Origin of the sequence: Pseudomonas lundensis (assembly GCF_002269125.1) — a bacterium.
In the GTDB taxonomy this organism is placed as follows: Bacteria; Pseudomonadota; Gammaproteobacteria; order Pseudomonadales; family Pseudomonadaceae; genus Aquipseudomonas; species Aquipseudomonas lundensis_A.
Window position 1 is genome coordinate 1 of the sequence record NZ_NQKI01000016.1, and the last position, 100,488, is coordinate 100,488.

At 56.1% G+C, this 100,488-nt stretch carries 91 protein-coding genes and 4 pseudogenes; 58 read left to right on the forward strand and 37 right to left on the reverse strand.

Annotation, left to right across the window (positions count from 1 at the left end):
- Positions 1-212 precede the first annotated feature (212 nt).
- Positions 213-347 (forward strand): annotated as a pseudogene (gene flgB, locus CJF39_RS23670) (flagellar basal body rod protein FlgB); the annotation flags it as partial.
- A 277-nt stretch (positions 348-624) separates the two neighbouring features.
- On the opposite strand, the gene CJF39_RS11730 reads toward flgB, so the two are convergent.
- From CJF39_RS11730 to CJF39_RS11740, 3 genes are all read right to left on the reverse strand, one after another.
- Complete coding sequence (locus CJF39_RS11730; protein ID WP_083334228.1) at positions 625-825, reverse strand: heavy-metal-associated domain-containing protein; 201 nt, start codon at positions 823-825, stop codon at positions 625-627.
- Between the two features lie 129 nt (positions 826-954).
- On the reverse strand, positions 955-1,548 hold the full coding sequence (locus CJF39_RS11735; RefSeq protein ID WP_212555979.1) for an MFS transporter: 594 nt from the start codon (positions 1,546-1,548) through the stop codon (positions 955-957).
- A gap of 513 nt (positions 1,549-2,061) precedes the next feature.
- Positions 2,062-3,393: a hypothetical protein gene (locus CJF39_RS11740; RefSeq protein WP_139803977.1), complete on the reverse strand. Its 1,332-nt coding sequence runs from the start codon at positions 3,391-3,393 to the stop codon at positions 2,062-2,064.
- Between the two features lie 183 nt (positions 3,394-3,576).
- On the opposite strand from CJF39_RS11740, the gene CJF39_RS11745 reads away from it, so the two are divergent.
- Positions 3,577-4,839: a type II restriction endonuclease gene (locus CJF39_RS11745; protein WP_094993583.1), complete on the forward strand. Its 1,263-nt coding sequence runs from the start codon at positions 3,577-3,579 to the stop codon at positions 4,837-4,839.
- Here CJF39_RS11745 and CJF39_RS23340 read toward each other — a convergent pair.
- The 7 genes and pseudogenes from CJF39_RS23340 to CJF39_RS11780 form a co-directional block, all read right to left on the reverse strand.
- The gene (locus CJF39_RS23340; RefSeq protein ID WP_249275355.1) at positions 4,836-5,033 is read right to left on the reverse strand and encodes an ATP-binding protein; all 198 of its coding nucleotides are present in this window, start codon (positions 5,031-5,033) and stop codon (positions 4,836-4,838) included. The two genes, CJF39_RS11745 and CJF39_RS23340, sit on opposite strands and share 4 nt — an antisense overlap.
- Before the next feature lie 46 nt (positions 5,034-5,079).
- A pseudogene (locus CJF39_RS23675) lies at positions 5,080-5,229 on the reverse strand (heavy metal sensor histidine kinase); the annotation flags it as partial.
- Positions 5,230-5,434: 205 nt separating this feature from the next.
- A complete protein-coding gene (locus CJF39_RS11760; RefSeq protein WP_016779387.1) occupies positions 5,435-6,478 on the reverse strand; it encodes a cytochrome D1 domain-containing protein in 1,044 nt (347 codons plus the stop codon).
- A gap of 153 nt (positions 6,479-6,631) precedes the next feature.
- Positions 6,632-8,968: a heavy metal translocating P-type ATPase gene (locus CJF39_RS11765; protein ID WP_050483177.1), complete on the reverse strand. Its 2,337-nt coding sequence runs from the start codon at positions 8,966-8,968 to the stop codon at positions 6,632-6,634.
- Between the two features lie 2 nt (positions 8,969-8,970).
- Positions 8,971-9,225: a DUF2933 domain-containing protein gene (locus CJF39_RS11770; protein WP_034114928.1), complete on the reverse strand. Its 255-nt coding sequence runs from the start codon at positions 9,223-9,225 to the stop codon at positions 8,971-8,973.
- Positions 9,226-9,322: 97 nt separating this feature from the next.
- On the reverse strand, positions 9,323-9,859 hold the full coding sequence (locus CJF39_RS11775; RefSeq protein WP_016779390.1) for a cupredoxin domain-containing protein: 537 nt from the start codon (positions 9,857-9,859) through the stop codon (positions 9,323-9,325).
- 169 nt (positions 9,860-10,028) lie between these two features.
- Positions 10,029-10,382, reverse strand: coding sequence for a co-regulatory protein PtrA N-terminal domain-containing protein (locus CJF39_RS11780; protein WP_029611224.1), 354 nt, complete (start codon positions 10,380-10,382; stop codon positions 10,029-10,031).
- A 208-nt stretch (positions 10,383-10,590) separates the two neighbouring features.
- Here CJF39_RS11780 and CJF39_RS11785 point away from each other — a divergent pair, with 208 nt between their 5' ends.
- The 5 genes from CJF39_RS11785 to mobI all read left to right on the forward strand — a co-directional run bounded on the left by CJF39_RS11785 (position 10,591) and on the right by mobI (position 15,227).
- Positions 10,591-11,280 (forward strand): heavy metal response regulator transcription factor, encoded by a 690-nt coding sequence (locus tag CJF39_RS11785; protein WP_048388146.1) that lies wholly within the window; start codon positions 10,591-10,593, stop codon positions 11,278-11,280.
- Positions 11,277-12,665 (forward strand): heavy metal sensor histidine kinase, encoded by a 1,389-nt coding sequence (locus CJF39_RS11790; protein ID WP_094993585.1) that lies wholly within the window; start codon positions 11,277-11,279, stop codon positions 12,663-12,665. The genes CJF39_RS11785 and CJF39_RS11790 overlap by 4 nt, the downstream gene beginning before the upstream one ends.
- 359 nt (positions 12,666-13,024) lie before the next feature.
- Positions 13,025-13,408 (forward strand): copper homeostasis periplasmic binding protein CopC, encoded by a 384-nt coding sequence (copC, locus tag CJF39_RS11800; protein ID WP_016779394.1) that lies wholly within the window; start codon positions 13,025-13,027, stop codon positions 13,406-13,408.
- A 3-nt stretch (positions 13,409-13,411) separates the two neighbouring features.
- A complete protein-coding gene (copD, locus tag CJF39_RS11805; protein WP_094993586.1) occupies positions 13,412-14,350 on the forward strand; it encodes a copper homeostasis membrane protein CopD in 939 nt (312 codons plus the stop codon).
- A gap of 424 nt (positions 14,351-14,774) precedes the next feature.
- Positions 14,775-15,227 (forward strand): conjugative transfer protein MobI(A/C), encoded by a 453-nt coding sequence (mobI, locus tag CJF39_RS11810; RefSeq protein ID WP_047280133.1) that lies wholly within the window; start codon positions 14,775-14,777, stop codon positions 15,225-15,227.
- Positions 15,228-15,620: 393 nt separating this feature from the next.
- Here the strand turns inward: mobI and CJF39_RS11815 are convergent, their stop codons facing one another.
- Positions 15,621-15,980 (reverse strand): hypothetical protein, encoded by a 360-nt coding sequence (locus tag CJF39_RS11815; protein WP_047280113.1) that lies wholly within the window; start codon positions 15,978-15,980, stop codon positions 15,621-15,623.
- A 537-nt stretch (positions 15,981-16,517) separates the two neighbouring features.
- Positions 16,518-17,282 (reverse strand): integrase, encoded by a 765-nt coding sequence (locus CJF39_RS11820; RefSeq protein WP_231740565.1) that lies wholly within the window; start codon positions 17,280-17,282, stop codon positions 16,518-16,520.
- Between the two features lie 404 nt (positions 17,283-17,686).
- Here CJF39_RS11820 and CJF39_RS11825 point away from each other — a divergent pair, with 404 nt between their 5' ends.
- Positions 17,687-18,256, forward strand: coding sequence for a recombinase family protein (locus CJF39_RS11825; RefSeq protein ID WP_047280112.1), 570 nt, complete (start codon positions 17,687-17,689; stop codon positions 18,254-18,256).
- 410 nt (positions 18,257-18,666) lie between these two features.
- On the opposite strand, the gene CJF39_RS11830 is transcribed toward CJF39_RS11825, so the two are convergent.
- Positions 18,667-20,097 (reverse strand): IS1182 family transposase, encoded by a 1,431-nt coding sequence (locus CJF39_RS11830; RefSeq protein WP_094993587.1) that lies wholly within the window; start codon positions 20,095-20,097, stop codon positions 18,667-18,669.
- 862 nt (positions 20,098-20,959) lie between these two features.
- On the opposite strand from CJF39_RS11830, the gene CJF39_RS11835 reads away from it, so the two are divergent.
- The 3 genes from CJF39_RS11835 to CJF39_RS11840 all read left to right on the forward strand — a co-directional run bounded on the left by CJF39_RS11835 (position 20,960) and on the right by CJF39_RS11840 (position 22,053).
- Entirely contained in the window at positions 20,960-21,388 is a 429-nt protein-coding gene (locus CJF39_RS11835; protein ID WP_047280110.1) for a hypothetical protein, read from the forward strand.
- A gap of 125 nt (positions 21,389-21,513) precedes the next feature.
- Positions 21,514-21,657, forward strand: a complete 144-nt coding sequence (locus CJF39_RS23045) for a hypothetical protein (RefSeq protein WP_162841633.1) — start codon at positions 21,514-21,516, stop codon at positions 21,655-21,657.
- A 51-nt stretch (positions 21,658-21,708) separates the two neighbouring features.
- On the forward strand, positions 21,709-22,053 hold the full coding sequence (locus CJF39_RS11840; protein WP_094993645.1) for a hypothetical protein: 345 nt from the start codon (positions 21,709-21,711) through the stop codon (positions 22,051-22,053).
- Positions 22,054-22,073: 20 nt separating this feature from the next.
- On the opposite strand, the gene CJF39_RS11845 is transcribed toward CJF39_RS11840, so the two are convergent.
- Both CJF39_RS11845 and CJF39_RS11850 read right to left on the reverse strand, forming a co-directional pair.
- The gene (locus CJF39_RS11845; RefSeq protein ID WP_047280109.1) at positions 22,074-22,703 is read right to left on the reverse strand and encodes a recombinase family protein; all 630 of its coding nucleotides are present in this window, start codon (positions 22,701-22,703) and stop codon (positions 22,074-22,076) included.
- Positions 22,704-22,874: 171 nt separating this feature from the next.
- Positions 22,875-23,711, reverse strand: a complete 837-nt coding sequence (locus CJF39_RS11850; RefSeq protein ID WP_094993588.1) for a hypothetical protein — start codon at positions 23,709-23,711, stop codon at positions 22,875-22,877.
- A gap of 142 nt (positions 23,712-23,853) precedes the next feature.
- On the opposite strand from CJF39_RS11850, the gene CJF39_RS11855 reads away from it, so the two are divergent.
- The 4 genes from CJF39_RS11855 to fdxA all read left to right on the forward strand — a co-directional run bounded on the left by CJF39_RS11855 (position 23,854) and on the right by fdxA (position 28,893).
- Complete coding sequence (locus CJF39_RS11855; RefSeq protein WP_094993589.1) at positions 23,854-24,228, forward strand: hypothetical protein; 375 nt, start codon at positions 23,854-23,856, stop codon at positions 24,226-24,228.
- A gap of 339 nt (positions 24,229-24,567) precedes the next feature.
- Positions 24,568-25,839: a site-specific integrase gene (locus CJF39_RS11865; RefSeq protein WP_047280106.1), complete on the forward strand. Its 1,272-nt coding sequence runs from the start codon at positions 24,568-24,570 to the stop codon at positions 25,837-25,839.
- Between the two features lie 32 nt (positions 25,840-25,871).
- A complete protein-coding gene (mutS, locus tag CJF39_RS11870) occupies positions 25,872-28,439 on the forward strand; it encodes a DNA mismatch repair protein MutS (RefSeq protein ID WP_170942677.1) in 2,568 nt (855 codons plus the stop codon).
- A 130-nt stretch (positions 28,440-28,569) separates the two neighbouring features.
- Complete coding sequence (gene fdxA, locus CJF39_RS11875) at positions 28,570-28,893, forward strand: ferredoxin FdxA (protein ID WP_094993591.1); 324 nt, start codon at positions 28,570-28,572, stop codon at positions 28,891-28,893.
- Positions 28,894-29,049: 156 nt separating this feature from the next.
- On the opposite strand, the gene CJF39_RS11880 is transcribed toward fdxA, so the two are convergent.
- From CJF39_RS11880 to CJF39_RS11890, 3 genes are all read right to left on the reverse strand, one after another.
- Positions 29,050-29,679, reverse strand: a complete 630-nt coding sequence (locus CJF39_RS11880; protein WP_094993592.1) for a CoA transferase subunit B — start codon at positions 29,677-29,679, stop codon at positions 29,050-29,052.
- Positions 29,680-29,681: 2 nt separating this feature from the next.
- Positions 29,682-30,380 (reverse strand): CoA transferase subunit A, encoded by a 699-nt coding sequence (locus CJF39_RS11885; RefSeq protein ID WP_094993593.1) that lies wholly within the window; start codon positions 30,378-30,380, stop codon positions 29,682-29,684.
- 380 nt (positions 30,381-30,760) lie between these two features.
- A complete protein-coding gene (locus tag CJF39_RS11890) occupies positions 30,761-31,432 on the reverse strand; it encodes a TetR family transcriptional regulator (RefSeq protein WP_094993594.1) in 672 nt (223 codons plus the stop codon).
- Positions 31,433-31,699: 267 nt separating this feature from the next.
- On the opposite strand from CJF39_RS11890, the gene CJF39_RS11895 reads away from it, so the two are divergent.
- From CJF39_RS11895 to CJF39_RS11930, 8 genes are all read left to right on the forward strand, one after another.
- The gene (locus CJF39_RS11895) at positions 31,700-32,851 is read left to right on the forward strand and encodes an efflux RND transporter periplasmic adaptor subunit (protein WP_094993595.1); all 1,152 of its coding nucleotides are present in this window, start codon (positions 31,700-31,702) and stop codon (positions 32,849-32,851) included.
- A gap of 3 nt (positions 32,852-32,854) precedes the next feature.
- Positions 32,855-36,016, forward strand: a complete 3,162-nt coding sequence (locus CJF39_RS11900) for an efflux RND transporter permease subunit (protein ID WP_094993596.1) — start codon at positions 32,855-32,857, stop codon at positions 36,014-36,016.
- Positions 36,013-37,464 carry an AdeC/AdeK/OprM family multidrug efflux complex outer membrane factor gene (gene adeC, locus CJF39_RS11905; RefSeq protein WP_094993597.1) on the forward strand — a complete coding sequence of 484 codons (1,452 nt, stop codon included), beginning with the start codon at positions 36,013-36,015 and terminating at the stop codon, positions 37,462-37,464. The genes CJF39_RS11900 and adeC overlap by 4 nt, the downstream gene beginning before the upstream one ends.
- Positions 37,465-37,878: 414 nt before the next feature.
- Positions 37,879-39,069: an NAD(P)/FAD-dependent oxidoreductase gene (locus CJF39_RS11910; protein WP_094993598.1), complete on the forward strand. Its 1,191-nt coding sequence runs from the start codon at positions 37,879-37,881 to the stop codon at positions 39,067-39,069.
- A gap of 24 nt (positions 39,070-39,093) precedes the next feature.
- Positions 39,094-39,489 carry a hypothetical protein gene (locus tag CJF39_RS11915; RefSeq protein ID WP_249275356.1) on the forward strand — a complete coding sequence of 132 codons (396 nt, stop codon included), beginning with the start codon at positions 39,094-39,096 and terminating at the stop codon, positions 39,487-39,489.
- A gap of 21 nt (positions 39,490-39,510) precedes the next feature.
- Positions 39,511-40,335 carry a methyltransferase domain-containing protein gene (locus CJF39_RS11920; protein WP_094993599.1) on the forward strand — a complete coding sequence of 275 codons (825 nt, stop codon included), beginning with the start codon at positions 39,511-39,513 and terminating at the stop codon, positions 40,333-40,335.
- A 493-nt stretch (positions 40,336-40,828) separates the two neighbouring features.
- A complete protein-coding gene (locus tag CJF39_RS11925) occupies positions 40,829-41,029 on the forward strand; it encodes a hypothetical protein (protein WP_047274113.1) in 201 nt (66 codons plus the stop codon).
- Between the two features lie 423 nt (positions 41,030-41,452).
- Positions 41,453-42,925 (forward strand): inorganic phosphate transporter, encoded by a 1,473-nt coding sequence (locus tag CJF39_RS11930; RefSeq protein WP_094993600.1) that lies wholly within the window; start codon positions 41,453-41,455, stop codon positions 42,923-42,925.
- A 194-nt stretch (positions 42,926-43,119) separates the two neighbouring features.
- On the opposite strand, the gene ccoM is transcribed toward CJF39_RS11930, so the two are convergent.
- The 3 genes from ccoM to CJF39_RS11940 all read right to left on the reverse strand — a co-directional run bounded on the left by ccoM (position 43,120) and on the right by CJF39_RS11940 (position 43,948).
- A complete protein-coding gene (gene ccoM / locus CJF39_RS23490; protein WP_019411060.1) occupies positions 43,120-43,233 on the reverse strand; it encodes a cytochrome c oxidase subunit CcoM in 114 nt (37 codons plus the stop codon).
- Between the two features lie 142 nt (positions 43,234-43,375).
- The gene (locus tag CJF39_RS23050; protein ID WP_094993601.1) at positions 43,376-43,537 is read right to left on the reverse strand and encodes a hypothetical protein; all 162 of its coding nucleotides are present in this window, start codon (positions 43,535-43,537) and stop codon (positions 43,376-43,378) included.
- A 75-nt stretch (positions 43,538-43,612) separates the two neighbouring features.
- A complete protein-coding gene (locus tag CJF39_RS11940) occupies positions 43,613-43,948 on the reverse strand; it encodes an aspartate-semialdehyde dehydrogenase (protein ID WP_094993602.1) in 336 nt (111 codons plus the stop codon).
- Between the two features lie 172 nt (positions 43,949-44,120).
- On the opposite strand from CJF39_RS11940, the gene rapA reads away from it, so the two are divergent.
- From rapA to CJF39_RS11955, 3 genes are all read left to right on the forward strand, one after another.
- Positions 44,121-46,967, forward strand: coding sequence for an RNA polymerase-associated protein RapA (gene rapA / locus CJF39_RS11945; protein WP_094993603.1), 2,847 nt, complete (start codon positions 44,121-44,123; stop codon positions 46,965-46,967).
- Positions 46,968-47,252: 285 nt separating this feature from the next.
- The gene (locus CJF39_RS11950; protein WP_094993604.1) at positions 47,253-49,457 is read left to right on the forward strand and encodes a putative bifunctional diguanylate cyclase/phosphodiesterase; all 2,205 of its coding nucleotides are present in this window, start codon (positions 47,253-47,255) and stop codon (positions 49,455-49,457) included.
- A 213-nt stretch (positions 49,458-49,670) separates the two neighbouring features.
- Positions 49,671-51,854, forward strand: coding sequence for a hypothetical protein (locus CJF39_RS11955; protein ID WP_094993605.1), 2,184 nt, complete (start codon positions 49,671-49,673; stop codon positions 51,852-51,854).
- Positions 51,855-51,999: 145 nt separating this feature from the next.
- On the opposite strand, the gene CJF39_RS11960 is transcribed toward CJF39_RS11955, so the two are convergent.
- Complete coding sequence (locus tag CJF39_RS11960; RefSeq protein WP_094993606.1) at positions 52,000-52,305, reverse strand: DUF2288 domain-containing protein; 306 nt, start codon at positions 52,303-52,305, stop codon at positions 52,000-52,002.
- A 363-nt stretch (positions 52,306-52,668) separates the two neighbouring features.
- Here CJF39_RS11960 and CJF39_RS11965 point away from each other — a divergent pair, with 363 nt between their 5' ends.
- The 9 genes and pseudogenes from CJF39_RS11965 (at position 52,669) to CJF39_RS12005 (ending at position 60,283) form a co-directional block, all read left to right on the forward strand.
- Positions 52,669-53,790: a branched-chain amino acid ABC transporter substrate-binding protein gene (locus tag CJF39_RS11965; protein ID WP_094993607.1), complete on the forward strand. Its 1,122-nt coding sequence runs from the start codon at positions 52,669-52,671 to the stop codon at positions 53,788-53,790.
- Positions 53,791-54,038: 248 nt separating this feature from the next.
- Positions 54,039-54,962 (forward strand): high-affinity branched-chain amino acid ABC transporter permease LivH, encoded by a 924-nt coding sequence (gene livH, locus CJF39_RS11970; protein ID WP_047274097.1) that lies wholly within the window; start codon positions 54,039-54,041, stop codon positions 54,960-54,962.
- The gene (locus tag CJF39_RS11975; protein ID WP_094993608.1) at positions 54,959-56,215 is read left to right on the forward strand and encodes a high-affinity branched-chain amino acid ABC transporter permease LivM; all 1,257 of its coding nucleotides are present in this window, start codon (positions 54,959-54,961) and stop codon (positions 56,213-56,215) included. The genes livH and CJF39_RS11975 overlap by 4 nt, the downstream gene beginning before the upstream one ends.
- Positions 56,212-56,979: a high-affinity branched-chain amino acid ABC transporter ATP-binding protein LivG gene (gene livG / locus CJF39_RS11980; RefSeq protein ID WP_047274093.1), complete on the forward strand. Its 768-nt coding sequence runs from the start codon at positions 56,212-56,214 to the stop codon at positions 56,977-56,979. The genes CJF39_RS11975 and livG overlap by 4 nt, the downstream gene beginning before the upstream one ends.
- The gene (locus CJF39_RS11985) at positions 56,980-57,681 is read left to right on the forward strand and encodes an ABC transporter ATP-binding protein (RefSeq protein WP_094993609.1); all 702 of its coding nucleotides are present in this window, start codon (positions 56,980-56,982) and stop codon (positions 57,679-57,681) included.
- A 266-nt stretch (positions 57,682-57,947) separates the two neighbouring features.
- Positions 57,948-58,103, forward strand: a pseudogene (gene bufA1 / locus CJF39_RS23680) (BufA1 family periplasmic bufferin-type metallophore); the annotation flags it as partial.
- Between the two features lie 19 nt (positions 58,104-58,122).
- On the forward strand, positions 58,123-59,004 hold the full coding sequence (bufB, locus tag CJF39_RS11995) for an MNIO family bufferin maturase (RefSeq protein ID WP_432760240.1): 882 nt from the start codon (positions 58,123-58,125) through the stop codon (positions 59,002-59,004).
- Positions 59,001-59,777 carry an HvfC/BufC N-terminal domain-containing protein gene (locus tag CJF39_RS12000; RefSeq protein ID WP_094993611.1) on the forward strand — a complete coding sequence of 259 codons (777 nt, stop codon included), beginning with the start codon at positions 59,001-59,003 and terminating at the stop codon, positions 59,775-59,777. The genes bufB and CJF39_RS12000 overlap by 4 nt, the downstream gene beginning before the upstream one ends.
- Positions 59,774-60,283, forward strand: coding sequence for a DoxX family protein (locus tag CJF39_RS12005; protein ID WP_094993612.1), 510 nt, complete (start codon positions 59,774-59,776; stop codon positions 60,281-60,283). Before CJF39_RS12000 ends, CJF39_RS12005 begins: the two co-directional genes overlap by 4 nt.
- A 574-nt stretch (positions 60,284-60,857) precedes the next feature.
- Here the strand turns inward: CJF39_RS12005 and CJF39_RS12010 are convergent.
- Together CJF39_RS12010 and CJF39_RS12015 are read right to left on the reverse strand one after the other, a co-directional pair.
- Positions 60,858-61,580 carry a DUF4225 domain-containing protein gene (locus tag CJF39_RS12010; RefSeq protein ID WP_094993613.1) on the reverse strand — a complete coding sequence of 241 codons (723 nt, stop codon included), beginning with the start codon at positions 61,578-61,580 and terminating at the stop codon, positions 60,858-60,860.
- Positions 61,581-62,063 carry an Hcp family type VI secretion system effector gene (locus CJF39_RS12015; protein WP_094993614.1) on the reverse strand — a complete coding sequence of 161 codons (483 nt, stop codon included), beginning with the start codon at positions 62,061-62,063 and terminating at the stop codon, positions 61,581-61,583.
- Positions 62,064-62,255: 192 nt separating this feature from the next.
- On the opposite strand from CJF39_RS12015, the pseudogene CJF39_RS12020 reads away from it, so the two are divergent.
- From CJF39_RS12020 to nhaA, 4 genes and pseudogenes are all read left to right on the forward strand, one after another.
- Positions 62,256-62,414: pseudogene (locus tag CJF39_RS12020) on the forward strand (short chain dehydrogenase); the annotation flags it as partial.
- Between the two features lie 59 nt (positions 62,415-62,473).
- Positions 62,474-63,145, forward strand: coding sequence for a COG3650 family protein (locus CJF39_RS12025; protein ID WP_094993615.1), 672 nt, complete (start codon positions 62,474-62,476; stop codon positions 63,143-63,145).
- Positions 63,146-63,261: 116 nt separating this feature from the next.
- Positions 63,262-64,872, forward strand: a complete 1,611-nt coding sequence (locus tag CJF39_RS12030) for an NAD(P)/FAD-dependent oxidoreductase (RefSeq protein WP_094993616.1) — start codon at positions 63,262-63,264, stop codon at positions 64,870-64,872.
- Positions 64,873-65,175: 303 nt separating this feature from the next.
- Positions 65,176-66,357, forward strand: a complete 1,182-nt coding sequence (gene nhaA, locus CJF39_RS12035; RefSeq protein ID WP_094993617.1) for a Na+/H+ antiporter NhaA — start codon at positions 65,176-65,178, stop codon at positions 66,355-66,357.
- Between the two features lie 112 nt (positions 66,358-66,469).
- Here the strand turns inward: nhaA and CJF39_RS12040 are convergent, their stop codons facing one another.
- Positions 66,470-66,934 carry a glycine zipper 2TM domain-containing protein gene (locus CJF39_RS12040; RefSeq protein WP_094993618.1) on the reverse strand — a complete coding sequence of 155 codons (465 nt, stop codon included), beginning with the start codon at positions 66,932-66,934 and terminating at the stop codon, positions 66,470-66,472.
- Between the two features lie 186 nt (positions 66,935-67,120).
- Here CJF39_RS12040 and CJF39_RS12045 point away from each other — a divergent pair, with 186 nt between their 5' ends.
- The gene (locus CJF39_RS12045) at positions 67,121-67,402 is read left to right on the forward strand and encodes a hypothetical protein (RefSeq protein WP_094993619.1); all 282 of its coding nucleotides are present in this window, start codon (positions 67,121-67,123) and stop codon (positions 67,400-67,402) included.
- Here CJF39_RS12045 and pdxH read toward each other — a convergent pair.
- From pdxH to dinG, 6 genes are all read right to left on the reverse strand, one after another.
- Positions 67,350-67,997: a pyridoxamine 5'-phosphate oxidase gene (gene pdxH / locus CJF39_RS12050; protein ID WP_094993620.1), complete on the reverse strand. Its 648-nt coding sequence runs from the start codon at positions 67,995-67,997 to the stop codon at positions 67,350-67,352. The genes CJF39_RS12045 and pdxH overlap by 53 nt on opposite strands.
- Before the next feature lie 25 nt (positions 67,998-68,022).
- Entirely contained in the window at positions 68,023-69,138 is a 1,116-nt protein-coding gene (locus CJF39_RS12055; RefSeq protein ID WP_094993621.1) for an OmpA family protein, read from the reverse strand.
- A 109-nt stretch (positions 69,139-69,247) separates the two neighbouring features.
- Positions 69,248-70,393, reverse strand: coding sequence for a serine hydrolase domain-containing protein (locus CJF39_RS12060; RefSeq protein WP_094993622.1), 1,146 nt, complete (start codon positions 70,391-70,393; stop codon positions 69,248-69,250).
- Positions 70,394-70,615: 222 nt separating this feature from the next.
- A complete protein-coding gene (locus tag CJF39_RS12065) occupies positions 70,616-71,761 on the reverse strand; it encodes a serine hydrolase domain-containing protein (RefSeq protein WP_094993623.1) in 1,146 nt (381 codons plus the stop codon).
- 119 nt (positions 71,762-71,880) lie between these two features.
- Positions 71,881-74,232, reverse strand: coding sequence for a beta-galactosidase (locus CJF39_RS12070; protein WP_094993624.1), 2,352 nt, complete (start codon positions 74,230-74,232; stop codon positions 71,881-71,883).
- Between the two features lie 94 nt (positions 74,233-74,326).
- Entirely contained in the window at positions 74,327-76,471 is a 2,145-nt protein-coding gene (gene dinG, locus CJF39_RS12075) for an ATP-dependent DNA helicase DinG (RefSeq protein ID WP_047278693.1), read from the reverse strand.
- 97 nt (positions 76,472-76,568) lie between these two features.
- On the opposite strand from dinG, the gene CJF39_RS12080 reads away from it, so the two are divergent.
- Complete coding sequence (locus CJF39_RS12080) at positions 76,569-77,033, forward strand: CopD family protein (protein WP_094993625.1); 465 nt, start codon at positions 76,569-76,571, stop codon at positions 77,031-77,033.
- A gap of 92 nt (positions 77,034-77,125) precedes the next feature.
- On the opposite strand, the gene CJF39_RS12085 is transcribed toward CJF39_RS12080, so the two are convergent.
- A complete protein-coding gene (locus tag CJF39_RS12085; RefSeq protein WP_094993626.1) occupies positions 77,126-77,884 on the reverse strand; it encodes a hypothetical protein in 759 nt (252 codons plus the stop codon).
- Positions 77,877-78,155 carry a DUF1145 domain-containing protein gene (locus CJF39_RS12090; RefSeq protein WP_094993627.1) on the reverse strand — a complete coding sequence of 93 codons (279 nt, stop codon included), beginning with the start codon at positions 78,153-78,155 and terminating at the stop codon, positions 77,877-77,879. The genes CJF39_RS12085 and CJF39_RS12090 overlap by 8 nt, the downstream gene beginning before the upstream one ends.
- Positions 78,156-78,360: 205 nt before the next feature.
- Here CJF39_RS12090 and CJF39_RS12095 point away from each other — a divergent pair, with 205 nt between their 5' ends.
- The 11 genes from CJF39_RS12095 (at position 78,361) to pdeM (ending at position 90,874) form a co-directional block, all read left to right on the forward strand.
- Positions 78,361-78,858 (forward strand): DUF6231 family protein, encoded by a 498-nt coding sequence (locus CJF39_RS12095; RefSeq protein ID WP_094993628.1) that lies wholly within the window; start codon positions 78,361-78,363, stop codon positions 78,856-78,858.
- Positions 78,859-78,862: 4 nt separating this feature from the next.
- Positions 78,863-79,339, forward strand: coding sequence for a YchJ family protein (locus tag CJF39_RS12100; protein ID WP_094993629.1), 477 nt, complete (start codon positions 78,863-78,865; stop codon positions 79,337-79,339).
- Positions 79,340-79,371: 32 nt separating this feature from the next.
- The gene (locus CJF39_RS12105; protein ID WP_169963231.1) at positions 79,372-79,857 is read left to right on the forward strand and encodes an LEA type 2 family protein; all 486 of its coding nucleotides are present in this window, start codon (positions 79,372-79,374) and stop codon (positions 79,855-79,857) included.
- Between the two features lie 7 nt (positions 79,858-79,864).
- Positions 79,865-80,077, forward strand: coding sequence for an SEC-C metal-binding domain-containing protein (locus tag CJF39_RS12110; protein WP_094993630.1), 213 nt, complete (start codon positions 79,865-79,867; stop codon positions 80,075-80,077).
- Positions 80,078-80,281: 204 nt separating this feature from the next.
- Entirely contained in the window at positions 80,282-80,923 is a 642-nt protein-coding gene (locus CJF39_RS12115; RefSeq protein ID WP_094993631.1) for a glutathione binding-like protein, read from the forward strand.
- A 204-nt stretch (positions 80,924-81,127) separates the two neighbouring features.
- Positions 81,128-83,572 (forward strand): penicillin acylase family protein, encoded by a 2,445-nt coding sequence (locus tag CJF39_RS12120; protein WP_094993632.1) that lies wholly within the window; start codon positions 81,128-81,130, stop codon positions 83,570-83,572.
- A 133-nt stretch (positions 83,573-83,705) separates the two neighbouring features.
- Positions 83,706-84,725, forward strand: a complete 1,020-nt coding sequence (locus CJF39_RS12125; protein ID WP_094993633.1) for a ligase-associated DNA damage response exonuclease — start codon at positions 83,706-83,708, stop codon at positions 84,723-84,725.
- Positions 84,722-86,377: an ATP-dependent DNA ligase gene (locus tag CJF39_RS12130; RefSeq protein ID WP_094993634.1), complete on the forward strand. Its 1,656-nt coding sequence runs from the start codon at positions 84,722-84,724 to the stop codon at positions 86,375-86,377. Before CJF39_RS12125 ends, CJF39_RS12130 begins: the two co-directional genes overlap by 4 nt.
- 139 nt (positions 86,378-86,516) lie before the next feature.
- A complete protein-coding gene (locus CJF39_RS12135) occupies positions 86,517-87,644 on the forward strand; it encodes a succinylglutamate desuccinylase/aspartoacylase family protein (protein WP_094993635.1) in 1,128 nt (375 codons plus the stop codon).
- Between the two features lie 79 nt (positions 87,645-87,723).
- Positions 87,724-90,216: a ligase-associated DNA damage response DEXH box helicase gene (locus CJF39_RS12140; protein WP_094993636.1), complete on the forward strand. Its 2,493-nt coding sequence runs from the start codon at positions 87,724-87,726 to the stop codon at positions 90,214-90,216.
- A gap of 1 nt (position 90,217) precedes the next feature.
- Entirely contained in the window at positions 90,218-90,874 is a 657-nt protein-coding gene (gene pdeM, locus CJF39_RS12145; RefSeq protein ID WP_094993637.1) for a ligase-associated DNA damage response endonuclease PdeM, read from the forward strand.
- An 8-nt stretch (positions 90,875-90,882) separates the two neighbouring features.
- Here pdeM and CJF39_RS12150 read toward each other — a convergent pair whose 3' ends face one another.
- Together CJF39_RS12150 and dcd are read right to left on the reverse strand one after the other, a co-directional pair.
- The gene (locus CJF39_RS12150) at positions 90,883-91,083 is read right to left on the reverse strand and encodes a hypothetical protein (RefSeq protein WP_094993638.1); all 201 of its coding nucleotides are present in this window, start codon (positions 91,081-91,083) and stop codon (positions 90,883-90,885) included.
- A gap of 94 nt (positions 91,084-91,177) precedes the next feature.
- Positions 91,178-91,744 (reverse strand): dCTP deaminase, encoded by a 567-nt coding sequence (dcd, locus tag CJF39_RS12155; RefSeq protein WP_019411020.1) that lies wholly within the window; start codon positions 91,742-91,744, stop codon positions 91,178-91,180.
- Positions 91,745-92,096: 352 nt separating this feature from the next.
- Between dcd and CJF39_RS12160 the strand changes: the two genes are divergently transcribed.
- The gene (locus CJF39_RS12160; RefSeq protein ID WP_002554837.1) at positions 92,097-92,306 is read left to right on the forward strand and encodes a cold-shock protein; all 210 of its coding nucleotides are present in this window, start codon (positions 92,097-92,099) and stop codon (positions 92,304-92,306) included.
- Positions 92,307-92,426: 120 nt separating this feature from the next.
- Here CJF39_RS12160 and apbC read toward each other — a convergent pair whose 3' ends face one another.
- Entirely contained in the window at positions 92,427-93,521 is a 1,095-nt protein-coding gene (apbC, locus tag CJF39_RS12165; RefSeq protein ID WP_094993639.1) for an iron-sulfur cluster carrier protein ApbC, read from the reverse strand.
- A 180-nt stretch (positions 93,522-93,701) separates the two neighbouring features.
- Here apbC and metG point away from each other — a divergent pair, with 180 nt between their 5' ends.
- From metG to CJF39_RS12185, 4 genes are all read left to right on the forward strand, one after another.
- The gene (metG, locus tag CJF39_RS12170; protein ID WP_094993640.1) at positions 93,702-95,753 is read left to right on the forward strand and encodes a methionine--tRNA ligase; all 2,052 of its coding nucleotides are present in this window, start codon (positions 93,702-93,704) and stop codon (positions 95,751-95,753) included.
- Between the two features lie 211 nt (positions 95,754-95,964).
- Positions 95,965-96,957, forward strand: a complete 993-nt coding sequence (gene rsxB / locus CJF39_RS12175; protein WP_249275357.1) for an electron transport complex subunit RsxB — start codon at positions 95,965-95,967, stop codon at positions 96,955-96,957.
- 72 nt (positions 96,958-97,029) lie between these two features.
- Positions 97,030-97,668 carry an endonuclease III gene (gene nth / locus CJF39_RS12180; RefSeq protein WP_094993642.1) on the forward strand — a complete coding sequence of 213 codons (639 nt, stop codon included), beginning with the start codon at positions 97,030-97,032 and terminating at the stop codon, positions 97,666-97,668.
- 106 nt (positions 97,669-97,774) lie between these two features.
- Positions 97,775-97,954, forward strand: coding sequence for a PA3496 family putative envelope integrity protein (locus tag CJF39_RS12185; RefSeq protein WP_094993643.1), 180 nt, complete (start codon positions 97,775-97,777; stop codon positions 97,952-97,954).
- Between the two features lie 120 nt (positions 97,955-98,074).
- On the opposite strand, the gene CJF39_RS12190 is transcribed toward CJF39_RS12185, so the two are convergent.
- Positions 98,075-98,701: a response regulator transcription factor gene (locus tag CJF39_RS12190; RefSeq protein WP_047274014.1), complete on the reverse strand. Its 627-nt coding sequence runs from the start codon at positions 98,699-98,701 to the stop codon at positions 98,075-98,077.
- A gap of 986 nt (positions 98,702-99,687) precedes the next feature.
- Between CJF39_RS12190 and CJF39_RS12195 the strand changes: the two genes are divergently transcribed.
- A complete protein-coding gene (locus CJF39_RS12195) occupies positions 99,688-100,446 on the forward strand; it encodes a hypothetical protein (RefSeq protein ID WP_094993644.1) in 759 nt (252 codons plus the stop codon).
- Positions 100,447-100,488: the final 42 nt, after the last annotated feature.

The following is a 100,488-nucleotide window of genomic DNA, read 5'->3' on the forward strand; positions in this document are numbered from 1 at the left end:
TCTTCACGCAAAATTTCCTTAATCCGGTCAGGAGAAAATTCTACTTCTGATGCGTACTTTTTTCAGGGGGGATTACCCTTGCAGACCAGTCAAAGCGAGTGACGGCTACTCAGTTTTCTTTACAAACAACAAACCTAAAACACATTGCTGGGAACGGATCAGCAGCCGAAATTGATGGGAGTGCTTTACTTTACAGAACTCCAAATCAACCGTCCCTTGACCAAAATACCGTGGATCAGCAAGTCGAGCTTGCGAAGTATACGGAAAATGAAATTCATTTCGAGGCAGCGTTCACCCGACTCAATGGTGCATTTAAAGGGCTGATTAAGGTTCTTCGTGGGGAGTAATTTCCAAAAAATCAATAACCGCATTATAGAACAGTCCGGTTATCTCAGCCCTGGTTGCCCTAAACGTAATCTCAGTGTCAGCCGACGTCGTCCCATTGTCCCTACAACATTGTGCTCATTGAACCATCGAGGCTGGCTGGATAGGTGCTGAAGCTATTACTCCAGGAAAGCGCCAAGAAGACGTGGATCAGCTCATCTCGGCCCTGCGCTCATATCTGAAATGAGACCAGGGAGAGCCCGTGTATGGGAGCGTTAACGCTGGAGCGGATCAGCACCTTCAGGCGCTGATTTTGGAAGGAAAACCCAACGTTGCCACAGCTGCGCGGACTCGCTCAGGGTTTTCGCTACTTTCAACGTTGACCTTGCCGGCAGCACGATCCACCAAAACCTTTACCTCATTATCCAACGCCTGAATAGCTTTGGTGATTTTGCTAATGCAGCTGCCGCAACCAATGCCGGACACATCTAAGACGAACATAGTTATTCCTCTCGTATTCGAACATCCGAATCCCGACGTCTTAGGTATTCCACTGGGGATCAGTTCGTAAGTGGGGTCAGCGCGGATTTTTTCTGCGCCGAGAAGCCAGGCTCCATTCTTTTCTCATTTTCACTTTTGCTTGCTCGATCGCACGGATATCAGGTGAGGGCATGAATGGGGAAGCATCAGTAAACGCGGCAACCTGAGGCTTAACAGGAAACCTAGTACTGTGAGGCTCGCGCTCAAGACGAAAGAGGCACTAGGCAGAAAGACAGTGCTGTAGAGGATTCCACCCGCAGCCGATCCTAAGGTTGTCCCAAGACTGGAGGCTGCCGTTTGCTTGCCGAGTTCCCAGCCCTGTGCGCTTCCAGCCTTGGCCGAGATCCAGTAGGTAAGGATCGGCGACAGGATGCCGGCGCTGGCAGCGACCGCACCGATCACGACCAGCATCAACATAATATCAGATGCCCAAGGTACGAGGAGCAATCCAACTGCCAGCACGGAGAGTGCGGGTGCGATGAGCCAGCGGGTCGTGTCCGGCTTGAACCAGGGCGAGAATGCAATTGCCTGCATCACAAACATGACCAAGCTGCACTCGGTGAACATCAGTGCAATCTGATATGGACTCAAACCGAGTTCCTGTTTACCACGCAGTGCGAGCCCGACCTCGAAGACCCCGACCCCAACCGAAACGATGAAAGTGAGGATGAGGAGTTTTGGCACGAGCCATGTTTTTTTGATCGGCCGAGGCCTTCGATATCTTCTTTGACCGACCAAGGACTTCGATACTTGGCAGAGCAAACGCAACTCCACTGGTCACAAGAATGGCAAGCAACGCTGTCGCTGCGAGCGGAATCGCGACTGATCCGACCGGCTTCAAGCCTTTTGTGACACGGGCTATGTCCGGTTGGAGTACACCTCAATCAGGCGTCAGGACGATTACTCGCCCCCGTCAGAGTAGGGTCTATTCCTGCATTTTCTGACGCTATGGCGTCCACCTCTACGACCTCAACCTGACAGACAGAGCGCTTAGCGTACGAAATTTCCATTTTCTCTATTCGCCCCATAAAGCACCTCGCTTGTCGTGTTCGGGTTGAGTATAGGGTGTAGCCCAAAGCATCATTGCGGCTCAGAAAAAGGAAAGCGCGCAATTTGACCAGTTTTTGGCAAAGCACGGACATCCCGCAGACAAGATGAGAAAGTAACCGGTTGCTCTACCTCGACCGCCACCAATCGCTACAACGCTGACTTGGTCGACCCGGACGTTTCGGGGGTTGTGTAGACGGGCGCAAAGCCACCGCCGGAGGTGCGAAAGTTGGTGGTTTGGCCCTGATACATGCGGGCGCTCACCCATTGCACCTTGGCGTCATAAGCGTACACGCGGAGGTCGAACTTCATGGGTATGGGCAAGTTGACCTCCCCGGTTGATCTATCGCTTGGTTTGACAATCGCCTGCGCCACATAGTCGCCCGCCAGGATATCCTGCCAGACTCCTCGGGTGAGCTTGTCGCCCCGGTAAGCAGCTCGGCTGCCAAATCCTGCAACTGGTTTGAAGAAAAGACTGCGGCGCGCCGTCCATAGACGCTGCTGATCGCTGGCCCTAACCACTTCTGTGTGGGGAACGTGCTCCAACAACACTTCTTGGATGGCTTGTGGCACACCGAGAGACTCTAACTGCGCCGCGTCGCTGAAGAGGGCTAGCCGGCGTTTGTCGGCATAAAGGGCATGGGATTGAGGATGCGGCGTCAACACAACGCCTTGATGGAGATATGCCTCGCGCAAAGCCGCACTGGTGGGTTGCTCCAGGTAGAAGTCTGTCAGCCGGTTGTACACCAGATCAATGACCAGATCGTCGTGCCATAAGGCGCTTTCACGCCAGTCCAGAGTGGCCGGATCGGCAATGACTGCACGTATGCCGTGTCGTTCGAATAATTGTTGGAAGAGCAAAAACTCAGGGTACAAATATTGATCCTGAGGTGATGAGTCGACGATGGCAATGGTTTTTAGCGGCCCACTACGTCCGGCAAGCAGCCACTCGTGACGGAACATCTCCACCATGGATTTTTCGAAGAATTCAATCTGGGCCAGCGTGGGTGCCATCGCCCCCAATTCAGCACAGCAAGCCCGGTGTGCCCGGGCCATCACGGCATTGAGCATCGCGCCACCGGCGTTGGTGTTGATCTCGATGAGTCCGAGGGGGCCGTCGTTGAGGTGGAAGTCATAGCCAAAGAAAACGCCAAGCGGACCCGTCGAGGTCAGCTGCGCGACGGTTGGCGCCCCCGCCAGGACAAGCTCGCGGTATGCGGGCATGGCCACCACAGACTCAACAGCCCTTACGACTTCCGCCATGCGCTGTATCTGCTGCGCCGCCACGAATACAGGCTGGGAGGCAAACAGGTAGGGGCAGCGCTGTCGAACCATCGTCGACAGCGCTGCCGTACCCAGCTCCGAGTCCAGCGCATGAGCCAATGCATTCTGGTCAAGGCTGAGACAGAAGCACTCCTGGTTCAATAACTCAACAGCGCCGCTTGATGCGCAAAGGTCTTGTGGCGGCAAGCTGGTATTCATAACCATGTACCGACCCAGGTAAGGCTGCGTTGAACGTGAAAATTCGGTCCCGTGCGTTGATACATACCATAGTAATCGCGCAGCCCGAAAAATGAAAATCCCCGGTGCGGCCCGCTGGTGGCCTTGTCGCTGAATACGACAAAGTTCGATACAGTCAAGCGAACTGAAACGGACGGAAATCCAATGCATAACACCGTTGCCCTACTGATTGACTACTGGAAGGCAGATCCCCACGGCACGTACAACACCTGGTTTCTCTGGGAGGAACGCCTGAAGAACTTTCGCTCGATCCGGCGGGGTATTGGCCAGGTGGTACGCGATATCGATGCGGGAACTTTCGGAAATGCTTATCGAAGCTCGTCCTTGCAGACGGTCGTGGGGTCGGTTGCTGAGCAACGGCAAATATTCAAAGGCGCTGACCATGCTTTCTTGTGGAAACCCAAACTGCGCATCCCGGATATTTATGAGCATGAGATCAATCAACGCGCTTTTGCGAGGCTGCTGAATGCCTGCGACTGCTGCGACACTGCGGAGGCCGTGATTGAAGCGATCCAAAAGATCGATGCGCTCAAGATCAAGGGCCTGGGACCAGCCGTCGCCAATCTGCTCTATTTTATTCATCCGACTCTGGTTTGTCCCTTCAATACGGCTATCGTCAACGGTTTCAATGCTGTCACGGGAAGCAACGTGAAGTTGGGCCGATGGGACCATTACCTCTCCATGCGCGAGGGACTGATTCGCCTGAACGAACAACACCGCCACAAGCTGTCCAATGATTTGGGTGCTATCGCCGGCTTGATGTTTGATGTCGGCAGCGGCCGCTACGCTGCGCCCCCGCGTCTGGAGGACCCTGGCGTGATTGCCCTGTGGGAGCGCGATCTGCAACGCGTCCGTGAAGAGTCGGCCGCCGCGCAAAAGCAGTGGCTGCTGGCTCGGGAGAGTGATGCCACCCATACCCAGATCCAAGGCTGGTTGCGAGACATGGGCATGTCGCTGGGCTTCGATGTCTGGATTGCATCGAATGATCGCGGACGCGAACACGCAGACGGTTTTCTGGGGGACGGCTGCCTGCAGCAATGGCCGGGTGGCAATGGGCAAGGTCTGGATTCGGTTCGACTGATTGACGTCGTCTGGCTCGAGCGGGGCAGCGCACAGGTTGCAGCGGCGTTTGAAGTCGAGCACTCCACATCCATTTACTCGGGGATCGTACGCATGCTAGACCTTGCCCTGGGTACGCAGGTAGGCGCCGCCAGCACCTTGTTTCTGGTCGCCCCCGACAATCGCCGCGATGAGGTTGCGCGGCAACTCAAGAGACCCGCTTTCTCGCGGGTATCCGAGCTGGGCATCCGGTATCTTCCCTACAGCCAACTTAAAGAGCATAGGGAAACGATTGGGCGATTCGGCTCCAGTATCAAACCGTTGATGGAGATTTCCCAACTGCTCTAACTTTTCCTGGCCGAGGCTTGGCGGACTGCTTCATAAGCCGGAAATACCAATGTGAAAGGCGTTTCGCCATCCTTTTGGCTGCGCACCCAGACTTGTCCGCCATGGGACAACATGATGGAACGCACAATGGCCAGGCCGAGCCCGGTACCGCCACCGGAGCGCGCACGGCCGGAAAACGCAGTAAAAGCGATCAAAGACCCGCTCCAGATGGGCTGGGGCGATTCCCTCACCCACGTTGGTCACCGCCAAGGTAACGCTTGGGCCTTCTGCAGCGATGGCTAAGGTGACCTTTGAATTGGAAGCGGCATGACGGACAGCGTTAGACACCAGATTGGTGATTGCACGCTGCACCAGCAAACGGTCTCCCAAGATTTTTGCATCTCCGGTCACTTCCAAAACGATGCCCTTGTCTTCAGCGATCAGAGACAAATAGTCAGTTACCCGATTCGCTTCGTGAGTGATCGCTATGTGTCGAACATGACGGGTTTCTGAAACAGCAGGCTAAACGCCTGCTCGCAGGCGGCGTTGCGGGCTTCGCGGATTTTTTCCAGGGCTTGGGTCACGCTCCCTGCGGCTGCACGCGACGGTCAAACCGTCAAGGCGTCACGCTGATGCCGTTGGGGCCCTTGCCTACAGGAACGGTCTTCGTGACCTTGCGGTCCTTCACGTCGAGCACTGAGACCGAGTTGGCGTAGGTGTTGGTAACGTATGCGTACCGTCCGTCACGGTCGACGACCACGCCATGAGCACCGGCGCCAGTCACGACTGTCTTTACGACCTTGAAGCTCTCAAGATCGATCAGGCTGACGGTGCGGCCAGGCTTCTTGCTCGTACCCTGGTTGGCCACCAGCAGCATGCGCGAATTGGGCGTGGCGTACAGCTGGATAGGCACCGTTCCGACGGCGACCTTGCGAATCACCTGGCGCGTGGCCGGGTCTATCACGGCGACTGCGTTTTCCTCCGACAGCGACACCAAGACAAGACGACCGTCCGGCGTGAAGCCGACTTGAGCCGGACCCTTGCCTACCTGCACCTGCGCGATCTCCTTCTGGCTGACGGTATCAATGACCGACACCGTGCCGCCCTTGAGGTTGGCGACGTAGGCCTGCTTGCCGTCCGGACTGATGCGAAGACCGTGGGGAAACTTACCGACCGGAATTGTGGCGACAACACTCTGCGCCGATGTGTCAATCACACTCACCGTGTCGTCGCCGCCGTTGGTGACGTAGGCAAAGCGGCCATCTGGCGACACCACCACATGGGCCGGGTGCGTGCCGACCGGCACCTTGGCGATTACCGCGTCACTACTGGTATCAATGGCCCAAACGGCTCCTACCGTCGCCATCGCGCTGTGTTCACCTTTGACCATTTCCTTATGCACAGAGCCAGCCGCCTGATCAGGCTCGCCGTTATTGGTCACCCATACGACCTTTCCGTCGGGCGATACCTGCACGTTGTGCGGTGTCTTGCCGACGCGCACGCTTGCCAGTGTCTTGAACGTCGCGGCATCGAGCACGCTGACCGTGTCAGCGCCCTCATTGGCCACATACACCTTGTCAGCGGCCCATGTAGCGCCGGACCAGGCCAGCAGCCCGATCTGTATTGCCGTTAAAAACCACTTACCTTTACTTGTCAGCATGATTAATCCTTATTGAGAAAATAAAACTTCTATCGTCAGGCCTCAGCCTGCGGCGGCCCGTCTTGGATGCCATTACCGGCCACGCCGCCTCTAATCTTGTGATTCACCTCCTTGACCGTGACAGCCGCCGTTGATACCACCAAAACAGCGGAGTCATACGCGTCTGTTTCGCAGCCGCAAAGCGTTGCCGATCACCGACACCGAACTCAAGCTCATGGCCAGCGCGGCAATCAGCGGCGACAGCAGCCAGCCGGTCAGCGGATACAGCACGCCGGCCGCAATCGGGATGCCCAGCGCGTTGTACAAAAAGGCAAACATCAGGTTTTGCTTCATGTTGCCCACCGTGGCTTCCGACAATGCGCGCGCAATCGCAATCCCGCGCAGATCGCCCTTGACCAGCGTGATCTGGGCGCTGTTCATCGCCACGTCGGTCCCGGTGCCCATGGCCACGCCGACATCGGCCTTGGCCAGCGCCGGCGCGTCGTTGATGCCGTCGCCCGCCATGGCCACCACGCGGCCTTCCTTTTGCAACCTTTCCACCAGCAGCAGCTTGTCGGCCGGCTTGACCTCGCCATGCACCTCGTCGATGCCCAGGCGGGCTGCAACAGCCTTGGCCGTGGTCAGGCCGTCGCCGGTCGCCATCACGATGCGCAGCCCCGAAGCCTTGAGCGTCGCCAAGGCTTCCGGCGTGCTGGCTTTGATCGGGTCGGACACGGCCAGCAGGCCCATCAGCTGGCCATCGACTGCCAGGTGCATCACGCTGGCGCCTTCTGCGCGCAAGGCCTCGGCCTGCGGCACCAGGGCAGCGACCGAGACGCCGATCTGCTCCATCAGCGTGGTGTTGCCCAGCGCCAGTTGACGCCCTGCCACCTGCCCACGCACGCCGATGCCCGAGCCGGACTCGAAATTCTCGGGCTTGTCGAGCAGCATGCCGCGCTCGCGGGCGGCGCGCACGATGGTTTCGGCCAGCGGGTGCTCGCTGCCCTGGTCCAGGCTGGCGGCCAGGCGCAGCACCTCGTCGGCATCAAAGCCGGGCGCAGGCACGGCGCGCTCGAACGTCGGACGGCCCTCGGTCAGGGTGCCGGTCTTGTCGATGATGAGGGTGTCGATTTTTCGCATGTTTTCGATCGCTGCAGCATCGCGGAACAGCACGCCGTGCGTTGCGCCGCGACCGGTGGCGACCATGATGGACATCGGCGTGGCCAGGCCCAGCGCGCAGGGGCAGGCAATGATCAGCACCGACACCGCGTTGATCAGGCCGAACACCCAGCGCGGCTCGGGACCGAACAGGCCCCAGCCGAGGAAGGCCAGCAGGGCGATCCCCATAACGGTGACGACAAAGTAGCCCGCCACGACGTCGGCCATGCGCTGCATCGGCGCCCGGGAACGCTGGGCCTGCGCCACCATCTGCACGATCTGGGCCAGCATTGTGGTCGCGCCTACATGTTCAGAGCGCATCACCAGTGCGCCGCTGGTGTTGAGCGTGGCGCCGATCACCTTGTCGCCCACGCGCTTGGTGACCGGTATCGGCTCGCCCGTGAGCATGGATTCATCGACCGAGCTGCCGCCTTCAGTTACCACGCCGTCCACTGGCACCTTCTCGCCAGGGCGAACGCGCAGCAAGTCGTCCACATGTACATGGTTCAGCGGGATATCCTCTTCGGTGCCGTCCTCCCGGATGCGGCGGGCGGTCTTGGGCGCCAGGCCCAGCAGCGACTTGATGGCCGCCGAGGTCTGCGACCGGGCCTTGAGTTCGAGCACCTGGCCCAGCAGCGTGAGCGAGATGATCACGGCGGCCGCTTCAAAGTACACGGCGACGCGGCCCATGGAGATGAACGAGGCCGGGAACACCTGCGGCGTGACCGTCGCGACCACGCTATAGACGAAAGCCGCACCGGTGCCCAGACCAATCAAGGTCCACATGTTCGGACTGAGGTTCACCACGGACTGCCACCCGCGCGTAAAGAACGGCCATCCGGCCCACAGGACGATGGGGATCGACAGCACCAGTTCGACCCAGCTCTGCACGGTCATGTCCATCCACTGGAAACGGTGGCCGAACATGGCGAGAACAAAGACCATGCCTGTCAGCGGCAAGGTCCACCAGAAGCGGCGCTGAAAATCGCGCAATTCGGGGTTCTCATCGTCGTCGAGTTCCGGCAGCAAGGGCTCCAGCGACATGCCGCATTTGGGGCAGTTGCCCGGATGGTCCTGACGTATCTCGGGGTGCATCGGGCAGGTGTAGATGGTGCCGGCGGCCGCTGGCGCTGTCTCCGCCGGTGGTGCCAGCGTGAGGTATTGCAGCGGATTCGCCGCAAACTTGCCCTGACACTTGGTGCTGCAGAAGTAATAAGGCCGGCCCTCGTGCGTTAACTTGTGAACAGACTGCTCCGTGACGGTCATGCCGCACACCGGATCACGTAGACCTTCACCTTGGGGGTTTAATGGATGGGAGTGACTATGGTCGTGGTGGCTCGTGTTGGTGGCCATGATTATTTTCCGTCCTCATCCTTGTTGGCTTCTGCCTGATCACCATCTCGACCATGCCCTCCATGGCCATGTCCAAAAAAATGCATCAAAGGACAAATCAACAGGATCAGATAGGGTAAATAAGGCGAAACATGGCTGAAATGTTCCCTGACCACGTAGAAAGCGCTGATCGCAACCAGCATGATCAGTAAGACACCCGTTTTGCTCCTCCAGAAAGACGAAGGAGCGTTTTCAACCGAATGCTGATGGTTAGTCATGATGTAGTCCCCACTGTCCTCGCAAAAGTTGCGGTGACGTCTGCGACTGAGAGTAGTCAACGCTCGCTTTGAGGCGGTGATATCGATCAAGCCACGTTTACTTCACTTCAAACTGACCAACCATTCCTGATTGGTAATGACCTGGTACGTTGCAGGCGAACTCCAGCCCAGCGCTCTTGGTGAACGTCCAAATGAGCTCTTTGGTTGCGCCAGGTTCGATCAAAACACTGTTGGGATCGTTGTGCTCCATCCCGACCATCTTCATTCCTCCCATGCTGTGTCCCATATCGTTCATGCTTTGCCCGGACCCAATAGGCGTGAGCGTGCCGTTCTGGAACATGGCTGCCATCTCTTTTTGGTGAGCAGCATGTGCAGCTGCGTTACCAATATTGAATTCATGCAGCAGCGAACCTTCGTTGCGCAGGACGAATCGAACCGTCTCTCCGGGTTTGACATTGATGTTTTTGGACGCGAAGAAAATGTCGCCCATTTTCACCTCAACGGTGCGGGTAACCTCGGCAGCGGTTCCAGGTTGACCAATGTCATCTTTGCCATGCCCCACACTAGCCATGGCTGTAGCACCGAAAAATAGAGCCATTGTCGCGATAACAGGGGTACAAAATTTAGCGTTCATAGTGACCTCAAGGATGAGCGAGAAAAACACTCGTTATGTTAAAGCGACTGAGCTGCCAGTTAACTGACCTGAGCACTACATTTCTGTCAGTTTTTAAAATAAACAACGGCGTCTAAGCGACGTCGTTTGTAATCGCAATTAATTGCGAAAAGCCTTGAAAACAGGATATTTACTGATGGTTTTCTGAAAGCATTAGTTTGTGTTCGCGTTGCATTTGGTTCAAAACGTCATCGACGATTTTGTCGTGCTTCTCCATCCAGGCGAGATGCTGTTGGGGCGACATTGATGCATCGGGATGGTCTTGATGGAGTTGGCTCATGATCTCGCCAAGCATTTTCATGTGGTCTGCCATGTGCACATGGCGTTGGCCCGCTGGGGCTTTTTCGGCTTGAATCAGAACGGTTTCCGCTTTATTACGCATGTTTTCCATGCGTTCCATCACTCGATCTCCGCCGCCCTCAGCCCAAGCCGAGGCCGAGAGCAGGATCGAGCCAACCAGAAACACGGTTTTGAGATAGCTCATGGGAAGCTCCTTGATAGGGATGGTGTCCGACTCCTGAGGATTTTTCTCTCTGGAGAGTCGGATGAGCACTTGACGGTGTTCATGGGCAAACTCTAGACAACGCTTGCTGACATCAACCTGAAGCCAGAATTACATTTCTGTCAGTTTCTGGTTGGCTGGGCTAATTCGTTGCAAACTCAGCCCCATCATCACTTCGAGAGCCACTCCTATGAGACTGCTGGTTGCGGAAGACGAACCGAAAATAGGTATCTACTTGCAACAGGGCCTTACTGAGGCTGGGTTCAACGTTGATCGTTTCACCAATGGTACTGAGGCCCTGCAACACGCCTTGAGCGAAGCGTATGACCTGCTGATTCTGGACGTTATGATGCCCGGTCTGGATGGGTGGGAAGTGCTTCAGAAGGTGCGTTTGGCAGGGAAAGATGTACCGGTGTTATTTCTGACTGCGCGAGACCGTGTTGAAGATCGCGTTAAGGGGCTTGAGCTCGGAGCGGATGATTACCTGATCAAGCCCTTCGCATTTTCTGAATTGCTGGCCCGCGTCAGAACACTGCTGCGTCGCGGTAATGGCGCACCTTCGCCAACCAATTTGAAACTGGCCGACCTTGAGGTTGACCTGCTCAAACGCAGGGCCATTCGGGGGGGGAAACGCATAGACCTGACGGCCAAAGAGTTTGCGCTGCTGGAGTTGCTGCTCCGTCGCCGGGGCGAAGTGCTGCCGAAGTCGCTCATCGCCTCGCAAGTTTGGGACATGAATTTCGACAGCGATACCAACGTAATCGAAGTTGCGGTGCGCAGGCTCAGGGCGAAGATTGATGACAGCTTTGAGGTCAAGCTGATCCACACCGCACGTGGTATGGGCTACATGCTTGATGCTCCGGATTCGGAGTCAAAATGAACCGTCTGTCCCTGACTACACGCATGAGTCTAATGTTCATGCTTGCGGTAACAGCTGTGCTCACGGTCGCCGGAGTCAGCTTTAACCACCTCAGCCAGCATCACTTCAAAATGTTGGATCAAGAGGCTCTAAACGAAAAACTCCACTCAACCCAGAGAATCCTGGGGGAGCTGAAGAGTACCGATCAATTCGGCGAGTTAAAGCCCGAGTTACAGGCTCTGCTCGGGGCTCACCGTAATTTGACAGCCGTCATCCTAGACGATGACGGGAGGCTACTTTTCGCTGACCCAGGGCCAGTCAATGTTCCGGAGGAGTTCCTCACGACCACCAACAATAATTTTTGGGAATGGCAGAACCAAGAGCAGATGTTCCGGGGCTTGACTGCTCAAGCGATGGTGACCGGTCGGGACAAGCCGCTGACCGTGATCTTGGTTTTTGATGTTACTGAGCACATGTTTTTCTTCGAGACGCTCCAGCGATGGTTCTGGATAGGGCTGGTGATCAGCGCGCTCGTCAGTGTGGGGCTGGGCTGGTTGGTTGCCCGCAGTGGCATGCGTCCTATTCGTCAGGTGACCATGGTCGCTGCGTCGATGTCGGCCAAATCACTTAAAGAGCGCATTCCATTAGCGTCTGTTCCAAAAGAGCTTCAACAGATGGTGTCGTCGTTCAACGCGATGTTGTCACGTCTGGATGATGCTTTTGTCCGGTTATCAAATTTCTCTGCCGACATTGCTCACGAACTGCGCACACCGGTCAGTAATCTGATGACCCATACCGAAGTGGTGCTCTCTAGAAAAAGGGATATTGAGGACTACGAAGACAATCTGTATTCGAATCTGGATGACTTGAAGCGTATGTCTCGGATGATCGACGACATGCTCTTTCTGGCTAAATCTGACAACGGCCTAATCCCCCATGAGAACAAACCGATAGACCTATTGGAGGTCGTGGAGAAGCTGCTTGAATACTACCGCCTGCTGGCAGATGAGCGCGGCATCAACCTGACGGTTTCAGGTGGAGGGAGTGTTCGGGGCGACGTACTAATGCTGCACAGAGCTATCTCGAATCTGCTTTCTAATGCGCTGCGGTACACCCCGGAGGGGAGGACCATCAATGTCGATATCCGACAGAGAAGTACCTCGACATTTGTGGTCGTGGAAAACCCAGGAGAAACCATTGCACCCGAACACCTTGAAAAGCTCTTCGATCGATTTTATCGCGCGGATCCGGCACGCCGTGAAGGGAGCCCCAGCAACGCTGGACTGGGGCTCTCAATTACGCGGTCGATCGTAGAAGCCCATGAAGGCAAGATCTGGTGCACCTCATCCAATCGAAAAACAGCCTTCCATATGGAATTTCCTAATGCCGGATCGAAATGTGCCTAGCCTCGCTCAGGCGCTGTCTTGGAGCAAAGGTCGCGGCCTTTGCTCCAAGACGGATTGACCGAAAGGCTTCAGAGAGAAAGCCAAGGTAACGCACATCGGGAAAATAAAAAGCCACGATGACAACCCTCAATTCTGGACCAGAGGGCACGCGCAAAGCTTACTGAAATGTAATCGAATGGTCGGCAGTCATGTGGCATCGTGTCCTAGCTCTATAACGCGGTCATCCTGATCCACTACCTGGGTTCAGTACGCGGCATACGCTTGGTATTCGCTTGTGGTTTTAACCGGAATTGAGAAGTAAAACCAGATCTCCCCCCACCCAACCTCGAACCAACAGCTTATGCTGTGAGGAGTCTTGCATGTCATTCTTTAAAACTACTACCGTAGTTGCTGCACTTACCGCCGGTTTGCTCGTGAGCGCTATCGCTCAGGCGCATCCAAAGCTGATGTCTTCGACCCCTGCGGACGGCTCGACGTCTGCGGCACCTTCCAAGATCGAGCTGCACTTCTCGGAGAACCTCACGACTCAGTTCTCGGGAGCGAAACTGATCATGACTGACATGCCGGGTATGCCGAATTCACCTATGGGCGTTAAGGCTGGTGTCGCAGGCGGCGACGATCCGAAAATGATGGTTATCACGCCCGCCGCTCCGCTAACCACTGGTACTTATAAGGTCGAGTGGCGTGCGGTCTCTTCCGACACTCATCCCGTCACTGGCAACTTCTCTTTTAAAGTGAAATGATCCATGAGCGACTCAATCAACATCGCCGTTCGTTTTGCTCTTTATATGGACCTCATGCTGCTGTTTGGATTGGCCATTTTTGGTTTGTACAGCCTTAGGGGAAAAGAGCGAGTGTCCGGCGCCGTCTTGAACTTTGAGTCGCTCATTTTCGGCACAGCAGTTATTGGTGTGCTTCTGTCTCTTATCTCTATGCTTTTACTTGCTAAAGCAATGAGCGGTGTTTCAGAGTTTAGTGAGCTTCATCGTCACATTTTTGAGATGGTCATCACGGGGACCGACGTCGGGCTCATGTGGATGGTCCGAATAGCTGCCCTGGTTCTAGCGGGTATCGGCTTGACGCTAAACAAACGCTTTCCGACCCTCAGCTTGTGGGTGGTTACCTTGTGCGGTGCGATCGCGCTAGCCACCCTCGCCTGGACTGGGCATGGCGCTATGGATGAAGGCGACCGGCGTTACATACATTTCGCCAGCGACATCTTCCACCTGTTCGCAGCAGGAGGCTGGCTGGGCGCTCTGGCGGCATTCGCTTTATTGCTACGTACGAAGGTACTCAATGGCGAACAAGAGGTGCGAATTCTCTCTCGAGTGCTTACTGGGTTTGAATCAACCGGTGCATTGATTGTAGTGAGCCTAGGCATTACCGGCATAGTAAATTATCTATTCATTGTAGGCCCAACACTAAATGGTGTCGTGTTTAGCACTTATGGTGCACTGCTTTGTTTGAAAATTTTACTATTTGCAGCAATGCTTGTATTAGCCACGATGAACCGGCTCCACTTGAGTCCACTTTTAGAACGATCGATCAAAAGCGGAGAATACACTGTCGCCGTTAATTCTTTGCGACGCAGCATGGCCATAGAGTTCTCAGTAGCGATAATAATAGTGTGCCTGGTCGCCTGGCTAGGAACCTTGAGCCCAGAGATGGATATGGGCACCGTATAGAGGGCGGCCCAAATGCATTCCTACGGCGAACGACCGTAAAGGGTCGAAAGCGGTCACTCGCCAACGTCCGCTTTTGGCCGATTGCTGCCCGTTACGAAGGGCTGCAACCGACCCGTAGCTGCCCCTTGTGGTATGCAACTAACGACCAGAAGCAGCCTAGCAGGCAGACACGCGATCATCTGCTTCTAATACGCTGGTCTTGATCTACTCAGGATCAAGTCTGCCGTCGTGATCTATTATGCATTCTTTGTGTTTCATGTTTTTCTGCGTCTGACAGGTCGTCATCTCATGCTGAACAGGGTCACAGTGTGGGCCAGCCCCCTACGTTCAATAAATTTCCGGCGATAAAACCGTCTGAAATCGAATTCCGAGTGCTCAGAGATCGGCCACCATTGTTGCTCTTACAGCGAAGAGAACCATGATTATGAGCACAGATGCACAAACTATAGTCACCTTGTTGGATCAACAGTACGAACAGTTGCTTGTGGACGCGAGATGTCTGGCCGCAAGCTATGTGGATGCGTCCATAAAGAAATATAAAAAGACCGGAGTTAAGTCTGTCGTGGCTGCCGTGTCAATCAAGCAAACGAGCCCTAATGCGTACTCGATTTACTGGTGCAAATTGGTACCGCTGCAAGGACAAAAAAACAAATTCGCGCCGCTGACTATTGCCAAGGGGAATGGAAAACATAAATACCCGGCTTCCTCGTTCGAGTTTGTTGAATACACATACCGTCGCCTCGTTCTACAAGTTGAGAGTCGGCTTGCAGAGATTCGCCGAATTGCGAGCGAGAATCGTCAGCTACGTCGGACGTTGGTCGCTTATGAGAAGAAGCTGTCTAGGTACCAAGCGCTTAATCATGACCCCCTCTATTAGGGAGGTAAGCGGCTGAGCAGCTATAAGCAGTGCCGAACAGATCTGGCCCGCTTGTAAATCCCGAAAGCCCCGAGCAGCTTGGTCTGGCGGGGCGTTATCTAATCAGCAGTGAACTCCGGCGAGACATGTTGCTGCGCTTGGTCGGGACAGGCATCGGGGGCGAGCTATAAGCAGTGTAGGGCGCTAAATCTACTTGCTGTCAGCTAGCATGCCCGTGCAGACAGGGGCGAAGGCCATATTTGCTATTAGTAGTGACGCTTACGACCGAGTCAGCCGGCCAGCTGTGATCTGTATTAGCAGTGAAAGGCTTCACTTTCATAAAATAAACATTGGTAGGTGTCGTTCTAGCTGTTACTTGTGTCGCGCAGCGTATGGCAAAGGTGATGCGCTACCCTAACTGCCTCCCTGCTGTTCGAATGCAATGCGGTTCATTACGCACATGGGGATAGGATATCCCTGAATGTGTGTCGTGAGGGCCTCGTTGCCTGCGATCACCATGATGCAGGAGAGACCTCTGCGGAAGCGCATTCCTCGTCCTGAGTAGTTGCGCGGGATGATCTCCCAGGATTCGTCGTCGTAGTAACAACCAACGATTTCTGACCAGTGCAATTGGATGCCCGCGCCCATTATGCCTACTGGGGTCAGGCAGAAAATTTCTATTTGAGTTTCCTGCTCAAGAGGTACAGCGTAAACCCGACCGTTTGGTGCGATAGGTGGAAAATATTGCCCGTTACTGAGGTGACGAAATTCCATGCTTGTGCTCCGGATAGATGAGTTCGCTAGACACTCTTTGGTAGCTTTCGGAAAACCCAAGATGAGATGTTGCCTGCGAGTCGGCGCACGAGTTTTAGCGTACTGGACAAGATAGCTCGCCACATGGGGGGCATGTCGCTGATCTAAACCCTTTGGCGCTCCGGTTACTTTCGCTATGGTACGGAAATTGATAGCCCTCCCCGAACTTATCCTCGACCTCATAGGCTTGGGAAAATACTTCATGTCGCAGCGTTAGAGTGCCTTGCCGATGGATTGGGTAAGCGCCCGCTGCCAAGTGGCAGCGGGCGGTTTATTGCAGGTATCTGGTTGTTCTACTGAAGGTTCAATCGTCGCTGTGCCTCTTGTCCAGGTACGTTGCGACTATATATCCAATTACAGCGGCGATAGTCAGCGCACTGATGACGGCAATCACGGCATATGCAAGCAACTCAAAACGATCCATCCCCTCACCCCTTTTATTCGATATAAGCCGAGTTTAAGGGCGTCTGATCTAATCCCAAATCTGCAGAGTGATGGCTAGCGGCTGGGACCGGCGGCCTCCGTCAGTGGGGTGGTTCGTGCACCGACGTATGCATCAGTTTCCCAAATACGCAGATATCCGAGCTCATAAGCGAGCTGATTCCGCGCCTCTATATCCTCACCGTGGGGAGCGTTCCCCCCAAGAATCGGAGCTTTATGACCCGACATTTGCCAGTAAAACTCGCAGGCATATGCTGCTCGGCAATCATCAATACTTAGCCCATGAGCAAGTAAAAGTTCCTTCGCAGCAGGAAGGTTCTTTTGTTTCCATTTACGCCATGCCTCTAGCGTTGCTGGGTGGCCACGCCGTGGATTTTCAATTGCGGAGGCCTTCTCCAAGATAGTCATTTGCTCAGGGCTTGAGATATTAATAATCCGGTTGTCATATGGATCTTCACTGCTAATGACATAAAAAATTTTTTCTGCTACGGCGTCCTTCTGCGCACTTTTTGCATCGAAGAAGAAAGCCTCTCGTAGCGAAACGCCCAAGTATCGAACTAGCCTGATTAACATTACTAGGTGTTCTGAGAGGTGAACTTGAATGTCTTCCATTGCGGCCTCGAACACCACTTGATCAAGGCTGCGCGGGACTGTAATCCGTGCATGGCTTGGAAAGCTAATATCAGGACTCACAACTTTCCAATCACCATTAGTTGCAAGGTCCATCACCGAGCTGACTGTCTCAAGAAGGCTCACCGCGCATTGCTGCGACAGATTGCCGTTGTACGCCTGAGTGCAGAGTTCTTCGTCGTATTGCCGCACCAGTTTTTTTTGACGTGCTCTAGGATATCCACCTCATGAGATTCCTTTGCGTAAATACTGAACTGGGTCCACTGCTGGTCGTGGATTGTGGCCTCGTGCTGACTGAGGCGGCCCCACCGGACTGCCTCTTTGAGGATCTCCGAGCCAGCTTTGCTCAAGTCCCGGTCAAAATGTTTCATGGTCATTCCTCCAATCAGCTCAGGTATTGAGCTCTGGTGGATAGGATGAGCAATAAAAGATTGTCTGAGGCTCGGTTTCAGTCGCTTTCAGCGTCTGAAATTAACGAGCGCATCCATCCCGTAAACGGTCGTTTTGGGAACATCGCTCCTGACCATCATTTCCGACTTGGGATTCCCCGATTCCGTGTCACTTTTCCAGTACAGCAATCAGTGTGAGGAAAACACATGGGAAAAAGGATTGGGTACGCCCGCGTTTCGACCGACGACCAGAATCTGGATCTGCAGCGCGATGTGCTCACCCTGGCTGGGTGCAGCGTGATCTATGAAGAGACCATGAGCGGCAAGTCTGCGAATCGGCCAGAGCTGGTGCATTGCCTGAAAGCACTTCGCACTGGCGACACCTTGATCGTCTGGCGGCTCGATAGGCTTGGACGATCTTTACCTGACCTCGTTGGGATCGTAGGTCAGCTGGAGCGGGAAGCGGTGGGATTCGAGTCGATCAATGAGCACATCGAGACCACCAGCGCGGCAGGAAAATTAATCTTCCATGTGTTTGCCGCCCTGGCCGAGTTCGAGCGCAATTTAATTCGTGAACGCACGAAGGCTGGTTTAGACGCGGCACGTGCTCGCGGCCGAAAGGGGGGGCGCAAACCATCTCTGGATGAGCTCCAAACCCGTGAAATCAAAGCCCTACTCAGGGACCCGCATATCCATGTGACAGACGTTGCACGCAGATATGGCATCTCTCGCAGCACTCTATACCGGTATGTCGGCAGCGTCAGACCAGACAGATAAATTCCAGACGCTTCTATACTTGAAAACGAAACACTGCCTAAGCTAACGGGGTATTAACGAGGGGTCACCGGATAGTCTGGAGACATTCGATGCCAACCAGGAGGAGCACTCAGTGAACCGCTTTACCTGGTTGGGGCTTTGTCACGGTGGGTAATTGCACAGAGTTGTCCACTCGTTTGCATTCGACCTGACTAGGCATTTGCATCGAATTTGACCAGCACGCTTCGTGGCCATGACCGGCAGAGAACGGCCCAGAGTGTGTAAAAACGCTCATAGCCTCATCGTCTTGGGTCATCGACGTTCGTTTGCTGAGCGATAGCACGGTCAATGTTGCGAGTCGCATCGATCGCGACCTGGAACACGTCAATGCGGTTTTTACAGCCTCTGGGATGGGCCAAAATCAGCCTTTTTTAGGCCGACAGCGCCTTCATCAAACCGTGAGCACCGATGATTTTCATGACTCGTTTCATATTATAGGCGAGCACATTCAAGCTCATCTCCGCACTCACCCCGGCCAGCTTTCGCGTCAGGAAGTGTGTCGCTCCCATCCATTGTTTGAGCGTCCCGAAGGGATGCTCAACCGTCCGTTTTCGGACTCGCATCATCTCTGGTGCTTTGCTCAGCCGATGCTGCATCTCCTCCAATACGTCTTCATGCTCCCAGCGTCGAACTCGTCGTTCCGTGCTCGGTGTGCACTGCGATTTCAACGCGCAGCCCTGGCATTTCGAACTCCAGTAACGATGTAATTTCAGGCCTTTTTCAACGTAGGAATAGTGCCAGATCAGCGCCTCTCCAGCCGGGCAAATGTATTCGTTCTTTGCCGAGTCATAGATGAAGGCATCGTTATTGAAACGCCCGTCAGCCTTGGCTCCAGAGGTCATCGGCTTGGGTACATAGGCGGTGATGCCTGCATCGTGACAAGCCAGGATTTGCTCGCTTTTGAAGTAACCTCGGTCAGCCACTACCGACAACGCATCTGACGCCATCGCCTCGCGGGCTTGCTTAGCCATCGAGCTGAGTTGATCGCGGTATGAACCGACGTTAGTCACCTCGTGCGCAACGATCAAATGGTGCTGAGTATCGACCGCTGTCTGCACGTTGTAGCCGACGATTCCCGTGCCACGCGTCATCATGGAACGGCTGTCTGGATCGGTCAGTGAGACCTGCTTATCGGGCGATTCATTGAGCTGGATTTCGATCGCCTGAAGCTCTTTCATTTGAGTTTTGAGCTTGGCGATTTTCTCTTCCAGCCGCACGGCACTGGACTCGGAAGCTGTAGGTTCTTGCCGATCGGCAGCATCGAGTGCCGACAGGTAACGGTTGATGCTCGATTCAATTTCTTCCATTCGCCGCTTCAGTTTGGCGCTGGTGAAATTGCGGTCGCGGTTGTTGACTGCCTTGAATTTGCTGCCATCGATGGCGACCAGATGTTCTCCGAACAGTCCCAATTGCTGACACAGCACAACGAACTGCCGACAGACGCCTCGGATGGCCTTGGTGTTGTCTTTTCGGAAGTTGGCGATAGTCTTGAAGTCCGGCATCAACCGCTCGGTCAACCACATCAGCTCGACGTTGCGTTGGGCTTCTCGCTCCAAGCGTCGGCTCGACTGGATGCGGTTGAGATAGCCGTAGATGTAGATCTTCAGCAAGATCGCCGGATGGTAAGCAGGCCGGCCAGTATCGGCGGGAATGACACCTTCAAAACCCAGATTGACCAGGTCAAGTTCGTCGACGAAGACGTCAACTACGCGCACCGGATTGGTATCGCTGACATAGTCGTCTAGGCTCTCGGGAAGTAAGGTGCCTTGGCCTCGATGTTCACCTTGGATAAAGCGCTTCATGGGCGATCCCTGCGATGAAATCCTCAGAAATCATAGCAAGTGTTCGCGAAGGTGTTTTACACACTCTGGGCCGCAAGCAGCCACCTCCGGCGTCCATTCCTGACCAGCTCGCTCTACCGAACACATCTGGCGATCACGAGCACAGTTCACCGCCCTCATCCGCTGCCCATTCAGCGCACTGCCCCTACGCTCTGGCAGGCGCATCGTTATCTGTCGACCGTTTCTCGTCAAAGCCCGAGCCGTCGCTTACGCGAAAATGCCAGATCGTCATCTGACGCCGGTTTGTCGCTACCATTGGGGCTCCCCCGTGAACAGATTGCCCTCAGGGGCGGCATCATACTGACATCACCCCTTCACAACGCAAATTACCCGGAGCAACCTCGTAAAAATGCTGAAAACCAGTATTCATGAGGGCTGCAACCACAACACCCCCTTCACGACACCTCTTAACGACACCCCTTCACAACGCCAATTTCCTAGCTGAAGCTCGTGAAAATGCTGAAACCCAGTATTCATGCGGGCTGCAGCCACAACACCCCTTCACGACACCTCTTAACGACACCCCTTCACAACGCCAATTTCCTAGCTGGAGCTCTTGAAAATGCTGAAACCCAGTATTCATGCGGACTGCAGCCACAACACCCCTTCACGACACCTCTTAACGACACCCCTTCCGGCAAATCGGCAAGTTCCTCTATGGGAGGTGAAGCGTCAGACTTCCATAAGTAATAGATGAGAGGTGAGCCCTATTTTTAATGTGTCGCGAAGCGGATGTCAGGGCCACCCAAAATCAGCTGATAATCGATTTGGGTTTTCGGAGATCAAGGGGAGACTGAGCTCACCTGCATCGAGGATTACCACCATGAATCTGCTCGCCACCATTGCCAACCTGATGGCCTCAATCGCCCAGCCGACAAAACCGCTGTACACCACAGTGGTATATCCCACCCAAGGTAAAGCGGTCGTGCTGCATGACGATCTCAACATCCGCAGTGAGCGAACGTGGTACCAGTGTACAGAGTCGCTGAGCGGCAAAGAAGAGAAGTCGACCTACCCGTTCGATCTTCATATCGACGATAACGCGACCTGTGTTGAGCCCGCCATACAGACTCAGACTGACAATTTCAGCCTGCACAGGAGTTTCATGGACTTGATGGACAACGGCTGGGTAAACCCGGCCAACGGACTGCCGATGATGGATGGCTGCGTCGATGTCATGGGCAACGCTTATGGCATCGACTCCATGAGCGACGGTCTGTGGTTCGATCACGGTAGCGCGTTCGCAGACTGAATCAGTTCCGCCAGTTGCCGGCGCTAGACAGCTGAACCAGGATGCGAAATTGCTGTGAGTTTCGGTACAGTGAATGAGTTGTTTAGACTCTGATGGCCTGATGGCCACCAGCATGGGAGAAGAACATGGACCGGTTTGAGCTACTGATCTACTCAGTGTTCGGCGTGCTCTGCGCCTTGGGGATTACAGCCGCGATTGGTTACAAGATCGTCGTTTACCTGGACAAGCAGCACGACAACAGAGCACGCCCGAACTCGATTGCCGATTAATTGGATCTAGTGAGTGAGCAGGTCACGTGCCAAGTCAAAGAGGATGACATCGTGAGTAAAGTTGAATGCCAGTGCTGCAGGATGATGATGGTTCCAAAGGTGATCACCAGCGCGCCGTTCTACGTAAGCGGAGTTCCCCTAGGCGGTGGTGATCCCGAGTCATCTGTATGCCCCTTCTGCCTGTCGCCGAAATGGATGCTCACCGAGCGCCAGGCTCTGGCGGCTGGCAAGGCCAATGCAGAGTTCTACGGCATAATGGTTCTCGCCCTAGTAAACATCGTTGCCTTCGCTCGACTTGGGGAACTGGGTGGCGGGATAGTGCTTACTGCATCCGTCACAGCCTTCTTCCTACGCAGCAGAATTATCAGCGCGCTGCGACAGCGTTTGAGACGTTAAACCTGCTCGCCTCGCTCCCTTCAAACCACGTTACTGCATGTCATCTGATCGCGAATTTTAAGCACCGTTGTGGTGCTGCAACCTGCATGGCGAGCAGTAGCGCGAATACCCAGACCAACGCTCAGCAGTTCACCGATGCGCTGATGTAGGTTCTTGTCAGCGGGCCGACCTTTGTAGGCGCCGGAGGCTTTTGCCCGAAGAATTCCCTGGGCCCGACGCTCACGACGTTGCTCGTAGTCCTTGCGCGCAATAGCAGCCATCATTTCGATCATCATGCCGTTGATCGCGGCCTGCATTCGGTCAGTGAATTCGTCACCAGCCGTGTCTCTCATGCTCTGGTGGCTGGTCGGAAGATCCAGGGCGACAATACGCAGCCCCTTGGAATCAATCGCAGCCTTGAGTGCCTGCCAATCAACCACCGGCAATCGGGAAAGCCGGTCGATACTTTCCAGCAGCAAGACATCCCCCTGTTGGGCATCCGATATCAGTCTCAACAGCTCTGCTCGGTCAGTCCTGGCGCCACTGGCGTTCTCGATGTATTGCGCAGCGATAGCCCTGCCATGGTCGGCAGCGAATTGTTGCAGAGCGTCACGGGCACGGTTGGCGTCTTGCTCAGCAGTGGACGCACGAAGGTAGGCGCGGACAAACATCAGATTTCCTTTCTCGTATCAGTTTGAGTGATGTTTTGCGGGCGTATCAGTTAGACCGTTACTTACAAATTCGAGCTTCAGAGAAACCTGACTCTCGGACGTATCAGCTAAGGCATACCCAAAAAATCACCGCAGGCCTGCGAAAACCCACGGTGATACAACCCAGCAGAATTATTTCCCTATGAAGTAGAGCGCCCTGCCCTGATTAAAGATTGCGGCCGGGATCGAGTTTTTCCTCAGCCGCTGGCCAGGGTGGTAGATGTAGATCCATTCAGGGAGGTGTTGCGATGCAAGCAGCATGGTTTCTGAAGTCGTCATGTCGTTCTTGTAAGCATCAAGCGTGAATTGGTTGTGACGGATGAATATCGGCCCGTAGCTGAGCGGCGACTGCAAAAAGCTTGGTGATGTCGAGACCTCGTCGCTGAATGGGATCGGCCGCTCCGCGTAGCTATCTGCAAGGGACGCGTAAGCGCGCGAATGACTGTCAGGGTATTTGCCTGTTTGTATCCGCAGTTTCGATAGCCCGCCTGGAAAGATCTTCTTGCGTACTTCCTCGACCTTGTGAAGCGCCAGATTAGATGCCTCGCCTGGCGAACTGGCCTGATCGGAAGGTACCCACGCGACAACCTGAGTCACCCGCGCCGGATCGCTTGAACCACCCAATAACATTAACCCCAAGCCAATTCCTGCAGCTGCGCCGCCACTCAAAACCGTAGGCGGAGACGCGAAGCTAACCGCGCTTAATCCAGCATCCCCTAACCCTCCTACAGAGCCGCCGGATGAGCTCACGTCATTAACCGCCCCTGCCAGCTCAATTGGAACGTCGCGCTGCCCGGAAATCCCCATGGCCGTCAGAACATGCATAGCATCCGACCATTTTTCCCTCGGAACATCATTCGGGTCAGGAAGCTGCACTGTCCTATTCCCTTGAGTGCCAGAGCACCCAACCAGAAGAGCTACTGTCGCGGCCAGCAAGCCGATTCGGATCGTTGTTGATTTGTTACCCATGGCGCCACTCCCTGTTTTGATTGCCACAGCTTACGAAGGCTTTCAGGAAACCCAACGGCATAAGCCTGTGAGCTGTGCCGACTTGGGATTTCCAGAGCCTGGCATAGCGTGTCATGCAACCTCATGCACGCGGAGAAGCACCATGGAATTTCGTCACTTAGGCAATGGACAGACTTTCCCACCTGTAGCGCCGAATGGCCGGGGCTACGCCATACCTGTCACGCAGGAAAACTACGTAGAGATTTTCTGCCTGACTCCTGAAGGCATTGTTGGAAGCAGCGTTGCGGCCAACTGGGCAGAAATTACGGGTTTCTATTACGACGACAAGTCCTGGGAAATCATCCTGCGCAATTACACCGGAAGGGGAATGCGTTTTCGTCGTGGCCACCCCTGCTTCATGGTTGCGGAAGGAGGCGAAAGCATACTGACGAGCACTCAGGGGTACTCAATCCCGCTTTGCACGATGAACCGCATATCTTTTGAGAAAACCAAAAATCCCTGCCAGAAACCCGCGTAAAAGCGACTCTGGATGAAATAAAAATAACTTTTACGGCAATTTCAATTTCCGACGATAAAAGCGTTTGAAAGCGAAACCTATCATTCCTGACTCCCAGTACCTTGTGCTCAAACGGACTGATACGGAGCCTGAAAATGATCCCAAACATATTCCCTGGCAGGGAGCGAGCATCCCAATGAGCACACCGCGCTGGGTTCTGATCAAACGTGCGTCTGAGCTAACCGGCTATAGCGAAGACGCCATTAGGCACAAGGTTAAAAACGGTACCTGGGCACAGGGCCGCATCTGGAGAAAAGCACGCGACAACCGCGTTTTTATCAACATTGAGGAGTTGGATCGGTGGGTCGAGAGTTCTCCGCAGGAAGCGGCCTAGAAGCCGAGCTAAAAAAACACACAGGCGTCGAAATCCACGGCAATAGCCTGCGAATCGTATTCATGTGGCGCAGACGCCGGTACCGGGAGACGCTAGGTCTCCCCGTTACAAAGGCCAATATCAAACATGCCGCCCAATTACGGGCGGCTGTTCTTCATGCGATCAAAATGGGTACGTTCGAATATGCCGCCCATTTCCCCGGGAGTAAGCAAGCTGGCAACTACAGCTCGACCCGCGACGAGCGGCTGAAAGCCCTGCTCGAAAGATACAAGCCGCTCAAAGCAGTGGACATTACGTCCGAAACCGAACGCCGCTACGGTTGGGCGTTGGACATCTGCGTCGGCCTACTGGGTGAGAATCGCCTAGGCCGCGTGATACTGCCCGAAGACATCCAGCAGTTGCGGGTAACTCTGATCAGCGACCGAGCCACATCTACCGTAAATCACTACCTGGCGACCTTGGCTGGGTTTCTCACTTGGTGCGAGAGTAACGGTTACTGCCGCGCCGGCCTAGCTGCTGCATGTGTCCGTTTCGAAAAAACCGAGCGCGATCCGGACCCGCTGACAAAAGCCGAGGCAGAGCTCCTTCTCAACAAAGGCTGTATTCACCCTGCAGATCACGCCGCCATTAATCTGGCTATCTACACTGGCCTGCGCCCAGGTGAAATATGTGGCCTGGCCAGGGAAGATATTGATCTCCAGCGTGGCTTAGTTCATATCAGGCGCGCCATCACCAGTAGCGGCACGTTCAAACTACCGAAGACCGGTAAGCGCCGAACTGTCCTACTGCTACCGCCGGCACTCGATGCCTGCCGAATCTTGCTAGCCAGCGACCACAAGGTGCCGCCGCAGACTATCACCATCGAACTGACCCGCCACGAAGAGACTCAGGAAACCGTAACACCGCTGCTTTCGCCAAAGCTGCAAGCGCGAAAGAAGATGATCAATGCGTGGTTTGTACCCACAGCCTGGAATACGAAATGGGCCAATATCCAACGCCGGGCCGGCATTCGGCCACGGCGTCCGTACCAGACACGCCATACCTATGCATGTTGGTGCCTAGCAGCCCGTGGTAACCTCGCTTTTATAGCCAAGCAGATGGGGCACATCGACTTCACTATGCTAGCCAAAGTGTACGCCGCGTGGATGGACGATGAGTCTCCTGGCGAGCTGGAGCACATCTGGTCAGGCATGCAGAAACATACGTCAAATGCCCCATCCCTGCCCCATGAAACCTAGGATTAACCTCTAAGTAACTGATGAATAAAGAAATTTCAAATCTTTCTGCGCATACACCGATGATGCAGCAGTACTGGCGCCTGAAAAACCAGCACCCTGATCAGCTGATGTTCTATCGCATGGGCGACTTTTACGAGATCTTCTACGAAGATGCGAAGAAGGCCGCCAAGCTACTGGACATCACCCTCACGGCACGTGGGCAGTCGGCGGGGCAGGCGATTCCGATGTGCGGCATTCCTTACCACGCGGCTGAAGGTTATCTGGCCAAACTGGTCAAGCTTGGCGAGTCAGTGGTGATTTGCGAACAGGTTGGCGACCCAGCCACCAGCAAAGGGCCGGTCGAGCGTCAAGTGGTGCGGATCATCACGCCGGGAACTGTCAGCGATGAGGCGCTGCTAGACGAGCGCCGTGACAATTTGATTGCCGCAGTGCTAGGCGATGAACGTTTGTTTGGACTGGCCGTCCTGGATATCACCAGCGGCAATTTTTCGGTGGTGGAAATCAAGGGCTGGGAAAACCTGCTGGCTGAGCTGGAGCGCATCAATCCGGTGGAGCTGATGATCCCGGATGACTGGCCTCAAGGCCTGCCTGCCGAGAAGCGCCGCGGTGTTCGTCGTCGTGCACCGTGGGATTTTGAACGCGATTCGGCACTCAAAAGCCTGTGTCAGCAGTTCTCCACCCAAGATCTCAAGGGTTTTGGCTGCGAACACCTGACCTTGGCCATCGGCGCGGCCGGTTGCTTGCTCAGCTACGCCAAGGAGACCCAACGCACTGCCCTGCCCCATTTACGCAGTCTGCGTCATGAGCGCCTGGACGACACCGTGGTGCTGGATGGCGCCAGCCGCCGTAATCTTGAGCTGGACACCAACCTTGCGGGCGGCCGCGACAACACACTGCAATCGGTAGTCGATCGTTGTCAGACGTCCATGGGCAGCCGCTTGCTGACGCGCTGGCTGAATCGTCCATTGCGCGATTTGCCGGTGTTGCTGGCACGCCAGACCTCGATTACTTGCCTGCTGGACGGCTATCGCTTCGAGCGCCTGCAGCCTCAGCTCAAGGAGATAGGCGATCTGGAGCGCATTCTGGCGCGTATCGGCCTGCGTAACGCTAGGCCCCGCGATTTGGCGCGTCTGCGTGACGCGCTGGCCGCACTGCCTGAACTGCAAGACGCCTTGCTCGATCTGCACGCGCCGCACTTGCAGCAACTGGCTGTTACCACCAGCACGTACCCCGAATTGGCAGCGCTGCTCGACAAAGCGATTATTGATAATCCGCCTGCGGTCATTCGCGACGGCGGCGTGCTGAAAACCGGCTACGATGCCGAGCTGGATGAACTCCAAGCCCTCAGTGAAAACGCCGGTCAATTCCTGATTGATCTGGAAGCCCGTGAAAAAGCCCGCACCGGGTTGGCCAACCTCAAGGTCGGCTACAACCGCGTGCACGGTTATTTCATCGAACTACCTAGCAAACAGGCGGAACAGGCGCCCGCGGATTACATCCGCCGTCAGACTCTCAAAGGTGCCGAGCGGTTTATCACCCCCGAACTGAAAGCTTTCGAAGACAAGGCCCTGTCAGCCAAAAGCCGGGCGCTGGCTCGCGAAAAAATGCTCTACGAAGCACTTCTCGAAACTTTGATCGGGGAGCTGCCGCCGCTGCAAGACACCGCCGCCGCACTGGCCGAACTGGACGTGCTGAGCAACTTGGCCGAGCGCGCACTGAACCTCGACCTCAATTGCCCGCGGTTTGTTGAAGAACCGTGCATGCGTATTCAACAAGGCCGTCATCCGGTGGTGGAGCAAGTATTGACCACCCCTTTTGTGGCCAACGACTTGGCGCTGGATGACATCACACGCATGCTGGTCATTACCGGGCCGAACATGGGTGGTAAATCCACTTACATGCGGCAAACCGCATTGATCGTGCTGCTGGCGCACATTGGCAGTTTTGTGCCCGCCGCCAGCTGCGAACTGTCGCTGGTCGACAGGATTTTCACGCGCATTGGTTCCAGCGACGACCTGGCCGGTGGCCGTTCTACCTTTATGGTGGAAATGAGCGAAACTGCCAATATTCTGCACAACGCCACTGAGCGCAGTTTGGTGCTGATGGATGAAGTGGGACGAGGCACAAGCACCTTCGACGGTTTGTCGCTGGCTTGGGCTGCGGCAGAACGTCTCGCTCAATTACGCGCCTATACGCTATTCGCCACGCACTATTTCGAACTGACAGTACTGCCAGAAAGCGAGCCGCTGGTGGCCAACGTGCATTTGAGTGCCACCGAGCACAACGAACGCATTGTTTTCTTGCACCACGTATTACCCGGCCCCGCGAGTCAAAGCTACGGCCTGGCGGTCGCCCAGCTGGCGGGGGTTCCGGCGAATGTCATCACCCGCGCCCGCGAGCATTTGAGCCGCCTGGAGACCACCAGCCTGCCCCATGAAGTGCCTGCCCCGACTCCTGGCAAACAATCAGCGCCCCAGCAAAGCGATATGTTTGCTAGCCTTGCGCATCCGGTGCTGGACGACCTTGCCAAGCTTGATCTTGACGAGATGACGCCACGCAAAGCCCTTGATTTGCTCTACACATTAAAGACACGCATCTAACCATGCGATAGAATCGCGCGCGGTTTGGGTTGCTACTGGCCTTTTAGCCTGGTCAATAGATACCACTCCCGAACCTGGCGAACCCGACCTGGAAGGGCTTCGCTGCCGCCGCCTGAGGAGAAAATTAGAAATGACCTTCGTCGTCACCGACAACTGCATCAAGTGCAAGTACACCGACTGCGTAGAAGTCTGTCCGGTGGACTGCTTTTACGAAGGCCCGAACTTCCTGGTGATTCACCCGGACGAGTGCATTGACTGCGCGCTTTGTGAGCCTGAATGCCCGGCGCAAGCCATCTTCTCGGAAGATGAAGTGCCAGCGGGTATGGAAAATTTCATTCAGTTGAATGTCGAGCTGGCGGAAATCTGGCCAAACATCACTGAGCGTAAAGACCCTCTGCCTGACGCTGCCGAGTGGGATGGCAAAAAAGACAAGATCGCTGATCTCGAGCGCTGATTCACGCTGCACTAAAAAGCCCCGACTCATATGAGCCAGGGCTTTTTACGTTTCAGCGTTTCTTGCAGTTTTCTCGCTATCCCAGGTTGCAGCTTCGTGTCTCGTCAGCGACTGCAGCGCATGCCTGGCTTGTCGCTGACGAGCAGGCCAAAGGGTTTAGCCTGCGATGTCGCACCCCGTGGCTTCTTGCAATTGCTCACGGGTAACGCCCGACGCAAGCTCTACCAGCTTAAGACCTTGGTCGGTGACATCCAGAACCCCCAAATCGGTGATGATACGATCCACTACACCCACACCGGTCAGCGGTAAATCGCACTGTTTGAGCAATTTATGGGCCCCGCCTTTGGCAGTGTGCTCCATCAGCACCACCACGCGCTTTACCCCAGCCACCAGATCCATGGCACCTCCCATGCCCTTGACCATCTTGCCGGGAATCATCCAGTTGGCCAGATCACCGTTCTCGGACACTTGCATCGCACCCAGGATCGACAGATTGATGTGGCCACCGCGAATCATCGCGAAAGAGTCGGCACTGTTAAAGAAGCTGCTACCGGGTAGCGTAGTGATGGTTTGCTTGCCGGCGTTGATCAAGTCGGCATCGACTTCATCTTCAGTGGGAAACGGGCCGATACCTAACAAACCGTTCTCACTTTGTAGCCACACATCCATGCCTTGCGGAATATAGTTGGCAACCAGTGTCGGCAAACCGATTCCCAGGTTGACGTAAAAACCATCCTGCAATTCTTGGGCGGCGCGGTGCGCCATTTCTTCACGAGTCCAGGCCATGATCAGGCGCTCCGCACAGTGCGTTGTTCGATGCGTTTCTCCGGGGCGGCATTGAGAATCAACCGCTGCACGTAGATCCCGGGCAAATGAACCTGATCGGGGTCGATTTCGCCAATTTCAACGATTTCTTCCACCTCGACCACGCACACTTTGGCCGCCATCGCGGCCAGCGGATTGAAATTGCGCGCGGTCTTATTGAACAGCAGATTGCCTGATTTATCGGCTTTCCAGGCTTTAACCAGCGCAACGTCTGCCCGCAATGAGCGTTCCATGACGTACCACTCGCCATCGAACTCGCGGGTTTCCTTGCCTTCGGCCACCAGGGTTCCGTAGCCGGTTTTAGTGAAGAACGCCGGAATGCCTGCACCACCGGCACGGAGTTTTTCAGCCAGCGTGCCTTGCGGGGTGAACTCAAGTTCCAATTCGCCCGCCAGGTACTGACGCTCGAACTCCTTGTTTTCGCCTACGTAAGAAGAAATCATTTTGCGGATTTGCCGCGTGGTCAACAGCTGGCCCAAGCCAAACCCGTCAACACCGGCGTTGTTGCTGATGACAGTCAGTTCGCGCTTGCCGGTGTCACGCAATGCAGCGATCAACGCCTCTGGAATCCCGCACAGTCCAAACCCCCCCACGGCCAGGGTCATGCCGTCTTCGACGAGCCCCTGCAAGGCGGATTCAGCACTCGAGTAAATCTTATTCACTTGTTATTCCTCGAATTCACCACGGCGCGCCTGGCGCCGATGGCCTGCTTGCTTTAGTCGAGGGCGGGCACCGCTGAAAACGGCTGTTGCCGACCCTCCGATCTTGGCTGCTCCGGCCTTTGACCAGAGCGTTGCCCGAGTGTAGGGGAAGGCGACGCGGGAACTCTAGCCATGAGTGACCATGGCATCGAAATAAATGCAGGGCGTGTCGCGCTGGTACAACTCTTTGACGGACCAATCCGCTCAGGACTACAGCCGTTAACCAACTGGTAACAATTGACCTACAAAATACGTAGCTCGCTAACTTTAAACCCACGGCCTAGACGTATATAAAGACCGCCGCGGTTCTAAAAGTCTTACAGACAAAATCTTCTCTCACCTTATGGCTGTAGAGAACTAGACTCAGATTCGGTTTTGTCTGATGTTCGCAAGCCAGGGTTCAGACGCAACATATCCAGACCCACGTCGACCCAGGACTCTGCCTCTTTATGAAGCTCAAAACTGTCGGGAACCAGCAGCCATTGCCCGAGAAGACCGTCGATATAGGCGTGAAAACAAATGGCAGCACGGCGCACGTCGAGTGTTTTGGGGAGTTGCTGTCGATGAATCGCATTGCTCAAGGTCAGCTCGATCCGAGTATTGCAGTCGATCATCGCCACTTGGCGCTGACGGCGCAAATCGCACATTTCGTCAGTGAATTCGCACTTATGAAACAAAATCTCATTAATCCGCCGAGTTTTTGGATCAATTGCCACTTGGTGAAACAAATGGATCAACAGCTTGCGCATGCAGCCAAGCGGGTCGACTTCGTCCTGATTCTCACAGGCCTCGGCCAGCGCATCCAAAGGCTCGTGCAAGCTGTCCAGCATGGCTTGAACCACATCAGCCTTATTGCTGAAGTGCCAGTAGATCGCGCCTCGGGTCACCCCGGCCAACGTTGCGATATCCGCCAGCGTGGTGCGCGCAACGCCTCGCTCATAAAAAGCCCTTTCGGCCGCTTCGAGGATCGCACTGCGGGTTTCCTGAGCTTCTTCTTTGGTACGACGCACCATGGCAATAAAAACCTCAATCAGGGTGGTCTTGACGACTCTGAAAAGCCCTCAAAACCTATATCGGGTGGCGTTTGTTGTGCCTTATCCCGGCCTACACTTCACGCATTGAAAGGGGTTGCGGCATGCCTTTAACGACACAACCCCGCTATTTACAAACAGACACGAATGTAAGTATATTCCTTAGCAAGCTACTTATCCACCCGGAACAGCTTTCTTTACCCTTCCACTATTCTTGTGCGCTTTCGCGTGCCTGACCCGAGGATTTTCATGCAATTCAAGCCAGCTGTTACCGCTCTGGTTGCCGCCGTCGCCCTTGCATCGCTGCTCAGCGGATGCAAAAAGGAAGAAGCGGCACCTGCCCCACAAATCCCTCAGGTCGGTGTTGTCACGCTGAAAGCTCAGCCCTTTACCTTGACCACCGATCTTCCAGGCCGAACGACGTCTTACCGTTCTGCGGAGGTTCGCCCACAGGTAAACGGGATTATTCTCAAGCGTTTGTTCAAGGAAGGCTCTGACGTCAAAGTCGGTCAACAGCTGTATCAAATTGACCCGGCCATCTATGAAAGTGCCGTTTTGAGCGCACGCGCGACCTTACAATCGGCCAAATCCCTGGCTGACCGCTACAAGCAATTGGTCGCAGAACAAGCCGTCAGCCGTCAGGAATACGACAACGCTGAAGCTGCGCGCCTTGAAGCGGAGGCCACGCTGAACACAGCCCAGGTCAACCTGCGTTACACTAAGGTATTGGCACCTCTGACGGGGCGCATCGGCCGCTCGCTGTATACCGAAGGTGCATTGGTCACCAGCGGTCAGGCGAATGCGCTGGCAGTGATCACCCAACTTGACCCGATCTATGTCGACGTGACTCAGTCTTCGGTTGAAATGCTGGAGCTGCGCAAAGATTTGGCCGATGGCCGCCTCAAGAAAGCCGGCGAAAACGCCGCCAAGGTCAAGCTGACACTGCCGGACGGCAGTGAATATGGTCGTGAAGGTCGCCTTGAATTCAGCGAAGTCTCGGTCGATGAAACCACTGGTTCCGTGACCTTGCGCGCGGTGTTCCCGAACCCTGATGAAATCCTGTTGCCGGGCATGTTCGTGCACGCACAATTGGAAGCCGGTATCGACAGCAATGCGATCCTGGCGCCTCAAGTGGGCGTGACCCATAACCTTAAAGGCCAACCGACAGCATTGATCGTCGGCCCGGACAACAAGGTTGAGTTGCGCGTGCTTGAAGCATCCCGCACCGTGGGCAGCGACTGGTTGGTCGAGAAAGGCCTGAACCCGGGCGACCGCCTGATTACTGACGGCCTGCAATTCATCAAGCCTGGCGTTGAAGTCAAAATCATGGAAAAACCACAAGGCACAACCCCGGCATCTGCCCCGGCAACAGAAAAAGCTGCAGGCAGTAAAGGGGAGTAAACCATGTCGAAATTTTTTATCGACCGTCCGATTTTCGCTTGGGTAATCGCCCTGGTGATCATGTTGGTCGGGGCACTTTCGATACTGAAACTGCCAATTAACCAGTACCCGAGCATTGCGCCACCGGCCATCTCGATCTCCGTGACCTATCCGGGTGCTTCGGCACAAACCGTACAGGACACCGTGGTTCAGGTGATTGAGCAGCAGCTCAACGGTATTGACCACCTGCGTTATGTGTCGTCTGAAAGCAACTCCGACGGCAGCATGACCATCACCGCGACCTTCGAGCAAGGCACTGACCCTGACACCGCTCAGGTGCAGGTGCAGAACAAGCTCAACCTGGCGACCCCGCTGCTGCCTCAAGAAGTTCAGCAGCAAGGTATCCGTGTGACCAAGGCAGTGAAAAACTTCCTGATGGTTATCGGTGTGGTGTCTGAAGACGGCAGCATGAACAAGGATGACTTGTCCAACTACATTGTCTCCAACATGCAGGACCCGATCTCCCGTACCGAAGGTGTGGGTGACTTTCAGGTGTTTGGTGCCCAATACGCCATGCGTATCTGGCTCGACCCGGCCAAGCTGAACAAGTACAACCTGACCCCGGTGGATGTTAAGTCCGCCATTTCCTCGCAGAACGTACAGGTGTCTTCCGGACAACTGGGCGGCCTGCCAGCGGTCAAAGGTCAGGAGCTGAACGCCACCATCATCGGCAAAACGCGCCTGCAAACAGCCGAAGAGTTCAAAAAGATCCTGCTCAAGGTCAACACCGACGGCTCGCAAGTGCGCCTGCACGATGTTGCGGAAGTCGGTCTGGGCGGCGAAAACTACAGCATCAGCGCACAGTACAACGGCAAGCCATCTTCTGGCCTTGCAATTAAGCTGGCGACCGGTGCCAACGCCCTGGACACCGCCAAGGCACTGCACAAAACCATCGACGACCTGGCTCCGTTTTTCCCGCCTGGCATGAAAGTGGTTTACCCGTACGACACTACACCCGTGGTATCGGCCTCGATCAAAGGTGTGGTTGAAACGCTGGTTGAAGCAGTTGCGCTGGTGTTCCTGGTAATGTTCCTGTTCCTGCAAAACTTCCGCGCCACCATCATCACCACGATGACAGTGCCGGTGGTATTGCTCGGTACATTCGGGATCCTGGCTGCGGCCGGCTTCAGTATCAACACATTGACCATGTTCGGCATGGTACTGGCCATCGGCTTGCTGGTGGACGACGCCATCGTGGTGGTGGAAAACGTCGAACGGGTCATGAGCGAAGAAGGGCTGCCGCCCAAAGAAGCCACCAAAAAGTCCATGGAGCAAATCCAGGGTGCACTGGTCGGTATTGCGTTGGTGCTGTCGGCGGTACTGCTGCCTATGGCGTTCTTCAGCGGCTCTACCGGTGTGATTTACAAACAGTTCTCGATCACTATTGTTTCGGCGATGGCGCTGTCGGTACTGGTTGCCCTGATCTTCACCCCGGCCTTGTGCGCCACCATGCTCAAGCCGGTCAAGAAAGGCGATCATGGCGAAAACAAGCGCGGCTTCTTCGGCTGGTTCAACCGCACTTTCGACAGCGGCGTAAAACGCTACGAGAAAGGCGTGGGCAGCATCTTGCGTCACAAGGCGCCGTATTTGCTGGCGTACGTGTTGATCGTCGTAGGCATGGTGTTCCTGTTTACGCGCATTCCGACTTCGTTCCTGCCGGAAGAAGACCAGGGCGTGCTCTTCGCCCAGGTGCAAACCCCGGCCGGCACGACTGCAGAACGCACTCAACTGGTCATTGACCGTATGCGTGAGTACTTACTGACCGATGAATCGGCGGCGGTATCCTCTGTCTTTACCGTAAACGGCTTTAACTTTGCGGGCCGCGGTCAAAGCTCCGGTCTGGCGTTCATCATGCTCAAACCGTGGGGCGAGCGTGATGCCGACAACAGCGTGTTTGCCCTGGCTGCACGTGCTCAGGCGCACTTCTCCACCTTCCGCGATGCGATGGTGTTCGCTTTTGCCCCGCCCGCGGTGATGGAGCTGGGTAACGCCACCGGTTTTGACGTTTACCTGCAAGACCGCGCCGGTATCGGCCACGAAAAACTGATGCAAGCCCGTAACCAGTTTTTGGGTATGGCTTCGCAGAGCAAAATCCTGGCAGGCGTGCGCCCTAACGGCTTGAACGATGAGCCTCAGTACCAATTGGAAATCGATGATGAAGCGGCCCGCGCCCTGGGTGTAGGCCTGAGCGACATCAACAACACCTTGTCCATCGGTCTGGGTGCCAGCTACGTCAACGACTTCATCGACCGTGGTCGTGTGAAGAAGGTCTATCTGCAAGGCGAAGCTGACTCGCGGATGAACCCGGAAGACTTGAAAAAATGGTACGTGCGCAACGATGAAGGGACCATGGTGCCGTTCTCGGCATTCGCCAAGGGCAAGTGGATCTACGGTGCGCCGAAACTCTCGCGTTACAACGGCGTAGAGGCGATGGAAATTCTCGGTGCTCCGGCACCCGGCTACAGCAGTGGTGAAGCCATGGCTGAAGTCGAAGCGCTGGCCAAGAAGTTGCCAGCTGGCGTGGGCATCTCCTGGACCGGCTTGTCTTACGAGGAACGTCTGTCAGGTTCGCAAGCACCTGCCTTGTACGCCATTTCCTTGTTGATGGTCTTCCTGTGCCTTGCGGCGCTGTACGAAAGTTGGTCGATTCCGATTGCCGTGATGCTGGTTGTGCCTCTGGGGATCATCGGTGCATTGCTGGCCACCAGCCTGCGGGGCCTGTCCAACGACGTGTACTTCCAAGTGGGCTTGCTGACGACCATCGGTCTGGCTTCAAAAAACGCCATTCTGATCGTCGAGTTCGCCAAAGAGCTTCACGAACAAGGGAGAACACTGACTGAAGCCGCCATTGAAGCCTGCCGTATGCGTCTGCGTCCGATCATCATGACGTCGCTGGCATTCGTACTGGGTGTTATCCCGCTGGCCATTTCCTCCGGCGCAGGGTCGGGCAGCCAGCACGCCATTGGTACAGGCGTGATCGGCGGCATGATCACTGCAACTGTGCTGGCTGTGTTCTGGGTGCCGCTCTTCTTCGTAGCCGTTTCGTCTTTCGGCAGCGGTAAGGACAAAGACGCGAAACAGAAAGTGGACCTGACTAAAACTCCAAATCAAGAGGCTGGCCAATGAGCAAGTCGCTTCTCGCAGTCGCCGTAGCAGCGTTTACGCTGGGCGGCTGCTCGCTGATCCCTGACTACCAGCGCCCTGAAGCGCCGGTAGCAGCGCAGTACCCGCAAGGCCCGGCCTACAAGCCTAATGAAGCACCTGCTCAGGCCGCCGCGGAACAAGGCTGGCGTCAGTTCTTCCATGACCCGGCCCTGCAGCAGTTGATCCAGACAGCGCTGGTGAACAACCGCGACCTGCGTGTCGCGGCCCTGAACATCGATGCGTATGCCGCGCAGTACCGCATCCAGCGTGCGGATCTGTTTCCGGCAGTCACGGCAAATGCCAGTGGCAGCCGTCAGCGGACACCAGCGCGCCTGTCGCAAACCGGCGAGTCCGGCATCACCAGCCAATACTCGGCGACCCTTGGGGTCAGCGCATATGAGCTGGATCTGTTCGGCCGCATCCGCAGCCTGAGCGATCAGGCACTGCAAAATTACTTTGCAACCGAAGAAGCCCGTCGCACTACGCAGATCAGCCTGGTTGCCAGTGTCGCGAATGCCTACTTGACCTGGCAGGCCGACAAAGAGCTGCTCAAGCTGACCGAAGACACACTCAGAGCGTTCGACGAGAGCTACAAGCTCACCCTGCGCAGCAATGAAGTCGGTGTGGCTTCAGCGCTGGAAGTCAGCCAGTCGCGCACCTCGGTGGAAAACGCCAAGGTGCAACTGGCGCGCTACACGCGTCAGGTGGCTCAGGATCAGAACAGCCTGGCACTGCTGCTCGGCACGAGCATTCCGCAGGACCTGCCAGCGAGCAAACCACTCGCGGCAGATCTGCTGACAGAAGTACCCGCCGGCCTGCCTTCTGACTTGCTGCAACGCCGTCCGGACATTCTGGAGGCCGAGCACAAGTTGTTGGCCGCCAATGCCAACATCGGCGCTGCCCGTGCAGCGTTCTTCCCAAGCATCAGCCTTACCGCCAATGCCGGGACCTTGAGCCCAGATCTGTCGGGGCTGTTTAAAGGAGGCTCGGGCACCTGGCTGTTCTCGCCGCAAATCAACCTGCCGATCTTCAACGCAGGGGCTTTGCGTGCCAGCCTGGACTACTCGAAAATCCAGAAGGACATTACCGTCTCGCAGTATGAGAAGGCGATCCAGACCGCTTTTCAGGAAGTGTCTGACGGTTTGGCAGCACGCCAGACCTACAGCCAGCAGCTGCAAGCTCAAACGGACTTCGTGAATGCCAACCAGGATTACTACCGGTTAGCCGAACGCCGTTACCGTATCGGGGTCGACAGCAACCTGACGTTCCTCGATGCCCAACGCTCGTTGTTCAGTGCGCAACAATCATTGATCAGCGACCGTCTTTCGCAGCTGACCAGTGAGGTCAATCTGTACAAGGCGCTGGGTGGTGGCTGGTACGAACAGACCGGGCAAAACCGTCCGATCTCGTCAGAGCCGCCAAAAGCCTGATCACGGCACCGTTAGATAACAAACCCGCCTGATGGCGGGTTTGTTCGTTTTAGGCAACAGAGCGCTTCAAGCACACGCACGGACACGCGAATCAAGCGCCCCACTCGTCCGAATGAAACCCATCATTTAAGGCCACAAGCCTCTCTCTATATACGCAGCCACTGCTGCAGCCGTTGTACTGTTCCCGCAAAAACTGCTTAGCCCGTAACGCGTTGGACACGCTAATTAGCAGCTACTGACTACCCGTCAATTATCCATCTGTTTTTTTGCGCCCGGTCGGCACTGGCTAGAACAGCGGCAGCGCATACAGTCTTCATCGATAACCGGATTTTGTATGCGTGTTTATTACAACAGGCCAGCCAGCGATTCAGGTGATTCGAACCGCTTGGCTGACCCGACCACGGAGGTCATGCAATGGTTAAGAAGATCATCATCGTAGGCGGTGGTGTGGGAGGCACATTACTGGCCAATCAACTGGTCACAAAGCTCTACCCGGAAATACTCCGCGGCGATGTGCAATTGACGTTGCTCTCCAACTCGCCCGATCACTACTACAAGCCCGCCTTCATGTACGTCGCATTCCACCTGTTTTTCAATGACGAACTCAAACGCGCTGAGCGCTCTTTGTTAAGACCTGAAATTGATTTTCGGGTTGAAGAGGTCATCCGCTTCAACTTCAACGATCAAATACTAGAAACTGCAAGTGGAAAGCGTTTTGGCTATGACTACCTGGTGATTGCTACCGGCTGCATTCCCGCTCCCGAACGGATTGAAGGACTCAAGGAAGCTGGCGATCATTTCTATCAATACGCCCCAGCCCGTCAGTTGGCAGAACGGTTGAGCACCCTCAAAAAAGGCCGGATTTTCATTACCGTGTCTTTCCCGCATACCCCCAATGTGCCTCACCAGTGCGGAATCGCACCGGTAGAGACAACCTTGATGCCCGACGACTTCCTGCGTCGGCGCGGGGTGCGCAATCAAGTCGAGATCGTCTACACCTATCCGACAACCGCGCAGCTGATGCGCAACTGTCTATTCCTGCAACGCCCCACCGCCGAGGTGCTGCCAAATCTCTTTGAGCAAAAGAACATTCATTTTCAGCGCGGTTTTACATTGAGCAAGGTCGATCCCGACGCCCGTATTGCCTATAGCGAGGAAGGCGACGAACAACCGTTCGACATCCTGATGGCCACGCCGCCTATTCGCGCCGTTGACGCCGTGCTCTACAGCGGCGCATCGCACGCGCAGAACAATGAAGGGTGGCAGCCGACCAACCATGAAACCCTCGAAGTGTACGGCCTCGACAACGTCTACGTGATCGGTGACACAGTCGATCTACCCATCAGCAAAGCGGGAGGCGCTTGCCACAACCAGGGGCCGGTTATCGCCAACAACATTACCGGCAAGATTCGTCTTGGCACCAACGTCAGCGTCTATGACGGCCGAGTGCAAGCTATTGCCCAGATGGGCCTCCATGCAGGGATGCCACTCTGGTACGACTACCAAACCGATGTCCTGCCCACCCCGCCGACCAAACTGGGAGGGTTACTTAGAAACGGATTTAACCGGGGAATTTATTGGGCTGTCGCCCGCGCAATGCTGTGACCCGACACCGGGAGGAGCACCTGTATGGACACCGTTGAACAGCCACCTTTAACCGACTCGGGCCACCCGGCGGGTTCGACTCATCAGCCTGCACTGGATCTGGAACACCTACTGGCCAAAATCACGCCACTGGTTCAAAGCGGTCGCCTGGACAATCTGGTAGATATCTTGAGTCTGGTGTCGGACGTCGTGGACCTGCTGGACCCGGCCATGGTGGAAAAACTGGCACTGCTGTTTGAGCAACTCACGTCGGTCAGTTGGTCATTAGGGAACGCTGTACGCATGGCGAGTGCCCAGACTGCCGCCGACTCCCAAGCACCCACCTTTCGCCAATTACTTTCACTGCTGCGTCATGAAGACACCCGACGCGGCTGCGCTGTGGCATTGCGCACCCTTAATGTCATCGGAAGACAACTCTGAAATGCACGGGAGGACCACCTCATGCTTACCAAGGTTCAGACTTCACTGGCACGGACTGCCAGCACCCAATGGGACGCCACGTCCTATCAACAATTTGCCCGCCTGCGAGAGCGCCCCGTGCTTGAGCTGCTGGATCATGTTGACCTGCAACACCCTCAACGGATCTACGACTTGGGTTGCGGAACCGGCATTGCGACGCAACTGCTGGCCAAACGTTGGCCGATGGCTGACCTGACTGGCGTCGATAGCTCTGCCGAGATGCTGGAAGAAGCCACTTACCTGCCCATCAAGGCGTTATGGCAAAAGTGCGATGTCCAGCAGTGGCGTGCTCACCGCCCAGCAGACTTATTATTTGCCGCTGCGGTGCTGCACTTTATCAGCGACCATGAAACCTTGATCCCGCAATTGTTAAGCCAGTTAAACCCTGGCGGTTGTCTGGCGGCGCACATGCCTAATTGGCGCGATGCGTTGTGGTACGAGCTAATGCTGGAAACCCTCAATACTGGCGGGCCGAATGGCCGAGCGCTAGGCACTGTTCAACTGCGTCAATTCATGGCCGAACGCACAGTACTTCCACTTAAAAGCTATTACCAACTGTTGGCGCCACTGACCCAGGAGCTGGATATTTGGGAAACCGAACACTTGCAGGTGGTAGAAGGGAAATCCCCTATCTTTGACTGGGTCAAAGTGTCGGCCCTGCGTCCAGTTTTACTGGCTCTGGATCAGGCCGAAAACAAACACTTCATTGAAAACTATCTGCGTCTGGTGCATGAGCACTATCCACAAGAAGCCAATGGCCAGACATTGTTTCCGTTCAAGCGGGTGTTCATTCTTGCCACAGTTTGAGCCGCCCGGCATGAACGACCTGCACAATTAGCGCCGTGACTATTTGTTCAGATGTGCAACTTTCGACAGTGAATACAGAACTAGCGTTCTATATTCACTGCCACTTATAGCCACGTCATTAGGAGCGCACGCCATCAATTCGCTTGATTCTTTCGTCGGACATCCCTGTATTGACTATCACATGAGCGTTGACGCGGCCGAACAGCTTGGGCGATAGTAGCAGCCACTGTTCATGGGCATTACAGAACAGTCTAGATGCAGGCAAAAAGCCCCTCTTCAACCGCCTTTCCTGACCAACTCAGCGTTGCAAGGGTAGTCGGAGGGTGGATAATTGCCTTGCTTTTAAAGCACGCGAACCAACCAACTTTGATTCGATAGTTGAAGCGACCGCCTGCGGCGTGACATGGAAAATTTACATTCGCGCATATTTATTAGCGCCGTACTTGGCCATGCCATTGATCCCGATTCAAACTCTACTTAATTAGGTAACACTGTGACGAAAGACGAACTGCGCGCAGAACTTGAGCGTCAGGAGCAACGTTACAAGGACGTTTACGGTGGTGAAGTGACGACTTATGCAGCTCAACCCGAGCCCGAGCGTAAGCCATGGCGCAAGCGCGCCAGCCTGCTTGATCAGGCCTTCACGCAGGAAATCCAGAAAATTGAAAAAGAGCTGAAACCCGAGGCGCCCTGACAGGTCACGTGCAGTACCGGAGCAGGCTTGCTTCGTGAACACCTCAAACACGAGATGTACACCCAGTCAGTTTCTGAGCGTTATCGTTCAGAGCGTTCGCGAGGCAAGTGGCTCCTTCGATGAGGATATTCAGCGATCCGACGGGCTATTTTCCAGCCATCAGCAGGAGACGTTGCGGCAAAACATCCCGGAAAAGAAATTTCATACGTCCGATTCAGACACGCCCCTTGGCTCAATGTTTGCCCCGAAAACCGCGTATAGCCTTTGTTATCAGCGGCTTGGAGTGTATTTACGGCCAACGGAAACTGACCGGTCTGACAGGTTTTTTCATTTACAGATGTTACCAACGGGCAGCTAGTGCATCGATTACCAAGGTTTTCTGGCATAATCCGGCCCCCTTTATGACCGTGTCAGAAAACCTTCATGATCGATCTATTAAGCGGATTGGATGCCTGGGTTCTTGTCAGCCTCTTCTTCGCCCTAGCCTTTGTTCTCGCGTTTGAGTTCATCAACGGCTTTCATGACACCGCGAATGCGGTAGCGACTGTCATCTACACCAAAGCCATGCCGCCTCACCTGGCGGTGTTCTTTTCCGGTGTGTTCAATTTTCTCGGCGTTTTGCTGGGCGGTGTGGGCGTGGCGTACGCCATTGTTCACTTGCTGCCGGTCGAACTGCTGGTCAATGTGAATACCAGACATGGCCTGGCCATGGTGTTCTCACTGCTTGCTGCAGCCATTACCTGGAACCTGGGTACCTGGTACTTCGGCATCCCGGCCTCCAGCTCCCACACCCTGATCGGTTCGATCCTGGGCGTCGGCCTGGCCAACGCATTGATTACCGGTATCCCGGTGAGTGATGGCGTGAACTGGCAGAAGGCAATCGACATTGGTGCGTCATTGGTGTTCTCGCCGCTGGCAGGCTTTGTTGTGGCAGGTTTGCTGCTGGTAGGCCTCAAATGGTGGCGTCCGAACTCCAAGATGCACAAGACGCCCGAGCAGCGTCGCAAGCTGGATGACAAGAAGCACCCGCCGTTCTGGAACCGTCTGGTACTGGTGATCTCGGCCATGACCGTCAGCTTCGTGCACGGCTCCAACGATGGCCAGAAGGGAATCGGCCTGATCATGCTGGTATTGATCGGTATCGTGCCGAGTGCCTTCGTACTTGACCTCAACAGCACGACCTATCAGATCGAACGCACACGGGACGCGACCCTGCACTTGAGTCAGTTCTATCAGCGCAATCACACAAGCCTGAGCGAGTTTCTGGCTTTGGGCAAAAGCGTGAAAGACGACCTGCCAGGTGAGTTCCGCTGCAACCCGCAACAAACCGAGCCGACCATCGCAGCCTTGCTCAGTTCGTTGAAAGGGGTCGAGAATTACCAGTCGTTGTCGGCCGAAAAACGTATCGAGATCCGCCGTTACCTGCTTTGCCTGGATGACACGGCAAAGAAAGTCAGCAAATTGCCGGTCCTGGAGCCGCGCGAGAAAGCAGACCTCGAAAAACTGCGTAAAGACCTGACAGCCACCACGGAATACGCTCCGTTCTGGGTCATTCTGGCTGTCGCGCTGGCCTTGGGCCTGGGCACCATGGTGGGCTGGAAACGCGTGGTCAAAACCATCGGTGAGAAGATCGGCAAACAAGGCATGACCTATGCACAGGGTATGGCGGCACAGATCACCACGACCTTTGCCATTGGCCTGGCCAACATCTTCGCCTTGCCTGTCTCCACGACCCACATTCTGTCGTCGGGTGTCGCGGGCACAATGGTTGCGAACAAAAGCGGCCTGCAAGGCAACACCATCAAGACCATCCTGATGGCCTGGGTGCTGACGTTGCCCGCAACGATTGCACTTTCTGCAGCGTTATTCTGGCTGGCTTCCAAAGCCCTCGCCTAAATAACAAACGCACTAAAAAAGGTACGCTCCTGACGGGGCGTACCTTTTTTTTGTCTGATGCGGGCACTCACAGCGCACTTAATTCATTACCTGGCAACCACCTCACACACTTGCACAAAACACACACGCAAAAAAATAGGCGACCGAAGTCGCCCAAAATGCCTTGCGTGCTCGTGTATCGAAAAGACCCGGCGCTACTTATTGCGCTTCTGGGAATCTTTCCAGATAAAAATCCCCAAACCCGCGAAAAACAGGACCATGAGGCCGACGGTAAGTACTCCAGCGATAACCACATTATCGAGAAACATGACGGCCTCCTGCGCGTGTTTGTTTGTGTGTAACCAGAATAACCAGACGCGCAGGCAGAGAACTTGACCGGGATCAATAGTGGCCACAGCTTCGAGGACGTTAGGGGTAATAGTTGACGCAGATCAGGGAAAACGCCGCAGTTCAGCGTTTTTTAGGCTTTTTTTTCGGTTTTTTCTTGGCACTTGTCAGGGGCATAGCCTGTTCAAACGCCTGACGCACTTCTTTAAGGCGCTTTTCATTAAGGTCATGCACGCGCTTGGCACGCTCGGCGCCGAGGTCTACCAGCTTGCTGTCTTGGCTCATACGGAATGGGATCACTGTCGATGTGTCGGCAAGGGCCAATAATGCGGCGCGCCAGCCGAGCTGGCCAGAAAAATTTCACACCTCTATGTCCACCCACTGCCCCTGGCGCGGCGCACCGTCGATCAGCGGTGAGACAGGCACAGTATTGTCCCCATTCAATTCGTCCCCCGGCACGATCACCACTTCGTGCGGCGCATCCTGTGCTTCACGACGCCGCTTTTCCTGCTGGCGTCGCTGCTCTTCACGCAACAACAGCGAGGCCTGATCGGGGTCCTGATTCTTCAAGTTGATCGTGCTATCGCCTGAGCTAGCTTGCGCAGGCACTACAGGCGGAATATCCGGACGCGGGCGCACCGGATCCTGTTGGGAGGTGACCGGCACCACACTGATGGGAAGAATCGGCGGCAGCATACTTATTGTTCTCCTGTTTTCAGGCTGTCGGCCCGACGCAGATTGACTTGAGACGCCCGTTAAATCCGGCGGCAGCCTGAACGACGTCGATCAGGTTTTTATCAGAGACCTTTGGTCTCAGGCCCTCGTTCCGTTAATATACTCGGCTTTTTCAAAGCGGGAGTCAGGCAGCATGGCGCAGCAGTATCAACCGGGGCAACGCTGGATTAGTGACAGCGAAGCTGAGCTAGGTTTAGGCACCGTTCTGGCACAGGACGGTCGCTTGTTGACCGTGCTCTATCCGGCCACTGGCGAAACCCGTCAATATTCGCTGCGCAACGCACCGCTCACGCGCGTACGTTTCTCGCCGGGTGACACCATCATCCACTTCGAAGGCTGGAAAATGACCGTGCGCGAAGTCGAAGATGTCGACGGGCTCATGGTCTATCACGGTCTCAACGAGCAAAACGAAGTCGTGACCCTGCCAGAAACCCAACTGTCGAACTTCATTCAGTTCCGCTTGGCGAGCGACCGTCTGTTCGCCGGGCAAATTGACCCGCTTTCCTGGTTTTCGTTGCGTTATCACACCCTCGAGCACACCAGCCGCCAGCTGCAATCGCCGCTGTGGGGGCTGGGTGGCGTGCGTGCGCAACCGATTGCTCACCAGTTGCACATCGCCCGTGAAGTCGCAGACCGCATTGCGCCACGCGTACTGCTGGCTGACGAAGTGGGCCTGGGCAAGACCATCGAAGCCGGCCTGGTGATTCATCGCCAACTGCTCAGTGGCCGTGCCAGCCGCGTGCTGATCGTGGTTCCCGAGAACCTGCAGCATCAGTGGCTGGTTGAGATGCGTCGTCGCTTCAACCTTGAAGTCGCGCTGTTTGATGAAGAACGCTTTATTGAAAGCGATGCCAGCAACCCGTTCGAAGACACCCAGCTCGCGCTGGTGGCGCTGGAATGGCTGGTGGACGACGAAAAAGCCCAGGACGCGCTGTTCGCCGCCGGTTGGGACCTGTTGGTGGTCGATGAAGCTCACCACCTGGTGTGGCACGAAGACAATGTCAGCCCCGAGTACGCGCTGGTTGAACAGCTGGCCGAAACTATCCCCGGCGTCCTGTTACTGACAGCAACCCCCGAACAGTTGGGCCAGGACAGCCACTTTGCCCGTCTGCGCCTGCTTGACCCAAACCGCTTCCACGATCTGGCGGCTTTCCGTGCTGAAAGCGAAAACTACCGCCCGGTAGCCCAGGCTGTGCAAGAGCTGCTGGATAAGGGCCGGCTGTCGCCAGAAGCCCAAAAAACCATCCACGGTTTCCTCGGCGCCGAAGGCGATGCCCTGTTGGCGGAAGTCAACGCCGGGGATGCTGAAGCCAGCGCCCGTCTGGTGCGCGAACTGTTGGACCGTCACGGCACCGGCCGCGTGCTGTTTCGTAATACCCGCGCCGCAGTACAAGGCTTTCCGGAGCGCAAGCTGCACGCGTATCCACTGCCCTGCCCGGACGAATACCTTGAACTACCGCTGGGTGATCACCCCGAGCTGTACCCCGAAGTCAGCTTCCAGTCGCAGCCGGACATCAGCGAAGAACAACGCTGGTGGAACTTTGACCCGCGCGTCGAGTGGCTGATCGACACGCTCAAAATGCTCAAGCGCACCAAAGTGCTGGTGATCTGTGCCCATGCCGAGACCGCAATGGATCTGGAAGACGCCCTGCGCGTTCGTTCCGGCATCCCGGCCACGGTGTTCCACGAAGGGATGAACATTCTGGAGCGCGACCGTGCAGCGGCGTACTTCGCTGACGAAGAGTTCGGCGCGCAAGTATTGATCTGCTCGGAAATCGGCAGTGAGGGCCGCAACTTCCAGTTTGCCCACCATCTGGTGCTGTTCGACCTGCCATCGCACCCCGACTTGCTCGAACAACGGATCGGCCGTCTGGACCGTATCGGCCAGAAGCACGTGATCGAACTGCACGTTCCCTACCTCGAAACCAGCCCGCAACAGCGCCTGTTCCAGTGGTACAACGAAGCGCTAAACGCGTTCCTCAACACTTGCCCGACCGGCAACGCATTGCAACATCAGTTTGGTCCGCGCCTGCTGCCGTTGCTCGAAGCTGCTGACGATGACCAATGGCAAGCGCTGATCGACGAAGCCCGCACCGAGCGCGAGCGTCTTGAACAAGAGCTGCACACCGGCCGCGACCGCTTGCTGGAGCTGAACTCCGGCGGCGCAGGCGAAGGTGAAGCGCTGGTTGAAGCGATCCTTGAGCAAGACGATCAATTCGCTCTGCCGATCTACATGGAAACCCTGTTCAACGCGTTCGGTATCGACAGCGAAGACCATTCCGAAAACGCCCTGATCCTCAAGCCCAGCGAGAAAATGCTGGATGCGAGCTTCCCGCTGGGTGACGACGAAGGTGTGACCATCACCTACGATCGCAATCAGGCGCTGTCTCGCGAAGACATGCAGTTCATCACTTGGGAACACCCGATGGTGCAGGGCGGCATGGACTTGGTGCTGTCCGGCTCGATGGGTAACACTGCCGTCGCACTGATCAAAAACAAGGCCCTCAAGCCCGGCACGGTATTGCTTGAACTGATTTACGTCAGCGAAGTGGTTGCCCCGCGCGCTCTGCAACTTGGCCGCTACCTGCCTCCTGCTGCCTTGCGTTGCCTGCTCGACGCCAACGGCAATGACCTGTCATCGCGTGTTTCTTTCGACACCCTGAATGAACAACTGGAAAGCGTACCGCGGGCCAGCGCCAACAAGTTCGTACAGGCACAGCGTGACCAGCTCACGCCGAAGATCAACGCCGGTGAAGCCAAAATCGCACCGCGTCACGCCGAGCGTGTGGCTGAGGCCCAGCGTCGTCTTGCGGCTGACACAGAAGAAGAACTGGCACGCCTGACCGCGTTGCAGGCGGTCAACCCGAGTGTGCGTGATAGTGAACTCGTAGCGCTGCGCAAACAGCGTGAACAAGGCCTGGCCATGCTTGAAAAAGCAGCGTTGCGCCTCGAAGCCATTCGCGTACTGGTCGCTGGCTGACAGTGGGGAAGCAGCGGCGACAGCGGGTTGCAACCCTCGCTGTCGCCGCCCCCCCCACATTCACAGGTTAAAAACGCCTCCCTTATTACAACGGCCAATTAAGTGCTGCAACGCAACGCGGCAGCCGTCTTGGCTACCTGGTTATAAAAAAAAATCCTGTCATAGCAAAATGATAAGCATCATCTTGCCATCATTCTTTTTTCCTACATTCCACCTTCTACACTTCAGAGCAAGCTAGCGCCTGACGACTAGTACCCTGCACTCAGTGTTGAGGCATGCAATGGAATGGAATGGCTGGGATTGCAGTTTATTGGAGACAACACCGCTGACGGGCAACTGCTGATGACGAGCAGCCATAACCCGTACCTGGTGGTCCTGGCCTTCCTGGTCGCCTGCGCGGCCTGCCTCGCTACGTTGCATATGTATGAGCGGGCGTGCAACGCAGAAAAACCTGCAGCCAAAACCGTATGGCGCTGGATAGGGGCCAGCTCGTTAGCAGGCGGTATTTGGGCCATGCACTTCATCTGCATGCTCGCTTTCGAATCCCCGCTCAACGTCCATTACGACTTGGGCATCACCATAGGCTCGCTGTTTATCGCCCTGCTCTCAGCCGCGATTGCCATGCTGGCTCTTCTTCAGCCCCCTGTCACACGCCGCCGCCTGGTACTTGCAGCGCTCGTTTTCGGCTTAGGCATTTGCACCATGCATTACGTGGGCATGTCGGCCATGCACTCCAGCCATTTGCAGCAGTACGACCCTGTGCTGTTCGCGCTGTCGCTGCTGATTGCCGTAGCAGCAAGTTATGCCACCTTGATGCTGGCCCGCTCATTGCGCGGCACCAGCGGTCTGGCCTATCAGTTCTTCAAATACTTCATCAGTCTGGCAGCCGGTCTGGCCATCCTCAGCGTTCACTTCATCGGCATGTGGGCCATGCACACCTATACCCCGCCAGAGGGCGCGTTTCAGGTGACGATTGAAAACAATCACTGGCAACTGGCATTGACGGTGGCACTGATTACCCTGCTGCTAATCGGCAGCAGTATCAGCCCCGCGTTGGTCGACAAAAAACTGCAACTCAAAGAGCATGACCTGAGACGGGTCAACGCGCTGCTTAGCCAGTTGGACCAGGCGCGCGCGTCATTGCAGCAAGTGGCGCATTACGATCCGCTGACCAACTTGATCAACCGTCGGGGCTTTAATCAACTGTTTGCCGAAAAGCTGATTGAGCGTGCCAGTAACAACAGCATGCTGGCCGTGATGTTTCTCGACATTGACCACTTCAAGCGTATTAACGACAGCCTGGGTCACGATGCGGGTGATGAGCTTCTCAAAGTGATTGCCGCGCAAATCAAAAGTGCGACGCGTAATCATGAAGACGTGGTGGCGCGTTTTGGCGGCGATGAGTTCTGCATTCTGTTCAACCTGAACAGCCGCGAAGAAGCGCGAAACATGGCCCAGCGGATCATGCTCAAAATGAAAGAGCCGATTGAGCTGGCGGGCCGCAACATGGTGATGACGACCAGTATCGGGATCAGCGTATTCCCCGATGATGGCAACACAATTGATGAGCTTCTCAAGCATGCTGACCTTGCGCTGTATCAATCCAAGGACGCCGGGCGCAACAGCCTGCATTTCTTCAGCTCAAACCTTAAAGCCCGTGCTTCGCTTGAATTGCAGATAGAGGAGGAACTGCGCATGGCAATGCGCGGCGATCACGGATTGTTTCTGCACTATCAGCCTATTTTCGATCTAAAAACAGGCTTGGTCGCCAAGCTTGAAGCCTTGGTGCGCTGGCAACATCCCGAGCACGGGTTGCTGGGGCCGGAGCGTTTCATACACATTGCTGAAGCCAACGGCCTGATCGCCGAACTCGACAATTGGGTACTGCGCAAAGCTTGCCAGGACTTGGCAACCCTGACGGCACTGGGTTGGACGGATATCAGCGTCGCCGTTAACTGCTCGGCGCTGAATCTGGTACGCGTCGAGCTGGCTGACGAAGTTGAAAGCGCCCTGCGCTCAAGCGGCCTGAGTGCCAGTCGCCTGGAGCTTGAGGTCACTGAAAACGCGTTGATGGGCAATATCAACAACACTTCGCAATTACTGCGCCAGATCCGCGCGTTGGGCGTCTTACTGTCCATAGACGACTTTGGCACCGGCTACTCTTCCCTTGCCTACTTAAAGCGCCTGCCACTGAACACGTTGAAGATTGATCGGTCCTTCATTCAAGACATCCCCAACTCCAGCCAGGACATGGAGATCGTTCAGGCCATCATCGTCATGGCCCATACCCTGCACCTGCAAGTGGTGACTGAGGGTGTTGAAACTCACCAGCAATTCGCCTTCCTCAATCAGTACAACTGTGACTTTATTCAGGGTTACCTGTTGAGTCGCCCCGTGCCGTTTGAAGAACTGCACGCGCTGCTGCAGCAGCTCAATAAAAACACGCTGGCGAGCCTGGATTTCAGTACGTTTCAGCTCTCAAGCCAGTAAATTGCCAGCATCCTTGCCATGGCTTGAAAACAGTCATTAAAGAACCTCCGGTTCAGGCCGATTCTTTTCTATCCGCGCCGTTTAAAACCCTTATACAAAATAGGGATGACGCGCCGCGAACGCCTGATCGCCCCGTAAATACGCGATTACCACCCTCGTATTGGCCTGTTGAATGTTCCTCAACAGTCGTCCAGCCCTGACAGATGGCAAACAATGACGTCGAACAATAATGCGACACCCTTGGTCTCTGACGTGTCTCTGAAAACAATAAACGAGCCCCAACGTTCATCGAACAGTTACTCAAGTCAGCAGCCACTGGCTACCCAGCAATACCTCTACTTCACCGAAACCAATACCGACCGGATCCTCGAAAACCTCGACGGCTTGCGGGATATCGTCTTCCCACAACCGGAACTGGTTGAGGGTGACAGCGAAAGCCGTGCCGACCAGCAATTCCCTTCGGTGTGCCTGATCGGGCTGGGCCGTTGCGGCTCCAACATTGCCCTGGATGTGGCCGAGTTGGTGTACAACGCGCGCAAGTTCTATCTCAACGAATTCAACACGGTAGACCCGCGTCACGAAGACAAGCGCTACAGCCCCGGACAATGGATTCGCAATAACCTGCGCCTGGTGCACAACAAACCGGCCAAACCGGTATTTCTGGTGGAGCCGCTGGTGCTGTTGGGGGATCTGGACAAGGACATCGCCGGGCGTATCCGTTTTTCGCGCAAGAGCGAAAAAAGTAACTTCATCCGCGATTACAGCAAGATGAAGATCATGGATTTGTCGGAAGTTCACGCTGGCGGCGCGGGTAATGCACCTATTTTGGGTCAGTACTTGGCCAAGATCATTCTCAACAAAGATGCTCAGCGCTTTTCCAGCCCGGACTGGAAACTGATCCACTCCTACCTGATCGACTCCTGCGGTATCAAGGCTAACCAGTCACGCTTGTATTTCTCGATCTTCAGCGCCGGCGGCGGTACAGGCTCGGGCATGGCCTCGGAGTTCGGCCTGGCGCAACAGTTTTCGTACATGAACAAAACCTTCGACACTAAACCGGCCGACGAACACGACAGCAAAAGCGGCCACGCCTTTGTCTTCGAGCCCATCTTCACCAGCGGCATTTGCGTGCTGCCGAACATCTCGGATCACCGCAGCGAAATGTCCGAGGCGCTGCACATCAACGCCGGTCGCCTGTTATGCAAGTACCTGTCCGAAGAATGGGACTTTTCATACAACTTCGATAACGAAGACTGCAGTGAAGCCAGTGTCATGGGGCGCATTCGCCCCTGGAACGCCATGATGCTGATTTCCAACGACATCATGCGTTATGCCGAACAAAGCGATGACGGCACGATTCAGAACATCGACGTCAACGCGATGGAAAAGCACGCCAACCAATATATCTCGCAACAGATCTTCAACATTCTGACTGCTCAGGCGGTCACTACTGACTACGACCAGAATTACTTCCGACGCGCCGGTATTGATATTGGTGAAACCATCCGCCTCGACGCTAACGACCTGTTCATGAGCCTCGCCGGGCCTGTGGCGATTGCCTACGCGGAATCGGTCGTGCCGGAGCAACCTGTGCCGGGCACGGACAAATTCAAAGTGTTCGAAAAAGAGCCGCCGCGGCTGGACATTGATGACCTGTTTTTCCGCTCCATCGATTTGCCGCACTTCAACAAGGATACCCAAGCCATCGAGGGCATCAGCCTGTTGCCCATCGAATCCCAGCGTTACCGGGCAGCGCTGGAGCAATACAAGCACTCGGGCTATGACGCCGCCGCCCTGCACGACCTGCACTTCTTCAAGAACTGCTCATCGGTGGTGTCCATCGTGTCACTGCCCAAGGATTACAAGCTGTCATACATGGACTTGAACCGTCTCAAGACCCACCTCAACAGCCTGTTCCCCAACACCACCCTCAAGCGGTATGCGCTGGTGATCGGCGCCTCGGCCAACCTGTCGTTGACCACCCTGATCGCGAAAAGCCCATGCCTGTCGGATGATTTTCTGACGTTGATAGTGGCATTTATCAAACGCTGCTTTGCCCGTAATCCTTACCGGTTTGATGACACGCTGGACGACTCGGTGCTGGAGTTCATCACCGGGGAGCACTTCGATGAAAGCCGGATCGATGAGTTGCTCAACGAATTCGAAAACCCGGCGAAAATTCTCGACACCAACTGGTACGCCATCAAACCGATGTACGAGAAAAAGTACCGCGAGCTGATTAACGACAAAGACAAGTTTGTCTCGATCAATGACATCCGCCTTTCACGGGACTGCGTAAAAAAAGCCATCAAGTACCTGCGCGAGATCTATCGCCATCGCATCGGTAAAACACGGATTATTTCGCTCAACAGCCACACCGGGAAAACCGCGTACTGAGGCTGCGCGACAGAAAAAAAACGCCACAGCGGCAACTGTGGCGTTTCTCTACGGCAACTGGCCACTATCGAGCAACCGGTTACTGGCCTACACACTTCGGGGTGGTCATATTGGCACCAGGATCGCCCGATTTTGGTGCGGAAAATTAAATTGCTGCCCTTTCCTGGACCATGATCCAGGGCGAAACCACCACCGCCCATAGCACCGGATCACGCTTGGCAAAGTCTAACGCCTGCGTATCAGACAATTTGTCGAGGGCTCCCTCGGCCATCCACTGCGCCACTTTCCCTGCCTCATCCTGGCTCACAGCCTGCGCCGCTTCGATCAGGTCCAAATCATCGCTGACCCACAACAATTCGCCTTTGGCGAAAAACTTTTCCAAGGCTTTCCATTCGATTGTTGAGGTCTCGCCGAGCAGCTTGGCATAGAGGGTGCTAGGTTCTTCGATCATGGGGTCCACCAGGTAAAAAATGGGCGCAATGATAGCGCTGCTGACCTGGTAGAAAAACCCGGATTCAGGAGGGAGAACGAAGAAAGCGACGGGAACGAGGCGCGAAAGGGGGAGATAGCAACATTCTGTTAAAAAACCTCCCTGAATTTAGCCGCCATTCTGTCTCTTTCTTTCGTTAAGGCGACATTTCCCGGTTTTTCACGCTTCAGCCCGCTATTCAATCGCTGAAGGGCCGCTCTACACTGTACCGGTACAGTTGCAGGGGGGATTGGCCGGGATTTTCGCTCAGAAACAGACCCGGTCCGGCTGCCTTGGCTTCCAGGACTATAAAAATTACAACAGAAGAGTGGAGCAACAATAAAGATGGCTATTAAGCACATGACTAAACTGTTTGCCGCTATGGTGTTGGCCGGCGTTGCCAGCCATTCGTTTGCCGCAGACACCATCAAGATCGGTATTGCCGGGCCTAAAACAGGGCCTGTTACCCAATATGGCGATATGCAGTTCATTGGCGCTAAGCAAGCGATCAAGGACATCAATGCCAAAGGGGGTATTGATGGAAAAATGCTCGAGGCCAAGGAATACGATGACGCCTGTGATCCCAAACAAGCGGTTGCCGTAGCCAACAAAGTCGTTAACGACGGCGTCAAGTTTGTAGTCGGCCACTTGTGCTCCAGCTCCACTCAACCCGCTGCGGACATCTACGAAGACGAAGGCGTGATCATGATCACCCCGGCAGCCACCTCGCCGGAAGTAACAAGTCGTGGATACAAATATGTGTTTCGCACCATTGGCCTGGATAGCGCCCAAGGCCCGGCTGCCGGCAACTACATCGCCGATTATGTAAAACCGAAAGTCGTTGCTGTTATCCATGACAAACAGCAATACGGTGAAGGCATCGCAAGTGCTGTTAAAAAGACACTCGAAGATAAAGGCGTAAAAGTCGCAGTATTCGAAGGCATCAATGCGGGTGATAAAGACTTTGCTGCCGTAATAGCCAAGCTCAAGCAAGCCAATGTCGACTTCGTTTACTACGGTGGCTACCACCCGGAACTGGGTCTGATTCTGCGCCAGGCCAAGGAAAAAGGCGTGAACGCCAAGTTCATGGGGCCTGAGGGCGTCGGCAACGACTCCATTTCCCAAATTGCACAAGATGCTTCCGAAGGTTTGTTGGTGACCCTGCCAAAGTCCTTTGACGCTGACCCTGCCAACAAAGCTATTACCGACGCTATTAAAGCGGATGGCAAAGACCCAAGCGGCCCCTTTGTGTTCCCTTCGTACTCGGCAGTTGAGGTCATCGCAGGCGGTATTAAAGCGGCTAAAAGCGAAGACCCTGCCAAAGTCGCCGAAGCTATCCACGCCGGGACGTTCAAAACCCCAACCGGCGACATTTCCTACGATGCCAAAGGCGATTTGAAAGACTTCAAATTCGTCGTCTACGAATGGCATTTCGGCAAACCTAAAACCGAAGTCAGCCCTCAATAAGGGCCGCGTGTTGATCTGACAACGAAGCCCACTGCACAGCGGTGGGCTTTGTTTTACGGACGTTCGTTGGACTGAATTGGGGCTGCGTTTTCGTGATCCGAAAGCCTGTCCACCTGAAAATCTTTAAAACCGTCACCAGCGGTTCGCTGGGAGAAGGCTTGTGCGCCAAGTGGATGCAAATCCACACCGCCAAGTCCGGAAAATGACTCCACCAGTGAAATGCGTCTCAGGTTTTTAGGAGCTTGGTAATGCCTGATATCTATCACTTTTTCCAAATGCTGGTTAACGGCCTCAACGTTGGCAGCACCTATGCCCTCATCGCCATCGGCTACACGATGGTGTACGGCATTATTGGAATGATCAACTTCGCCCACGGCGAGGTGTACATGATTGGTTCCTACATCGCGTTTATCGCCATTGCCGGACTGACCATGATGGGGCTGGACAGCGTGCCGTTGCTGATGACGGCAGCGTTCCTCGCCAGCATTGTGGTGACCAGTGCCTACGGCTACAGCATCGAACGGGTTGCCTACCGTCCGTTGCGCGGCAGCAACCGCCTGATCCCTTTGATCTCTGCCATTGGTATGTCGATCTTCCTGCAAAACATGGTGCTCTTGTCACAGGACTCAAAAGACAAATCCATCCCGAACCTGATTCCGGGAGGCTTCACCTTCGGGCCGGGTGGCGCGAGCGAAGTGGTTATTTCCTACATGCAGATTGTGGTCTTCATCGTCACCTTCCTGGCCATGCTGGGCCTGACGCTGTTCATCTCCCGTTCACGCTTGGGCCGCGCCTGCCGCGCCTGTGCCGAAGACATGAAGATGGCCAACCTGCTGGGCATCAATACCAACAACGTGATTGCGCTGACCTTTGTGATTGGTGCTGCTCTGGCCGCCGTCGCGGCGGTTCTGATCAGCGTGCAATACGGTGTGATCAACCCCAACGCAGGTTTTCTGGTGGGGCTCAAAGCCTTTACCGCAGCCGTGCTGGGGGGTATCGGCAGCATTCCTGGCGCCATGCTGGGCGGGCTGGTACTGGGTGTAGCTGAAGCCTTTGGCGCTGATATTTTCGGCGACCAATACAAAGACGTTGTGGCGTTTGGCCTGCTGGTATTGGTGCTGTTGTTCCGTCCGACCGGCATTCTGGGGCGTCCGGAGATCGAAAAAGTATGACTAGGCATCTTAAATCGGCGTTCTTTAGCGCCCTGTTGGTCTGGGCTGTGGCCTACCCGGTACTGGGTCTGAAACTGACCATCGTCGGCATCAACATTGAAGTTCACAACACCAGCACTTTCACGCTCAGCGTGATCGCCATCTGTTCGTTGCTGATGTTTGTGCGCGTGTTGTTCAACCAGCAATTGAGCGCTGCCTGGAAAGCTTCGCCCAACCTGCCAAAAGTCCCTGCAAAAGCCTCAAGCTTTTTGACATTGCCCAGCACCCAGCGCTGGATCATTCTCGGTCTGGTGGTGGTAGCACTGGTGTGGCCGTTCTACGGCTCTCGTGGCGCGGTGGACATTGCGACCCTGATCCTGATCTACGTGATGCTGGGCCTTGGCTTGAACATCGTGGTGGGGCTCGCGGGCTTACTGGACTTGGGTTATGTCGGCTTTTATGCCGTCGGCGCCTACACCTACGCGTTGCTGTCGCACTTTTTCGGCTTCAGCTTCTGGGTGTGCCTGCCTCTGGCGGGTTTAATGGCCGCCACCTTCGGCTTTTTGCTGGGGTTCCCGGTCCTGCGTTTGCGGGGTGACTATCTGGCCATCGTGACGCTGGGGTTCGGCGAGATCATTCGCCTGTTCCTGCGTAACCTGACCGACATCACCGGCGGCCCCAACGGCATCAGCAATATCCCCAAGCCCACGCTGTTCGGATTGAGTTTCGACCGCACCGCTGCCGAGGGCATGCAAACGTTCCACGAATACTTCGGCATCCCCTACAACTCGATCAACAAAGTAATTTTCCTGTACCTGATCGCGTTACTGCTGGTGCTGCTGGTGCTGTTCGTGATCAACCGTTTGCTGCGCATGCCGATCGGCCGGGCTTGGGAAGCCCTACGTGAAGACGAAATCGCCTGCCGTGCATTGGGTTTGAACCCTACCGTAATCAAACTTTCGGCCTTCACCCTCGGTGCAACATTCGCCGGGTTTGCCGGTAGCTTCTTTGCCGCCCGCCAAGGGCTGGTGACACCAGAATCGTTCACCTTCCTTGAGTCGGCGATCATTCTGGCTATCGTTGTGCTGGGCGGTATGGGTTCGCAGTTGGGTGTGATTCTGGCTGCCGTGGTGATGATTCTGCTCCCGGAAATGATGCGAGACTTCAGTGAATACCGGATGTTGCTGTTCGGCGCCCTGATGGTGCTGATGATGATCTGGCGTCCGCAAGGTCTGCTACCGATGCAACGTCCTCACCTGGAGCTGCGAAAATGAGCCGCGAGATACTGAAAGTCAGCGGCCTGAGCATGCGCTTTGGCGGCTTGTTGGCGGTCAACGGCGTGGGCCTGACCGTGAAGGAAAAACAGGTGGTTTCCATGATCGGCCCCAACGGGGCGGGTAAAACCACCGTCTTTAACTGCCTGACCGGGTTCTACAAGCCTTCGGCCGGAAGCATTTTGCTCGATGGCCAGGCGATTGAAGGCCTGCCCGGTCACGAAATTGCCCGCAAAGGCGTGGTGCGCACCTTCCAGAACGTGCGCCTGTTCAAGGACATGACGGCTGTCGAGAACTTGCTGATCGCTCAGCATCGCCACCTCAACACCAATTTCCTGGCGGGCTTGTTCAAAACGCCAGCCTTTCGCAAAAGCGAACATGACGCCATGGAGTACGCTGCGTACTGGCTGGACAAGGTCAACCTGACCGAGTTCGCCAACCGCCCGGCGGGCACTTTGGCTTATGGCCAGCAACGGCGTCTGGAGATCGCCCGCTGCATGATGACGCGCCCGCGCATCCTGATGCTCGACGAGCCCGCTGCCGGTTTGAACCCCAAGGAAACCGACGACCTTAAGGCGCTGATCGGTGTGCTGCGTGAAGAGCACAACGCCACCGTGTTGTTGATTGAGCACGACATGAAACTGGTGATGAGCATCTCTGACCACATCGTGGTCATCAATCAGGGCACACCGTTGGCGGACGGCACGCCGGAACAGATCCGCGACAACCCTGACGTGATCAAAGCCTATTTGGGGGAAGCGTAAATGCTGCAATTCGAAAACGTTTCAACCTTCTACGGCAAGATCCAGGCATTGCACAGCGTCAACGTCGACGTTCGTCAGGGGGAAATCGTGACCCTGATCGGCGCTAACGGTGCGGGTAAATCCACGTTGATGATGACCCTGTGCGGCTCACCACAGGCTCAAAGCGGCAGTATTCGTTATTTGGGCGAAGAACTGGTGGGGTTGAGTTCGGCGCAGATCATGCGCAAAAGCATCGCTGTGGTCCCTGAAGGACGCCGGGTCTTTGCTCGGCTGACAGTGGAAGAAAACCTCGCGATGGGCGGTTTTTTTACCGACAAGCACGAGTATCAGGAGCAAATGGACAAGGTGCTGCACCTTTTCCCGCGACTGAAAGAGCGCTTTACCCAACGTGGCGGCACCATGTCCGGCGGCGAACAACAAATGCTTGCCATTGGCCGGGCGCTGATGAGCAAGCCCAAGCTGTTGTTGCTCGATGAACCCTCACTGGGGCTGGCACCCATCATCATTCAGCAGATTTTCGACATCATCGAACAGCTGCGCAGAGAAGGTGTGACGGTGTTTCTGGTAGAGCAGAACGCCAACCAGGCCTTGAAAATTGCCGACCGCGCCTACGTGTTGGAGAACGGCCGGGTGGTGATGCAAGGCACTGGCGAGCAGTTGCTCTGCGATCCAAAAGTGCGCGACGCCTACCTCGGCGGCTAACCCTGCCCGTGACACAAGAACGGCCCTTCGGGGCCGTTTTCTTTTCCAGCGGTCATTTCACGCCCGTTGAACAGCCGCTGCTCTGCGCTTATGCATCGACTGCCAACCTGACTGTCAGGCACATTTCATTTTTTTCAACTGCTCTGTAATAAAACCCGAAGTCGCTTCTCTAGTGAAGTAAGCCGGCAGCCAACACGCGCTGGCCACACTAGAAAACTCAACCTCGGAGAATCACCATGTCCAACAAAACCACTCGCACTGTATCCGCCGCGGGTGCTGGCACTACCTGCGCGGGCACAGCCAAAACCGACCATCAGGCCAACGCGTGGAAATTGGTCCCTAAAGGCACGTGCGAGCGCACTGTCAGCACCACCTCCCCGACCGGTTTCGGGCAGTTGACGGCTTATACCGCCAAATCCTGACAGTCGTCATTGAGCCATGATGATGCACAGCCCGACTGCTTCGCACATCGCGCCTCGTGCGCCCCAGCTTTCGCCACGTGCGGGGCTGGGGCTCAAGGCCGAGCACTTCAAAGACATTCTGGAGACCCGGCCCGATATCGGTTTCTTCGAAGTTCATGCCGAAAACTACATGGTCGCCGGAGGCCCCTTTCACCATTATTTGAGCTTGATTCGGGAGCACTATCCCCTGTCGATCCACGGGGTAGGTCTGTCCATTGGCTGCGAGGGGGTGCTGGATCAAGCCCATTTATTGCGATTGCGTACCCTGCTCGACCGCTATGAGCCTGAACAATTCTCTGAACACCTGGCGTGGTCCACCCATGGTCAGTGGTTTCTCAATGACCTGCTGCCATTGCGCTATGACGACGCGACGTTAACGCGGGTCTGTGAGCATATCGATCACGTACAAAACGTCCTGCGACGGCCCATGCTGCTGGAAAACCCGGCAACCTACGTCGAATTCGATCAGGCCGACTACGACGAAGCTGCATTTATTCATCACGTCATACAGCGCACCGGCTGTGGCCTGTTGCTGGATGTGAACAATGTGTACGTGTCCTGCATCAATCATCGCCGTGATCCGATTGCCTATATCGACGCCCTGCCATTACAGGCCGTCGGCGAACTTCATCTGGCAGGTTTTGCCGAAGACACCGACAGTCAGGGCCAGCGCCTGTTGATCGACAACCATGGTGCAGCCGTTGATAGCGCCGTCTGGGCCCTTTATTGGCAGGTATTGAAGCGTATCGGTCCCATGGCGACCCTGATTGAACGGGATAATCACCTACCTGCCCTGAACGAGCTGCTCATCGAAGCGCAACGCGCTGATCATATGATTCAGACCTCAAAGGTGCGTGTATGACCTTACAACAGGCCTTCAGCGCCGCCCTGTTCGATCCGCAGTCGAGTTGCCCGCACGGTGTGATTTGCCCTGTTGGCAGTGATGCGTCGAGCCGTTTTTCCGTGTACCGAAACAACGTACTCAGCGGTTTGATCAACGCCTTGGGCGCCAGTTTTCCGGTGGTTGCCCGCTTGGTGGGAGACGCGCTCTTCCATGGCATGGCGCACGTGTTCGTGCACAAAAACCCGCCGGACAATCCGGTCATGAGTACCTACGGGCATTGCTTTGCGGAGTTCATTCAAGATTTTGCCCCGGCCAATAGCCTGCCGTATCTCGCTGATGTCGCACGCTTGGAATGGCTCTGTGTTCAGGCATATCACGCCGCCGATGCCCTGCCTTTGAACCCGCAGGCCCTTGCGCGGGCATTGGCCAATCCCGCTACCCTGGAACAACTGCGCATGACGTTGCACCCGAGTGTGGCCACCCTGCATTCCCCGTATGCCGTGGCCTCCCTGTGGATTGCGCACCAGAACAGCGGACACCTTCAGGGACTGGACCCCAGCCAGCCGCAAAGTGCGCTGGTGCTGCGTCAAGGTTTGAACGTAGAAGTGTTTGCGGTCAGCTCAGGGAGCGTAGCGTTTATTCGACTTTTGAAAACCCACTGCCCTCTTGGTCAAGCTGCTGACAATGCCCTGCACGCCGATCCCGGATTTGACTTGAGCCAGTGCCTGGCACTGCTCATCAGCATGGGCGCCATCACCGAAGTGCAGCACGCCCATGAGGTAACGTTATGAACACGTTTACAGAATATTCCTGCAGAATCGGCCGTTTATGGGCACATACAACCCGTGCTCTGCAACGCATTCCCCACTCCCTGATAGCGTTAATTGCGCGCTTCTCCATCGCCGCTGTGTTCTGGAAGTCGGGGCAAACCAAGGTTGAAGGCTTTGCACTGGATGTGGTGTCCGGCACTGTCGAGTGGGGACAACCCCACTTGGCCGATTCAGCGCTGTACTTGTTCAGCCACGAGTACAAGGTGCCATTGCTGCCTGCGGAGTTCGCCGCTTACGCGGCGACCGTCTGCGAACACCTATTCCCCGTGCTGATTTTGGTGGGCCTGGCGACCCGCTTTTCAGCGTTGGCGCTGCTGGGCATGACCATGACCATTCAACTGTTCGTTTACCCCGATGCCTACGCCACGCACGGAACGTGGGCCACGATTTTGCTGTACCTGATGGCGCGGGGACCGGGCACCCTTTCCATCGACCACTGGCTGGCGCGGCGTTATCGTCAAGGCTGATCGCAGGTCGAGGCAGTGCGTTGAAACCAACTCACAAGGTAATCCACCCATATGTGCGTGCGCTTGAGGTCATGACGCAAACGCACTGCACAAGCGCATCAGACCGATCGGTATTGAGCATGCTGGCATAGGGGATGGTAATAAATTACAAGCGGCCACCGTATTAATGTTGGCGGCGACAAACACCGTCCACAGGGCAAATCAAGGGGCCATGATGTCAGCAAGACGTCGACATTCACGCACAACGCTTTAGGTACACGTCTATTTTTGAGACAGAAAACGCCGAGGTTTTTCTCGAGTTGGGATGCAAACGGCTTGAAGCACAGCACTTATAAATGCGACCCATCGGACGATATAGTTACCTTCAATAATGACGTTGGAAGAAGGAACGAAATAAATATAACCATGGCGCGCTACATTTAACTGAACCATCCCCCAAAGCATGACCCATACAAAAAACAACCAGAACCGGGCCACTTTAAACCTTCGCCCCGATATCGCTCTGGACGTCGCAAAAAAAACCAAAAAAACAACAACCGAAGCAAACAAATAGAGCATCGACACAAGGAGCGCGTTATTCATCATTATCTCTGGCATCCGAGTACATAGATTTTATTGTCACACCATTCGATAACACTTCAAATGACAACGCCGTTTTACTCGCATTTTCATACCCTCGCACATAATCGGTGCGCACATACCTGAACAAGCGCCATGCATCAGGCTTTAATACCAACCGACCGACGCCGTAGGCGGAAAGTCCCAACTCCAAAGTCCCGTAAGCCATATCACCCTCGAAAGCGCTGCCCCCCATTAGGTTAGCCAGCTTCTGATACCCCTTTCTAAGTGGCCCCTGTGTATCAGAGCGTCCTTCCCATAAATTTCGCCCGTTTTCATACACATTGTTGGCTCCATGAGCCATCAACGGTCCTCCAGCAAAGACACAGAGCGTACCAGCTGAGGCATAGCACATCCCGGCACCCGCAGCGATCTGAAGTGCCCCTGCGATTGCGGCAACACCTTTTTGAGCGACTTCCAATGATTGACTAAGGAGGCTGCTCTGTTCATTTTTTATGTCCTGCAGACCCTCCTCAGGGCTCTTATTTCCCAAAGCAACATCATTAACAATACCTCGTGCGTAATAGGCGACCTCCCGATTGAATTGAATACGCAGTGTGCCATCTTGAATGTGACGAGCGCCAAGTGTGCAGGCTTGTTTTGCCAAATTCGCCGCGGCCTGACTGACGACCCAGTAATCGCAACTGTCGGGAAAACAGCCATCCTTTGAAGGGCTCATTCACTCATCTCCCCATGAACTGTACCCACTGGTCCCTGCCAAATGGTGAGTCCAAGTAATGTAGCGGTATCGAATTGCAAGATGCTCTTGGGGTTCGAAGTCATTTTGTAAAACGGCATGGGGCATATCGAGTGTGAGATCGACAACAACACCGCCTTTGATTTCAACGGTGTAAAATTTTTCCTGCAATCCAAATGAAGAAATGCGATAAAAGTGAATAACGCCGTTTATTTCCTCTCTACTTGAGAGCGCTTGAGCGAGTAAAGGCGACGATTTATCAACATTCTTTGTAATCAGAATGGGTTTATGTGTTGGCCTGTCAATATTTCCCAAATTGGCCATATTGTGATTGTAAGAAAGCACCATAATTTCATCGGCGTGTGCAGACTGGCATTTATTGCCAATCGATTCTTGGGTTGAACACCCCGCCGAAATAAGGCCTTGCGCCTTGCCGATAATGGTCATGTAACCTTGGTTAGCCATTCACGCCACTCCTTTTAAATAAGCTGAACAGGCTAATTCAAGGGCTTAAGGCGACTTGTAGGACTTCTCCGAAATTTAAAAAGTGGTGTATTCAAGAGCAGTGCCACCCAATAAATCCTTGTTCAGAAGGGGTGATCTGCCAAGCACCCCTTTACCGTGTCAAGGCGGTTTCGCAAAAGCCGCCGCTATCAACGTGTGAACTCGGTCAGCCCCACCGTACTGGAAGAAGCCATGGATCATTACGCTCCTTTCTTCCGCGGGTTCAAGCCGGTTCCGGCCGCGGAGGTGGCACTGGCCTACGCAAAAAGTGTTGAAGGTTTGCACACCGGCCAGACGTATCAGGTCGGCTAAACACTTGTGATGGCAGGCGAGCCTGAGTAACGTGGCGGCACATGTCAGGAGACCAGAAGATGCGTGCTGCCCGTTCCTTAGTTTTAGTCGCCCTGCTCCCCGTATTCGCGGGCTGCCAATTGTTCAACAGCAAACCCGTGGACAGCCATGCGGGTTTGTCGCGTCTGCAAGGCCAGTTGGTTTCGACCAACGGTGAGCTGGTCTTCCAGCCCTGTGTCGGACAACAGCGTTACGTCGTGCGTGACAGCGAAAACACCACGCTCGTACAAGATGGCGCAGACATGCCCATCAAGCCCGAGGCCCTGTTCGCGGACATTCGCGGCCAATTTATCGCCAGCAAAACCGCCGGTTCGAATGGCGAGGTCAACGTCAAACAGCTCTATCGTCTTGAACGCAGCAGTACGGCCTGCCAAGACCCGAACTTCAAGCAACTGACCGTGCATGCCAACGGCAACGGCCCGGCGTGGGAAGTCCGTGCGGGCAGTAAGGGCCTGGAGTTGACCCGTGAAGGCCAACCGCCCCTGGCGCTGCCGTATGTGGAAGAGCAAGTCGGTGACGGGCGCTTTTACCTGTCCACCGAAGCCAACCATCAACGCATTGAGCTGTGGGTGGCCCCGCAACGTTGCACCGACAGTGTTAATGGCAGCGTGCAACATTTAGGCGCCGAGCTGCGGGTCAACGGGCAGGTGCAGCGCGGTTGCGGCTATTTCGGTGGCGCGCGCAACGACTAATCGACGACTGTTACTGAACATTGCCGTTTAAGCCTGACGGATTTACCCCGAAGCAGCCTATAATCGCCGGTCTATGGCTGCCGGGGTAAACCTGGCCCCAATACTGGACCACCGTCATGTTACGAATTACCGAACTCAAGTTGCCAATCGACCATCCCGAAGAAGACCTGCGCCCTGCCATCGTGCAGCGCCTGGGCATCGCCGATGATGACCTGCTCGATTTCACCTTGTTCAAGCGCAGCTACGACGCGCGCAAAAAAACCTCCGAACTGTGCTTTATCTACACCATCGACCTGTCGGTGCGTGATGAAGCGCCGTTGCTGCTCAAATTTGCCGATGACCGCAACGTCAACCCTGCACCGGACGTCAGCTACAAGGTAGTCGGTCAGGCCCCACAGGATCTGAGCGAACGCCCGATTGTGGTCGGCTTCGGTCCGTGCGGCATTTTTGCTGGCCTGTTGCTGGCTCAGATGGGGTTCAAGCCCATCATTCTTGAACGTGGCCCGGAAGTACGTCAGCGCACCAAAGACACGTGGAGCCTGTGGCGTAAGAACGTCCTGAACCCCGAATCCAACGTGCAATTTGGTGAAGGCGGTGCGGGGACGTTCTCTGACGGCAAGCTGTACAGCCAGATCAAGGACCCGCAACACCACGGCCGCAAGGTGCTGCACGAGTTTGTGAAAGCCGGCGCCCCCGAAGAAATCCTCTACGTCAGCAAGCCGCATATCGGGACGTTCCGTCTGACGGGTGTGGTGGAAAACATGCGTCAGCAGATCGAGGCCCTGGGCGGCGAAGTTCGCTTTCAACAGCGTGTGACCGACGTAATGATCGACAACGGTCAATTGACCGGTGTGGTACTGGCCGATGGCGAGCAACTGAATGCACGCCACGTCATCATGGCGCTGGGCCACAGTGCGCGTGACACCTTCCGCATGCTGCACGCACGCGGCGTGTACATGGAGGCCAAGCCGTTCTCGGTCGGTTTCCGCATCGAACACCCGCAATCGCTGATCGACAGCGCACGCCTGGGCAAATATGCCGGGCACCCGAAGCTGGGCGCAGCCGACTATAAACTGGTGCACCACGCCAAAAACGGGCGTTCGGTGTACAGCTTCTGCATGTGCCCTGGCGGTACGGTCGTGGCAGCCACCAGCGAACCCGGCCGTGTAGTGACCAACGGCATGAGCCAGTACTCGCGTAACGAACGCAATGCCAACTCCGGCATCGTCGTCGGCATCACCCCCGAAGACTACCCGGGCGGGCCTTTGGCTGGTATTGAGCTGCAAGAGCGCCTCGAAGCCCACGCCTACGTTCTGGGTGGCAGCACTTACGAAGCGCCAGCACAGCTGGTTGGCGACTTTATTGCCGGTAAACCCTCCACTGCGCTGGGCAGCGTCGAACCGTCGTATAAGCCGGGCGTAGCGTTGGGCGATCTGGCGCTGGCCTTGCCGGATTACGCCATCGAAGCCATCCGTGAAGCCTTGCCGGCGTTCGAAAAGCAAATTAAAGGTTTCTCGATGCATGACGCGATCCTGACCGGTATCGAGACCCGCACCTCATCGCCCTTGCGCATGACCCGCGACGCCTCAATGCAAAGTCTCAACGTCAAAGGTCTGTACCCGGCAGGTGAAGGCGCCGGTTATGCAGGCGGCATTCTGTCAGCGGGCGTGGACGGTATTCGCATCGCTGAGGCGGTTGCTCGCGATCTGCTGGGCATCGACGCTTAAAACGGGCAGTGCTACCGCCAAGCCGCTCAGAACGGATCGACAGTCCTGTTTGAGCCATCAACGGCAAAGGGCCCTCGGGCCCTTATTGCAGCTTGGCGATAGCAGTAACCTTCAGCTGTTAAGCCCCTTTCCTACGGGCTTTCACGGCTAATTCCTGACTCACTTTGATACACAACTGCTAGGCTTTTGAGCGGTGTGATTTCGCGCGCCTGCTTATAACAAAAAAGAATATAGTTTTTGTTTTAACAACTAACCTCTCAGGTTAGGGTGGTGCACCCTTTCACTCACCGATGGAGAGCGACCTTGCCTCTGCGTAGCACTTTCACTCGTTTCTTTCAGTTGGAAGCTGCCAGCGGTTTGCTGTTGATTGCCGCAGCCGCTCTGGCTTTGATCATCAACAACTCACCGCTTTCACACTTCTATACCGCGTTCCTGGACGTGCCTGTGGCCGTGCAAATTGGCGCGCTGCAAATTGCCAAACCTTCGCTGCTGTGGATCAACGATGGCCTGATGGCGTTGTTTTTCCTGCTGATCGGTCTGGAGGTCAAGCGCGAGCTGCTTGAAGGCCAGTTGTCCAAGCCATCGCAGGTCGTGCTACCCGGCGCCGCAGCGATTGGCGGTATGGTGGTGCCAGCGTTGATCTACTGGTTCATCAACAAGGACTACCCGGATGCGTTGGGTGGCTGGGCAATTCCCATGGCTACCGACATCGCGTTTGCGCTGGGTGTCTTGGCGCTGCTGGGCAAGCGGGTTCCAGTATCGCTCAAGCTGTTCCTGATGACGCTGGCGATCATTGATGACTTGGGCGCGATCGTGGTGATTGCCCTGTTCTACTCCAGCGAACTGTCGGGCATGTCCCTGATTCTGGCCGCTGCGTGCCTGGTGGTGCTGATCATCATGAACCGCATGGGTGTGGTGAAAGTCGCGCCGTACATGATCGTTGGCCTGATTCTGTGGGTGTGTGTTCTCAAGAGCGGCGTTCACGCCACGCTGGCAGGTGTCACACTGGCGTTCTGCATCCCGTTGCGCACCAAGAACTCAGAGCCATCGCCGCTGATGACCATTGAGCACGCACTGCACCCGTGGGTGGCATACGGGATCTTGCCGTTGTTTGCCTTTGCCAATGCGGGCGTTTCGTTGTCAGGCATTACCCTGCACAACTTCGTCAGTCACGTACCCATGGGGATTGCCGCAGGCTTGCTGATCGGTAAAACCGTGGGCGTGTTCGGCCTGACCTGGATCGCCATCAAAACCGGCATGGCGGCATTGCCAGCCGGCGCAAACTGGGGGCAAGTGTTCGGCGTGGCCATCCTGTGCGGCATCGGCTTTACCATGAGCCTGTTTGTCGGCTCGCTGGCGTTTGTCGCAGGCAGCAGCGATTACGTTGGCATGGACCGTATGGGGATTCTCACCGGTTCGATCCTGGCCGCCTTGATCGGCTATGCGGTGACAGCCATGGCGAGCCGCAAGCCGGTAACCAACTGATCGGCTGCATGCCGCAGCTGACCCGGGGACCCCGCCTGTGCCAGCTGCGGCGAAGCCAATAAAAAACCCCGGTCAGTTCGTACTGGCCGGGGTTTTGTTTTTACGCGGTGACTTACTGAGTCACGCGGCTGGTGCCATCAACGGTCATGATGCGTACACGCTCACCGGTACGGAACACCTGATTCGGCTCTACCTGTTGCACATACGCACGGGTGCTTCCGTCGTCTTCACGCACGGTGATTTCAACACCCTGGGTTTTGGTCAGGCCAGATTCTGCAGCCGACCCCAACAGACCGCCTGCGACAGCACCGATGACAGCCGTCACGATGCTGCCGCGACCGCCGCCAATGGCGCTACCACCTACCCCACCTACAACAGCACCGGTTGCGGCGCCGATCGGGGTTTTGGTGCCTTCAATTTTGACCGGACGCAAGGCAACAATAGTGCCCATACGCACTGTCTGCACGCGACGCGCTTCTTCGCGCGAGTAAGAGTCGCCGGTCAAGTTGGAGGTGCAGCCGCCCAACAGGACTGTCATGGTAGAAAAAGCAGCAATTAACAGTACGGACTTACGCATTAGATCAACTCCAAAAGATCAGGGATTCATTAAACTCCGCGGCCACCGCCCTGTCACGGCCGGGTGCGGAAAAAATAGCCTTTATTCAGCGGCTGTACAGCCAGATAAACGCCTTCAATCAGGTCGAAACGTCAAGCAAGGGTAGCGGGTAATCACTCGTTACGCTGCGTTCATCACAGGACACATATGGACTATTTCATCATTTTCATCACCACTGCCGCCGGCCTGTATTTCCACGTGTGGTTGTATGTGCGTATCAAACGCTGGATGGACAGGGATCTGGCGTTGTCGCTGGCAGGTGACGATCCGGCCCGCAAGGCCTTTATGTTGCAACGCCTGGAAGAGGCTCACAAGCAGAGAATCAAACGCCGCGACATGCCCCAATGGCTGCAAGCCGCGGCGTCTGAATATGCCGTCAGGGCGCCAAACGCTCCCGCGTCCAGTCAGTCCCGCAAAGCCGATAGTTGAGGCGGTCATGCAAGCGGCTGGGACGGCCTTGCCAAAACTCGATGCGCTCAGGTAACAACCTGAAACCACCCCAATGCTCGGGACAATGGGGCTGCGTATCAGTGAAGCGCTCCTGAGTGACACGAAGCAGTTCGGCCAGCTCTTCACGTCCGGCAATCACCTGGCTTTGCGGCGAAGCCCAGGCACCTATGCGGCTACCCAACGGGCGAACTTGATAGTAAGCGTCTGACTCTTCAGGCGTCACCTTGACCACGCGCCCTTCAATGCGCACCTGACGTTCCAGCGTCGGCCAGAAGAATGTCATGGCCGCAAAGGGATGCGCCGCCAGTTGCTGGCCTTTTGCACTGGTGTAGTTGGTGAAGAAGGTAAACCCTTCAGCATCCAGCCCCTTGAGCAACAGCACGCGACAGTGCGGGCGCCCGTCTTCATCCACCGTTGCCAGCGTCATGGCATTGGCTTCTACGGGCGGCTGCTCGGTTTTGACCGCGTCTGCAAACCATTGATGAAACAACGCGAAAGGCTCCGCCGGGGCCTGAGCCTCGGCGAGTCCATCACGGGTGTAGTCGCGTCGCATATCTGCCAGCGCTTGAGTCATGCCACCCTCCCGTTAATCAAACCAATCAGTTTTTGGCTTGAGTATTGCTCACGTCCTTTTTCGCGGCGGCAGTCTTGGCGACCACCGCTTTCTTGGCTGGAGCGGCTTTAGCAGGTTTCTTGGCCGGGGCGGATTTCTTGGCAACTACGGCTTTCTTCGCCGGGGCCGCAGCTTTTTTAGCCGCGACCGCTTTGGAAGGCGCAACAGCGGGTTGTACGGCTACCAGTTCAGCCGGGGACAGTGCTGGCTGGCTGTATTTGCTCACAAGCGCCAGCATGGTGTTTTGCGGTGTCATCAGGATCTCAACACGGCGGTTCAGCGCACGGCCTTCGTTACTGTCATTGGCCGCCCGTGGCATCACCGATCCCATACCACGCAAGGTCAAGCGGTTCGCCTGCAGACCACTCATGCGGAAAATCGCGGCGACCGAACGCGCGCGGTCGAGGCTTAACTTGGTATTGGCAGCCATTGCGCCTGTGGTGTCGGCGTGGCCAAGCACCAGAACTGCGGTTTTTGGATCGCCTTCAACCACTTTGGCAACACGGGTGAACGGACCGAGCATAGACGGCTTCAACAAGTCCGGACGGGTTGGTTTGAACGCACTGTCCGCAGACGCCACGATCACCAGTAAGCTTTCACGGCGCTCAAGTTGCAGGTTGGTGTCTTTGATGGCTGCACGCAGGCGCGGCTCATATTCGTCCAGCCAGGCTTGAGTCACTTTAGGGTCAGGCATCGGCACGACATTGGCTGCCACCGGCTTGGTGTCTTTAGCAGTGCTGCCAAACGGCCACCACCAGTTCTTTTCGGTGCTTGACGCAGGTGCAGCGGCTACCGTTTTTTCTTTAGCGACAGGTGCATCTTTCTTGGCACTGTCCGAACCAAAAGGCCACCAGCTGGAGCCGCTGTCTTTTTTGGCTTCGGGAGTGGCGGGAGCTGTTTTGGCTACAGCGGGCGCAGCCGTTTTTTTGTCGGTCGGCTTGGCTGCCGGGGCATCAGCCTTGTCAGCAGCGGGTGTTGCTGCCTGATCCGACGACCCGAGCTGCCACCATTTGTGGCCGCCTTCTGCGTCATTTTGTGGTGTTTGTGCGCAACCAGTGATTGCCAGACAAAGGGCGAGTGCAAGGGTCTTATTAGATGACATTGAATATCCACACAATGAATTAGAAATAATTGGACGCGATATACGTATAAAAAAGCGTATTAAGCGCATTAAAGCCACAGGGATCCGACCTACGGCTTACAAAACAGTCTTACAAACACGTTGCTAATGCCCGCACCAGCTTTTGCGCACGGGGATCCATCAAAACATAGGGGCCGAGCGTGTTGGTGACAAACCCAAACGCCACATCGCGTTCCGGGTCGGCAAACCCGATGGAACCGCCCGCCCCGGGATGGCCAAAAGCCTTGGCCCCCAGACCAAACGTGGCATTCGCCACTTCAGGCTGATCCAGCATGCACCCCAGGCCAAAACGCGTTTGGGTGCGCAGGGTTTTGTCTTCACCGACGCTGTGCTCGCGGGTCAACTCAGCGAGCATTTCGGACTCCAGCAATTGGCCATCGAGTAAACCGTTGTAGAAACCGGCGAGACTGCGGGCATTGCCATGACCATTGGCCGCTGGTTGCTCCATACGACGCCATTCCGGCTTATTAGTGCTGGTCATAATAGACGGTGGATTGGTAAATGCCCGGGTACTCATGGACGTAGGCTCGTTCATCATCGCCTTCAGCAAGCGCTGGGCAGAGGCATCACCCACCGTGCCTTTGCTGCGGGCGATGTGCGCGACCCGATAAAACTCGTCATCCGCCAACCCGATATGGAAGTCCAGCCCCAGCGGCAGTGCCGTACGGGCCATGATCGATTGACCCGGACTGCGCCCATCGGCGCGGCGTATCAATTCACCCAGCAGCCAACCATAGGTGATGGCGGCATAACCATGCCCATCACCCGGCGTCCACCACGGAGCTTCAGCCGCCAGCGCATCCACCATGGTTTGCCATTCATACAGCGCCTGAGGCGGCATAGGTTCACGCAATGCAGGTAAACCGGCACGATGGCTCAGCAGGTGACGCAACGTGATGGACTCTTTACCGGCCGCGGCAAATTCCGGCCAATAGCGAACTACCGGGACATCCAGCGCCAGCTTGCCTTCTTCCACCAATTGCAAGGCCGTCACGGCAGTGAAGGTTTTGGTACACGAAAACAGGTTGGCAATGGTATCGGTGTGCCATGCCTGCTCACGGTCTTTGTCAGCCGTACCGCCCCACACGTCTATGACCGTTTCACCGCCGACCTGGATACACAGCGCGGCGCCACGCTCTTGAGGGTCGTTGAAAAGCGCGGCAAATGCATCACGCACTGCCTCGAACTTAAGGTCGTGAAAACCCTGAATCTGCACCCGCCCCTCCTGGATCACGCATGGCTCTACAAGGCGTGCATTGTTCCAGCCCCGATCAAATTTTGAAACAGACTAAACGGATCTAAACGCACAATTTTTGAGCATTGGAACATCGAGGGAGAAGGTAAACACATGAAGGTGGATTTTTTGTGAAAAAGCCACCCGACGGCCTGCTTTTCAGGAGCGGGCCTGCCTCGGGAGGCAAGCTCACGCCTGCAAGGGTTAAAGCGCAGCGTTCACGGCTGTGGCCAATTTTTGCACCCGAGGATCCGAGAGGACGTGACTGCCCATGGTGTTGGTGACAAAAGCGAAGGTGACGTCACGGTCGACGTCGGCAAAACTGACAGGGCCACCCAGACCTACATGCCCAAACGCATCAGGCCCCATACAAAACGAAGCGCCGGGGTCGGCAGGCTGTTCCATCATGCAACCCAAGCCATAACGCATGGGTCTAAGCAATGTGCGGTCCATGCTGTTGCTGTGCTCACGCCTGAACGCGTTAAACAGTTCCGGGCCGATCAGTTGCCCCGCCAACAACGCACTGTAAAAGCCCGCCAGCCCGTGTGCGGTGCTGTGACTGTTTACGCCCGGCTGGTGGTATTTCCACCAACAGGGGTTGCCCGTGTTTTTGGGGGATATACTTGGATTGGAAAAAAAGAGGGTCGCTACATGCCCAGGCTCGCTGAGCATGACGCGGCGCAAGTCCTGTGCGTATTGATCACCGATGCGTCCTGGCGCGTGTTCGAAATGGGCGATACGAGAAAAATCCAGAGGATCAACCCCCGCGTACACTTCCAGTCCATGGGGTCGGGTTATCTGCTCGCGAATAAACGTGCGCGAATCTCTTCCGTCCACTCGGCGTATCAGCTCACCTAAAATCCAGCCATAGGTGGTTGCACCATAGCCCAGCTCAGCTCCCGGCTCCCACCACAAGGGCTCGGCCGCAACCGCAGTTGCCATATGTGCCCAGTCGTACATCATTGGCGTGTGACTGGGCAGACGCAGCGCCGGCAAGCCGCTGGTATGGCACAGCACCTGGCGCAAGGTAATGAGCTCTTTACCACCTTGCGCAAACTCAGGCCAATAAAAAGCAATGGGCGTATCCAGTGCCAACTTGCCAGTCTCTACCAACATCAAGGCGGCGATGGCGGTGATGGGTTTGATGGCACAGTAAGTATTTACCAGCGTGTCGTGCTGCCATGGCTGCTCGCCCGCCAGATCCGCCACACCCGCCCATAGATCAACGACCGTTTCACCGCTGATTTGTACGCAAACCCCACCGCCTCGCTCGTAAGAATCGTCAAAAAAAGACTCAAATGCTTGCTGAACGGCTTCGAACCCACGTGCACACTTCCCTAATGCTTCCATTTCGAAGACTCCATTCAGTTCAGGTGAATGGATAACCTTAGGTTTTGAGCGGGTATTGAGAAAGGCTCTAGAACCCCGACAGCGACGAAATACATCGCCGCCCGTCGAGTTTCACACTGTCAGTGACCTTGGCCCGAGTGCCCGCCTGCATGGCCCGCGCCAGAGCGGCCTTCGTTGCCTTCCTGGGCGGCGTGGCGCGGTGCTTTGACGTCTTTATTAGCGTCTGCCTGGGCCTTGGCCGCTTCTTGGCCAAGTTGGTCCAACGCTTGCAAATTGGCTTTGCGCACGCTTTCAACAAAACCGGTAAATGGCAAATCGGTGATGCCTACCATGCCGAAGTGACCATTTTCGCCATCCAGTAAACGGCCCGTCACTGGCTGATCCAGGTATTGGAACCAATGCACGCCGACGATCGACGGTTCTGTCACCGCCTGTTTGAGGAATTTGCTGTACGCCGGGCCACGCGCCTCCTCGTTGGCTACTTCGGTCACGCCGCCCCAGAACGGGCCGCGATCGCGGGAGCCAAAGTTGAACTCGGTGATCATCACCGGCTTGTCGAGTTCTCGCAGTTTGGCAAAGTCGTAGCCGTCTTGCGGTTGCAGCGTGTAGAAGTTGAAGCTCAGGACATCGCAATACTGCGCACACGACGCCACCGCCTCAGGTGTGCTGACGGCAAAACGGCCCCCCAGCAGCAAATGGTTAGGGGCGTGCCATTTGAGCGAGTCGGAAATGGTCTTGAAGTAGTTGTCGGCGAATACTTTCTGGAAGTATTGGTAGTCGGCTTCGATCTCCGGGTGCTCTGGGTTGGGCAACGGTGCTTCGAAACCTGGGTCTTCAAGCAACTCCCAGGCCGGGATATCGACACCCCAGGCCTTGGACAGGCCCTGCTGGTTACGGTACTTGTCACGCAACTGCTTCAAGAACGCGCGTTTGGCGGGAACGTCGGTGGTCATGCGCAACGTGCCAAAGGCCAGCGCATACCGATTCTTCGCATCGGAGCCGGGACCGGCCCACGCCAATTCGTTGTCAGCAAAATAACCGATCAACCACGGATCGTCGCGATGATCACGGGCGGCAATGGCGACGGCGCGTTCAGTGGCCATGGCAAAGCGCGGGTCGAACGGGTCGGGCATGCCGCCCCACCAGTCAGAGCCGGTACTGATGCTGGCGTAATCCCCCACAATCGACAGCGGCAAGGTATAGGGCACGCGCTTGCTATCGCCCAGCGCCGGGTCGCTCCAGTTGCCGATGGTGTTGAAACCCCAGGCTTGCAAGCGATCCAACGTATGAGTTTGCCAGCGTTGTGCATCGAAGGCTTCGGGCGCACAAGGCGTCACAACTTCAGCGCCTTCGACCGCCTTGCCGGTGGTACAGGGCTGGCCATAAATGCGTTGCAGGTTGGCGCCATAAAAGTTGTACCAGCGTCCCGCATCGAACGCTCGCCCACGGCTCGCGCCGTTGCCGCTGTTATGGTCCGAGGTGCCGTAGTAGGCATGCAAAGGTTCGTCTTTGTTCGGCAACGCGCTGAACATCCATTCGCGCCCGGCCACATACGTCTGACTGTCGCTCGCGGTCACGGCGTTCAGGCCCAGGGAGTAAAACGGGTGCCCTTGCGGGGTGACCAGATTCCAGCGCCCGTCACGTTTTTCAGTGCGGAAAAACCCAGTGGCGTCGAACGGTGCGCCTTGGGTCCAGCCACCGAATTTATCCAGATCACTGCGTTTGGCCAGCCAGCCTTTGAGCTGTTGCTGTTCTTTAGCGGCTGCGGCCTTGAGCTGCTCGTCATTGCTTACACGCTCGGGCCACTTGGCACGGGTCGACTGACCATAGCCGTCCACAATTGAGCTGTAGACCGCTTTGATCACTCCGTCGCCGTCTTGCACACCAAAACGTTCGAGCAAGATGCTTTGCGCGGCCGTGGGCTGCGGGACTGACAGCGTCACCGACACCACTTGGCTCAGGTCAATTTCGCCTTGGCTGGCAGCCAGCAAAATGCGCTGACCGTCGAGGTTCATCGGCATCGGCGGTCCGGCGCGCATTCCCTGGCTGTGCGGGGTGTTGGCTTTCAACGGCAACAACAACGTCTGCGCCGGACCTGCTGGCAGAGCAACGCGGCTGGTCAACGTTTTGCCGTTGCTGCTTTGCAGCGTAACGTCGAGGGTCAGCGCCCAGTTCATGGCATTTTGAATACGTAACGTCATCATGCCCGACTGCGACCAGTCCCACGCTCCGGTCTGCGGTTTGAGAATCAGGCTCGGGGCGGCTGCCGGGTTGAAGGTCACACGACGCAACACCTCACCTTCGGCCGTTTGTTCTGCGTTGTACTGCGGCAAGATCGCATCCACGGTCGCCACCTGCACCACATCGGCGGGACGAACGAAGTTGAACAAGGTCTGTTGACCGGCAGGCGCTGCCATCAGTGGGGTCGTAACCAGCAGCGCAAAAACAGCGGACAGTGAACGGCGAATCATAAGAATGTGGTTCTCCCAAACGACCGAAAACGGCCGGTGTGGTGGTGAAAGACAAAGCATAGACAGCAAAGTCGGCCATAAGGCCGACTTGCGCTTAAGAAATTTCGCGCCGGAAAGGTGGCAAGGCATTCAGGATCGCCTTGCCATAGCGCTGAGTGACCAGTCGCCGGTCCAGCAACGTGATAGTGCCGCGATCCTGCTCGGTGCGCAGCAGACGACCGCAGGCTTGCACCAGTTTGAGGGACGCGTCGGGGACGGATATTTCCATGAACGGGTTGCCGCCACGGGCCTCGATCCACTCCGCAAGCGCCGCTTCGACCGGGTCGTCAGGCACCGAGAACGGAATTTTAGCGATCACCACGTGCTCACAGTACGCGCCGGGCAAGTCCACACCTTCAGCAAAGCTGGCCAGCCCGAACAACACACTGGAGTCGCCACCATCCACCCGGGCCTTGTGTTTGTTGAGGGTCTCCTGTTTCGACAAGTTGCCCTGGATGAACACCTGCTTGCGCCAGTCACGCTCCAGGCCGTCGAACACGTCCTGCATCTGTTTGCGCGACGAGAACAACACCAGCGTGCCTTTGGAACCTTCAACCAGACCCGGCAGGTCGCGAATGATCGCCGCCGTGTGCGCCATCGCGTCACGCGGGTCGGCTTTAAGGTCGGGCACCCGCAGCACACCCGCGTCGGCATGGTGGAACGGGCTGGGTACGACTGCGGTAACCGCCTTTTTCGGCAACCCGGCGCGCATGCGGAAACGATCGAAGGTGCCCAACGCGGTAAGTGTGGCCGACGTGACTAACGCGCCATAGGCGACGTTCCACAGGTTACGGCGCAGCATTTCTGCCGCCAGAATCGGGCTGGCGTTTACCTCGATATCAAACAGCGAGCCGCTTTCAGCCAGCGTCAACCAACGGGCCATAGGCGGGTTGTCTTCGGGGTCTTCGGTGGTAAAGGCGGTCCACAATTCCCAGTTACCCTGGGCACGGGACAGCAAGCTGCCAAACAGGGGATACCACTCTTCGGCCTGATTGCTGGTGATGCCGATGTTGACCTCACCGTCCATGCCGTCCTTCAGAATTTCAGTCAGCCGGGTAAACAAGTCTGTAAGACGCGAGAAGCCTTTTTTCAGTTCGATGCCCATTTCCCGCATATGATCGGGAATCAGCCCGCCGACAAAGCGGTGCCGCGGGCGCTCACGCCCTTCCGGTTCTTCACCGACCTTGAAGTCAGCGATCTGCTCACAGGTGGTGAACATGAACTGCTGCTGCGCCTTGATCTCCTTCGCAAGCTCCGGCACTTGTTCCAACAAACGCCCCAAGTCACCCGGCAGTGGGTGTTGCGCCAGCAGTTTGGTGAGGTTCTTGGCGGTTTGCTCCAGCCAGTCGGCGGTGGAGCGCAGGCGCGTGTAATGGGCGAAGTGGCCGATGGCCTTGTCCGGTAGGTGATGGCCTTCGTCGAACACATACAGCGTGTCACGCGGATCAGGCAATACCGCACCGCCGCCCAGCGCCAGGTCGGCCAGTACCATGTCGTGGTTGGTGACGATCACGTCCACCTTGCCCATGCCTTCGCGGGCCTTATAGAAGGCGCACTGGCCGAAGTTCGGGCAATGGCGGTTGGTGCATTGGCTGTGGTCGGTGGTCAGACGCGCCCAGTCCTGGTCTTCCAGAGCCTGAGGCCAGCTGTCGCGGTCGCCGTCCCACTTATTGCCCGCCAGCTTTTCGATCATGCTGGTGAACAGCTTTTGACTGGCTTCATCAACCTCGATCTTGAACCCTTCTTCCTCGAACAACTGCGCCGTCGCAGTTTGCGCGTGGCCTTCTTGCAGCAGCATGTCGAGCTTGGACAGGCACATGTAACGCCCACGGCCTTTGGCCAAGGCAAAACTGAAATTCAGCCCGCTGTTGCGCATGAGATCCGGAAGGTCTTTGTAGACAATCTGCTCCTGCAACGCCACGGTCGCCGTGGCAATCACCAGGCGCTTGCCTGCCGCCTTTGCCGTCGGGATTGCGGCCAGGCTGTAGGCCACGGTCTTGCCGGTGCCAGTGCCCGCTTCGACCGCAACCACGGCGGGCTCGCCGCTGCGATGGCCTTCTTCGTCGGTATCGATGTCGCCCAGCACCTTGGCCACTTCGGCGATCATCAACCGCTGGCCATAGCGTGGCTTGAGGCTCTTGGCTTCGAGAAAACGCGAGTATGCGCCCTGAATCTGGGATTTGAGTTCGTTACTAATCATGGTTCTTCGGGCGCGAGAAACGCTGGATAAATTTTCAGTGGTTCGAATGGCCGCTATCATACCCCGCTAAATCATCCCGCGCCGAACGGAGTACCTCATGACCGCCTTTGCCCTTGCCTATAGCCTGCATGTTTTGGCCGCCCTGATTTGGGTCGGCGGAATGTTTTTTGCCTGGATGATCCTGCGCCCGGCCAGTGTGGCGGCCCTTGAAGGCCCGGCCCGGCTGAAATTATGGGTCGAGGTGTTTCCGCGTTTTTTCGTCTGGGTATGGGCCGCGGTGCTGATTTTGCCGATAAGCGGTGTTGGCCTGTTGCAGATCCGCTTTAACGGATTTGAGACCGCACCGCGTTATGTGCAGATCATGATGGGGCTGTACATCGTGATGGTGGCGCTGTTTATCCGCATTCAATCCCTGCAACTTCCGGAACTGCGCAAGGCAGTCCAGGCAGAGCAATGGGCGGCAGGCGCAGCGGCTTTGGCCAGGATTCGTCGATTGGTGGGCTGTAACTTGATCGTCGGGCTGTTGCTGGTAGCAATTGCGGCGGCGCGGCCGATGTTTTAAGGCCTTGAGCTGTTGCGCGACGCCGCGATGAACGTCGTGCAACCGCTCGCAACCTTTATGCGGTGTCAGCAACTGCGCGTTTACAGGAAGGGTTACAAGCGCTGGATGGTCACCGCGCCAGCAGAACCGGTTTCGCCGGGTTCACCCGCCAGCCCGGGCTTGCCTGACTTGGCGCCGTCGGTGCGGTACACCAGGCACCCTTTGGATTTGCCGCCAGCCCCCGCACGCCCTGCTGCACCGGGCTTGCCACCCGCGCCGCCCTCCACACGCACGTTGATCAGGGCTTCAGGGAAATCTCGGGGCAGTTCGACACGCACCTGCGCACCGGCAGCGCCCTGCTGACCGTTACCACCGTTTTGCCCATTGTGGCCTGCGCCCGCGGAACCCCAGGTGCACCCCGGTGCCTCACCGTTGCCGCCATCGAGCCCGACAAAACCCGGCGCACCGGTTCCGCCACGGGCATCGACCGACAGCTCGTTGGCTTGTAAGGCATCAAACCGCAGGGTCAGATCTCGGGCCGGTCGCGCCGGTTTTTCGTAAGTGCCCGCTGCGCCACGGGCATTGATCTGGCTGCCTTCTTCAAAGTTGGCATAAGCCGCGTGCAACTCAATGGCACGCTCGGCCGGGACAATGGTGATGCGCGCTTCACGTCCCAAATGCAGTTGGTCAATTTTGACCTGCGTCACACCGGGCGGGATCAGCAAGGTGCCGTAATCCGCCACATCGAGCTGTTCGAGTTGCAAGACGCTGGTATTGGCGGGCAAACGCATCAGCGTGTTGGGATCAACCTTGACCGATTCGGCATGGACAAACGGGCTGCACAGGGCGACCAATAAACCTAACTTACGCATGGTGAGCGCCTTGTTCAGAAGTGGAGCGGAGGGTTTGCAGGTGAAAAATGCCAACCAGGAGGACATGCAAGCGATCACGCCAAGGATTGGGGCGCTCTTTGATACTGCCGTTGAACAGTAGCAGCTCAAGCAAGTGGGTCAGCAACAACAAACTGCCGGCCAGATTGACCAATACATCAAATGGGTTGATCAACGGATTGAGCACATTGATCATCACGACCACCCAAAACAAAAGGGTCAAGACTTTCCCCAGCCCCCAAAGCACCTTCATAGCTCCCCCTGATCGTTATGTTTTTTCTTTGGATGCACCTTAACGGGTGGCAGGACAGCTGCGCCAGAGGTCCCGACAAAAATACCTCCGTGTGTCATTTCGATACGTGAGGTCGCCAGACCGCTTCTTCGCTTTCGTTGAGTGGATCCACTAGGCCGCAGGGTCAGGGCAGGCTAGTCTTGGGCGCTTAGAAAGAGGACTTGAGATGAACTCCGGCATTTCCACCCGCACGCCTCAGCACGCTTTGGCGGCTTTGCTTGATCGATACGCCCCGCAGCGTTTGCTGGTGGTCGGCGCCAGTCATTTTCCGGCCCTGCAAGCCTTTCAACAGGCCCACCCTGACGCCCAGGTCTCACTGGCAACCCCCGGCCCGCTTCCCGAAGACTTGGCCAGCCAGCGCTTTGATTTAGCCCTGGTAGTGGATTGCCTTGAACACCTGCCCAAAAAAGCGGGTCTTGAATTGCTGGGCGGGATTCGTAACCTGAACGCCAGTCGACTCGCGGTACTCGCAGATCTGACAGCGTGCGACTGGAAAGAAACGGACTTTTTCGCTTTAGCACTACAGAACAATGAGAGCTTTCAGCGTGACGATCAGATACTGACGCTATTCACCTATGATCTACGCGAGTACAAACAGGTGCCCGACTGGTTAAATGCCAGGTTCTGGGCCAATCCGGAAAACTTCGGCAAGTATTGGTGGTAAACCGATGAGTACATCCATTTGCCCTTGTGGCAGCGGCAACCTGCTCGACGCCTGCTGCGGGCATTATCACGCGGGGACTGTCGCCCCAAGCGCCGAAACCCTCATGCGTTCACGTTACAGCGCCTACGTTCTGGGGCGGGTGGATTACCTGGTTGCTACGACATTACCGGTGCAGCAAGCCGGTCTCGACCGTGAATCCATTAAAAGCTGGAGTACACAAAGTACGTGGCTCGGGTTAGAGGTTGAACACAGTGAAGTGTTTGGTGGTCAACCTGAACATGCGTTCGTCACCTTTACGGCCCGCTGGCATGATGCCAATGGCGAACACAGCCATCGGGAAAAGTCTTCCTTCGTGCAAAGTGCCGGGCGCTGGTTCTTCATTGATCCAACCGTTTCGCTAAAAGTGGGGCGCAATGACCCCTGTCCTTGCGCCAGCGGCTTCAAATTCAAAAAATGCTGCGCCGGCTATTTCGCCCAATAAGCTGAACTGACGTGGCTGATAAGGAGCAAAGAATGGATGCTCGGGCACTTATTAAACACACCGCCGCCCTCTTGCTGATAGTGGGTCTGTCGGGGTGCGCCTCCTGGTTTGAGTCCTCGGACAAAGACCCCGGAGTGCGCCTGGAGCGTGTTGAACTAATTCAGGCCAAACTGTTGGAGCAGCGCTTCAAGCTGCACTTCAGGGTGGATAACCCCAACGACTCCACCCTCACCGTCCGCGGCATAAGCTACAAAGTGTACTTGGGCCCCATTTTGTTGACAGAAGGCGAACACAGCCAATGGTTCAGCGTTGATCCCAAAGGCACGGCCGACTACGTAGTCCCGGTGCGCACCAATATGTGGCAACACGTCAAACCCCTGGTCAAATTGCTGGAGTCGCCTGACGAACCAATCCCTTATCGGCTTGAAGGCACGCTGGAGACCGGCCTGTTCTACGGTAACGACGTGCACGTCATGCGCAAAGGCGAGATAATCCCCGGCGATTTTATTCCAGAGTGATTGAGCAATGACCCAACAACCCCACGTTCACGGCCCAGACTGCAACCACGATCATGATCAGCATGATCACGCCCATGACCACGGTACCGGTCATGTGCATGGCCCGAACTGCGGTCACGCCCATCAGGAGCCTGTGCGCAATGCGTTGAAAGACGTTGGCCGCAACGATCCTTGCCCGTGTGGCAGCAGCAAAAAATTCAAAAAATGTCACGGCGCCTGATCCTTTAAACAGCGCCCGACCTGCGCCGCACCTGCCTTCAGGCATGTGCGGCGTTTGTATTTTTACCGCCTGAGATTTCCTGCCAAAACTTGCACTGACACGTTTCCCCTTCACAACGGCGCGAGTAAAACTGACAGCTGCGAGTGAACTGCTACCTTTGCCGAGCATCAGTTTCAACGTGAACATTCGCTTCTGGAGCCCTTCATGATCGATCTTTACTACTGGACCACCCCAAACGGCCACAAGGTTTCACTGTTTCTCGAAGAAGCTGGCCTGCCCTACAAGGTCCACCCGGTCAACATCAGTAAAAATGAACAGTTTGCGCCTGCTTTCCTGAAAATCTCGCCCAACAACCGCATTCCGGCCATTGTCGATCAAACCCCGGCGGACGGTGGCGCGCCGCTCTCGCTGTTCGAATCGGGTGCCATCCTGCTGTATCTGGCCGAGAAAACCGGACAGTTCTTGCCCAAGGATTTGCGAGGGCGGCAAATGGCGCTGCAGTGGCTGTTCTGGCAAATGGGCGGCCTGGGGCCAATGGCGGGGCAAAATCACCACTTCAATCGTTTTGCGCCCGAAAAAATCCCTTACGCGATCAAGCGCTATACCGACGAAACGGCCCGCCTCTATGGCGTCTTGAACAAGCAACTGGAAGGCCGGCAGTTTGTTGCAGGTGACGCGTACAGCATCGCGGACATGGCGATTTACCCGTGGATCGTGCCGCATGCCTGGCAAGGGCAGAATCTGGACGACTTCCCGGCGCTGAAAACCTGGTTTGACCGCATCAAGGCACGCCCCGCCACTGAGCGGGCCTACGCGCTGGTGGCCAAGATCAACCCGCCACAATAAACAACCCTCGCAGTTTGAAGCTGCTATAACGCTGCCGCTGCAGGCCAGCGGCACATAGCGCCTTGCGCCGTTCGGCCGCAATAACACAGCGTGCGATGCTGACGGCGCCTGCACTTGGCTTTTCGCCATATAGCCCTTGCGTGCCCTCTTGCGCGTCACTAACGTAGCGCCTTTCGATGACACCCCCTTCGCAGGAGCTTTGCCATGGCCTCGCCAGCCTTCACTTATTGTTTACCCCGGTTCGGCGTTGCCGCGGCAGTGGTCGGTTTTCTGAGCCTGACCGGTTGCCAGATGAACAACCCTGCCACCCAAAGCCTGGTGCCCACGTCAGGGGTGCAGCCGCTCAAAGGGCTGGCGCAGAACGTGTCGGTGCGGCGTAACGCACAGGGCATGCCGCTGATTGAAAGCAGCAGTTTCCATGACGCACTTTTCACGCTGGGCTATGTGCACGCCAGTGATCGCATCAGCCAGATGGTACGCCTACGCCTGCTCGCGCAAGGCCGTCTGGCGGAACTGGAGGGTGCCGATGCCCTACCAACCGACCGCCTGATGCGCAGCATCAACCTGAAGAAGAACGCCAGCGAGCTGTACAAAAGTGCATCGCCGCGCCTGAAAAAGTTTTTTGAGGTGTATGCCCGGGGCGTTAACGCTTACCTGTTTCGCTACCGCGACAAACTGCCCGAATATCTGGCCCGGGCAGGTTATAAGGCCGAGTACTGGAGACCCGAAGATTCGGCACTGGTGTACAGCCTGCTGAGCTTCGGCATGTCAACCAACCTGCAAGAGGAGTTGAATGCGCTGGTGCTGGCACAGAAAGTGGGCAGCGACAAATTGCCATGGCTGATGCCGACCTACCCCGGTGAAGCATTGCCTACCAGTGAGGCCGAGAAACTCAAGGGGTTGAACTTTGGCACTGCGTTGCAAGGGCTGGACAGCGTGACGCATGCCCTCGAACAGGTCACCCGCCTGAGCATGCCGGGCGTAACGGCGTCCAGTGACTGGGCGATAGGCCCGCAACGCAGCCGCTCGGGCAAAAGCCTGCTGGCCAACGATATTCATCAGCCCATCGGCATCCCTTCGGCCTGGAGCTACGTGCAAATCCGCGCCCCAAAATATCAGGCTGCGGGAGCCTCGATTGCCGGGCTGCCGACCCTGTTTGCCGGTTTCAACGGTAACGTTGCGTGGGGCATGAGCATGGCCATGGGCGACAATCAGGACGTGTTTGTTGAGAAACTCAAACGCGAAGGCAATCGTCTTTACTACCTGTCGAACGGTAAATGGCTGCCCGCCAGCGTGCGCAATGAAACCTTCTTCATCAAAGGCCAGCGCCCGATTCGTGAAGCCGTCTATGAAACCCGTCACGGGCCACTGCTCAATACTGCGCTGAACAGTAGCCTGGGCCTGGCCCTGCAAATGCCGGACTTTAAGGACGACAAGACGCTGGACGCGTTTTTCAACCTGTCCCGCGCGCAAACCAGCGAGGCAGCCTCTGACGCCAGCCGTGAAATCCGTTCGGTCGCCCTCAACCTGTTGTATGCCGACGCCCGGCATATTGGCTGGCAAGTGACCGGCCTGTACCCCAACCGCCGCGAGGGCCTGGGCCTGATCCCGTCGCCGGGCTGGGAAAGTCGCTATGACTGGGACGGATACGCCGATGCCATGTTGCATCCCTACGATCAAGACCCGGCTCAAGGGTGGCTCGGCACAGCCAATCAGCGCACGGCGGCCTATGGCTACGGCATGCAACTGTCAAACTCGTGGCTGTCGCCCGAACGCAGTGAGCGCATCGCGCAACTGGCAGGCAGCGGCAAGCAGGACGCGCGCAGCCTGATTGCCATGCAGTACGATCAGGTCACCCTGTTCGCCCCCAAACTCAAAGCCATGCTCACCGCGCCCGGCATGACCCAGCCCTTGAAACAGGCCATTGCTGCCCTGCCCGCTGCCGATCAACCCAAGGCGCGCGAAGCCTTGAGCCGGTTATTGGCCTTTGACGGCAAGCTCAGCGCAAGCTCGGCCAATGCCGCGCTCTATGAACTGTTCCTGCAGGCCAGTACGCAAGTGACGTTCCTTGACGCCCTCGGGCCTGAGAACAGCGCCAGTTGGCAGGCATTCATCAGCAACGGCAACCTGTCGTACTCGGCTCAGGCCGATCACTTGCTGAGCCGCGAGGACAGTCCATTCTGGAATGACGCCCGCAATGGAAAAGCACGAGACAAACCGACAGTCCTGGCGCATAGCCTGGTGGCCGCTGTCGACAACGGTGAACGCCTGATGGGCAGCGATCTCAAAGCCTGGCAATGGGACAAGTTGCACACTTACGTCTGGCGCAATGCCCAAGGCCAGGCTGTGCGCGGCCCCATCGCGGCGGGCGGTGATCACACCACGCTGAACATCGCCGCTTATCGCCTGGGGGATTCGAACTTTGACACGACGTTGATCCCGGCCATGCGCATGATCGTCGACTTCGGGCAGGTCGAACCGATGATGGCGCAGAACAGCAGCGGACAATCCAGCAACCCGGCCAGCCCGCATTACGCCGATGGCATCGATCCGTGGCTTAAAGGCCAGTACCTGAGCTTCCCGATGCAACCGCAACATTTCGACAAGGTGTATGGAAAAACCCGCCTGACGCTGACGCCGGGCAGGTAAAACCGCGAGCACTGCCGCGCCGGGAACGTTCACCGAGCCCACCTTGCGCGGCAGTGTCAGCACCTGCACCTTTTTCGAACTTCCCGCCCTGTCCTTGCCTCCTACATAACAAGCCCATTGCCACGGCATCCCCATGGACCTTGTGATTGCGCGACCTGAAGGCTTGTACTGCCCGCCCGGGGATTTTTACATCGACCCCTGGCGCCCTGTCGAACGTTCGGTAATTACCCACGGGCATGGCGACCATGCGCGCACGGGTAACACCCATTACCTGGCCGCCGAACCCGGCGCGGGCATTTTACGTGCGCGGCTGGGGCAAGACATCAGCCTGCAAACTCTGGCCTACGGCGAACCCCTGAAACACCATGGCGTTACCCTCAGTTTTCACCCTGCGGGCCATGTGCTGGGCTCGGCGCAGGTACGACTGGAGTACAAAGGCGAAGTGTGGGTGGCCTCCGGCGATTACAAAGTGGAACCCGACGGCACCTGCGCGCCGTTCGAGCCCGTGCGCTGCCACACGTTCATCACCGAATCGACCTTTGGCGTGCCGATTTACCGTTGGCAGCCACAAGCGCAGATTTTTGCCGAAATCAACCAGTGGTGGCGGGCCAATCAGCGCGTAGGCAAGGCCAGCGTGTTGTTCTGTTATGCCTTCGGTAAAGCGCAGCGTATTTTGCATGGCATCGACGCCAGTATTGGCCCGATCGTGGCTCACGGTTCTGTGGAGCCACTAAACCGGGTGTACCGCGACGCCGGCATTTACATCCCGCAAACGCTGTACGCAGGGGACCTCAAAAAGACTGATCCCTTGCTGCGGCAGGCATTGATTCTGGCGCCCCCCTCCTCGGGCGGCAGCACCTGGATGCGCCGCTTTGGCGACTACAGCGATGCCTTTGCCAGCGGCTGGATGCGCCTGCGCGGTCCGCGGCGACGCCGGGGTGTTGATCGCGGGTTTATCCTCTCCGACCACGCCGACTGGCCCGGATTGTTGTGGGCCATCGAACAGACCGGTGCGCAACGGGTCATGGTCACCCATGGATCCATCGGCACCCTGGTACGGTTTCTGCGGGAAAAGGGGCTGGATGCCCAAGGCTTTGTCACTGAATATGGCGATGACGAAGAAGCAGCGCCCCTACCGGAGCCTGCCTCATGAAAGCCTTCGCCCAGCTCTATGGTCGGCTCGACGCCACCACCTCCAGCAACGCCAAGCTGGCCGCGCTGCAAGACTATTTCAGCCAGGCCCAACCCGCGGATGCCGCGTGGGCGGTGTACTTCTTGGCAGGCGGACGCCCGCGCCAACTGGTGCCCAGCCGCGTGCTGCGCGAGATTGGCATGCAGCAGGCCGACTTGCCTGAGTGGCTGTTCGAAGAAAGCTACCAGGCGGTGGGGGATCTGGCCGAAACCCTGTCGCTGCTGTTGCCCGAGTCCCCGCACAGCAGTGAGACCGGGCTCGCCGACTGGGTTGAAAACCATCTGTTACCGCTGCGCGGAGCGACGCCAGATGCTTTGTCCCTGCGACTTCCCGCGCTGTGGGCGCAACTGGATCAACAAAGCCTGATGGTCTGCATCAAATTGATCACCGGCAGTTTTCGCGTGGGCGTCTCCAAACTGCTGGTGACCCGCGCGCTCGCGGCCCTGGCCGGGGTCGACAGTAAGCGCGTGGCCCAGCGGCTGGTGGGGTATACCGAGCTGTCGCGCAAACCTTCTGCGGCCGATTACCTGAAACTGATCGCCGAACCCTCCGCTGACGAACACGCACAACGTGGCGGGCAACCTTACCCGTTTTTCCTGGCACACCCGCTGCAACTGCCGGTCGAACAATTCGAGGCCCTGCTGGGGCCGCCCGCAGACTGGCAAGTGGAATGGAAGTGGGACGGTATACGTGCACAACTGGTCAAGCGCGACGGGCAAGTGTGGCTCTGGTCGCGGGGCGAGGAATTAATCAGCGAGCGCTTCCCGGAGCTTTTGGAAATGGGCGCTGCACTACCGGATGGGTGCGTCATCGATGGCGAAATCGTGGTCTGGCATCACGCACCGCAGGCCGGCCCCAACGTGCAGCCATTTGCCCTGCTGCAGCAGCGTATTGGCCGCAAGACGCTAAGCAAAAAGATCCTTCAGGAGATTCCGGTGGTGCTGCTTGCATACGACTTGCTGGAGTGGCAAGGCCAGGACTGGCGCCAGCACCCGCAGGCGCAACGACGGGCGCAACTGGAAGGTGCAGTGGATCAGGCCAACCAGCCAGCGCTGCAGCTGTCCCCCCAATTGCACGGCAGCGACTGGGCTGACTTGGCGCAACAACGCACCACCTCTCGCGCCCTGAGCGTGGAAGGGATGATGCTCAAATCGCGCACAGCCCAGTACGGCGTCGGGCGCACCAAAGACGTGGGCGTGTGGTGGAAATGGAAAGTCGACCCGTTCAGCGTCGATGCTGTGCTGATCTACGCCCAACGCGGGCATGGTCGCCGTGCCAGCCTCTACAGCGATTACACATTTGCCGTGTGGGACGGTCCGCCGGAAAAATCCGACCGCCAATTGGTGCCTTTTGCAAAGGCTTATTCAGGTTTGACCGACGAAGAAATGCGCAAAGTCGACGCCATCGTACGTAAGACCACCGTCGAGAAATTCGGGCCGGTCAGCAGCGTGACTCCCAGCATGGTGTTCGAGCTGGGGTTTGAAGGCATTGCCCTGTCAAAACGCCATAAAAGTGGAATCGCCGTGCGCTTTCCGCGCATGTTGCGCTGGCGACATGACAAAGGTGTCGCGGATGCCGACAGCCTTGAAACCTTGCAAGCACTGCTGGGCTAAAGGCCATCACCGATGTGGAAAGCGCGGTGTGGGTGCTATGCGCGCGCCAGCATCGCTGCCATTATTCGCGCCTGCGTGACCTCACTCGCCGGAACGCTGCAGGCTGGCGCGCCCTGACTTGGCTCATCGGGACTTTTGCATGCAAACAAAGCGACATCAAACCCACCCCCTGCTGGCCCCCGTGCCCGGCGGTGAGCGGCACATTCACAGTTTTCACTATGGGCCTGACCAACCACAGGGCAAGGTCTACATTCAGGCCGCACTGCACGCAGATGAACTGCCAGGCATGCTGGTGGCCTGGCACCTCAAGCAGCGGCTGGCAGAGCTGGAAAACGATGGCCGGTTGCGCAGTGAAATCGTGGTCGTGCCCATGGCCAATCCCGCCGGCCTGGAACAAGTGTTGATGGACGTGCCTCTGGGTCGTTTTGAACTGGAAAGCGGGCAGAACTTCAATCGCCTGTTTCTCGATTTGAGCCTGGAAATAGGTGATGCCATTGAAGGGCTTTTAACCGATGACCCTGACCATAACCTGCACCTGATTCGCCATCACGTGCGTGCAACCCTCGCCCAACACGTACCCGCCACCCCTCTGCAATCACTGCGTTCCACCCTGCAAACACTGGCTTGCGATGCCGATATCGTGCTGGACCTGCATTGCGATTTTGAAGCCGTCCCTCACCTTTACACGACCCCCGATGCCTGGCCTCGGGTCGAGCCGCTGGCCCGTCGCATCGGTGCACAGGCAAGCCTGCTGGCCACCGACTCTGGCGGGTTGTCCTTCGATGAGTGCCTGACGCTCGTGTGGTGGGAGCTCAAACAACGCTTCGGTCACGTCGCAGCCATCCCCCAGGGTTGTGTGTCGGTCACCGTGGAGTTGCGCGGTCAGCATGACGTCAGCCATCCCATGGCCAAGGCCGACTGTGAGGCATTGCTTGATTATTTGATCGACATGGGCGCCATTGCTGGCGATCCGCCCCCTGCACCCGCGTTGTTGTGCCCTGCTACGCCGCTGGCCGGGGTTGAACCGGTTGCAACGCCCGTTGGGGGGTTGCTGGTATTTTGCGCCAGCCCGGGCGAGAAACTGCGCGACGGGCAACTCATCGCCCAGGTTATTGATCCGGTCAGCGATCGTGTCACGCCGGTTTACAGCGCAACCGACGGCGTGTTGTATGCCCGCTCGTTGCGGCGCATGGCCACGGCTGGCATGGTCATCGCCCATGTGGCGGGGGCCGGGGAGCACCGCAGCGGGTACCTGCTGTCGCCTTGAGGCGAACGACAATTTTGGGCACTAACCGGCGGCGCTCGCGGTCTGTAAATCAAGCCCCCTCAGAGCATCGCCCGCGCGTATGGCTGACTCTACTAACTTCGCGAAACAGTGGTTCACTGCTCGACAGTGGGTACCGTTCGACTTTCAGAAAAAAGTCTGGGCGGCGGTCAAGCGCGGTGAGTCCGGGCTGCTGCATGCCAGCACCGGTGCTGGCAAAACCTATGCGGTATGGTTTGCAGCACTCAACCGTTTTGCCCGTGCTGCGCCAGCCAAACCGCTCACTGCGCCCAAATCGCGCAAACCGGCCTCAGCACCGCTGACGGTGCTGTGGATCACCCCCATGCGCGCGCTGGCAGCGGACACCGCGCGTGCGCTGGATGCACCGCTGGCAGATTTGAACATCCCATGGACCGTTGGCCTGCGCACGGGCGACACCAGCAGCAGTGAACGCGCCCGACAGGGCCGTCGCCTGCCCAGTGCGCTGGCCACCACACCCGAAAGCCTGACCTTGCTGCTGACCCGTGCTGACGCAGAGGCACAGATGGCCAACCTGCGCATGTTGGTGGTCGATGAGTGGCATGAGTTGATTGGCAACAAACGCGGAGTACAACTGCAATTGGCGTTAGCTCGATTGCGCAAGTGGAATCCACAACTGATTGTGTGGGGCATTTCTGCAACCCTTGGTAATCAGGCCCACGCTCAGGACGTGCTGTTGCCGCAAGGCGGGGGCGCCAGCGTACAGGGCAACGTCATTAAGGATTTGCAGGTCGACACCCTGTTGCCGCCCTCGATAGAACGCTTTCCCTGGGCGGGGCACATCGGCTTGCGCATGTTGCCGGCAGTTGTGAACGAGGTGGACAGCAGCGCCAGTTGCCTGATTTTTACCAATACCCGCGCGCAATCCGAGATTTGGTATCAGGCGTTGCTAGAGGCCCGTCCCGATTGGGCCGGATTAATTGCCCTGCACCACGGTTCATTGGCCAGAGGCGTGCGCGATTGGGTCGAGCGCAGCCTCAAGGAAGGCACACTGAAGGCGGTTGTATGTACGTCGAGTCTGGATCTGGGCGTGGATTTCTTACCGGTTGAGCGGGTGCTGCAAATCGGCTCGGTCAAAGGCATTGCCCGTTTGATGCAACGCGCCGGGCGCTCAGGGCATGCGCCGGGGCGGCCTTCGCGCGTTACGCTGGTGCCGACCCACAGCCTGGAACTGGTAGAAGCAGCAGCCGCCAAAGCCGCAGTGGCGGCCCGTTTGATCGAGCCCCGGGAATCCCCCCACTGCCCGCTGGATGTGTTGGTGCAACATCTGGTCAGCATGGCGTTGGCCGGCGGTTTTCTGCCTGATGAATTACTCGACGAAGTGCGCAGCACCTGGGCTTATCGCGACTTGAGCGAGGAACAATGGCGCTGGGCGCTGGCGTTTGTCCATCATGGCGGCGACTCGCTGACGGCGTATCCGGACTATCAGCGCGTTGAACCCGATGCCGATGGCGTGTGGAGAGTCCCCAGCGCACGCCTGGCCCGACGCCACCGTATGAGCATCGGCACCATCGTCAGTGACGCCAGTATCCAGCTTAAGTACTGGCGCAAAGGCGGCGGCGGGCAATCGCTGGGCAGTGTCGAAGAAGGCTTTATTGCAAGGCTTAAACCGGGGGACGGCTTTTTGTTCGGCGGGCGCTTGCTTGAACTGGTGCGCGTCGAAAACATGGTGGCGTACGTCAAACGCACCTCGGGTAAAAAAGCCGCCGTACCGCGCTGGAATGGAGGACGAATGCCACTGTCCAGCGAGCTGGCGCATGCCTTGGTCGCGCAGCTGGATGCCGCTCGCCACGGTCAGTTCACAGGGCCGGAAATGCAGGCAATCAAACCCTTGCTGGCGGTGCAAGAGGCGTGGTCGGCCCTGCCCGGCACCCACACCCTGCTGGCCGAGACCCTTAAATCCCGTGAAGGCTGGCACCTGTTCTTGTATCCCTTTGCTGGCAGGCAGGTGCACCTGGGGCTGGCCAGCCTGTTGGCCTGGCGGGTCAGTCAACAGCAACCGCTGACATTCTCAATCGCGGTGAATGACTATGGTTTTGAACTGCTCAGTGCAACTGCAGTGGACTGGGCGTCCCTTCTGAACGCAGGCCTGTTTGATGAGGGTCACTTGCTGGAAGACATTCTTGCCAGCCTCAACGCCGGTGAGCTGGCCCTCAGGCGCTTTCGGGAGATTGCGCGCATTTCAGGACTGGTTTTTGGCGGCTATCCCGGCGCGCAAAAAAGCACGCGGCAGGTTCAAGCCTCCAGCGGTTTGTTTTTTGAAGTCTTCAAGCAATACGACGCCAACAACCTGTTACTGACCCAAGCCCAGGAGGAGGTGTTGCGCCAGGAGCTGGACATTCAGCGCCTGGAACTGACCTTGAGCGACATGCGCACCTTAACGCTCGACCTGCATGCTATTAAGCGGGCAACCCCGTTCGCCTTTCCACTCCTGGTGGAGCGCTTTCGCGAAAGTCTAAGCTCCGAGAAACTGGCGGACCGCATCGCCCGCATGGTCAAGGACCTGGAAGCCGCTGCCTTGAAAGGAACGAAATAGCATGAAGCTAGCGGTTGAACTGGCAGGTGAAGAAGTATGGCTGTTGGCAGAAAAGGCAATGTTTTGGCCGCGGCGGCAAACCCTGTTGATTGCTGACGCGCATTTCGGCAAGGCGGCAGCCTATCGAAAACTGGGCCAGCCGGTGCCGACAGGAACGACTCAAACCAATATCGATGTACTGAATCGTTTAATGAAGCGTTATCCCTGCACAGAAGTGATTTTTCTAGGGGACTTTCTGCATGCACCTGAATCCCACGCGCTCAACACATTGGCCGCCATTCGCACCTGGCGCGAAGCGCATTCCGAGGTGACGATGACTTTGATAAGGGGCAACCACGACCGGCGCGCAGGAGATCCACCAGACGCGTTGAAGATTGAGGTGATTGCCGAGCCGCTACTGCTGGGGCCCTTTGCACTTCAGCATGAGCCAGATCCCCATGAAACACACCATGTGCTGGCCGGTCATGTGCATCCTACATACCGACTGCGCGGTAAGGGCAGACAGAGCGTACGGGCGCCCTGCTTCTGTCTTGGCACCAAGGTCAGCGTATTACCGGCGTTCGGCGCATTCACTGGGGGGATGAACATCAGCCCTGCGCCCGGCACGCGCCTGTATCTGGTAGCAGATGAGGGCGTGTGGCCACTGACGCATGACTGACTGAATATTCACGCCACGGGGGCAGGTGGAGGCTCGTCGGGAATCGTCGGAACGCCCGGTTCAGTGGGCTGCGGGGTATCGGGATCAGGCTGGCCGGGGATACCGCCTGCTTGCATCTGAGGGTGTGCGAGCAGCGACCAGGCCAACATACCGACCTGATTAGGTTCAAGGCTGGCCAATTGGGCGCGGATACTCGGATCAATCTTCATAGGGGCACTCCTGAGCGTGGATCCGGCGCGCTGGGTGCATCACCGGAAATACACTCAGTAGAGTGCATTTTCGCTCAGGAATTCCCTCAGCTCGTCAGGTACGTGGCAAGGTCACGCCGCGCTGGCCCTGGTATTTGCCACCACGGTCCTTGTAGGAGACTTCACATTCTTCATCGGACTCAAAGAACAACATCTGTGCGACACCTTCGTTGGCGTAGATTTTCGCTGGCAAGGTCGTGGTGTTGGAGAACTCCAGCGTCACGTGGCCTTCCCACTCCGGCTCAAGCGGGGTCACGTTGACGATAATGCCGCAGCGGGCGTACGTGCTCTTGCCCAGACAGATAGTCAGCACGTTGCGCGGAATACGGAAGTACTCGACGGTGCGCGCCAGGGCGAACGAGTTGGGGGGAATGATGCACACGTCACTGGTGACATCGACAAAGCTGCCTTCATCGAAATTTTTTGGATCGACGGTGGCGGAATTGATGTTGGTGAACACCTTGAATTCGTTCGCGCAACGCACGTCATAGCCGTAGCTCGACACACCATAGGAGATCAGACGGTCGGCGCCTTCGCCGCGCACCTGGCGCTCAACGAAGGGTTCGATCATGCCGTGCTCTTGCGCCATGCGGCGGATCCACTTGTCTGATTTGATGCTCATGGCGGGGTGTCCTGAATAGCGAGGTGGAAAAATTCTGTTGGGCATCTTACCGGTGCGCGGTGTCAGGTTCAAAAGCCTGAGACAGATTTATTGAAAATAGCTGTACCTACCGGGAATACAGGCTGTGAGGCCAACCGCCAGTCACGTTTTTAGAGAAACCTTCGCAAAGACCCTTTGCACGTTCCTGAAAAAGGGTTAAGGTGGCGTCACTGTGTTGCTTGTGTCACTGAGAATCTCTACACGATGTTGAATTTCGATCCAACCATCTCCAAGAATTTTTCCTGCTCTTTGCACTCAGTCTCGGCCAGGGCTTTTCCTGAGTCGCAGTTATCTTTGTCCAAGGAGTTACACCATGTCTAATCGCCAAACTGGTACCGTTAAGTGGTTCAACGATGAAAAAGGCTTCGGCTTCATCACTCCACAATCCGGTGACGACCTGTTTGTTCACTTCAAAGCAATCCAGTCCGACGGCTTCAAAAGCCTGAAAGAAGGCCAACAGGTTTCTTTCATCGCTACTCGCGGTCAGAAAGGCATGCAAGCTGAGGAAGTTCAAGTTATCTAACTTGTACTGATCCAGTAAAAAACCCCGCCCTCAAAAGCGGGGTTTTTTTATGCCCGTCCAAAAACATTAAGCGCCACGCACGCCAGCAGGAGCGAGCTAGCCCGCCCCCACTGCCGAATATCAATCGTCGCTGTTGGTAATGCTGGGCATGGCTTGAGATGCCGCTTCGTGCAAGACGATGCGCGCCCCCACATGCCGGGCCAATTCCTGATAAATCAATGCGATTGGACTGTCCGGCTCGGCAATCGCCGTCGGCTTGCCGCTGTCTGCCTGCTCACGGATGGACATCGACAATGGCAATGAGGCCAAGACCTCAACACCGTATTGAGTCGCAAGCTTCTCACCCCCGCCCTCCCCAAACAGATGCTCAGCGTGACCGCAATTGGAGCAGATGTGGACCGCCATGTTCTCAACGACACCCAATACCGGGATATTGACCTTGCGGAACATTTCGACACCTTTGCGCGCGTCCAGCAGTGCCAGATCTTGCGGCGTGGTCACCACGACAGACCCGGTGACCGGAACTTTCTGCGCCAGAGTAAGCTGGATATCCCCCGTACCCGGCGGCATATCAATCACTAAGTAGTCCAGATCATTCCAGGCTGTTTGCGTCACCAGCTGCAACAGCGCGCCGGACACCATTGGACCGCGCCACACCATCGGCGTGTTGTCGTCGGTCAAAAACGCCATGGACATCACTTCAACACCGTGTGCTTCGATCGGCACAAACCACTTCTGATCACGGATCTTTGGCCGAGTGCCTTCCGGAATGCCGAACATTACACCCTGGCTCGGCCCATAAATGTCGGCATCCAGAATACCGACCCGCGCACCTTCGCGCGCCAGTGCCAACGCAAGGTTTGCGGCCGTGGTGGATTTGCCCACGCCACCCTTGCCCGACGCCACTGCCACAATATTTTTGACATTGGCCAGCTCAGGGATTTGTCCCTGAGCCTTGTGCGCCGCAATCACGCAATTGACCTCAACCTTGGCAGCTGTCACGCCGTCCATGTTTTGAATGGCCATTTGCAGCATCTGCGCCCAGCCATTTTTGAACAGGCCCGCAGCGTAACCCAGCTCAAGCTGCACGCTGACGCGATCACCTTCAATATCGACATGACGGACGCAGCCGGCAGACACAGGGTCCTGATTCAAGTAAGGGTCGGTGTACTGGCGAAGGACAGCCTCCACCGCTGCGCGATTGACGGCGCTCATGGGCAACTCCCGAAAGGTCTGATTAAAACAGGCCGCTATCCTAACCTTCTGAGGCGACCAAAGCAGGCTTTTAAAAGCCCTTGAAACACCATAAACCCACAGATACGTGTCCACGGGGTGAAATATATTGTCTGGCGCTTTATAGTGGCCGACCACCGTCTCATCAAGTAGCCGAGCCCCATGTCCGAGCCACGCAAGATCCTCGTCACCAGCGCCCTGCCCTATGCCAATGGTTCAATCCACCTTGGCCATATGCTTGAGTACATCCAGACCGATATGTGGGTGCGCTTCCAGAAGCAACGCGGCAACCAATGCACGTACGTTTGCGCAGACGACGCCCACGGCTCGGCAATCATGTTGCGCGCCGAAAAAGAAGGCATCACACCCGAGCAACTGATCGCCAACGTTCAGGCTGAGCACAGCGCCGACTTTGCCGATTTCCTCGTTGACTTCGATAATTTCCATTCGACCCACGCTGAAGAAAACCGTGAGCTGTCGAGTGCGATCTACATCAAGCTGCGTGAAGCCGGCCACATCGCAACCCGCTCGATTACTCAGTACTTCGACCCGGAAAAGAAAATGTTCCTGGCCGACCGCTTCATCAAGGGCACCTGCCCGAAATGCGGCACTGAAGATCAATACGGCGACAACTGCGAAAAATGTGGTGCCACCTACGCCCCCACAGATCTGAAGAACCCAAAATCAGCGATTTCCGGCGCCACTCCGGTGCTCAAAGAGTCGCAACACTTCTTCTTCAAACTGCCAGACTTCGACGCCATGCTCAAAAGCTGGACCCGAAGCGGTGCCCTGCAAGACGCCGTGGCAAACAAAATTGCCGAATGGCTGGATGCGGGCCTGCAACAGTGGGACATCTCCCGCGATGCGCCGTATTTCGGTTTCGAGATCCCGGATGAGCCCGGCAAATATTTCTATGTGTGGCTGGATGCGCCTATCGGCTACATGGCCAGCTTCAAGAATCTCTGCGCCCGCCGTCCTGATCTGGACTTCGACACCTACTGGGCCAAAGATTCGACCGCTGAGCTGTATCACTTCATCGGCAAAGACATCGTGAACTTTCACGCCCTGTTCTGGCCAGCCATGCTCGAAGGTGCAGGCTATCGCAAGCCTACGGCCATCAATGTCCACGGCTATTTGACGGTCAACGGCCAGAAGATGTCCAAATCCCGCGGCACCTTTATCAAGGCCCGCACCTATCTGGACCACCTGTCGCCTGAATACCTGCGTTACTACTACGCATCGAAACTGGGTCGCGGGGTCGACGACCTGGACCTCAACCTCGAAGATTTCGTGCAAAAGGTCAACTCGGATCTGGTCGGCAAAGTGGTTAACATTGCCAGCCGTTGCGCAGGCTTTATCCACAAAGGCAATGCCGGTGTGATGATCGAAGGCAACGCTGCACCTGAGCTGACGGATGCATTTCTTGCAGCTGCCCCGAGCATTGCTGAAGCCTACGAAGCGCGCGACTTCGCTCGCGCCATGCGCGAAATCATGGCACTGGCCGACCGCGCCAACGCCTGGATTGCTGAAAAAGCGCCATGGGCCATGGCCAAGCAGGAAGGCAAACAGGATGAAGTCCAGGCAGTGTGTGCACTGGGTATCAACCTGTTCCGTCAACTGATCATTTTCCTAAAGCCCGTGCTGCCCGTGCTCGCCGCCGATGCCGAAGCATTCCTGAATGTCTCGCCGTTGACGTGGGACGATCACACGACCCTGCTGAACAACCATCAGTTGAATGCATTCAAGCCGCTGATGACCCGTATTGATCCGGTAAAAGTACAAGCGATGACTGACGCGTCAAAAGAAGACCTGGTTGCGAGCCAGACTGACACAGGCTCCGCCGCCCCCAAAGGTAACGGCGAACTGGTAAAAGAACCGCTGGCAGCCGAAATCGACTTTGATGCCTTCGCGGCCGTTGACCTGCGCGTGGCGCTGATTCTCAAGGCAGAAGCCGTTGAAGGTGCCGACAAGCTCTTGCGCCTGACGCTGGACATCGGTGATGAGCAGCGCAACGTCTTTTCCGGGATCAAAAGCGCCTACCCGAACCCGGCAGAACTCGAAGGTCGCCTGACAATGATGATCGCCAACCTGAAACCGCGCAAAATGCGTTTCGGTATTTCGGAAGGTATGGTCATGGCAGCGGGTCCCGGCGGTGAAGAAATTTACCTGCTGAGCCCCGACAGCGGTGCCAAGCCGGGTCAACGCATCAAGTAAGACCCCGCGTATCACATTCGCCAATGGCCTACCGGCCGTTGGCGAACGTTCTTCAGTAGCCTCCCTTCCTGCCTTGTCGGATAATCAGCCAGCCTCGCTAGACTGCGACTATGACTGACCTGACATTCACGCGTTAATGCCAAGCCCGTTTCGATGATCCCCACGTCATGAACGCCGGGAGATGGCTTGCTGTCGTTGGAAACACCCCACAATGAGCCTGATACAACAGATCGATGCCTTATTGCCGCAAACTCAGTGCGGAAAATGCGGCCACCCGGGCTGCAAACCTTATGCGAAAGGGATTGCCCAGGGCGAAGCCATTAACAAATGCCCGCCTGGCGGAGAAGAAACCGTTCGCGCCCTGGCACAGTTGCTCCGCGTACCTGTCATTGAGCTCGACCCCGAACGCGGCTCTGCTCCAGCTCAAGTTGCGTACATCCGCGAGGCTGAGTGCATCGGCTGCACCAAATGCATTCAGGCGTGCCCGGTTGATGCCATTCTCGGCGCTGCCAAGTTGATGCACAGCGTGATCGTGGATGAATGCACGGGCTGCGACCTGTGTGTTGCCCCCTGCCCGGTGGACTGCATCGAAATGCGCCCGCTCCCTGCGAATGTTATTCCAGTTGTAGGCGGACTTGCGCAGCAAGCCGGGGAGTTCGAAGCGCGGGCAAACAAACGGCAGCATGCACGTTGGCGTTACGAACAGCGTGAAACCCGGCTCGCACGCGAAGAAACGACCAGACAAGCCGCACGTGCGGCACGCTCGCAACCCACCGTCGCGGCACACTCACGGGCTGAAGCTGAGCCGCAAACACATGCCCTGCGGCCAAGCGGTCATGAAGCCGCGCTTAAACAGGCCAAAATTACGCTGGCCATGGCCCGGGCCCAATTGCACAAATCGCTAAAAGCCTTTGGTCACCCACCAACAGCTCAACAACAAGCTCAACTCAACCAGCTCGGGCAACAGTTTGAATTGGCCGAACAGGCATTGGCGACACTCGAAAAAAGCCCTCAGCCACCAGCGCCCAAAACACACCCGCAGGGTTCCGATCTCAAGCGCGCAAAAATTCAACTGGCGTTGCGTCGGGCAGAATTGAAAAAATCGATCAATCTGGATCTGCCAACCCAAGAACTTGCACCACTAAAAGAAGCTGTGGATCGGGCCGAAAAGCTGATTGCTTCGTTGACCGACGCCAGCTCTTGATATTTCTCAGACCGAGACCCAACTGTCCCAACAGCGCTTGGACAGACAGCACATCAGGAAACGCCCTTACTCATGAACGCCGCAAAGCGCCTTGAAATATTTCGTCGATTTCACGAAGACAATCCTGAGCCTAAAACGGAGTTGGCTTACTCATCACCTTTCGAATTGCTAATCGCGGTCATTTTGTCCGCGCAGGCAACCGATGTGAGCGTCAACAAGGCGATGGCCAAATTGTTTCCGGTCGCGAATACGCCAGAAGCCATCTACGCTCTGGGTGTGGAAGGGTTGTCGGAGTACATCAAGACCATCGGTTTGTATAACAGCAAGGCCAAGAACGTGATTGAAGCCTGCCGATTACTCATCGAGCGACATGACAGCCAGGTGCCTCAGACACGGGAGGCGCTCGAAGCACTTCCAGGTGTCGGCCGTAAAACTGCGAATGTGGTGCTAAACACCGCATTCAGGCAATTGGCCATGGCAGTCGATACCCATATCTTTCGAGTGAGCAACCGCACCGGCATCGCACCGGGCAAGAATGTGGTGGAGGTCGAAAAGCAATTAATGAAGTTCGTACCCAAGCCCTACCTGCTGGATGCGCACCATTGGTTGATTCTGCATGGACGCTATGTTTGTCAGGCTCGCAAGCCTAGATGTGGGAGCTGTCGAATCGAAGACCTGTGCGAGTTCAAGCAGAAAACCTCTGATGATTGAGCGATAGTGAATTTATGGGCTGATCGATTGAGAAAAACTTTTTTACCCTTGCGACATTTGTCGCTATAAGGAGCGCCAATAGCTGTCTTGGTCTGGAGTGAGCAGAATGAGCACTGGCAAAGAAGAATTGGATGTAGACGATGAGCTTGTCTCAGACGAGCAAGAGGAGGTAGTCCCTCCCCCAGAGGTTGCGAAGACCAATCTCGCCAAACGCAGAACCATTGATAACCTTCTGGAAGAGAGAAGACTCCAGAAGCAGCTATCAGATTATGACTTTGATCTTTGATGAGCTGAAAAGCCTCCTGTTGCCCAAGGAGGCTATTTTAATCATGGGGCCTGAGCAAACGGCTATCCCGCCATACAAGCGAGATAGCCGTCTAGACGTGAAACTTACTGGTGCCGCCGTTCACACTAAACCGTTGCGCTGAGCAAGCTCGATCAGGTCAACCAGTGAGCGAGCGTTAAGTTTCAATAACAAGCGTGTCTTATAGGTACTGACGGTTTTGTTACTCAAGAACATCCCGTCCGCGATGTCCTTGTTACTTTTTCCGCGTGCCAATTGTTGCAGCACCATCATCTCCCTGCCCGACAAACGATTGACCATATCGGCTTCACTGGCATTTCCAAGACTGGTGCGCACAGAGTGCAATGCTTGATTAGGAAAGTAACTGTATCCCGACAATACAGCCTTTATTGCACTGAGCAACTCTGTCAGATCCTGCTGCTTGCACACATATCCCGCCGCCCCGGCTTGCATGCAACGCATGGAAAAATGTCCCGGCGCTTGTGAAGTTAAAACCAGCACTTTCACAGGTAGCGCCGGAGTTGATAGACGAGCAATCACCTCAAGCCCGTCCAGTTTAGGTATTCCTATGTCGAGTATCACAATATCCGGCGCATGTTCACGCGCAAGTTGTAATGCGTCCACACCGTTATCCGTCTCAGCAACGACTTCATAGCCATGTCGTTCCATGAGCATACGTACAGCAAGACGGATCACGGGATGATCATCCACGATCAGCACTTTATTCATGGGTAATTCCAATTTTCGCTGTTCGAATTTTTAGAGTCAGCACAATAGCCTAGTCGTAACACCCTGGGCATAGCGCCCCCCCCCCGAGCACTAACAGCCAAAGACATCACCTACATAAAATAACGATTTTCCCTAAAAAAAACTGCTCTAAAGAAAAGCTTCCCGCCCAACAAAGCGTGGACACCCTCACAAAATAAAACCGTATCCCACAGCCTGTACGGATACACGATTAATCAAACGAGTGTTTTATTGCAATTCCATCGCACTTACGCAAGCGACACTTCGACGTAACACCATACATGTCATTTACGTCCTGAGATCCCTCCCGTTTTCGAATTGACACAAGCACCTTCGTGCTCCAGGGATCGGAGCCACAATCAGTTACTTGTGACAAACCTTATATCAACAATATTCGTCATGACAACACGTACAGACATGAAAATACGTCTGGAGCCATTGATGCCACATAAATAGCATTACAGAAAAACTCTTAAAATATGTAGGCGAACCACACTAGCATGCTCTTATGCGCCGCCTGACACATTTAATTTCACGCAGCAAAATCTACTCTTATTTCTCATGAAAGTATTTCAAATTATCACTTAAGGAAAGGTACTACAGATCATTAGGAAAAATATGCAGGAATCAATTAACTCTATTTTTTACGAAACATATCACAACAACCCAGCTAGACACCTCTATAGGCATTCATCATCCCACTGTTTGAAATTGACTACCCTGTAATAACTCCCTCTTTGACTCGAGACATAGACTACAACTAACGAACAAAATAGCGCAGCGCATGCGCCCCGCCGGCGCGACCCAAGTAAATCTTGCGCATTCAAAATCTCACAGCTAACTTTATAAATAGACACATTATTAAAACCACTCAAGGCCCGACAATAAACTCAGACAAAAAATAATTTTTACGATTACATTTGTCTTCTTTCATCAATTGAGGCCTTTTCAGACAAGCAGGTTCCCTTATGCTTACGAGTAAACCCACTACAAAAAATCCGCTGACTGTAATTGCGATTTTTTCAATACTGACGCAAGCCTCGGCATCCGTTTCCCTGCCGTACATAAACAAGGAGAATCAGGAAATCTATGTCTGGTTTTTGGTCGCATTCCCGATCGCACTGGTTATCCTTTTCTTTATTACATTGAATTTCAATAACAGAACGCTTTACTCACCCTCCGATTTCTCGAACGAGAAACACTTTCTGGACACAAATATTGAGTCGACAAACCCAAGAAAAGAGCGTGAAAACAAACCACTCCCACATTTAAAATCACCACCCAAAAAAATAACCGACCGGTCGGACATAACATTGAGCTTTTGCACCCCGCAAAACCTTGTACTGCTGCCTCAGAGCCATACGCACGCCCAGTCATCCACACACAAGCAAGGCACAAAAAAGGGCCTGAGCGAAGCCACCAAACGGCATAAAGAGCCAGAATCGGCCAAATACAAAACCTTTAAAAGGACCATAACAGACGGGTTGCAGGTCGCTAACCTGACTCATTCAGATGAAGTCCTTACAAGCAAGCATGATCTTGAGGAGGTTCTTTCAACCATTTACAGAAACATGATCTCATCAAAAAACTCAGCCGATAAAAACAAGGTGCTTATTCTGTTAATTAACAGCCATGTCAGCGAGTTAATAAATAAATACCCGCTCTCAGCGCTGAGTTATAAGAAGACTCACTTAGGGAATCTCCGAACAAGTTTTCAAATGTGCTGAAATACGCCTGACCACCTGATCCGAGCCGCCTATGAGCCAGAA

Bases quoted from the DNA above. Each gene is read 5' to 3' on its own strand.
- CJF39_RS11730 (WP_083334228.1), bottom strand. From the start codon at position 825: ATGTTCGTCTTAGATGTGTCCGGCATTGGTTGCGGCAGCTGCATTAGC.
- CJF39_RS11740 (WP_139803977.1), bottom strand. From the start codon at position 3,393: ATGAATACCAGCTTGCCGCCACAAGACCTTTGCGCATCAAGCGGCGCT.
- CJF39_RS11745 (WP_094993583.1), top strand. From the start codon at position 3,577: ATGCATAACACCGTTGCCCTACTGATTGACTACTGGAAGGCAGATCCC.
- CJF39_RS11760 (WP_016779387.1), bottom strand. From the start codon at position 6,478: ATGCTGACAAGTAAAGGTAAGTGGTTTTTAACGGCAATACAGATCGGG.
- CJF39_RS11765 (WP_050483177.1), bottom strand. From the start codon at position 8,968: ATGGCCACCAACACGAGCCACCACGACCATAGTCACTCCCATCCATTA.
- CJF39_RS11770 (WP_034114928.1), bottom strand. From the start codon at position 9,225: ATGACTAACCATCAGCATTCGGTTGAAAACGCTCCTTCGTCTTTCTGG.
- CJF39_RS11775 (WP_016779390.1), bottom strand. From the start codon at position 9,859: ATGAACGCTAAATTTTGTACCCCTGTTATCGCGACAATGGCTCTATTT.
- CJF39_RS11780 (WP_029611224.1), bottom strand. From the start codon at position 10,382: ATGAGCTATCTCAAAACCGTGTTTCTGGTTGGCTCGATCCTGCTCTCG.
- CJF39_RS11785 (WP_048388146.1), top strand. From the start codon at position 10,591: ATGAGACTGCTGGTTGCGGAAGACGAACCGAAAATAGGTATCTACTTG.
- CJF39_RS11790 (WP_094993585.1), top strand. From the start codon at position 11,277: ATGAACCGTCTGTCCCTGACTACACGCATGAGTCTAATGTTCATGCTT.
- copC (WP_016779394.1), top strand. From the start codon at position 13,025: ATGTCATTCTTTAAAACTACTACCGTAGTTGCTGCACTTACCGCCGGT.
- copD (WP_094993586.1), top strand. From the start codon at position 13,412: ATGAGCGACTCAATCAACATCGCCGTTCGTTTTGCTCTTTATATGGAC.
- mobI (WP_047280133.1), top strand. From the start codon at position 14,775: ATGAGCACAGATGCACAAACTATAGTCACCTTGTTGGATCAACAGTAC.
- CJF39_RS11815 (WP_047280113.1), bottom strand. From the start codon at position 15,980: ATGGAATTTCGTCACCTCAGTAACGGGCAATATTTTCCACCTATCGCA.
- CJF39_RS11825 (WP_047280112.1), top strand. From the start codon at position 17,687: ATGGGAAAAAGGATTGGGTACGCCCGCGTTTCGACCGACGACCAGAAT.
- CJF39_RS11830 (WP_094993587.1), bottom strand. From the start codon at position 20,097: ATGAAGCGCTTTATCCAAGGTGAACATCGAGGCCAAGGCACCTTACTT.
- CJF39_RS11835 (WP_047280110.1), top strand. From the start codon at position 20,960: ATGAATCTGCTCGCCACCATTGCCAACCTGATGGCCTCAATCGCCCAG.
- CJF39_RS23045 (WP_162841633.1), top strand. From the start codon at position 21,514: ATGGACCGGTTTGAGCTACTGATCTACTCAGTGTTCGGCGTGCTCTGC.
- CJF39_RS11845 (WP_047280109.1), bottom strand. From the start codon at position 22,703: ATGTTTGTCCGCGCCTACCTTCGTGCGTCCACTGCTGAGCAAGACGCC.
- CJF39_RS11850 (WP_094993588.1), bottom strand. From the start codon at position 23,711: ATGGGTAACAAATCAACAACGATCCGAATCGGCTTGCTGGCCGCGACA.
- CJF39_RS11855 (WP_094993589.1), top strand. From the start codon at position 23,854: ATGGAATTTCGTCACTTAGGCAATGGACAGACTTTCCCACCTGTAGCG.
- fdxA (WP_094993591.1), top strand. From the start codon at position 28,570: ATGACCTTCGTCGTCACCGACAACTGCATCAAGTGCAAGTACACCGAC.
- CJF39_RS11880 (WP_094993592.1), bottom strand. From the start codon at position 29,679: ATGGCCTGGACTCGTGAAGAAATGGCGCACCGCGCCGCCCAAGAATTG.
- CJF39_RS11890 (WP_094993594.1), bottom strand. From the start codon at position 31,432: ATGGTGCGTCGTACCAAAGAAGAAGCTCAGGAAACCCGCAGTGCGATC.
- CJF39_RS11895 (WP_094993595.1), top strand. From the start codon at position 31,700: ATGCAATTCAAGCCAGCTGTTACCGCTCTGGTTGCCGCCGTCGCCCTT.
- CJF39_RS11900 (WP_094993596.1), top strand. From the start codon at position 32,855: ATGTCGAAATTTTTTATCGACCGTCCGATTTTCGCTTGGGTAATCGCC.
- adeC (WP_094993597.1), top strand. From the start codon at position 36,013: ATGAGCAAGTCGCTTCTCGCAGTCGCCGTAGCAGCGTTTACGCTGGGC.
- CJF39_RS11910 (WP_094993598.1), top strand. From the start codon at position 37,879: ATGGTTAAGAAGATCATCATCGTAGGCGGTGGTGTGGGAGGCACATTA.
- CJF39_RS11915 (WP_249275356.1), top strand. From the start codon at position 39,094: ATGGACACCGTTGAACAGCCACCTTTAACCGACTCGGGCCACCCGGCG.
- CJF39_RS11920 (WP_094993599.1), top strand. From the start codon at position 39,511: ATGCTTACCAAGGTTCAGACTTCACTGGCACGGACTGCCAGCACCCAA.
- CJF39_RS11930 (WP_094993600.1), top strand. From the start codon at position 41,453: ATGATCGATCTATTAAGCGGATTGGATGCCTGGGTTCTTGTCAGCCTC.
- ccoM (WP_019411060.1), bottom strand. From the start codon at position 43,233: ATGTTTCTCGATAATGTGGTTATCGCTGGAGTACTTACCGTCGGCCTC.
- CJF39_RS23050 (WP_094993601.1), bottom strand. From the start codon at position 43,537: ATGAGCCAAGACAGCAAGCTGGTAGACCTCGGCGCCGAGCGTGCCAAG.
- CJF39_RS11940 (WP_094993602.1), bottom strand. From the start codon at position 43,948: ATGCTGCCGCCGATTCTTCCCATCAGTGTGGTGCCGGTCACCTCCCAA.
- rapA (WP_094993603.1), top strand. From the start codon at position 44,121: ATGGCGCAGCAGTATCAACCGGGGCAACGCTGGATTAGTGACAGCGAA.
- CJF39_RS11950 (WP_094993604.1), top strand. From the start codon at position 47,253: ATGGAATGGCTGGGATTGCAGTTTATTGGAGACAACACCGCTGACGGG.
- CJF39_RS11955 (WP_094993605.1), top strand. From the start codon at position 49,671: ATGACGTCGAACAATAATGCGACACCCTTGGTCTCTGACGTGTCTCTG.
- CJF39_RS11960 (WP_094993606.1), bottom strand. From the start codon at position 52,305: ATGATCGAAGAACCTAGCACCCTCTATGCCAAGCTGCTCGGCGAGACC.
- CJF39_RS11965 (WP_094993607.1), top strand. From the start codon at position 52,669: ATGGCTATTAAGCACATGACTAAACTGTTTGCCGCTATGGTGTTGGCC.
- livH (WP_047274097.1), top strand. From the start codon at position 54,039: ATGCCTGATATCTATCACTTTTTCCAAATGCTGGTTAACGGCCTCAAC.
- CJF39_RS11975 (WP_094993608.1), top strand. From the start codon at position 54,959: ATGACTAGGCATCTTAAATCGGCGTTCTTTAGCGCCCTGTTGGTCTGG.
- livG (WP_047274093.1), top strand. From the start codon at position 56,212: ATGAGCCGCGAGATACTGAAAGTCAGCGGCCTGAGCATGCGCTTTGGC.
- CJF39_RS11985 (WP_094993609.1), top strand. From the start codon at position 56,980: ATGCTGCAATTCGAAAACGTTTCAACCTTCTACGGCAAGATCCAGGCA.
- bufB (WP_432760240.1), top strand. From the start codon at position 58,123: ATGATGCACAGCCCGACTGCTTCGCACATCGCGCCTCGTGCGCCCCAG.
- CJF39_RS12000 (WP_094993611.1), top strand. From the start codon at position 59,001: ATGACCTTACAACAGGCCTTCAGCGCCGCCCTGTTCGATCCGCAGTCG.
- CJF39_RS12005 (WP_094993612.1), top strand. From the start codon at position 59,774: ATGAACACGTTTACAGAATATTCCTGCAGAATCGGCCGTTTATGGGCA.
- CJF39_RS12010 (WP_094993613.1), bottom strand. From the start codon at position 61,580: ATGAGCCCTTCAAAGGATGGCTGTTTTCCCGACAGTTGCGATTACTGG.
- CJF39_RS12015 (WP_094993614.1), bottom strand. From the start codon at position 62,063: ATGGCTAACCAAGGTTACATGACCATTATCGGCAAGGCGCAAGGCCTT.
- CJF39_RS12025 (WP_094993615.1), top strand. From the start codon at position 62,474: ATGCGTGCTGCCCGTTCCTTAGTTTTAGTCGCCCTGCTCCCCGTATTC.
- CJF39_RS12030 (WP_094993616.1), top strand. From the start codon at position 63,262: ATGTTACGAATTACCGAACTCAAGTTGCCAATCGACCATCCCGAAGAA.
- CJF39_RS12040 (WP_094993618.1), bottom strand. From the start codon at position 66,934: ATGCGTAAGTCCGTACTGTTAATTGCTGCTTTTTCTACCATGACAGTC.
- CJF39_RS12045 (WP_094993619.1), top strand. From the start codon at position 67,121: ATGGACTATTTCATCATTTTCATCACCACTGCCGCCGGCCTGTATTTC.
- pdxH (WP_094993620.1), bottom strand. From the start codon at position 67,997: ATGACTCAAGCGCTGGCAGATATGCGACGCGACTACACCCGTGATGGA.
- CJF39_RS12055 (WP_094993621.1), bottom strand. From the start codon at position 69,138: ATGTCATCTAATAAGACCCTTGCACTCGCCCTTTGTCTGGCAATCACT.
- CJF39_RS12065 (WP_094993623.1), bottom strand. From the start codon at position 71,761: ATGGAAGCATTAGGGAAGTGTGCACGTGGGTTCGAAGCCGTTCAGCAA.
- CJF39_RS12070 (WP_094993624.1), bottom strand. From the start codon at position 74,232: ATGATTCGCCGTTCACTGTCCGCTGTTTTTGCGCTGCTGGTTACGACC.
- dinG (WP_047278693.1), bottom strand. From the start codon at position 76,471: ATGATTAGTAACGAACTCAAATCCCAGATTCAGGGCGCATACTCGCGT.
- CJF39_RS12080 (WP_094993625.1), top strand. From the start codon at position 76,569: ATGACCGCCTTTGCCCTTGCCTATAGCCTGCATGTTTTGGCCGCCCTG.
- CJF39_RS12085 (WP_094993626.1), bottom strand. From the start codon at position 77,884: ATGCGTAAGTTAGGTTTATTGGTCGCCCTGTGCAGCCCGTTTGTCCAT.
- CJF39_RS12090 (WP_094993627.1), bottom strand. From the start codon at position 78,155: ATGAAGGTGCTTTGGGGGCTGGGGAAAGTCTTGACCCTTTTGTTTTGG.
- CJF39_RS12095 (WP_094993628.1), top strand. From the start codon at position 78,361: ATGAACTCCGGCATTTCCACCCGCACGCCTCAGCACGCTTTGGCGGCT.
- CJF39_RS12100 (WP_094993629.1), top strand. From the start codon at position 78,863: ATGAGTACATCCATTTGCCCTTGTGGCAGCGGCAACCTGCTCGACGCC.
- CJF39_RS12105 (WP_169963231.1), top strand. From the start codon at position 79,372: ATGGATGCTCGGGCACTTATTAAACACACCGCCGCCCTCTTGCTGATA.
- CJF39_RS12110 (WP_094993630.1), top strand. From the start codon at position 79,865: ATGACCCAACAACCCCACGTTCACGGCCCAGACTGCAACCACGATCAT.
- CJF39_RS12115 (WP_094993631.1), top strand. From the start codon at position 80,282: ATGATCGATCTTTACTACTGGACCACCCCAAACGGCCACAAGGTTTCA.
- CJF39_RS12120 (WP_094993632.1), top strand. From the start codon at position 81,128: ATGGCCTCGCCAGCCTTCACTTATTGTTTACCCCGGTTCGGCGTTGCC.
- CJF39_RS12125 (WP_094993633.1), top strand. From the start codon at position 83,706: ATGGACCTTGTGATTGCGCGACCTGAAGGCTTGTACTGCCCGCCCGGG.
- CJF39_RS12130 (WP_094993634.1), top strand. From the start codon at position 84,722: ATGAAAGCCTTCGCCCAGCTCTATGGTCGGCTCGACGCCACCACCTCC.
- CJF39_RS12135 (WP_094993635.1), top strand. From the start codon at position 86,517: ATGCAAACAAAGCGACATCAAACCCACCCCCTGCTGGCCCCCGTGCCC.
- CJF39_RS12140 (WP_094993636.1), top strand. From the start codon at position 87,724: ATGGCTGACTCTACTAACTTCGCGAAACAGTGGTTCACTGCTCGACAG.
- pdeM (WP_094993637.1), top strand. From the start codon at position 90,218: ATGAAGCTAGCGGTTGAACTGGCAGGTGAAGAAGTATGGCTGTTGGCA.
- CJF39_RS12150 (WP_094993638.1), bottom strand. From the start codon at position 91,083: ATGAAGATTGATCCGAGTATCCGCGCCCAATTGGCCAGCCTTGAACCT.
- dcd (WP_019411020.1), bottom strand. From the start codon at position 91,744: ATGAGCATCAAATCAGACAAGTGGATCCGCCGCATGGCGCAAGAGCAC.
- CJF39_RS12160 (WP_002554837.1), top strand. From the start codon at position 92,097: ATGTCTAATCGCCAAACTGGTACCGTTAAGTGGTTCAACGATGAAAAA.
- apbC (WP_094993639.1), bottom strand. From the start codon at position 93,521: ATGAGCGCCGTCAATCGCGCAGCGGTGGAGGCTGTCCTTCGCCAGTAC.
- metG (WP_094993640.1), top strand. From the start codon at position 93,702: ATGTCCGAGCCACGCAAGATCCTCGTCACCAGCGCCCTGCCCTATGCC.
- rsxB (WP_249275357.1), top strand. From the start codon at position 95,965: ATGAGCCTGATACAACAGATCGATGCCTTATTGCCGCAAACTCAGTGC.
- nth (WP_094993642.1), top strand. From the start codon at position 97,030: ATGAACGCCGCAAAGCGCCTTGAAATATTTCGTCGATTTCACGAAGAC.
- CJF39_RS12185 (WP_094993643.1), top strand. From the start codon at position 97,775: ATGAGCACTGGCAAAGAAGAATTGGATGTAGACGATGAGCTTGTCTCA.
- CJF39_RS12190 (WP_047274014.1), bottom strand. From the start codon at position 98,701: ATGAATAAAGTGCTGATCGTGGATGATCATCCCGTGATCCGTCTTGCT.
- CJF39_RS12195 (WP_094993644.1), top strand. From the start codon at position 99,688: ATGCTTACGAGTAAACCCACTACAAAAAATCCGCTGACTGTAATTGCG.